At 71.5% G+C, this 114,027-nt stretch carries 98 protein-coding genes, 1 tRNA gene and 3 pseudogenes (1 of these 102 only partly in view); 38 read left to right on the plus strand and 64 right to left on the minus strand.

Features of this window, described 5'->3' with window-relative positions:
- Positions 1–364: 364 nt before the first annotated feature.
- The 4 genes from proC to ACIRF8_RS30245 form a co-directional block, all read right to left on the minus strand.
- Entirely contained in the window at positions 365–1,210 is an 846-nt protein-coding gene (proC, locus tag ACIRF8_RS30230) for a pyrroline-5-carboxylate reductase (RefSeq protein WP_404219883.1), read from the minus strand.
- Between the two features lie 110 nt (positions 1,211–1,320).
- Positions 1,321–2,115, minus strand: coding sequence for a class I SAM-dependent methyltransferase (locus ACIRF8_RS30235; RefSeq protein WP_404219885.1), 795 nt, complete (start codon positions 2,113–2,115; stop codon positions 1,321–1,323).
- 38 nt (positions 2,116–2,153) lie between these two features.
- A complete protein-coding gene (locus ACIRF8_RS30240; RefSeq protein WP_404219887.1) occupies positions 2,154–2,669 on the minus strand; it encodes an EamA/RhaT family transporter in 516 nt (171 codons plus the stop codon).
- A 30-nt stretch (positions 2,670–2,699) separates the two neighbouring features.
- Positions 2,700–3,017 carry an SH3 domain-containing protein gene (locus ACIRF8_RS30245; protein ID WP_404219889.1) on the minus strand — a complete coding sequence of 106 codons (318 nt, stop codon included), beginning with the start codon at positions 3,015–3,017 and terminating at the stop codon, positions 2,700–2,702.
- Between the two features lie 242 nt (positions 3,018–3,259).
- On the opposite strand from ACIRF8_RS30245, the gene ACIRF8_RS30250 reads away from it, so the two are divergent.
- Positions 3,260–5,470 carry a PQQ-binding-like beta-propeller repeat protein gene (locus ACIRF8_RS30250; RefSeq protein ID WP_404219891.1) on the plus strand — a complete coding sequence of 737 codons (2,211 nt, stop codon included), beginning with the start codon at positions 3,260–3,262 and terminating at the stop codon, positions 5,468–5,470.
- 31 nt (positions 5,471–5,501) lie between these two features.
- Here the strand turns inward: ACIRF8_RS30250 and ilvD are convergent, their stop codons facing one another.
- The 3 genes from ilvD to ACIRF8_RS30265 form a co-directional block, all read right to left on the minus strand.
- Complete coding sequence (gene ilvD, locus ACIRF8_RS30255) at positions 5,502–7,355, minus strand: dihydroxy-acid dehydratase (protein ID WP_404219893.1); 1,854 nt, start codon at positions 7,353–7,355, stop codon at positions 5,502–5,504.
- Between the two features lie 112 nt (positions 7,356–7,467).
- Positions 7,468–8,292 carry a sugar phosphate isomerase/epimerase family protein gene (locus ACIRF8_RS30260; RefSeq protein WP_404219895.1) on the minus strand — a complete coding sequence of 275 codons (825 nt, stop codon included), beginning with the start codon at positions 8,290–8,292 and terminating at the stop codon, positions 7,468–7,470.
- Between the two features lie 804 nt (positions 8,293–9,096).
- On the minus strand, positions 9,097–10,029 hold the full coding sequence (locus ACIRF8_RS30265) for a Ppx/GppA family phosphatase (RefSeq protein ID WP_404219897.1): 933 nt from the start codon (positions 10,027–10,029) through the stop codon (positions 9,097–9,099).
- A gap of 83 nt (positions 10,030–10,112) precedes the next feature.
- Here ACIRF8_RS30265 and ACIRF8_RS30270 point away from each other — a divergent pair, with 83 nt between their 5' ends.
- Positions 10,113–11,090: a hypothetical protein gene (locus ACIRF8_RS30270; RefSeq protein WP_404219899.1), complete on the plus strand. Its 978-nt coding sequence runs from the start codon at positions 10,113–10,115 to the stop codon at positions 11,088–11,090.
- Between the two features lie 139 nt (positions 11,091–11,229).
- Here the strand turns inward: ACIRF8_RS30270 and ACIRF8_RS30275 are convergent, their stop codons facing one another.
- A complete protein-coding gene (locus ACIRF8_RS30275; protein WP_404219901.1) occupies positions 11,230–13,143 on the minus strand; it encodes a hypothetical protein in 1,914 nt (637 codons plus the stop codon).
- Positions 13,144–13,408: 265 nt separating this feature from the next.
- On the opposite strand from ACIRF8_RS30275, the gene radA reads away from it, so the two are divergent.
- On the plus strand, positions 13,409–14,818 hold the full coding sequence (radA, locus tag ACIRF8_RS30280) for a DNA repair protein RadA (RefSeq protein ID WP_404219903.1): 1,410 nt from the start codon (positions 13,409–13,411) through the stop codon (positions 14,816–14,818).
- Between the two features lie 82 nt (positions 14,819–14,900).
- The gene (disA, locus tag ACIRF8_RS30285; protein ID WP_404219905.1) at positions 14,901–16,025 is read left to right on the plus strand and encodes a DNA integrity scanning diadenylate cyclase DisA; all 1,125 of its coding nucleotides are present in this window, start codon (positions 14,901–14,903) and stop codon (positions 16,023–16,025) included.
- A gap of 247 nt (positions 16,026–16,272) precedes the next feature.
- On the opposite strand, the gene ACIRF8_RS30290 is transcribed toward disA, so the two are convergent.
- On the minus strand, positions 16,273–17,112 hold the full coding sequence (locus ACIRF8_RS30290; RefSeq protein ID WP_404219907.1) for a hypothetical protein: 840 nt from the start codon (positions 17,110–17,112) through the stop codon (positions 16,273–16,275).
- Positions 17,113–17,296: 184 nt separating this feature from the next.
- Here ACIRF8_RS30290 and ACIRF8_RS30295 point away from each other — a divergent pair.
- Positions 17,297–17,899: pseudogene (locus tag ACIRF8_RS30295) on the plus strand (phosphatase PAP2 family protein); the annotation flags it as partial.
- 271 nt (positions 17,900–18,170) lie between these two features.
- On the opposite strand, the gene ACIRF8_RS30300 reads toward ACIRF8_RS30295, so the two are convergent.
- Positions 18,171–18,818, minus strand: coding sequence for a response regulator (locus ACIRF8_RS30300; protein ID WP_404220274.1), 648 nt, complete (start codon positions 18,816–18,818; stop codon positions 18,171–18,173).
- A gap of 62 nt (positions 18,819–18,880) precedes the next feature.
- Entirely contained in the window at positions 18,881–20,509 is a 1,629-nt protein-coding gene (locus ACIRF8_RS30305; protein ID WP_404219909.1) for a sensor histidine kinase, read from the minus strand.
- 692 nt (positions 20,510–21,201) lie between these two features.
- Here ACIRF8_RS30305 and ACIRF8_RS30310 point away from each other — a divergent pair.
- The 5 genes from ACIRF8_RS30310 to cseC all read left to right on the plus strand — a co-directional run bounded on the left by ACIRF8_RS30310 (position 21,202) and on the right by cseC (position 25,878).
- Complete coding sequence (locus ACIRF8_RS30310) at positions 21,202–22,113, plus strand: A/G-specific adenine glycosylase (protein ID WP_404219911.1); 912 nt, start codon at positions 21,202–21,204, stop codon at positions 22,111–22,113.
- 166 nt (positions 22,114–22,279) lie between these two features.
- Positions 22,280–22,831: a SigE family RNA polymerase sigma factor gene (locus tag ACIRF8_RS30315; RefSeq protein WP_404219913.1), complete on the plus strand. Its 552-nt coding sequence runs from the start codon at positions 22,280–22,282 to the stop codon at positions 22,829–22,831.
- A 26-nt stretch (positions 22,832–22,857) separates the two neighbouring features.
- Positions 22,858–23,517, plus strand: coding sequence for a hypothetical protein (locus ACIRF8_RS30320; protein WP_404219915.1), 660 nt, complete (start codon positions 22,858–22,860; stop codon positions 23,515–23,517).
- Between the two features lie 123 nt (positions 23,518–23,640).
- Complete coding sequence (cseB, locus tag ACIRF8_RS30325) at positions 23,641–24,369, plus strand: two-component system response regulator CseB (RefSeq protein WP_404219917.1); 729 nt, start codon at positions 23,641–23,643, stop codon at positions 24,367–24,369.
- A gap of 21 nt (positions 24,370–24,390) precedes the next feature.
- Positions 24,391–25,878, plus strand: coding sequence for a two-component system sensor histidine kinase CseC (gene cseC / locus ACIRF8_RS30330; protein WP_404219919.1), 1,488 nt, complete (start codon positions 24,391–24,393; stop codon positions 25,876–25,878).
- A 52-nt stretch (positions 25,879–25,930) separates the two neighbouring features.
- Here the strand turns inward: cseC and ACIRF8_RS30335 are convergent, their stop codons facing one another.
- On the minus strand, positions 25,931–27,559 hold the full coding sequence (locus ACIRF8_RS30335) for an MDR family MFS transporter (protein WP_404219921.1): 1,629 nt from the start codon (positions 27,557–27,559) through the stop codon (positions 25,931–25,933).
- 162 nt (positions 27,560–27,721) lie between these two features.
- Between ACIRF8_RS30335 and ACIRF8_RS30340 the strand changes: the two genes are divergently transcribed.
- On the plus strand, positions 27,722–28,306 hold the full coding sequence (locus tag ACIRF8_RS30340) for a TetR/AcrR family transcriptional regulator (RefSeq protein ID WP_404219923.1): 585 nt from the start codon (positions 27,722–27,724) through the stop codon (positions 28,304–28,306).
- Between the two features lie 12 nt (positions 28,307–28,318).
- On the opposite strand, the gene ACIRF8_RS30345 is transcribed toward ACIRF8_RS30340, so the two are convergent.
- Entirely contained in the window at positions 28,319–29,014 is a 696-nt protein-coding gene (locus tag ACIRF8_RS30345; RefSeq protein WP_404219925.1) for a M23 family metallopeptidase, read from the minus strand.
- Between the two features lie 471 nt (positions 29,015–29,485).
- On the opposite strand from ACIRF8_RS30345, the gene ACIRF8_RS30350 reads away from it, so the two are divergent.
- Positions 29,486–32,515 (plus strand): NACHT domain-containing protein, encoded by a 3,030-nt coding sequence (locus ACIRF8_RS30350; protein WP_404219927.1) that lies wholly within the window; start codon positions 29,486–29,488, stop codon positions 32,513–32,515.
- Positions 32,516–32,587: 72 nt separating this feature from the next.
- Here ACIRF8_RS30350 and ACIRF8_RS30355 read toward each other — a convergent pair whose 3' ends face one another.
- On the minus strand, positions 32,588–35,119 hold the full coding sequence (locus ACIRF8_RS30355) for an ATP-dependent Clp protease ATP-binding subunit (protein ID WP_404219929.1): 2,532 nt from the start codon (positions 35,117–35,119) through the stop codon (positions 32,588–32,590).
- A gap of 432 nt (positions 35,120–35,551) precedes the next feature.
- Here ACIRF8_RS30355 and ACIRF8_RS30360 point away from each other — a divergent pair, with 432 nt between their 5' ends.
- Positions 35,552–36,175, plus strand: a complete 624-nt coding sequence (locus tag ACIRF8_RS30360; RefSeq protein ID WP_404219931.1) for an SCO3374 family protein — start codon at positions 35,552–35,554, stop codon at positions 36,173–36,175.
- Here ACIRF8_RS30360 and ACIRF8_RS30365 read toward each other — a convergent pair.
- The 11 genes from ACIRF8_RS30365 to ACIRF8_RS30415 all read right to left on the minus strand — a co-directional run bounded on the left by ACIRF8_RS30365 (position 36,154) and on the right by ACIRF8_RS30415 (position 45,911).
- A complete protein-coding gene (locus ACIRF8_RS30365; protein WP_404219933.1) occupies positions 36,154–36,489 on the minus strand; it encodes an Lsr2 family protein in 336 nt (111 codons plus the stop codon). The genes ACIRF8_RS30360 and ACIRF8_RS30365 overlap by 22 nt on opposite strands.
- Positions 36,490–36,738: 249 nt before the next feature.
- Positions 36,739–37,299 carry an amino-acid N-acetyltransferase gene (locus tag ACIRF8_RS30370; protein ID WP_404219935.1) on the minus strand — a complete coding sequence of 187 codons (561 nt, stop codon included), beginning with the start codon at positions 37,297–37,299 and terminating at the stop codon, positions 36,739–36,741.
- A gap of 9 nt (positions 37,300–37,308) precedes the next feature.
- Positions 37,309–37,749 carry a BlaI/MecI/CopY family transcriptional regulator gene (locus ACIRF8_RS30375; RefSeq protein WP_404219937.1) on the minus strand — a complete coding sequence of 147 codons (441 nt, stop codon included), beginning with the start codon at positions 37,747–37,749 and terminating at the stop codon, positions 37,309–37,311.
- 125 nt (positions 37,750–37,874) lie between these two features.
- Positions 37,875–38,063, minus strand: a complete 189-nt coding sequence (locus tag ACIRF8_RS30380) for a hypothetical protein (protein WP_404219939.1) — start codon at positions 38,061–38,063, stop codon at positions 37,875–37,877.
- Positions 38,064–38,076: 13 nt separating this feature from the next.
- Positions 38,077–38,673: a hypothetical protein gene (locus ACIRF8_RS30385; RefSeq protein ID WP_404219941.1), complete on the minus strand. Its 597-nt coding sequence runs from the start codon at positions 38,671–38,673 to the stop codon at positions 38,077–38,079.
- Positions 38,674–38,759: 86 nt separating this feature from the next.
- The gene (locus ACIRF8_RS30390; RefSeq protein WP_404219943.1) at positions 38,760–40,391 is read right to left on the minus strand and encodes a hypothetical protein; all 1,632 of its coding nucleotides are present in this window, start codon (positions 40,389–40,391) and stop codon (positions 38,760–38,762) included.
- Positions 40,392–40,488: 97 nt separating this feature from the next.
- Positions 40,489–41,286, minus strand: a complete 798-nt coding sequence (locus ACIRF8_RS30395; RefSeq protein WP_404219945.1) for a type III pantothenate kinase — start codon at positions 41,284–41,286, stop codon at positions 40,489–40,491.
- Positions 41,286–42,284: a carboxylating nicotinate-nucleotide diphosphorylase gene (nadC, locus tag ACIRF8_RS30400; protein ID WP_404219947.1), complete on the minus strand. Its 999-nt coding sequence runs from the start codon at positions 42,282–42,284 to the stop codon at positions 41,286–41,288. Before nadC ends, ACIRF8_RS30395 begins: the two co-directional genes overlap by 1 nt.
- The gene (locus ACIRF8_RS30405) at positions 42,281–43,996 is read right to left on the minus strand and encodes an L-aspartate oxidase (RefSeq protein WP_404219949.1); all 1,716 of its coding nucleotides are present in this window, start codon (positions 43,994–43,996) and stop codon (positions 42,281–42,283) included. The genes nadC and ACIRF8_RS30405 overlap by 4 nt, the downstream gene beginning before the upstream one ends.
- Complete coding sequence (panC, locus tag ACIRF8_RS30410; RefSeq protein ID WP_404219951.1) at positions 43,993–44,979, minus strand: pantoate--beta-alanine ligase; 987 nt, start codon at positions 44,977–44,979, stop codon at positions 43,993–43,995. Before panC ends, ACIRF8_RS30405 begins: the two co-directional genes overlap by 4 nt.
- On the minus strand, positions 44,976–45,911 hold the full coding sequence (locus ACIRF8_RS30415) for a Rossmann-like and DUF2520 domain-containing protein (protein ID WP_404219953.1): 936 nt from the start codon (positions 45,909–45,911) through the stop codon (positions 44,976–44,978). Before ACIRF8_RS30415 ends, panC begins: the two co-directional genes overlap by 4 nt.
- Positions 45,912–46,045: 134 nt before the next feature.
- Here ACIRF8_RS30415 and ACIRF8_RS30420 point away from each other — a divergent pair, with 134 nt between their 5' ends.
- Entirely contained in the window at positions 46,046–47,242 is a 1,197-nt protein-coding gene (locus ACIRF8_RS30420) for a threonine aldolase family protein (protein ID WP_404219955.1), read from the plus strand.
- A 7-nt stretch (positions 47,243–47,249) separates the two neighbouring features.
- On the opposite strand, the gene ACIRF8_RS30425 is transcribed toward ACIRF8_RS30420, so the two are convergent.
- The gene (locus ACIRF8_RS30425; RefSeq protein WP_404219957.1) at positions 47,250–47,483 is read right to left on the minus strand and encodes a hypothetical protein; all 234 of its coding nucleotides are present in this window, start codon (positions 47,481–47,483) and stop codon (positions 47,250–47,252) included.
- Between the two features lie 197 nt (positions 47,484–47,680).
- On the opposite strand from ACIRF8_RS30425, the gene ACIRF8_RS30430 reads away from it, so the two are divergent.
- On the plus strand, positions 47,681–48,787 hold the full coding sequence (locus tag ACIRF8_RS30430; protein WP_404219959.1) for a DUF5937 family protein: 1,107 nt from the start codon (positions 47,681–47,683) through the stop codon (positions 48,785–48,787).
- Between the two features lie 22 nt (positions 48,788–48,809).
- Here ACIRF8_RS30430 and ACIRF8_RS30435 read toward each other — a convergent pair whose 3' ends face one another.
- A complete protein-coding gene (locus ACIRF8_RS30435; protein ID WP_404219961.1) occupies positions 48,810–49,481 on the minus strand; it encodes a response regulator in 672 nt (223 codons plus the stop codon).
- A 55-nt stretch (positions 49,482–49,536) separates the two neighbouring features.
- Positions 49,537–50,739 carry a sensor histidine kinase gene (locus tag ACIRF8_RS30440; RefSeq protein ID WP_404219963.1) on the minus strand — a complete coding sequence of 401 codons (1,203 nt, stop codon included), beginning with the start codon at positions 50,737–50,739 and terminating at the stop codon, positions 49,537–49,539.
- 118 nt (positions 50,740–50,857) lie between these two features.
- On the opposite strand from ACIRF8_RS30440, the gene ACIRF8_RS30445 reads away from it, so the two are divergent.
- Entirely contained in the window at positions 50,858–51,895 is a 1,038-nt protein-coding gene (locus ACIRF8_RS30445) for an SAM-dependent methyltransferase (RefSeq protein WP_404219965.1), read from the plus strand.
- Here the strand turns inward: ACIRF8_RS30445 and ACIRF8_RS30450 are convergent.
- On the minus strand, positions 51,860–53,011 hold the full coding sequence (locus ACIRF8_RS30450; protein ID WP_404219967.1) for an NADH-quinone oxidoreductase subunit D: 1,152 nt from the start codon (positions 53,009–53,011) through the stop codon (positions 51,860–51,862). The two genes, ACIRF8_RS30445 and ACIRF8_RS30450, sit on opposite strands and share 36 nt — an antisense overlap.
- A 31-nt stretch (positions 53,012–53,042) precedes the next feature.
- Between ACIRF8_RS30450 and ACIRF8_RS30455 the strand changes: the two genes are divergently transcribed.
- Positions 53,043–53,567 (plus strand): PH domain-containing protein, encoded by a 525-nt coding sequence (locus ACIRF8_RS30455; RefSeq protein WP_404219969.1) that lies wholly within the window; start codon positions 53,043–53,045, stop codon positions 53,565–53,567.
- Positions 53,564–54,916 (plus strand): PH domain-containing protein, encoded by a 1,353-nt coding sequence (locus tag ACIRF8_RS30460; RefSeq protein WP_404219971.1) that lies wholly within the window; start codon positions 53,564–53,566, stop codon positions 54,914–54,916. Before ACIRF8_RS30455 ends, ACIRF8_RS30460 begins: the two co-directional genes overlap by 4 nt.
- A gap of 26 nt (positions 54,917–54,942) precedes the next feature.
- Here ACIRF8_RS30460 and ACIRF8_RS30465 read toward each other — a convergent pair whose 3' ends face one another.
- The 4 genes from ACIRF8_RS30465 to ACIRF8_RS30480 all read right to left on the minus strand — a co-directional run bounded on the left by ACIRF8_RS30465 (position 54,943) and on the right by ACIRF8_RS30480 (position 58,449).
- A complete protein-coding gene (locus ACIRF8_RS30465) occupies positions 54,943–55,881 on the minus strand; it encodes a hypothetical protein (RefSeq protein WP_404219973.1) in 939 nt (312 codons plus the stop codon).
- Positions 55,882–56,006: 125 nt separating this feature from the next.
- Positions 56,007–56,978: an ABC transporter substrate-binding protein gene (locus tag ACIRF8_RS30470; RefSeq protein WP_404219975.1), complete on the minus strand. Its 972-nt coding sequence runs from the start codon at positions 56,976–56,978 to the stop codon at positions 56,007–56,009.
- Between the two features lie 68 nt (positions 56,979–57,046).
- Positions 57,047–57,715 (minus strand): ABC transporter permease, encoded by a 669-nt coding sequence (locus tag ACIRF8_RS30475; RefSeq protein ID WP_404219977.1) that lies wholly within the window; start codon positions 57,713–57,715, stop codon positions 57,047–57,049.
- The gene (locus ACIRF8_RS30480) at positions 57,712–58,449 is read right to left on the minus strand and encodes an ABC transporter permease (protein ID WP_404219979.1); all 738 of its coding nucleotides are present in this window, start codon (positions 58,447–58,449) and stop codon (positions 57,712–57,714) included. The genes ACIRF8_RS30475 and ACIRF8_RS30480 overlap by 4 nt, the downstream gene beginning before the upstream one ends.
- A 196-nt stretch (positions 58,450–58,645) precedes the next feature.
- On the opposite strand from ACIRF8_RS30480, the gene ACIRF8_RS30485 reads away from it, so the two are divergent.
- The 7 genes and pseudogenes from ACIRF8_RS30485 (at position 58,646) to ACIRF8_RS30515 (ending at position 64,242) form a co-directional block, all read left to right on the plus strand.
- Positions 58,646–59,821, plus strand: coding sequence for an ABC transporter ATP-binding protein (locus ACIRF8_RS30485; RefSeq protein ID WP_404220276.1), 1,176 nt, complete (start codon positions 58,646–58,648; stop codon positions 59,819–59,821).
- Between the two features lie 181 nt (positions 59,822–60,002).
- Positions 60,003–61,001: pseudogene (locus tag ACIRF8_RS30490) on the plus strand (phosphatidylglycerol lysyltransferase domain-containing protein); the annotation flags it as partial.
- Between the two features lie 132 nt (positions 61,002–61,133).
- Positions 61,134–61,997: a dihydropteroate synthase gene (gene folP, locus ACIRF8_RS30495; protein WP_404219981.1), complete on the plus strand. Its 864-nt coding sequence runs from the start codon at positions 61,134–61,136 to the stop codon at positions 61,995–61,997.
- Complete coding sequence (locus tag ACIRF8_RS30500; protein ID WP_404219983.1) at positions 61,994–62,539, plus strand: nuclear transport factor 2 family protein; 546 nt, start codon at positions 61,994–61,996, stop codon at positions 62,537–62,539. Before folP ends, ACIRF8_RS30500 begins: the two co-directional genes overlap by 4 nt.
- 212 nt (positions 62,540–62,751) lie before the next feature.
- Complete coding sequence (gene folB, locus ACIRF8_RS30505; RefSeq protein ID WP_404219985.1) at positions 62,752–63,111, plus strand: dihydroneopterin aldolase; 360 nt, start codon at positions 62,752–62,754, stop codon at positions 63,109–63,111.
- A complete protein-coding gene (gene folK, locus ACIRF8_RS30510) occupies positions 63,108–63,707 on the plus strand; it encodes a 2-amino-4-hydroxy-6-hydroxymethyldihydropteridine diphosphokinase (protein WP_404219987.1) in 600 nt (199 codons plus the stop codon). The genes folB and folK overlap by 4 nt, the downstream gene beginning before the upstream one ends.
- A 52-nt stretch (positions 63,708–63,759) precedes the next feature.
- A complete protein-coding gene (locus ACIRF8_RS30515) occupies positions 63,760–64,242 on the plus strand; it encodes a DUF3180 domain-containing protein (protein WP_404219989.1) in 483 nt (160 codons plus the stop codon).
- Between the two features lie 28 nt (positions 64,243–64,270).
- On the opposite strand, the gene folE is transcribed toward ACIRF8_RS30515, so the two are convergent.
- From folE to dacB, 6 genes are all read right to left on the minus strand, one after another.
- Positions 64,271–64,876: a GTP cyclohydrolase I FolE gene (folE, locus tag ACIRF8_RS30520; protein WP_404219991.1), complete on the minus strand. Its 606-nt coding sequence runs from the start codon at positions 64,874–64,876 to the stop codon at positions 64,271–64,273.
- Between the two features lie 101 nt (positions 64,877–64,977).
- Positions 64,978–66,993 (minus strand): ATP-dependent zinc metalloprotease FtsH, encoded by a 2,016-nt coding sequence (gene ftsH / locus ACIRF8_RS30525; protein WP_404219993.1) that lies wholly within the window; start codon positions 66,991–66,993, stop codon positions 64,978–64,980.
- Positions 66,994–67,188: 195 nt separating this feature from the next.
- On the minus strand, positions 67,189–67,749 hold the full coding sequence (hpt, locus tag ACIRF8_RS30530) for a hypoxanthine phosphoribosyltransferase (protein WP_404220278.1): 561 nt from the start codon (positions 67,747–67,749) through the stop codon (positions 67,189–67,191).
- A gap of 54 nt (positions 67,750–67,803) precedes the next feature.
- On the minus strand, positions 67,804–68,811 hold the full coding sequence (gene tilS / locus ACIRF8_RS30535) for a tRNA lysidine(34) synthetase TilS (RefSeq protein ID WP_404219995.1): 1,008 nt from the start codon (positions 68,809–68,811) through the stop codon (positions 67,804–67,806).
- Positions 68,812–69,010: 199 nt separating this feature from the next.
- Entirely contained in the window at positions 69,011–70,162 is a 1,152-nt protein-coding gene (locus ACIRF8_RS30540; protein WP_404219997.1) for a zinc-dependent metalloprotease, read from the minus strand.
- Positions 70,163–70,229: 67 nt separating this feature from the next.
- Positions 70,230–71,732, minus strand: a complete 1,503-nt coding sequence (gene dacB / locus ACIRF8_RS30545) for a D-alanyl-D-alanine carboxypeptidase/D-alanyl-D-alanine-endopeptidase (RefSeq protein WP_404219999.1) — start codon at positions 71,730–71,732, stop codon at positions 70,230–70,232.
- A gap of 178 nt (positions 71,733–71,910) precedes the next feature.
- Between dacB and ACIRF8_RS30550 the strand changes: the two genes are divergently transcribed.
- Complete coding sequence (locus ACIRF8_RS30550) at positions 71,911–72,402, plus strand: inorganic diphosphatase (protein ID WP_361553343.1); 492 nt, start codon at positions 71,911–71,913, stop codon at positions 72,400–72,402.
- A gap of 168 nt (positions 72,403–72,570) precedes the next feature.
- On the plus strand, positions 72,571–74,235 hold the full coding sequence (locus tag ACIRF8_RS30555; RefSeq protein ID WP_404220001.1) for a threonine/serine exporter ThrE family protein: 1,665 nt from the start codon (positions 72,571–72,573) through the stop codon (positions 74,233–74,235).
- Positions 74,236–74,286: 51 nt separating this feature from the next.
- Here the strand turns inward: ACIRF8_RS30555 and ACIRF8_RS30560 are convergent.
- Positions 74,287–74,958, minus strand: a pseudogene (locus ACIRF8_RS30560) (DedA family protein); the annotation flags it as partial.
- Between the two features lie 174 nt (positions 74,959–75,132).
- Positions 75,133–75,894, minus strand: a complete 762-nt coding sequence (locus ACIRF8_RS30565) for a MerR family transcriptional regulator (protein WP_404220003.1) — start codon at positions 75,892–75,894, stop codon at positions 75,133–75,135.
- A 157-nt stretch (positions 75,895–76,051) separates the two neighbouring features.
- Between ACIRF8_RS30565 and ACIRF8_RS30570 the strand changes: the two genes are divergently transcribed.
- Positions 76,052–77,350, plus strand: a complete 1,299-nt coding sequence (locus ACIRF8_RS30570) for an ion channel protein (RefSeq protein ID WP_404220005.1) — start codon at positions 76,052–76,054, stop codon at positions 77,348–77,350.
- 45 nt (positions 77,351–77,395) lie between these two features.
- The gene (locus ACIRF8_RS30575) at positions 77,396–78,814 is read left to right on the plus strand and encodes a glutamate decarboxylase (RefSeq protein ID WP_404220007.1); all 1,419 of its coding nucleotides are present in this window, start codon (positions 77,396–77,398) and stop codon (positions 78,812–78,814) included.
- 12 nt (positions 78,815–78,826) lie between these two features.
- Here ACIRF8_RS30575 and ACIRF8_RS30580 read toward each other — a convergent pair whose 3' ends face one another.
- From ACIRF8_RS30580 to ACIRF8_RS30595, 4 genes are all read right to left on the minus strand, one after another.
- Entirely contained in the window at positions 78,827–79,561 is a 735-nt protein-coding gene (locus ACIRF8_RS30580; RefSeq protein WP_404220280.1) for an ABC transporter permease, read from the minus strand.
- Positions 79,562–79,593: 32 nt separating this feature from the next.
- A complete protein-coding gene (locus tag ACIRF8_RS30585; RefSeq protein ID WP_404220009.1) occupies positions 79,594–80,541 on the minus strand; it encodes an ATP-binding cassette domain-containing protein in 948 nt (315 codons plus the stop codon).
- A gap of 77 nt (positions 80,542–80,618) precedes the next feature.
- The gene (locus tag ACIRF8_RS30590; protein WP_404220011.1) at positions 80,619–81,260 is read right to left on the minus strand and encodes a PadR family transcriptional regulator; all 642 of its coding nucleotides are present in this window, start codon (positions 81,258–81,260) and stop codon (positions 80,619–80,621) included.
- A gap of 31 nt (positions 81,261–81,291) precedes the next feature.
- Positions 81,292–81,828, minus strand: a complete 537-nt coding sequence (locus ACIRF8_RS30595; RefSeq protein WP_404220013.1) for a DinB family protein — start codon at positions 81,826–81,828, stop codon at positions 81,292–81,294.
- Between the two features lie 277 nt (positions 81,829–82,105).
- Here ACIRF8_RS30595 and ACIRF8_RS30600 point away from each other — a divergent pair, with 277 nt between their 5' ends.
- Positions 82,106–82,348 (plus strand): DUF397 domain-containing protein, encoded by a 243-nt coding sequence (locus ACIRF8_RS30600; RefSeq protein WP_404220015.1) that lies wholly within the window; start codon positions 82,106–82,108, stop codon positions 82,346–82,348.
- A gap of 88 nt (positions 82,349–82,436) precedes the next feature.
- On the opposite strand, the gene ACIRF8_RS30605 is transcribed toward ACIRF8_RS30600, so the two are convergent.
- Positions 82,437–82,937: an ATP-binding protein gene (locus tag ACIRF8_RS30605; protein WP_404220017.1), complete on the minus strand. Its 501-nt coding sequence runs from the start codon at positions 82,935–82,937 to the stop codon at positions 82,437–82,439.
- 256 nt (positions 82,938–83,193) lie between these two features.
- On the opposite strand from ACIRF8_RS30605, the gene ACIRF8_RS30610 reads away from it, so the two are divergent.
- Both ACIRF8_RS30610 and ACIRF8_RS30615 read left to right on the plus strand, forming a co-directional pair.
- On the plus strand, positions 83,194–84,060 hold the full coding sequence (locus ACIRF8_RS30610; protein WP_404220019.1) for a helix-turn-helix domain-containing protein: 867 nt from the start codon (positions 83,194–83,196) through the stop codon (positions 84,058–84,060).
- Positions 84,061–84,203: 143 nt separating this feature from the next.
- On the plus strand, positions 84,204–85,670 hold the full coding sequence (locus ACIRF8_RS30615) for an aldehyde dehydrogenase family protein (protein WP_404220282.1): 1,467 nt from the start codon (positions 84,204–84,206) through the stop codon (positions 85,668–85,670).
- Positions 85,671–85,700: 30 nt separating this feature from the next.
- Here the strand turns inward: ACIRF8_RS30615 and ACIRF8_RS30620 are convergent, their stop codons facing one another.
- Together ACIRF8_RS30620 and rpmG are read right to left on the minus strand one after the other, a co-directional pair.
- Complete coding sequence (locus tag ACIRF8_RS30620; RefSeq protein WP_404220021.1) at positions 85,701–85,955, minus strand: type B 50S ribosomal protein L31; 255 nt, start codon at positions 85,953–85,955, stop codon at positions 85,701–85,703.
- Positions 85,956–85,957: 2 nt separating this feature from the next.
- Positions 85,958–86,122, minus strand: coding sequence for a 50S ribosomal protein L33 (rpmG, locus tag ACIRF8_RS30625; protein WP_324770702.1), 165 nt, complete (start codon positions 86,120–86,122; stop codon positions 85,958–85,960).
- 133 nt (positions 86,123–86,255) lie between these two features.
- Between rpmG and ACIRF8_RS30630 the strand changes: the two genes are divergently transcribed.
- Positions 86,256–86,759 (plus strand): hypothetical protein, encoded by a 504-nt coding sequence (locus ACIRF8_RS30630; protein ID WP_404220023.1) that lies wholly within the window; start codon positions 86,256–86,258, stop codon positions 86,757–86,759.
- Positions 86,760–86,796: 37 nt separating this feature from the next.
- On the opposite strand, the gene ACIRF8_RS30635 is transcribed toward ACIRF8_RS30630, so the two are convergent.
- The 3 genes from ACIRF8_RS30635 to bla form a co-directional block, all read right to left on the minus strand.
- A complete protein-coding gene (locus ACIRF8_RS30635) occupies positions 86,797–89,124 on the minus strand; it encodes an FUSC family protein (protein ID WP_404220025.1) in 2,328 nt (775 codons plus the stop codon).
- 56 nt (positions 89,125–89,180) lie between these two features.
- A complete protein-coding gene (locus ACIRF8_RS30640) occupies positions 89,181–90,275 on the minus strand; it encodes a DUF2786 domain-containing protein (protein WP_404220027.1) in 1,095 nt (364 codons plus the stop codon).
- 157 nt (positions 90,276–90,432) lie between these two features.
- Entirely contained in the window at positions 90,433–91,326 is an 894-nt protein-coding gene (bla, locus tag ACIRF8_RS30645; protein WP_404220029.1) for a class A beta-lactamase, read from the minus strand.
- Between the two features lie 177 nt (positions 91,327–91,503).
- Between bla and ACIRF8_RS30650 the strand changes: the two genes are divergently transcribed.
- Positions 91,504–93,213: a bifunctional 3'-5' exonuclease/DNA polymerase gene (locus ACIRF8_RS30650; RefSeq protein ID WP_404220285.1), complete on the plus strand. Its 1,710-nt coding sequence runs from the start codon at positions 91,504–91,506 to the stop codon at positions 93,211–93,213.
- Positions 93,214–93,224: 11 nt separating this feature from the next.
- Here ACIRF8_RS30650 and ACIRF8_RS30655 read toward each other — a convergent pair whose 3' ends face one another.
- The 9 genes from ACIRF8_RS30655 to ACIRF8_RS30695 form a co-directional block, all read right to left on the minus strand.
- Positions 93,225–94,526, minus strand: coding sequence for a hypothetical protein (locus tag ACIRF8_RS30655; protein WP_404220031.1), 1,302 nt, complete (start codon positions 94,524–94,526; stop codon positions 93,225–93,227).
- A gap of 47 nt (positions 94,527–94,573) precedes the next feature.
- Complete coding sequence (locus tag ACIRF8_RS30660) at positions 94,574–95,086, minus strand: SigE family RNA polymerase sigma factor (protein WP_404220033.1); 513 nt, start codon at positions 95,084–95,086, stop codon at positions 94,574–94,576.
- Positions 95,087–95,301: 215 nt separating this feature from the next.
- Positions 95,302–96,024, minus strand: coding sequence for a toxin glutamine deamidase domain-containing protein (locus ACIRF8_RS30665; RefSeq protein WP_404220035.1), 723 nt, complete (start codon positions 96,022–96,024; stop codon positions 95,302–95,304).
- A 19-nt stretch (positions 96,025–96,043) separates the two neighbouring features.
- Entirely contained in the window at positions 96,044–97,114 is a 1,071-nt protein-coding gene (locus tag ACIRF8_RS30670) for an ADP-ribosylglycohydrolase family protein (protein ID WP_404220287.1), read from the minus strand.
- Positions 97,115–97,558: 444 nt separating this feature from the next.
- Positions 97,559–99,550: a putative T7SS-secreted protein gene (locus tag ACIRF8_RS30675; RefSeq protein ID WP_404220037.1), complete on the minus strand. Its 1,992-nt coding sequence runs from the start codon at positions 99,548–99,550 to the stop codon at positions 97,559–97,561.
- On the minus strand, positions 99,550–100,224 hold the full coding sequence (locus ACIRF8_RS30680; protein ID WP_404220039.1) for a hypothetical protein: 675 nt from the start codon (positions 100,222–100,224) through the stop codon (positions 99,550–99,552). Before ACIRF8_RS30680 ends, ACIRF8_RS30675 begins: the two co-directional genes overlap by 1 nt.
- Positions 100,225–100,521: 297 nt before the next feature.
- Positions 100,522–100,595: transfer RNA gene (locus tag ACIRF8_RS30685), tRNA-Thr, on the minus strand.
- A 115-nt stretch (positions 100,596–100,710) separates the two neighbouring features.
- On the minus strand, positions 100,711–102,291 hold the full coding sequence (locus ACIRF8_RS30690) for an alpha/beta hydrolase (RefSeq protein ID WP_404220040.1): 1,581 nt from the start codon (positions 102,289–102,291) through the stop codon (positions 100,711–100,713).
- 90 nt (positions 102,292–102,381) lie between these two features.
- On the minus strand, positions 102,382–103,587 hold the full coding sequence (locus ACIRF8_RS30695) for a DNA polymerase III subunit delta' (RefSeq protein ID WP_404220042.1): 1,206 nt from the start codon (positions 103,585–103,587) through the stop codon (positions 102,382–102,384).
- Positions 103,588–103,668: 81 nt separating this feature from the next.
- On the opposite strand from ACIRF8_RS30695, the gene ACIRF8_RS30700 reads away from it, so the two are divergent.
- A complete protein-coding gene (locus tag ACIRF8_RS30700) occupies positions 103,669–104,178 on the plus strand; it encodes a GNAT family N-acetyltransferase (protein WP_404220044.1) in 510 nt (169 codons plus the stop codon).
- Positions 104,179–104,218: 40 nt separating this feature from the next.
- Here ACIRF8_RS30700 and tmk read toward each other — a convergent pair whose 3' ends face one another.
- On the minus strand, positions 104,219–107,467 hold the full coding sequence (tmk, locus tag ACIRF8_RS30705; protein WP_404220046.1) for a dTMP kinase: 3,249 nt from the start codon (positions 107,465–107,467) through the stop codon (positions 104,219–104,221).
- A gap of 102 nt (positions 107,468–107,569) precedes the next feature.
- Entirely contained in the window at positions 107,570–110,416 is a 2,847-nt protein-coding gene (gene topA, locus ACIRF8_RS30710) for a type I DNA topoisomerase (protein ID WP_404220048.1), read from the minus strand.
- Positions 110,417–110,800: 384 nt separating this feature from the next.
- Between topA and ACIRF8_RS30715 the strand changes: the two genes are divergently transcribed.
- From ACIRF8_RS30715 to ACIRF8_RS30725, 3 genes are all read left to right on the plus strand, one after another.
- Positions 110,801–111,280: an NINE protein gene (locus tag ACIRF8_RS30715; RefSeq protein ID WP_404220050.1), complete on the plus strand. Its 480-nt coding sequence runs from the start codon at positions 110,801–110,803 to the stop codon at positions 111,278–111,280.
- Positions 111,264–111,671, plus strand: coding sequence for a DUF2752 domain-containing protein (locus ACIRF8_RS30720; protein WP_404220052.1), 408 nt, complete (start codon positions 111,264–111,266; stop codon positions 111,669–111,671). Before ACIRF8_RS30715 ends, ACIRF8_RS30720 begins: the two co-directional genes overlap by 17 nt.
- A gap of 223 nt (positions 111,672–111,894) precedes the next feature.
- Positions 111,895–112,176 (plus strand): TM2 domain-containing protein, encoded by a 282-nt coding sequence (locus ACIRF8_RS30725; RefSeq protein WP_404220054.1) that lies wholly within the window; start codon positions 111,895–111,897, stop codon positions 112,174–112,176.
- 112 nt (positions 112,177–112,288) lie between these two features.
- On the opposite strand, the gene ACIRF8_RS30730 is transcribed toward ACIRF8_RS30725, so the two are convergent.
- A complete protein-coding gene (locus ACIRF8_RS30730; protein ID WP_404220056.1) occupies positions 112,289–112,486 on the minus strand; it encodes a hypothetical protein in 198 nt (65 codons plus the stop codon).
- A 107-nt stretch (positions 112,487–112,593) separates the two neighbouring features.
- Positions 112,594–114,027, minus strand: the 3' portion of a protein-coding gene (locus tag ACIRF8_RS30735) for a methyltransferase (RefSeq protein WP_404220058.1). It continues 120 nt past the right edge of the window; only the last 1,434 of its 1,554 coding nucleotides appear in the window; the start codon falls outside the window, past its right edge — the gene reads right to left on this strand; the stop codon is at positions 112,594–112,596.

Raw genomic sequence — 114,027 nt, forward strand, 5'->3', positions numbered from 1 at the left:
CGGGGTCTTGCTCCGCTTTCCGGCTTTTCGGCCTTCCTGCGGTGTTGACTCTATCAGATCCTTTCGGGCCTGATTCCCTGTCAACCGGGTTTGTCAGCCCGCCCGTTGAGGCGTTCCGACGAGTGAGACATTAGCGGAATCCCGGGCCCCGACAAAATCGGGGACGCTCTTTCGAACGGGGTTTCCTCATTACCGCGAAGGCGTACGCAAACGGCACGACAAAACTGCGTCGCGCGTTGAGTAGGACTTGCGGAATGGCTGTCCGGGGACCACCCGGAGGCGGCGCTCACGTCGGACAACTCGGAGAACACTACGTATCGGCCACGGGGCGTGTCAACCTCCCGCCTCGGGGCAGTCGGACAGGTCAGCTGTTGTTGCCGGTGGCCAGCTCGCGGCTGCGGTCGCGGGCCGCTTCGAGGGCGGCGATGAGGGCCGCGCGGACGCCGTGGTTCTCGAGTTCGCGGATCGCGTTGATGGTCGTACCCGCCGGAGACGTGACGTTCTCGCGGAGCTTCACCGGGTGCTCGCCGCTGTCGCGGAGCATGGTGGCCGCGCCGATGGCGGACTGGACGATGAGGTCGTGCGCCTTGTCGCGCGGCAGACCCAGGAGGATGCCGGCGTCGGTCATCGCCTCGACCAGGTAGAAGAAGTAGGCGGGGCCCGAGCCGGAGAGGGCCGTGCACGCGTCCTGCTGCGACTCCGGGACGCGCAAGGTCTTGCCGACCGCGCCGAAGATCTCCTCGGCGTGAGTGAGGTGGGCGGCGGTCGCGTGCGTGCCCGCGGAGATGACGGACATCGCCTCGTCGACGAGGGCCGGGGTGTTCGTCATGACGCGGACCACGGGCGTGCCGGGCTCCAGCCGCTCCTCGAAGAACGTGGTGGGGATGCCCGCCGCGCCGCTGATGACCAGGCGGTCGGCGGGGAGATGCGGGGCCAGTTCCGCGAGGAGCGTGCCCATGTCCTGGGGCTTCACCGTGAGGATCAGGGTGTCGGCCTGCTCGGCGGCCTCCTGATTGGTGACCGGGGTGACGCCGTGGCGGGTGCGGAGTTCCTCGGCGCGCTCGGGGCGGCGGGCCGTGACCATGAGGTCGGCCGGGTCCCAGCCGCCGCGGATCATGCCGCTGAGCAGGGCTTCACCGATCTTGCCGGTGCCGAGTACGGCGACCTTGTGGCGCGGGTTCGGGCTCGTCTGGGTCGTCGTCTCGCTCATATCGGCTCGGGCCTTCCGTGTGCGTCGTCGTCCGCACGCATCCTCGCATCGGGCGCGCCCGGGGCCAGGGCGTGTCCGGTGGACGGACTCCCGGGCCGCGTACACCGTCCTCAGGGGTGGCGGACGACCGTGATGTCCAAGGCGTACGCGTCCTCGACGATGCCGTCGGGGAAGCTGTGCAGCAGGTGGGCGCGCTCGTCCGCCAGGATCGGCGCGGAGCGGTCGGGGCCCAGCACCGCGAAGTAGGAACGGCTGCCGAGGTGGGCCAGGTGCAGGTCGACCGGGATGCGGCGGGTCCAGCGCAGACGGCGGAAGGCCGGTGCCGGGGTCGTTCCGAGGGCGGGGGCGAGAGTGGTGAGCAGGGAGCTGATGAGGGCCGGGGCCTCGGTGGCGATGCCGTGGCGGTGGTAGCCGGGCAGCCGCTCCTGGAGGCGGGCCTCCTGCGCGGCCGTCCACTCCACGTCCGGGTCGGGGACGTTCCACCACAGGGCGAGCGCGCCGCCCGGCCGCAGCACGCGCAACGCCTCCGGCACCGAGCGGGCCGGGTCGGTCCAGTGCCAGGCCTGGGCGTACGCGACCAGGTCCAGGGAGCCGTCCGCGAACGGCAGCGCGTCGCCGACCGCGCGGACCAAGGGCACGTCGGGCAGGGCCCGGCGCAGTTCGGCGCCCATGCCGGGGCCCGGTTCGACGGCGATGACGCGGGCGCCGTTGTCACGCAGCAGGCGGGTGGCGATGCCGGTGCCCGCGCCGACGTCGATGACGCGGGCGCCCCGCAGGCTCAGCCCTGCCAACTCCTCCAGCGTGCGGAAGAGTGCTGGCGGATAGCCGGGTCGGGCGGTCGCGTACTGGGTGGCGACCGTGTCGAAGGAGAGCGCGAGGGCGTCGCTCGGAGGCTGGTCCGTCATGGGGTCATCCTGACCGCGCGTGGTCAGGGCTGCCAGGCTCAGCGCTTCTTCTTCGTGCCCGGCTTCCTGGCGGGGTTGCGGGTGCGGCGGGTGGTGCGGCGTTCGTACTGCTCGCGGGCGGTCTCGTACTCCTGCCTGCGCAGTTTCTCGCCCGGCGCCTCGGTCAGGCAGCGCAGGGCATGGGCGGCGAGTACGCCGACGAAGCCGATCGTCAGGAAGCCGCGCAGGGACGCCTGTCGGTCCGGGTCCGGGCGCTCGGAGAAACCGCTCCACATGCGGTTGAAGGCGAAGGCGCTGCACACGGCGAACATCACGATGACCAGGACGTTCACGAAGGCGCCGACGTCCGCGATGGCCAGGCCCTGGTAGGCGAAACGCAGGACGAGACAACCGGCCACCGCGGCGAGGAGCGAGCCCACGCCGACGGCGGCGCGGCGCAGGGCGTAGCCGCCGCTGTGGTCCACCCAGGTCGTCCCGAAGAAACGGATCTCTTCGGGACGGGGCCCGGGGGACGGAGTGGTGCTGCCGGGGCCGGTGCCGTTTTCGTCGCTCACGGGACGATTATCACCGGGGGCGGCGGAGGGTCAGGCGCAGCGGGGGGCCACGTAGCCGTCGCTGCCCGTCTTCACGTAGGCGTCGGAGATGTACTCGCCGACACCGATGTTGTCCCAGATCCTGGTCGTGCCGTACGGGCCCGCGACCGACTGGCCGGCCTTCTGGCAGGTGATGGTCACGCGTGCGCCCTGGGGCAGGACGCGCACCACGCGGTACTGGGTGCCGGGGCCGCTGCGGACGTTCACGCTGTAGCCCGGGGCCACCGGGTAGGAGGCGGAGGCCGTGACGGCCACGTCCGCCTCCGCCTCCGCGTCCGTACTGTTGTTGTTACTGCTGTCGAGCGCCATGTCTGTTCCCCCCGTGGTCGTACGGGGCCTCGTTCAGCGATCGTTGAGGTCCCGTTGAATCGGCTGTGCCACCTTGCTCCGTAGAACGTGTGGAACGCGGAGGCTAGCAAGCCTCACCGGTCCCGGACGACCCATCGACTAGGCTCCGTGCGTCGCGCGAGCACAGGGATCGCGTACGTGGTCAGGTGAGGTCCGGCACGGGATCGGGCACGACGATCACGACGACATCCACGGGGGTGGACATGCCGTCACGGCCGAGCATCGGGCCCGACGCGGAAGCGGAACTTCCGGCCTATGCCGGGCACTATCGCCTTGAGGAACGTCTCGGAGCGGGCGGCATGGGTGTCGTGCATCTGGCGCGGTCCTCGGCGGGGCTGCCGCTCGCGGTGAAGGTGGTGCACGCCGAGTTCGCGAAGGACCCTGAGTTCAGGGGACGCTTCCGGCAGGAAGTGGCGGCGGCGCGGCGGGTCAGCGGGGCCTTCACGGCGTCCGTCGTGGACGCCGACCCGGATGCCGACCGTCCCTGGATGGCCACGCTGTTCATCCCCGGCCCGACCCTCGCCGACCACGTCAAACGGAACGGGCCGCTGACGCCCGCGCAGTTGCGGCACGTCACCGCCGGGCTGGCCGAGGCGCTGCGGGACATCCACCGCGTCGGCGTGGTCCACCGCGATCTGAAGCCCAGCAACGTGCTGCTGGCCGAGGACAGCCCCAAAGTCATCGACTTCGGCATCTCGCGGCCCAAGGACAGTGAGCTGCGCACCGAGACGGGCAAGTTGATCGGCACGCCGCCGTTCATGGCGCCGGAACAGTTCCGCAGGCCGCGCGAGGTCGGTCCGGCCGCCGATGTGTTCGCCCTCGGATCGGTCCTCGTGCACGCCGCGACCGGGCGCGGTCCCTTCGACTCGGACAGCCCGTACCTCGTCGCGTACCAGGTCGTGCACGACGAGCCGGATGTGACCGGTGTGCCCGAGGAACTGGCGCCGCTGGTGCTGCGCTGCCTCGCCAAGGAGCCTGAGGACCGGCCCACGCCGGACGAGTTGATGGCGGAGATGCGGCGGCTGTCGGCGCGCTATGACACGCAGGCGTTCAGTACGCAGGGATTCGGCGGGCGGACGTTCGGCGAGCAGAAGTCCGCCGAGCGAGAATGCGTGGCCGGGGAGGGCTGGGCGTCCCTCGATGCCGGAGCGCCCCTCGATGTCGGCCCGGTGGTCGGTGGCCCGTCTGTCGTCGGTGGCGGGGCGGTGGGGGAATCGGTTCCTCGTCGGTTCCGGGCGCGGGTGCGGCGCCGGGCCGGTGTGGCCGTCGCCGGTGCTGTGGCGCTCGGTGTCGTGCTGGCGCTGGCGCTGACCCTGTTCCCGCGGGCCGGGCAGGAGGCGGGGGCGCGGACGGTGGAGGCCGGTGCGCCCGTGTCGTTCCAGGCGTGGAGCCGGTCGCTCGGTTCGGGGGCCGCGCCCGTGTGCTCGTACGGGAAGCAGGCGCTGCACTGTGTCGCGCCCGGGGTGCTCGCCGCGGCGCTCGATCCACGCGACGGCACGGTGCGGTGGCTGCGCAAGGCGCCCGGCGGGGCCGCCGGCGGTGTGCAGGCGCCCGTGGTGTCGGGTGGTCTGCTCCAGGTCGTCGCCCCGGACCAGGCCAGGCTCTACGCGCTCGATCCGGCCACCGGAAAGACCCGCTGGTCGAAGGGGATCTCGGCGTACCAGGGTCAGGTGCAGCCCGTGGGAGACAGCGTGCTGCTGGCCGCTCCCGACGGCACGTTGACCGCGGTCGACAGCAGCACGGGCCGACAGCGCTGGCGACACCGGCTGCCGGTGGAGCGGCCCGTGCTTTCGTACGTCGGCGGGGATCTGGCCTATGTGACCACGTCGGCTCCGGACGGGGTGAACACCCTGGTGAGTGCGGTGGACCCGGCGACGGGGGCGGTCCGGTGGCAGCGCCGTTCACCGGGGACGGCCACTCCGGTGGGTGTGGCCGACGGCGTGCTCTGGTGCACGCGGCGCGCCGCGGACGGCGCGACGGTGGCCCTGGTCGGTCACCGCCTGGCCGACGGTGCGGTCGCGCGCCGCGTACCGCTCGCGCTGCCGCAGCCCCAGGCGACGGCGACGGTACGCAGCGGCAAGGCGTATCTGCTCGCGGCGGGTGGGGCGCTGGTGGTGCAGGATCTGGCGTCGGGCAAGCAGGTGTGGCGGTCGGAGACGTCGGTGAGCAGGGGCTCCGCGCCGGGCGTCGACAGCCGGGGCCGGGTCTATGTGGCGGCGCCCGACGGCCGCCTCCTCGCCCTGGCCGCCGACACCGGCGCGCCCCTCGGCCAGACCCGTCCCCGGCCCGGGGCGCGGCCCGACCGGGTGGTGGCCGAGTTGCCGGCGCCGGTGGTGACAGGTGGCCGGGTCTACGGCAGCGCGCCGGACGGCACGGTCTTCGGGGCGGACGGGACCCGCCCCGAGAGCTGGTGACGCGGGGACGCGGCCCCGGCCCGGGGGCGGGTCAGCCGAGCTTGGAGACGTCGCGGACGGCTCCGCGGTCGGCGCTGGTCGCCATCGCCGCGTAGGCCCGCAGCGCCGCGGAGACCTTGCGCTCGCGGGACTTGGGGGCGTAGACGCCGCCCAGGGCCTCGCGGCGGGCGGCCAGTTCCTCGTCGGGGACGAGGAGTTCGATGGAGCGGCCGGGGATGTCGATGCGGATGCGGTCGCCGTCCTCGACGAGGGCGATGGCGCCACCGGCGGCGGCCTCGGGCGAGGCGTGACCGATGGACAGACCCGACGTGCCGCCGGAGAACCGGCCGTCCGTGACGAGCGCGCACGCCTTCCCCAGGCCACGGCCCTTGAGGTACGAGGTCGGGTACAGCATCTCCTGCATGCCGGGGCCGCCCTTGGGGCCCTCGTAGCGGATGACGACGACGTCGCCCTCCTTGACCTGCTTGAGGAGGATCTTCTCGACGGCCTCCTCCTGCGACTCGCAGACGACGGCCGGGCCCTCGAAGGTCCAGATGGACTCGTCGACGCCGGCGGTCTTCACGACGCAGCCGTCCTCGGCGATGTTGCCCTTCAGGACGGCGAGGCCGCCGTCCTTCGAGTAGGCGTGGGCGACGTCACGGATGCAGCCGCCGGCCGCGTCGGTGTCGAGGGTGTCCCACCGCTCGGACTGCGAGAACGCCTCGGCGGAACGCTTGCAGCCGGGGGCGGCGTGCCACAGCTCGACCGCTTCCTCGGAGGCCGAGCCGCCGCGGACGTCCCAGGTGTCGAGCCATTCCTTGATGGACGCGGAGTGGACGGTGTGCACGTCCTCGTTGAGCAGACCGCCGCGGTACAGCTCGCCGAGGATCGCGGGGATGCCACCGGCGCGGTGCACGTCCTCCATGTAGTACGTGCCGCCGGGCGCCACGTTCGGGGCGACCTTGGACAGGCACGGGACGCGGCGCGAGACGGCGTCCATGTCGGCGAGGGTGTAGTCGAGCTCGGCCTCCTGGGCGGCGGCCAGCAGGTGCAGGATCGTGTTGGTGGAGCCGCCCATGGAGATGTCGAGCGCCATGGCGTTGTCGAAGGCGGCGCGGGTGGCGATGGAGCGCGGCAGCACGGAGTCGTCGTCACCGTCGTAGTACCGCTTGGCGATCTCGACGACCGTGGCGCCCGCCTTCTCGTACAGCGCCTTGCGGGCGGTGTGCGTGGCGAGGACCGAGCCGTTGCCCGGCAGCGACAGGCCGATGGCCTCGGTCAGGCAGTTCATGGAGTTGGCCGTGAACATGCCGGAGCAGGAGCCGCAGGTCGGGCAGGCGTTCTCCTCGATACGGAGGATGTCCTCGTCGGAGATGCTCTCGTCGACGGCGTCGCTGATGGCGTTGACGAGATCCAGCTTGCGCACGGTCCCGTCGACCAGGGTGGCCTTGCCGGCCTCCATGGGGCCGCCGGAGACGAAGACCGTCGGGATGTTGAGACGCAGCGCGGCGTTCAGCATGCCCGGGGTGATCTTGTCGCAGTTGGAGATGCAGACCAGGGCGTCGGCGCAGTGCGCTTCGACCATGTACTCGACCGAGTCCGCGATCAGGTCGCGCGAGGGCAGGCTGTACAGCATGCCGCCGTGGCCCATGGCGATGCCGTCGTCGACGGCGATGGTGTTGAACTCGCGGGGGATACCGCCCGCGGCCTTGACCGCCTCGCTGACGATCCGGCCCACCGGGGCCAGGTGCGTGTGCCCGGGGACGAACTCGGTGAACGAGTTGGCCACTGCGATGATCGGCTTCCGGCCGATGTCCGCACCGGGTACACCGGAGGCGCGCATAAGGGCGCGTGCGCCCGCCATGTTGCGTCCGTGGGTGACTGTGCGGGACCTCAGCTCGGGCATCGTCGCTCGCTCCTTAGGGGCAGAAAAGACTGCCTCCGAGCGTACGCCGCCCCTCCAGGATCCGGACACCCTGTCCGTATTTCGGGACGCCCGTCTCATGGGCGCCGATCGCTCACGAACGGGGCACGCGCACCGCGGACGCCAGTTGCAGCCGGGTGAAGGCGAGCGCCTCGGCGAGATCGGCCTCGCGCTCGGCGCTGGACATCGCGCGCCGCGTATTGACCTCGATGACCACGTGCCCGTCGAACCCGTTGACAGCGAGCCGCTCCAGCAGCTCGGCACACGGTTGCGTACCGCGGCCCGGCACCAGGTGCTCGTCCTTGTTCGACCCGTTCCCGTCGGCCAGGTGTACGTGGCCCAGCCGGTCCCCCATCCGGTCGACCATGTCCATGGCATCGGTCCGGGCCGTCGCCGTATGGCTGAGGTCGACGGTGAAGTGCCGGTAGTCGTCCTTCGTGACGTCCCAGTCGGGGGCGTAGGCGAGCATCTCCCGGTCCCGGTAGCGCCACGGGTACATGTTCTCGACGGCGAACCGCACATCGGTCTCGTCGGCCATGCGCCATATGCCGTTGACGAAGTCCCGGGCGTAATTGCGCTGCCACCGGAAGGGCGGATGCACCACGACGGTCGACGCACCGAGCTTCTCCGCAGCGGCCTTCGCGCGCTGGAGTTTCACCCACGGGTCCGTGGACCACACCCGCTGCGTGATCAGCAGACACGGCGCGTGTACGGCCAGGATCGGGATGCGGTGATAGTCGCTCAGCCTGCGCAGGGCCTCGATGTCCTGGCTCACGGGGTCGGTCCAGACCATGACCTCGACACCGTCGTAGCCCAAGCGCGCGGCGATCTCGAAGGCCGTCGCCGTCGACTCCGGATACACCGAGGCGGTCGACAGGGCGACCTTCGCATCCGGGATGCGCACCACTGGTTCTGCCACGCAGACAGAGTACGGGCCCACACCGGACACCGGGGAGGTGGTCCTCCTCACCTCGACCGCCACGTTCAGTCGCGTACGAGACGGGAGGACCGACCGTCGTAGGCGCGAACAGCGACCCATTCCGCGGATCAGACGCGTACGAGACGGGAGGGGGCGCCCCGGCAAGGGCGGTGAACGACGGCACCCCACCGACCGTCACTCGCGTACGAGACAGAAGAGGCCACCCCGGCAAGGGCGGTGAACGGCGACACCCCACCGACCGTCATCCGCGTACGAGACAGGAAAGGTCACCCCCGGCAAGGACAGTGCACGACGGCACCCACCGGCCGTCATCCGCGTACGAGACGGGAGGACCGACCGTCGTAGGCGCGAACAGCGACCCATTCCGCGGATCAGACGCGTATGAGACGGGAGGGGGCGCCCCGGCAAGGGCGGTGAACGGCGACACCCCACCGACCGTCACCCGCGTACGAGACAGAAGAGGCCACCCCGGCAAAGGCGGTGAACGACGGCACCCCACCGACCGTCACCCGCGTACGAGACGGGAGGGGCCGGTCGGGGTATGTGCGCGCGCAGCACACCAGCACGCGGTAGCGGCGGCCGAAGCAACCGGCGAGGCCATCAAGATGGCGAGCACGGACATACCCCGGGCGGCCCCGTACCCACCCACACACCTGTCGGATCGAGACGGAAACCCGCCAACGCACCCCAGACGGCCACCCTCCCTTCAAGCGCACAGCGAAGCGCACCCGCACGCGCACCCCGCGCGCACGCACACGCACACCCACACGCCGAAGGCCACCGTCACGCCCCAGGCAAGTGATCGAGCCGCCGCAGAATGACCCCCTCCCGCAGCGCCCAAGGACAGACCTCAAGCGTCTCCACCCCGAAGAGATCCATCGCCCCCTCCGCCACCAACGCCCCGGCAAGCAACTGCCCGGCCCGCCCCTCCGAAACCCCCGGCAACTCCGCCCGCTCAGCCACGGTCATCGCCCCGAGCCTCGGAACCCAGTCCTCCAGAGACTTCCGCTTCAACTCCCGCTGGGCATACGCCCCGTCCGCGGAACGAGCCGCCCCGGCCAGCCGGGCCAACTGCTTGAACGTCTTCGACGTAGCCACGACATGATCCGGCGCCCCGAACCGGCTGAACTCCCCCACGGTCCGCGCGATCTCCGTCCGCACATGCCGCCGCAGCGCCTTCACATCCGCGGGGTCCGCCGGATCCCCCGGCAGCCACGTGGCCGTCAACCGCCCGGCGCCCAGCGGCAGGGACACCACCGCGTCCGGCTCCTCGTCGATCCCGTACGCGATCTCCAGGGAGCCGCCGCCGATGTCGAGCACCAGAAGTTTTCCGGCGGACCAGCCGAACCAGCGCCGTACGGCGAGGAAGGTGAGCCGCGCCTCCTCGGCACCGCTGAGCACCCGCAGCTCGACGCCGGTCTCGGTTTTGACCCGGGCGAGCACCTCGTCCGCGTTGGTGGCGTCGCGCACGGCGGACGTGGCGAAGGGCAGCAGGTCCTCGACGCCTTTGTCCTCGGCGGCTTCCAGGGCCCGCCGCACGGTGTCGACCAGCAACTCGACCCCGTCGGGGCCGATGGCGCCGCGAGCGTCGATGAGTTGGGCGAGGCGGAGCTCGGCCTTGTGCGAGTGCGCGGGCAGCGGACAGGCACCTCTGTGCGCGTCCACCACGAGCAGATGAACCGTATTCGAACCCACGTCGAGGACACCGAGTCTCATGGAGGGAACGCTACTGCGCCCACGTGCCCGTCCATCCGCCGCAGAGGTCTTCTCGTCCCCCTCGGCGCGCTTACTCTGGAACGGTGCCAAAGACGAAAAAGGCCAAGGGCGACAAGACCGACAAGACTGACAAGAGCGTCAAGAAGTCCAAGTCGGTAAAGCAGAAACAGGGGAAGCAGAAGCAGCCGGAGCAGAACCCCCACCCGGAGCAGAACAAGCAGCTCCTCCAGATCGAGCCGAGCCGCCCGCCTCTCCCGCAGGAGCCGGACGCGTCGGACGAGAAGGGGCTCGACTTCCCGCGTGCCTGGGTCGAGTTCCCGGATCCGGCCGACGACGAGCAGGTCTTCCGCTGTGATCTGACCTGGCTGACCTCTCGTTGGTCGTGCATCTTCGGCAACGGCTGCCAGGGCATCCAGGCGGGCCGCGCGGACGACGGTTGCTGCACGCTGGGCGCGCACTTCTCGGACGAGGACGACGAGAAGCGCGTGGCGGGGTACGTGGCGCGGCTGACGCCGGACATCTGGCAGCACCACGAGGTGGGTACGCAGACCGGCTGGGTGTCGAAGGACGAGGACGGGGAGCGTCAGACGCGCCCGTACAACGGTTCGTGCATCTTCCAGAACCGGCCGGGCTTCGCGGGCGGCATGGGTTGTTCGCTGCACATCCTGGCGCTCAGGGAGGGCCGCGAGCCGCTGGAGACGAAGCCTGACGTGTGCTGGCAGCTTCCGGTGCGCAGGACGTACGAGTGGATCGACCGCCCCGACGACACGCGGGTGCTCCAGGTCTCGATCGGCGAGTACGACCGTCGCGGCTGGGGCCCGGGCGGCCACGACCTGCACTGGTGGTGCACGTCGGCGACCTCGGCGCACGGCGCGGGCGACCCGGTGTACGTCTCGTACGGGCCGGAACTGACCGAGCTGATGGGCAAGGACGGCTACGCGAAGCTGGTCGAGCTGTGCGAGGAGCGTCTGGCGGCCATGCCCAAGGGCCTCCCGCTCCTCGCCCCGCACCCGGCGGACCCGGCGCCCCGGCCCCGCAAGCCTGAAAGCCTGAAAGCCTGAAAGCCTGAAAGCCTGAAAGCCTGTAACAACAGCACCACAACCCGAGCACCACAACCCGAGCATCACAACTGGCACCAAGGAAGCCAAGGCGGGCCAAGGCGAGCCAGGGCGAGCCCGACCCCTACGGCGACTACGGCGACTACGGCGACGTCGAGCCCCCCGGGCCGGAGGGGCTCGGCGGGTCCGAGGGCGCGGGTGACGAGTCGGTCGGCGTCGGGTCGGGTTCGGAGGTCGTGGGGTCCGGGTCGGGCGAGCCGGGACCGGGGTCCGACGGCGAGGGATCACTCGGCATCGGCGGGTCGGAGGGGCCCGGATCGGACGGCCCCGGGTCCGACCCGCCGGACCCCGAGCCGGGCCCGTGGCCGTGACCGGGCCAGTGTCCGTGACCGTGGCCCGGGCCGTGACCGGGATATCCGCTGCCCCAACGCCCGTACCCCTCGATGGAGATGGCGGCGCCGGACGGGTCGATCGCGACGCGCGCGGCCCAGTGCCCGCGCGGCTCCTGGCCGTGGTCGACGTAGACCTGGATCGTGACGGACTCGCCGGGCCGCAACGTCCCCGAGGCCTGGCTCGGATGGAGCCAGGAGGCGCTGGTCCGTGCGGACCAGTGCACGGCAGAACTCCCGGACGCGGTCAGGGTGATGAGGGTCGTGTCGCCGCTGGGCTGTGCCTCCACGGTGAGTCGCCCGGGGCCCGTGCCCGCGCGCGTGGGCGGCGAGATCACCTCCACGGAGACGTCGGACGAGCGGCTGTCGGTGGTGAAGCGGGGGTCGGGGTCGGTGCTGGCGTTGCCCGCGTTCTCGTAGGTGTCGCCCGAGTGTTCCCCGTCGAGACCACCCGGGCCGCCGACCTCGCCGGCGCTGATGGAGCGGCCGTCGCTGCCCTCGCCGGTGAGGGGCGCGCCCCGGTAGGCGGCCCACAGGGCGATCACGGGGGCGGCCACCACGGTGGCGACGACGGTCGTCGTCACCGCACGCGCGCGCAGCCGGTCCCGCCGCGCCGCACGGTCCTTGGGGTCCATCGGGAACCCGCGCCGGTCGAAGCGCGGCGCGCCGCCGGGACGCGGGGCGCGCATGGCGCGGTGCAGGGCGGCGCGCGGGGCTTCGACGAGGGGCAGGGCGGCGGGCGTCACGGAGGTGCCGGGCCAGGAGCCAGGGACGGCGCGCTCGGCGGTGCGGCGGCAGCGCGGGCAGTCGTCGACGTGCCGGACGAGCTCGCGGCGCAGGGCGGCGGAGAGCAGGAGCTGGTTGTCGCCGGTGAGGCGGGCGACGCTGGGGCAGGTGCCGGTCTCGACGACGGCGAGCGCGGCGCGGGTGCGCTCGACCTCGCAGGCTGCGGCGGCGAGCAGTTCGCGCGTGGCACTGGGGTCGGTGCCGAGGACGGCCGCGACCTCGCGGGGCGAGAGCTGGTGCCGCACGGCCAGTTCGAGCGCCTCGCGCTGCTCGGGGGTGGTACCGGCCGCCTCCGGCCAGGCGAGCTGCGCGAGTTGCCGCCGCCGCTCCTCCTGGAGCAGTACGTCCTCGGCGGGAGCCTTGTCGGCGGTGCCGCCCCGCGCGGAGGTGGCGGGGGCGGGGGCAGTGGAGGACGCGGAGGCCGTGGAGGAGACGGAGGCCGTGGAGGAGACGGAGGCCGTGGAGGACGCGGAGGTACCGGCGCCCGCGGCCTTGTCGCGGGAAGTGCTCCGGGCGGGCTCGGTCGGCTGCTTGCCCGCGGCGTGGGTGGCCTGCCGTCTGCGCTTGGCCTCGGCGAGGCGGCGCAGGCAGGACCAGCGGGCGAGCGCGTACAGCCAGGCCCTGCGGTCGGCCTCGGAGTCGGCGGCCGGGGCGCGCGAACCGCGGCGCTCGGCGAGGGCGAGGGCGTCCCCGAGAGCGGCGATCGCCTCGTCGTGGTCGCAGAGTACGGAGAGGCAGTACGTGAACAGGCCGTCCAGGCACGGCTCGTAGCGAACGGGCGGGCGCTGCGGAACAGCGCACGGCACCGGCCGCCGTGGCCCGGAGCGGTGTGCCCGGTGTGCGCCGGTGGTCTGCGTGGGGGTTTCCGGCCTGCTGCTCATCACCCGTGCGACCGTAGGCGGCGGACATGGGCCTCTTCCGGCCCCTTGAGCACTTTTAATCCTTACGGGTGAAACGATCCCTCAAAAGGGGACAGGAACCACGTATTCCGTGGCCAGCGCGGTGACAGGCGGCAACCGACAGCGGCACATTCACTCGCCCCTCACCCTCGGCCTATCCCGGCCTGCCCCGGCCTGCCCCGGCCTGCCCCGGCCGCGACCGCAGCCCGCGACCGCGTTGTCAGTGGGGCCGGTTACGGTTCCCTCCATGGCTGCCCGTACGAAATCCGCGAAGGACCGTCCGTCCTACCGCTGCACCGAATGCGGCTGGCAGACGGCCAAGTGGCTGGGCCGCTGCGCCGAGTGCCAGGCGTGGGGGACGATCGAGGAGTACGGCGCGCCCGCCGTGCGCACGACCGCGCCCGGCCGGGTCACGACGTCCGCGCTGCCCATCGGCCAGGTCGACGGCAAGCAGGCGACGGCCCGCAGCACGGGCGTGCCCGAGCTGGACCGGGTCCTCGGCGGTGGCCTCGTACCCGGCGCGGTGGTCCTGGTGGCGGGCGAGCCCGGCGTCGGCAAGTCCACCCTGCTCCTGGACGTGGCGGCCAAGGCGGCCGACGCGGAGCACAGAACCCTCTATGTGACGGGCGAGGAGTCGGCGTCCCAGGTCCGGATGCGCGCCGACCGCATCAAGGCCATCGACGACCACCTGTATCTGGCGGCGGAGACGGACCTCTCCGCGGTCCTCGGCCACCTGGACGCGGTGAAGCCGTCCCTGCTGATCATGGACTCCGTGCAGACGGTGGCGTCGCCCGAGATCGACGGGGCGCCCGGCGGCATGGCGCAGGTCCGTGAGGTCGCGGGCGCGCTGATCCGTGCCTCCAAGGAGCGCGGCATGTCCACCCTGCTCGTGGGCCACGTCACGAAGGACGGCGCGATCGCGGGCCCGCGCCTGCTGGAGCACCTGGTGGACGTCGTCCTCAGCTTCGAGGGCGACCGGCACGCGCGTCTGCGCCTGGTCCGCGGCGTCAAGAACCGGTACGGGACGACGGACGAGGTCGGCTGCTTCGAACTGCACGACGAGGGCATCACGGGCCTCGCCGACCCGTCCGGCCTCTTCCTGACCCGGCGCGACGAGCCGGTCCCCGGCACCTGCCTGACGGTCACGCTGGAGGGCCGCCGCCCCCTGGTGGCCGAGGTGCAGGCGCTCACCGTCGACTCGCAGATCCCCTCACCCCGCCGCACGACCTCAGGCCTGGAGACCTCCCGCGTCTCGATGGTGCTCGCCGTGCTGGAACAGCGCGGCAAGATCAGCGCCCTGGGCAAGAGGGACATCTACTCGGCGACGGTCGGCGGGGTGAAGCTGACCGAACCGGCCGCCGACCTGGCGATCGCCCTCGCCCTCGCCTCCGCCGCCAGCGACACTCCGCTGCCGAAGAATCTCGTCGCGATCGGAGAAGTAGGCCTGGCGGGGGAGGTCAGACGGGTCACCGGAGTGCAGCGCAGACTCTCCGAGGCGCACCGGCTCGGCTTCACGCACGCGCTGGTCCCGGGCGATCCCGGCAAGATCCCGGCCGGTATGAAGGTCCTGGAAGTCGCCGATATCGGGGACGCGCTGCGGGTACTGCCGAGGGGCCGTCGTCGAGAGGCCCCACGGGAGACGGAGGAGCGCCGGTAGACTTTGCCCTGGTCTCGCCTGTGCGTGCGAACGCGACAAACCCCAGGGCGGCGCCTCAGAGTCTGCGATCCGGAGGAGTCCAGTGGCAGCCAACGACCGGGCGGCAGCTCCCGGCAAGTCCGGAGGGAGTTCCGGTGCGGACGCTCTGATGCGCGCCGCGCTGAGCGCGGTAGCGCCCGGCACCGCCCTGCGGGACGGCCTCGAGCGCATCCTCCGCGGCAATACCGGGGGCCTCATCGTCCTCGGCTCCGACAAGACGGTCGAGTCGATGTGCACGGGCGGTTTCGTCCTCGACGTGGAGTTCACGGCCACGCGCCTGCGCGAGCTGTGCAAGCTCGACGGCGGCATCGTGGTCTCCTCCAACCTCGACAAGATCCTGCGAGCCGGTGTCCAGTTCGTCCCCGACCCGATGATCCACACCGAGGAGACCGGCACCCGGCACCGCACCGCGGACCGCGTGAGCAAGCAGGTCGGCTTCCCGGTCGTGTCGGTCTCGCAGTCGATGCGACTGATCGCGCTCTACGTCGACGGCCAGCGCCGCGTCCTGGAGGACTCGGCGGCGATCCTGTCCCGCGCCAATCAGGCGCTGGCCACCCTGGAGCGGTACAAGCTGCGCCTCGACGAGGTCGCGGGCACCCTGTCCGCCCTGGAGATCGAGGACCTGGTCACCGTCCGGGACGTCACCGCGGTCGCGCAGCGCCTGGAGATGGTGCGCCGCATCGCCACGGAGATCGCCGAGTACGTGGTCGAGTTGGGCACGGACGGGCGGCTCCTGGCCCTGCAGCTCGACGAGTTGATCGCGGGTGTCGAGCCCGAACGCGAACTCGTCGTCCGGGACTACGTGCCCGAGCCGACGGCCAAGCGCTCCCGCACGGTCGACGAGGCCCTCGTCGAGCTGGACGCCCTGCACCACGGGGAACTCCTCGAACTGTCCACAGTGGCCCGCGCCCTGGGGTACACCGGTTCGCCCGAGGCGCTGGACTCGGCGGTGTCGCCGCGCGGCTTCCGTCTCCTCGCGAAGGTGCCCCGGCTGCCCGGGGCGATCATCGACCGCCTGGTGGAGCATTTCGGCGGCCTCCAGAAGCTGCTCGCCGCCAGCGTGGACGACCTCCAGACGGTGGACGGGGTCGGCGAGGCGCGGGCACGCAGCGTGCGTGAAGGTCTCTCGCGGCTGGCGGAGTCGTCGATCCTGGAGCGGTACGTCTAGGGCCGTTCTCGATCTCGGGGGGCCGTAGGGCGGTTCTCGATCTCGGGGGGCTGTAGGGCGGTTCTCGATCTCGGTGGCCCGCACCGCCGGTCGGGCGTCAGGCGTCAGCCGTCGCCCGTTCCCACCAATCGTCAGGCGTCTGGCTTCGAGCGTTACCACCAGACGTCAGGCGTCAGACGTCAGGCGTCAGGCGTCGACTGTTCCGATCAGGCGTCAGGAACCGTGTCCGTTCGGGCAGCGCTTCCGGTCAGTCCGCCTTGAGGACGAACGACGTCTGCGTCTTGGCGAGTTGTGCCGCCTTGACCTCGACCAGATACGTACCGGGTCCGGCCGCACCCGCCGGAGGCGTGGCGCACCCAGGGGCGCTCGGCTTCCGGTTCCAGGTGAGCGTCTGCGTGACCTTGTCGCCCGCCGGAACCCGGAACAGCAGGCTGCCCGCACCGGCCGGGCAGTCCTCGGACGACCAGAATTTCTTGTCGCCGTCCGCCTTGGTGATCGTGACGACCGCCGTCTTCGGACCGAGATCGACCTTGCAGTCCTTGTCGGTCGTGTTCTTGGCGACCAGTTCGAGTTTCGGCTTGTGCCCGGGCGCGTACGAGTTGTGGATGCTGCGGACCGAGAGCGTCACCGCGCCGGCCGTGCAGTCGGGCAGGCTGGAGCTCGCCGGGACCTGGTCGCCGGAGGACGAACCGCCCACCACACCACTGCCGTTACCGGCGGTGCCGCCGTCGCCGCTGCCCGCCGAGCCACCGGAACCGCCTCCCGATCCGGCGGAGCCCCCGGCACCGGCGGAGTCGCCACCGGAACCCGCGCCGGAACCGGAGCCCGAACCCGAGCCGCCCGACTCGTCGCGACCGCCGGGGTGTTGGCTGATCGCGGGTCCCGTGCCCGAGGGGCCCGGCGTGATGGCATCCGTCGGATGTTTGCCGTTGGATCCGTCGGCGCCGTTGTTCCCGCCGCCGCCACCCAAGTTGACGATCCATACGACGAGCAGCGCGAGCAGCGCGACAACGGACGCCAGAACGACCCTCCGGCGCCAGTAGATGGAGGAGGGAAGCGGCCCGATCGGATTGCGCAGAGATCCCACGCCCCAAACCTTACGAGAGATCGGCCGTTGTCCCGCGCCCACCCGCCGCCCCACGCGTCAAGTTTTCCGGATCATCATCACGCGCGGCCCTCCAACGGCCCTTCGACCCCTGTCTTTCGTCAGGTACGGCCCGCGACCATCGCAGGATGTGACGGACCCCGGTCATTGCGTACTGTCCGTCACCATGGGAACCATCGACTCCGATCTCTATCGCGGCATCACCGATTTCGCCCACGACACTCCTTCGTGGTTTCAGCACCTGATGGAGGTGTGGACGGAACTGGGGCTGCTGCTGTTCGCCGTACTGTTCGTCGTCGCCTGGTGGCGGGCGCGGCGTAGTGACCCGCGGGCCTTCGCCGTCGCGGTGCTCGCGCCTCTGGCCACCGCTGTGGCGTACGTGTGCAGCGAGTTGATCAAATCGGGGATCGACGAGGAACGACCGTGCCGCGCCGTCGCGAACGTGTTGCCCTCCCTGGTGGACTGCCCCACGTACGGGGACTGGTCGTTCCCCAGCAACCACTCCACCATCGCCGCCGCGGCGGCCGTCGGACTCGCGCTCGCCTGGCCGAGGGTCGGCTGGCTGACCGTGCCGATGGCGCTCCTCATGGCGTTCTCCCGGGTCTTCGTCGGCGTGCACTACCCGCACGATGTCGCGGTGGGCCTGTTGCTCGGCACGCTGGTCACGCTGCTCGTCGTCGGTCTTCTCCGGCGTCCGGGTGCCCGGGTGACCGAGGCGTTGCGGGGGTCTGGGAACGGGGTTGTGCGGTGGTTCGCCGGGGCGGGGCCGTCTGGCGGGCCGTCTGGTGGACAGCGGGGCGGAGGTCGGCGTGGGGGTCGGCGTGGGGCCCGGCACGGGGGTGGACGGGCGTCGATGTCGGGGGCGGGTTCTGGTTCTGGGTCGGGTTCCGGTTCCGGGGCGGGTTCCGGTTCCGGGGTGGGTTCCGGTTCCGGGGCGGGTTTTGGTTCCGGGTCGGGTTTTGGTTCCGGGTCGGGTTTTGGTTCCGGGTCGGGTTTTGGTTCCGGGTCGGGTTCTGGTTCCGGGTCGATCTAAGGCGGGATCAGGTCAGCAGGCCCGCCTCGTACGCCACGATCGCCGCCTGTACGCGGTTCTTGACCTCCAACCGGTCGAGGACCGCGCTGACATACGCCTTCACCGTGCCCTCCACCAGATGCAGGCGGCCCGCGATCTCCGGGTTCGAGAGGCCCGCGCCGACCAGGCCGAGCACCTCGCGCTCCCTTGGCGTGAGCGCCGCCACGCGCTGCCGGGCCGACGCCTCGCGCGTCAGCCTGCCACCGCCGAGGCCATCGATGACGTGCCGCGCCACCTTCGGTGACAGGAACGCGGCGCCGCTCGCCAACGCGCGTACCCCCGCCATCAGTTCGTACGGGTCGCCGGACTTCAGCAGGAAGCCGGTCGCCCCGCCGGCGAGCGCCCGCGCGACATACGCGTCCTCGGAGAACGTCGTCAACATCGCCACCGCCGTACCCGGCATCGTCGCCGTGATCTCCTCCGCCGCCGCCAACCCGTCCATGCGCGGCATCCGGATGTCCAGCAACGCCACGTCCGGGCGGTGCGCCCGGGCCGCGGTCACCGCCTCACGGCCGTCCGCGGCCTCGGCCACCACCTCGAAGTCACCGCCCGCCGCGAGGATCGCGCCCACTCCCGCGCGGATCATCGCCTCGTCGTCGGCCAACAGGACTCTGATACGGCGCGGTTCATCCGGGGTCGGCTTCGGGATCGGTACCGGGTTCGGCTTCGGGTTCGGGTTCAGCGGAGCCACTCCTGTTCCTCCTCCTGTATCTGGTCCGCCGTTCCCGCCTTGGGGATCACGGCCTTGTCGATGAGCGTGCGCGCCGCGCCGTCGTCGAAGCACAACCTGAAGTGCTCGACCGTTACGAAGAGTTCACCGCTCGCCCGGTAGTAGCGGCACTCCGCGTGCGCGGGCGGGGGCGTGGGCGCGCGCTCGACCGGCGGGTCACTGATCGTCCGGTCGGGCAGGTGAAGTGCCGCCTCGGCCAGGGGCGTGCCGACGCGGAGCTGCGCGTACGCCTGCGGCGTGAGGACCGCGTGTGTCTTCGTGTACGCGTACCAGGTGAACGCTCCGCCGATCAGAACGGTTCCCGCGGTGGCGGCTCCCGCGAAGGCGAGGGCCACTCGGCGGCGGGCTGTCCGGTGTGCCTGGGCGTAGCCCCCGGGGTCGGTGTCCGGTGCGGGTGGCCGGGTGGGGGTGGCTGGTTCGGCGCGGGGGGTGGCGGTCGTGGGGAGCTTTGCCGTCACTCGGAAGCCGTCCTTGTGCGGGCCCGCCTCGAACGTGCCTCCCAACGCGGTCACGCGCGCGTGCAGACCCAACAGGCCCGTGCCCGTGCCAGTGCCGCTGCCGCGTGGGTGTGGGTGTGGGGGTGTGGGTCCGGGTGTGGGTGTGGGTGCGTACGTGGTGACCGTCAGCGTTGTTTCTGCCGGGCCGTGGTGCGTCTCCACGACGACGGGGGCGCCCGGCGCGTGCTTCGCCGCGTTCGTCAGAGCCTCCTGTACGACCCTGTAGGTGGTCCGGTCCTCCGGGGCCGGTGCCCCTACGAGGCGTACGCGCAGGCCCGAACCCGACGCCCGTTCCACCAGTTCCTCGACGCTCTCGCCGGCGGGGGCGAGCGGGGCCGGTTCGTCGTCCTCCTCGCGCAGCAGGCCGATGATGCCGTGCAGCCGGTCGGTGGCGTCGGAGGCCGCCGCGCGCAGTTCGGCCGCCGCCGTGCGGTGCGTCTCCGTCAGGCCGGGCGCGACCTGGAGAGCGCCCGCGCGCAGCGCGATGAGGCTCAGCTCGTGGCCCAGGGAGTCGTGCATGTCCTGCGCGATACGGGCCCGCTCGCGCAGGCGGGCGCGGTCCGCGACGATGCGGTGCTCCCGCTCCAGTTGCTCCGCCCTCGCCCAGCCCGCCGCGGTCAGCTCTCGGCTCTGGCGCCAGTACCGGCCGATGAGCCACGGGAACACCGCGCCGAACAACAGCGTGCCCATGAGCACGAGCCACTCCGCGGCCGGGTCCACCTGGCGCAGCGCGATCCTGCCGGTGCCGGTGGCCGCCACCGCCGCGAAGGCGAGGAGGGAGGGGCGTACGGCTCTGGAGCGCAGGCCCATCAGGTACGCGAACGTGGCGAGTGCCGGGCCGTAGGAGAGGGTGAACAGGGACGACGCCGCGGCCAGGCCGGGGGCGGCCGCCAGGGTGAAGGCGGTGGCGGGCAGGCGGCGGTGCAGTGCGGTGGCTGCGGCCAGGGTGGCGAGGCCGGCCAGTTGTCGGCCTGCTGAGCTGGGTTCGTGCAGGTGCAGGTGGTCCACGAGCAGGACTGGCAGGGCGAGGGCCGCCCAGAGCGACAGGTGCGCGAGGGCGCGGCGGCGTCCGGGAGTCACGTCGCCGACGGTACGCCGGGGTGGGGGGTCGGCGCCCCTGCCGATCGTCAGGTGGTCCGGGGCGGCTGTCCGGGCCGGGTGCGCCGCCTGTCTCGTCGTGGGGCGGGGCTGTGCCGGTGGGGCCCCGCGCCCTGCGCCCCGTCGCGTTGTGGGGCGGGGCCGCGCCGGGGTACCTCCTCGGCCGGATCGGGTGCCTGGCCCTCTGAACGCCATAGGCGCGTCATCCGGCGCTGAGTCCCTGCGGTGTCCTGCGGGGGCACCCCGACACGTCCCCTCACGCCGTCGTGCGAGTGCCGGACCGGTGGGGAGTCCCGCGCCTTGCGACCCGTGGCCTCGTGGGGCGGGGCCGTGCCGGTGCGGCCCGCGTTTTACGCCCCGTCCCTTCGTGGGGCGGGGCCGCGCCGGGGTACCTCCTCGGCCGGATCGGGTGCCTGGCCCTCTGAACGCCATAGGCGCGTCATCCGGCGCTCGGTTCCTGCGGTGTCCTGCGGGGGCACCCCGGCACGTGCCCTCACGCCGTCGCGCGAGTGCCGGACCGGTGGGGAGTTCTGCGCCTTGCGACCCGTGGCCTCGTGGGGCGGGGCGCCTTGTCGTTTCATGCGTGCGGGGGCTGCGGGCGGGCCGCCGTCCGGGGTTGCCTTGGGCCGGGTCGGGGTGGGGGGCGGGGGGTGACGTGGCAGGATCGGGGTGCCATGACTGCGCTCACGAAGACCCCCGAGAACGTCCCCGGTCGCTCCGATCTTCACGAACCCGTCATCGACTGGTTCGGCGACCACGCCCGAGACCTGCCCTGGCGGCGCCCCGACGCAGGGCCGTGGGGCGTGATGGTCAGCGAGTTCATGCTCCAGCAGACGCCGGTGAGTCGGGTCCTGCCCGTCTACGAGCAGTGGCTCGCCCGGTGGCCCCGCCCCGCCGACCTCGCGAAGGACGCCCCGGGTGAGGCCGTACGGGCCTGGGGGCGGCTCGGGTATCCGCGGCGCGCCCTGCGCCTGCACGGTGCCGCCGTCGCCATAACGGAGCGGCACGGCGGTGACGTGCCGACGGGGCACGCCCAACTGTTGGCACTGCCCGGCATCGGTGAGTACACGGCGGCGGCGGTCGCCTCGTTCGCCTACGGGCAGCGTCACGCCGTGCTCGACACCAATGTGCGGCGGGTGTTCGCGCGCGCGGTGGCCGGGGTGCAGTACCCGCCGAACGCCACCACCGCGGCGGAGCGCAAGCTGGCCCGCGCGCTGTTGCCAGAGGAGGACGAGGTCGCCGCCAAGTGGGCCGCCGCCTCCATGGAGCTGGGCGCGCTGGTGTGCACGGCGAAGAACGAGGAGTGCCACCGGTGCCCGATTGCGGCGATGTGCGCGTGGCGGCTCGCCGGGAAGCCCGCGCACGACGGGCCGCCGCGGCGGGGGCAGACGTACGCGGGGACGGATCGTCAGGTACGCGGCAAGTTGCTGGCCGTGTTGCGGGAGGCCGTGGCCCCGGTGCCGCAGAGCGCGCTCGACCGGGTGTGGCACGAGCCGGTGCAGCGGGCCCGGGCCCTGGACGGCCTGGTCGCGGACGGACTGGTGGAGCCGCTCCCGGGCGGGCTCTATCGGCTGCCCACGGGGTGAACCGGGCATCTCTTTAGGCAGCTCTTAGGTTCGTTACACAACCGACGGACAGCCGTGCGTTCGTCGCAGGCTGGAACGGACAACGCCGTGACAACACCTCCGTAGCTTCTTCCACGTAACCGCACATGACAGGTGCGGCCACGGGGATTGCGGGAGGCGGTTGATCATGACGCACGGCGGCGAGGTGCTCGAGTTCGAGGAGTACGTCAGGACGCGGCAGGACGCCCTGCTGCGCAGCGCCCGGCGTCTGGTGCCGGACCCCGTGGACGCGCAGGACCTGTTGCAGACCGCGCTCGTGCGGACGTACCGGCGGTGGGACGGCATAGCGGACAAGCGGCTGGCCGACGCCTATCTGCGGCGCGTCATGATCAATACGCGGACCGAGTGGTGGCGTGCCCGGAAGCTGGAAGAGGTGCCGACCGAGCAGCTTCCGGAGTCCGCGGTGGACGACTCCACCGAGCAGCACGCCGACCGCGCGCTCCTGATGGACGTCATGAAGGTGCTGGCACCGAAGCAGCGCAGTGTCGTGGTGCTGCGACACTGGGAGCAGATGTCCACAGAGGAGACGGCCGCCGCGCTCGGTATGTCGGCCGGAACCGTGAAGAGCACGCTGCACCGGGCTCTCGCCCGGCTCCGTGAGGAGCTGGAGAGCCGTGACCGCGAAGAGCTGGTGTCCCGCGCGCTCGAACGTGAGGAGCGGGAGCGTTGCGCGGCCTAGGCACACGTGCCATTCGTGCTTCTCGGATGCGTAGGGCCCTGAGAGTTCTCAAGGCGGGAAGGTCGGCTGTCGCCGGGCTCGCCGTCGTCGGGATTCTCGTCGGGGCCCTCGCGGCGTGTTCGGCGGGAGGCACGGGGGCCCGCGACGAGGGCCCCGCCCGGTCGGACCCGGTCGGTTCGACCGAGCCCGCCGCCTCCGCGATGGCGTCGCCGTCCGAGGTCCCGAAGTCGGTCGACGCGGTGCGGCTGGTGAAGAACGACCCCAAGGTCAGCACGGACATCAAGCGCGACCTGCAACCGTGTGTGGCGGACGAGTACCCGGTCGACGTGAGTTACGGAAGCCTGACCGGCCGTACGGCGAACGATGTCGTGGTCAATGTGATGACCTGCGGTGACGCCGTCGGGATCGGGACCTATGTGTACCGCGACGAGGGCGGCGACTATCGGAACGTGTTCCAGGCGGAGGAGCCCCCGGTCTACGCGGAGATAGACCGGGGTGATCTGGTGGTCACCAAGCAGGTGTACGAGGAGGGTGACTCGGTCGCCTCCCCGTCGGGTGAGGAGATCCTCACGTACCGCTGGAGCAAGGACCACTTCGTCGCGCGGAGTCGTACGCACAACGACTACAGCCACGCCGTGGACGGGGAGTCCCCCACTCCCGTTCCCGCCCCCACCGACGGCGGCTGAGCGGGCACGAGATCCGACACGATGAGCCCGATCACGATCAGTCCGACACGATCAGTCCGACACGAAGAGTTCGAGACGATGAGTTCGAGACGAGCGGAGGAGAACCGGATGGGTGGTGCTGCCATGGGTGAGCGCAAGGGGGAGCAGACCCACGTGCTGTTCGTCGAGGACGACGACGTCATCCGCGAGGCCACTCAGCTCGCCCTGGAGCGCGACGGCTTCGCGGTGACCGCCATGCCGGACGGGCTCGCGGGTCTGGAGGCGTTCCGCGCGGACCGGCCGGACATCGCGCTGCTCGACGTCATGGTGCCGGGGCTCGACGGGGTCTCCTTGTGCCGGCGTATCCGGGACGAGTCGACGGTGCCGGTGATCATGCTCTCCGCGCGCGCGGACTCCATCGACGTCGTGCTCGGCCTGGAGGCCGGGGCGGACGACTACGTGACCAAGCCGTTCGACGGGGCCGTTCTGGTCGCCCGGATCCGTGCCGTGCTGCGCCGCTTCGGGCACGCGGGCGGACCGGCGGCGGCCGGTTCCGGCACCGCCGAGGAGACGGCCGGTCCTGGCGACGGTGTCCTGCACTTCGGGGACCTGGAGATCGACACGGAGGGCATGGAGGTCAGGAAGGACGGCGCCACGGTCGCGCTGACGCCGACCGAGATGCGGCTGCTGCTGGAGTTCTCCTCGGCGCCCGGCACCGTCCTGTCCCGCGACAAGCTCCTGGAGCGTGTCTGGGACTACGGCTGGGGCGGGGACACCCGCGTCGTCGACGTCCACGTCCAGCGGCTGCGTACGAAGATCGGGCAGGACCGCATCGAGACGGTCCGCGGTTTCGGCTACAAACTGAAGGCCTGACGGGTTGATGGGGAAGCGGATATGAGGGGGACGGCGGACACTCCGCACCCGCGCGAGCCGGTCGGCGCCACGGACCGGCCCGGGTCGGCCGGTGCCACGCGCGCCGCCGGTGCGGACACGGTCGCCGCCTCCGGAGGTGGCCCGCGCTCCCGCGTCGCTCTGCGTTCCCTCTTGCCCCGGCGGTTGCGGCGCAGCCTGCGGACCGGGGTGCGGTGGAAGATCAGCGTGGCCATCGCGCTGGTCGGCGCGCTCGTCGCCGTGGCGCTGAGTCTCGTCGTGCACAACGCGGCGCGCGTCTCGATGCTGGACAACGCGCGCGATGTGCAGGACGAGCGGATCCAGTTCGTGCAGCGGCAGTACGAGGCCCGCGGCGGCAACCTGCCCGTCGGCTTCAAGGTCAACGACCCGGACATGCCGCGTGAACTGCGGAGCAAGGTGCTGTCCGGGCGGCGCGCCACCTTCGTCTCCGCGCCGTCCAACGGCGTACCCGACATCTGGGCCGCGGTGCCGCTCAGCAACGGCGACCTGTTGTCGGTCCACACCCGTTTCACCGACCGCAGTGCCACCGTCATGAAGGACCTCGACCAGGCCCTGCTGATCGGCTCCATCTCGGTGGTGTTCGGCGGCAGCGCGCTCGGTGTGCTCATCGGCGGCCAGCTCTCGCGGCGACTGCGCAAGGCGGCGGGCGCGGCCCGCGAGGTCGCCCAGGGCGGGACCGACGTCCGCGTACGCGAGGCCATCGGTGGTGTCGTGCGCGACGAGACCGACGATCTCGCGCAGGCCGTCGACGCGATGGCCGACGCCCTCCAGCAGCGGCTGGAGGCCGAGCGCCGGGTCACCGCGGACATCGCGCACGAGCTGCGCACCCCGGTCACCGGCCTGCTCACGGCCGCCGAGCTGCTGCCCGAGGGCCGGCCGAGCGAGCTGGTGAAGGACCGGGCCCAGGCCATGCGCACCCTCGTCGAGGACGTGCTCGAAGTGGCCCGGCTCGACAGCGCCGCCGAGCGGGCCGAGTTGCAGGACATCATGCTGGGCGAGTTCGTGGAGCGCCGGATGGCCACGCGCGCCGCCGACGGTGTCTCCGTGCAGGTGATCCACGAGTCCGAGGTGACGACGGACCCGCGCCGCCTGGAGCGCATCCTGTTCAACCTGCTGGCCAACGCCGCCAAACACGCCCGGCCGCCCATACAGGTCAGCGTCGAGGGCCGGGTCATCCGGGTCCGCGACCACGGACCCGGCTTCCCGGAGGAGCTGTTGGAGGAGGGGCCGAGCCGGTTCCGCACCGGCGCCGCCGACCGTGCCGGGCACGGGCACGGTCTCGGGCTGACCATCGCGGCGGGCCAGGCCCAGGTCCTCGGCGCCCGGCTCACCTTCCGCAACGTACGCCCGCCGGGGGCCGGGCCCGACACCCCGGCGGAGGGTGCCGTGGCCGTGCTGTGGCTGCCCGAGCACGCGCCGACCAACACCGGCAGCTTCCCGATGCTGCGCCTGCCCGACAAGAGACAGTGACGCCCCCGGCGCCGAGGCGCCGGGGGCGGGGTGAGCCGAGGAGAGCGGTCCGTCAGACGGACTCCGGTACCGCCTTGTCGCCCCGCGCGGTGTCCACGGCCGTACCGCTCTCGGCCGGTCCGTCGCCGGTGTCCTTGGCGTCGGCCGGTTTCTGCGGTCCGGCCCCGCGCAGCGCGACCTCCTTGACGAACCACGCCGCGACCAGCGCGACGATCGCCACCACAGCACCGAGCAGGAACGCCGAGTGCGTACCGGAGGAGACCGCGTACTGGTAGGCCTCGCGGGCCGGTGCCGGGAGCTTCGCCAGGCTTGCCGCGTCGAGCTGTGCCGACTGCTCGGAGAGCTTCCCGCCGAGCGCCCCGGCCTTGGCGGCCATGATCTCCTGCACCTTGTTGTTGAACAGCGCGCCCATGATGGCGACACCGAACGAGGAGCCGAGGGTGCGGAACAGGGTCGTGGACGAGGACGCGACGCCCATGTCCTTCATCTCGACGCTGTTCTGCGCGACCAGCATGGTGATCTGCATGAGGCAGCCCATACCGGCGCCGAGCACGGCCATGTAGAGGCCCGAGGTGAAGCGTGAGGTCTCGGTGTCCATCTGCGCGAGCAGGAACAGTCCGGCCACCATCAGGATGCTGCCGACGATCGGGAAGACCTTGTACTTGCCGGTGTTCGTGGTGACGCGGCCCGCGATCAGCGATACGGCCATCATCGCGAGCAGCAGCGGCAGGAGGAGCAGTCCGGAGTTGGTGGCGGAGGCGCCCTGGACGGCCTGTTGGTAGAGCGGCAGGAAGAGGACCGCGCCGAACATCACGAAGCCGGTGATGAAGCCGATCAGGGACATCAGGGTGAAGTTGCGGCTACGGAAGATGTGCAGCGGCAGGATCGGTTCCGCGGCCCTGGTCTGGGAGAACACGAAGCCGACGAGTGCGGCCACGCCGATCCCGATGAGCTCCATGATCACGGCGGAGGTCCAGGCGTACTCGGTGCCGCCCCAGGTCGTGACGAGCACGATCGAGGTGATGCCGACGGTGAGCAGCGCCGCGCCCAGGAAGTCGATCTTGCCTGTGGAGCGCTTCTTCGGCAGGTGCAGGACCGTAGTGATCATGGCGAGCGCGACGGCGCCGATCGGCAGGTTGATGTAGAAGGCCCAGCGCCAGCCCAGGTGGTCGGTGATGGTGCCGCCGACGAGCGGGCCGCCGATCATGGCGAGCGCCATGACGCCGGCCATCATGCCCTGGTACTTGCCGCGCTCCCGGGGCGGGATCAGGTCTCCGATGATGGCCATGACGCCGACCATCAGGCCACCGGCGCCGAGCCCCTGGACGGCGCGGAAACCGATCAGTTGGCTCATGTCCTGGGCCATACCGCTGAGCGCGGAGCCGATCAGGAAGATCACGATCGAGGTGAGGAAGGCGCCCTTCCTGCCGTACATGTCGCCGAGCTTGCCCCAGATCGGGGTCGAGGCGGCGGTGGCGAGCGTGTAGGCGGTGACCACCCAGGAGAGGTGGTCGAGTCCGTCGAGCTCGCCGAGTTCGCCGACGATCGTCGGCATCGCGGTGCCGACGATCATGTTGTCGAGCATGGCGAGCAACATGGCGATCATCAGCGCCATCAGCACGACGCGTACGCTGCGTGGCTGTTTCGCCTGCTCTTTGTCGTGTATCGCTGCTTCCGCCATGATCCTCAGCTCCCCCAGGAACGGATGTACACCCGGACTTACTTGACGCCCGGCTAGTTACCTACGATGGTGAAGGTAGAGCCCAACTAGCCGGGCGTCAAGTAAGTTTTTCCCGAGAGAACCTAACCTTGAGAGAACGTCGAGGAGTACGAGAGGCACGCGATGGTCACGGGCAGCAGCAACAAGCCGCAGCAGCGGCGCGGGAACACGCGTCAGCGCATCCAGGACGTGGCCCTCGAACTCATCGCCGAGCAGGGGTACGAGAAGACCTCGCTCCGGGAGATCGCCGAACGCCTCGGCGTCACCAAGGCCGCGCTGTACTACCACTTCAAGACCAAGGAAGACATCGTCGTCAGCCTCTTCGACGACCTGATGACGCCGATCGACGAGTTGATCGCCTGGGCGAAGACGCAGCCGTCGACCCTGGAGACCAAGCGCGAGATCCTCACCCGTTACGGGCGCGCGCTGAGCGACGCGGCCCCGCTCTTCCGCTTCATGCAGGAGAACCAGGCACAGATGCGCGAGCTGAGCATCGGCGAGGACTTCAAGGGCCGGATGCAGGCTCTCCTGAATCACCTGCTGCCCGAGGACGTCACGCTCACCAACCGGGTGCGTTGCTTCAGCGCCCTGTTCTCCATGCACGCGGGGATGTTCGTCCTCAGAGACGTCGAAGGCGACCTGGAGGAGAAGCGCAAGGCTGTCCTCGAGGTCGCCACCGACCTGGTCACCCAGGCCCACCAGGGCTGAGCCCCGGGTGGATCAGACGTGCACGCCCTTGGAGTGCATGAAGGAGACGGGGTTCACCGCGGAGCCGTAGTTCGGGGTCGTACGGATCTCGAAGTGCAGGTGCGGGCCGCTGGAGTTGCCGGTGTTGCCGGACTGCGCGATGTGCTGGCCCGTGGTCACGCTCTGGCCGACGTGGACGTCGACCCGGGAGAGGTGCGCGTACTGGGAGTACGTGCCGTTGCCGTGCTTGATCACGACGGCGTTGCCGTAGGCGGGGCCGTCACCGGCGCCGTTGCCGCCGGTCTTGACGACGGTGCCGCCGTGCACGGCCATGACGTTGGTGCCGACCGGCACGGCGAAATCCTGGCCGGAGTGCTTGCCGGTGGACCACATGCTGCCGCCCTGGGCGTAGCCCGCGGAGAGCGTGTAGTTCTTGACCGGGTCGATCCAGGAGGCAGCCTTCTTCACGGCGTCCTGCTTGGCCTTCGCGGCGGCCTGCTTGGCCTTCGCGGCGGCCTGCTTGGCGGAGTCGGCGGCCTTCGCCTGGGCGGTGGCCTGCGCCTCGATGGAAGCGGCGGACACGCTCGGCAGCGCGCCCTGGGCGGAGTCGGCGGCGAACGCGACCCCGGCGCCCAGCGCGGCGGACACTCCGAATCCGGCGGCCACGACGGCGGCGCGCTGACGGAGGATCGACGTGGCGGGGCGGCGGGACATGGTGCGCTTCGACATGCGGGAGACCTCTTCGAGCTTCGGGGACATTCGGGTCCGGTCGCCCCCGGGAACCTGGAGCGGACTCCGGCGGGCGTGAAGGGACCCGGCTCACGTCCTCGTGTCGCCGGGTCGGCTATCCCTTGGTAACCCCAGCCCCCATCTCCGCCCAAACCCCCCATCTACTACGAAACCTCGTACCGAGGCACGGTGACGGCGGTCTCTTGACACCCCTGCGGAGCCAGCCACCCTGCGCCCGATTTATCGCCGGATCAGTTGTTTAAGCGCACTTCATCGCCCTGACGCCGGGCCGGGAAGGAACCTACCGGCGCTTTGTTCCTAAAAGGGACAAATAACCGGCACCCTACAGCCACGTAACGATCTCTTGAACAGGGCAACGTCCCACTATTTCCCGTAGTACCGGACAAAACGCCTGTGCGGCTTGTCACCGCCGCTCACCGGCGAGTGTGACCGGCGCTACCCTTCCGGACCATGGATCCCGCTGTCCTCGGCACCCGTCTGGCCACGAGCGTGATCGTCCCGGCGCTCAGAAAACTGCTCGTCCAGGAGGGCCCCGGCGCGGGCCTCACCGACCGGCCCGTACGCATCTCCGGCCTTGTCTCCTTCAAGGGCGAGAAACGCACGCTGACCGAGCGGGACGTCGAACACCTGGCCAGGAAGCTCGTCACGGCCGCGCTCGACGGGCCCGGCGAGCCCCCGTTCCCGTACGACGAGGGCGAAGCGGTCGCCCTGGCCCTCGCCCGCACCCTGCGCTCCCTGGGCGACCTCGACATGGACGACGTACAGGCCGTCCGGCTCGGCCACCGGGAACTGGCCCGCGCCCTGCGCTCCGCGGCCCCCGCGCCCGACCTGTCCACGGACGCCGCCTACTTCCTCGACTCCCTCACCGAGTGGGCGTGCCTGCACGTCCTGCACTTCTTCACGCAGCGGTCCACGTTCGTGGCCCGCACCCTGGTGGAACAGAGCCGGGGGCAGGCCGAGACCATCGCCAAGCTGGACGCCCTGCTCGCACGGGGACCGGGCAGCGGCGCCGACCGCGCGTTCGAGGAGCGCTACCGGCGCTACCTGGCCCTGCGCCACAACCGGCTGACGATCTTCGGCCTCGACGCCGGCGACACCGCCGACACCTGGCCCCTCGACCTCGCCTACCTCCACCTCGAAGCGACCACCACCGACGACGGCCCCTTCGGCCCCGACTCCCCCGAACCCAGCGCCGTCACGGTGCGCCTGCCGGTCGCCGACGCCTTCGCGGTCCGCGGCCACGACCGCGTCCTGCTGCGCGGCGGAGCGGGCTCGGGCAAGACCACCCTGATCCAGTGGCTGGCGACCACCACCGAGGACCGCATCCCCTACGTCCTGCCACTGCGCACCCTGGTCCGCGCCGCCCGCCTGCCGTCCCCCGCCGACTTCCTGGCCGGTACGGACTGCCCGCACACCCCGCCCGACGGATGGGCCGAGCGCGTCCTCACCGACGGCCGCGCCCTCGTCATGGTCGACGGGCTCGACGAGGTCCCCGCCGCCGACCGCCTGCGGGTGCGCGACTGGCTGCTCAGCCTCGTGCGCGGCTACCCCGGCAACCGCTGGCTGCTCACCGCCCGCCCCACCGCCGTCCGCCCCGAATGGCTGGCCGACGACGGCTTCGCCGAACTCGCCCTCGCCCCCATGGACGGCCCCCGCGTCACCGCCTTCGTCCGGCGCTGGCACACCGCCGCCGGCGCCCCCGAGCACGAGGAACCCCTCCTCGACGCCCTGCGGACCAAACCCGACCTCGCCCGGCTCGCCGCCAACCCCCTGATGTGCGGCCTGATCTGCGCCCTGCACCGGGCCCGCCGCGGCTACCTCCCGCCGCGCCGCAAGGCCCTGTACGACGCCGCGCTCCAGATGATCCTCACCGAACGCGACCGGCAGCGCGGCATGGGCGACCTCGACGGCATCGGCCTGGAGACCGAGGACCAGATCGAACTCCTCCAGCGCCTCGCCTACGCCCTCGTCCTCGCGGGCCGCAGCGAGATGGACGAGGACACCGCGCTCTCCCTCCTGGAACGCGCCCTGCCCTCCGTCCCCGCAGCCGCCGCGCAGGGCGACGCCCCCGCGATCCTGCGCCACCTCCTGCTCCGCAGCGGCGTGCTGCGCAGCCCGGCGCCCGGGATCGTCGACTTCGCGCACCGCACCTTCCTCGACCACCTCGCCGCCCGGTACGCCGTCGAGGAGGGCCACTTCGACGTCCTGCTCGGCCGCGCCGACGACACCCAGTGGGAGGACGTCCTGCGGATGGCCGTCGCCCATGCCCGCACACGCGAACGCGGGCGACTGCTGCGCGGGCTCCTGGCCGCCGGCACCCCGCGCCTGACCCTGCTCGCGCTGGCCTGCCTCCAGGACGCGACCTCGGTCGACCAGGAGGTCGCGGAGGAGGTACGGCAGCGGGCCGCGGCCCTGATCCCGCCGCGCACCCTCACCGAGGCGGAGCGACTGGCCGAGGCGGGCCGTATCGTCCTGGAGCTGCTGCCCGGCCCCCAGGGCCTGCCGGACGACGAGGCGCACGCGGTGGTCGTCACGGCCTCCCTGCTCGGCGAGGAGGGTTCGCTGCCCGTCCTGAAGAAGTACCGGGACCATCCGTCCTTCCAGGTGCGACGGCAACTGGTCGGGACCTGGCACCGCTTCCCCGCGCAGGAGTACGCCGACGAGGTCCTGGCCCATGTGGATCGCGACCAGCTCGACCTCACCGTACGCAGCCGCGAGCAGTGGGAGGCGGCGAGGACCATGGCGCCCTGGGCGCGACTCGACCTCGCGGGGTCGTTCACGTGGGAGGAGATCCTCGCGGGCACGGATCCGGAGCGGCTGGAATCCCTCGCGCTGTCCGACAACACCGCCGTGGACGACCTCCGGCCGCTACGGGACCTGCCCGCTCTGCGCTCCCTCACCCTGCGGCGTTGCCCGCACGCCACCGACCTCGGCCCACTCGTCGACACCCCCTTGCAGCACCTCGGTGTCCTCGGTGTGCCGGGCACCCATGGCCTCGCCTCGCTGAAGCGCCTGTCCTCCCTCACGATCGGCTATCCCCTGTCCGGGGCGGCGCTCACGGACGAACTCCCGTTCTCCGACCGGTTGCGGACCCTCTATCTCACCGGGGACGCGATCACCCGCACCCGGCTGCGGGGACTGCCCGTCCTGTCCGGGCTCACCTTCCTCAGCCTCAGCGCCCCGCTCGGCGACCTCGACGCGGACGACTGGGAGGACCTGGCCGACCACACGGGCCTCACCACGCTCTTCCTGGTCGGCGGGACCCTCCCACGGCCGCCGCTCCCGGCGCTCCCGCACGTCGTCAACCTCGGGCTCTACCTCCCCGGCGGCCCGGCCCAGTTCGCCGACCACGCCCCGCTCTTCCCGGCACTGCGCTTCGCCGAGGTCTTCCCGGGCCCCTCGGCGGACCCGGACCCGGCCGCGTACGCCCGCCTCTTCCCCGGGGCCCGGGTCACGGTGCGGCACCGACGTCAGGCATGACAAACGGGTGGGCCCGGACCGTTCCTCAGGAACGGTCCGGGCCCACCCGTACTCGGGCTCACCCCGGAGGGGTTACGCCTCCTTGCTCAGATTCGGCCCCGCGGAACCACCCGCGGCCGCGTCCTCGATCGGCGGGACGTCGGGCAGCGCCGACTTCTCCTCGCCCCGGAAGGTGAAGGTCTTCGCCTCACCCTCGCCCTCCGTGTCGACGACCACGATGTGGCCCGGACGCAGCTCGCCGAAGAGGATCTTCTCCGACAGCGTGTCCTCGATCTCGCGCTGGATCGTGCGACGCAGCGGACGCGCGCCCAGCACCGGGTCGTAACCCTTCTTGGACAGGAGCTCCTTCGCGGACTGCGAGAGCTCGAGGCCCATGTCGCGGTCCTTGAGACGCTCGTCCACCTTGCCGACCATCAGGTCGACGATCTTGAGGATGTCCTCCTGCGTGAGCTGCGGGAAGACGACGACATCGTCGACACGGTTGAGGAACTCGGGGCGGAAGTGCTGCTTGAGCTCGTCCGACACCTTGTTCTTCATACGCTCGTAGTTGGACTTCGTGTCACCCGTGGCCGCGAAGCCCAGGTTGAACCCCTTGGAGATGTCACGCGTACCAAGGTTGGTCGTCATGATGATGACCGTGTTCTTGAAGTCCACGACGCGGCCCTGGGAGTCGGTCAGGCGACCGTCCTCCAGGATCTGCAGCAGCGAGTTGAAGATGTCCGGGTGGGCCTTCTCCACCTCGTCGAAGAGGACGACGGAGAACGGCTTGCGGCGCACCTTCTCGGTGAGCTGCCCGCCCTCTTCGTAGCCCACGTAGCCGGGGGGCGAACCGAAGAGACGCGAGACCGTGTGCTTCTCGCTGAACTCCGACATGTCGAGGGAGATCAGCGCGTCCTCGTCACCGAAGAGGAACTCGGCGAGCGCCTTGGACAGCTCGGTCTTACCGACACCGGACGGACCGGCGAAGATGAACGAACCACCCGGACGCTTCGGGTCCTTCAGACCGGCCCGCGTACGGCGGATCGCCTTCGAGAGCGCCTTGACGGCGTCCTTCTGGCCGATGACCCGCTTGTGGAGCTCGTCCTCCATGCGCAGCAGACGCGAGGACTCCTCCTCGGTCAGCTTGAAGACCGGGATGCCGGTGGCGGTCGCGAGGACCTCGGCGATCAGCTCGCCGTCGACCTCGGCGACGACGTCCATGTCGCCGGCCTTCCACTCCTTCTCGCGCTTGGCCTTCGCGGCGAGCAACTGCTTCTCCTTGTCACGGAGAGAAGCCGCCTTCTCGAAGTCCTGGGAGTCGATCGCCGACTCCTTGTCGCGACGCACGCCCGCGATCTTCTCGTCGAACTCGCGGAGGTCCGGCGGCGCGGTCATCCGGCGAATGCGCATCCGGGAACCGGCCTCGTCGATCAGGTCGATCGCCTTGTCGGGCAGGAAGCGGTCCGAGATGTACCGGTCGGCCAGCGTGGCCGCCTGCACGAGGGCCTCGTCCGTGATCGAGACACGGTGGTGGGCCTCGTAGCGGTCGCGCAGACCCTTGAGGATCTCGATGGTGTGCGGCAGCGACGGCTCCGCGACCTGGATGGGCTGGAAGCGGCGCTCGAGAGCGGCGTCCTTCTCCAGGTGCTTGCGGTACTCGTCGAGCGTGGTGGCACCGATGGTCTGGAGCTCACCGCGGGCCAGCATCGGCTTCAGGATCGAAGCGGCGTCGATGGCGCCCTCGGCGGCACCCGCACCGACCAGCGTGTGCAGCTCGTCGATGAACAGGATGATGTCGCCGCGGGTGCGGATCTCCTTGAGCACCTTCTTCAGGCGCTCCTCGAAGTCACCGCGGTAGCGGGAACCGGCGACCAGCGCCCCGAGGTCGAGGGTGTAGAGGTGCTTGTCCTTGAGGGTCTCGGGCACCTCGCCCTTGACGATGGCCTGGGCGAGGCCCTCGACGACGGCGGTCTTGCCGACGCCGGGCTCACCGATCAGGACCGGGTTGTTCTTGGTGCGGCGCGACAGGACCTGCATGACGCGCTCGATCTCCTTCTCGCGCCCGATGACCGGGTCGAGCTTGGACTCACGAGCGGCCTGCGTCAGGTTGCGGCCGAACTGGTCGAGCACCAGGGACGTGGAGGGCGTGCCCTCGGCAGGACCGCCGGCGGTGGCGGTCTCCTTGCCCTGGTAACCGGAGAGCAACTGGATGACCTGCTGCCGCACCCGGTTGAGATCGGCGCCCAGCTTGACCAGGACCTGGGCGGCGACGCCCTCGCCCTCACGGATCAGGCCGAGCAGGATGTGCTCCGTGCCGATGTAGTTGTGGCCGAGCTGAAGGGCCTCGCGGAGCGACAGCTCCAGGACCTTCTTGGCACGGGGGGTGAAGGGGATGTGCCCGGACGGGGCCTGCTGGCCCTGACCGATGATCTCCTCCACCTGCTGGCGGACCGCCTCGAGCGAAATCCCGAGGCTCTCCAGGGCCTTAGCGGCGACACCCTCGCCCTCGTGGATCAAGCCCAGGAGGATGTGCTCGGTGCCGATGTAGTTGTGGTTGAGCATCCGGGCTTCTTCCTGAGCCAGGACGACAACCCGCCGCGCGCGGTCGGTGAACCTCTCGAACATCGTTAATCGCTCCTCAGAGCGGTCAGGCAGTAAAGGGGTCGGTCCCCTCCCTGTCCTTCCGCAGCTTAGTCCCGCAAGCGGGGACCGCTCATTCCAACTGCCGACACCGGTTGATGGCCTCCTGCCCCCGAACGCCGACAACTGCTCCAACCCGATGGTGCGAGACGATGTTCCCGCAGGCCAGGCAGATACCCTCACCATCACTACGCCGATGGCGAACGCGAGATGCCCGGCGAACTCGTGTCGCCCCTCCCACTAGGGATGTCTTACCCGCACTCACTGACACTCCATGCGGCGCACGCCGGTTCCCTCCGCTACGGGCGAACACCATTGCGCCGCTTCACGCTCTCGTACGCCCCGTTCTCGAACACCCAGCGCGTTCGTCTCGCCACCAAACGTAACCCCTGGACGCTCCGAAGGGTTGCTCAGGGCATGGTCGCCTTCACGTCTGTCACCGGCAGCGCCGTCCCGACGCCGCGGCTCCCGCCCGACGCGGCGGGAGCCGACGCGGTCCGGCAGTGGTACGAGGACGAGCTCGGCTGGGCCGCGACGAGCGGCCCCGAGGGCGTCCGGCTCCGTACGGGTCTGCGGTTCGACGTGCTGGAGCTGCCGGCCGACGCGGGCTTCGCGATGCTGCACAGGTGCGATCCCCGGTCGCCGGTGGCCGTCCGGGGAGAGACGATGCAGTTGTTGGTCGCGGCGGGGAGCGCCGACGAGCTGCCCGGCCTGCTGGACTGGCTGGAGTGGGGCGCGCTGCCCCTTGACCTCGTCGCCGTGGGCGCGGGCGGGTTCATCGACGCGCCGACGCCCGCGGGGTGGACCGGTTCGCGGGAGGCCGCCGTGTGGGTGCGGCCCCCCGAGCCCGGCCGCGAGGTGGAAGCGGTGCTGCCGGCCCTGACGACCCTGACGGCCGTCTCGACCTGGTCGGTCGTGGGGGGCGGTGGGGGCGCCCCCGATCTCGTACGACTCGTGGACACGGCGGCGACGCACTGCCACCGGGCCCGCCTGCGCCGCGCATCGGCAGCGCCGGGGAATCAGCCGTTGGCCTTCTCGTAGGCCTCGCGGATCGCCTGGGGAACGCGGCCGCGGTCGTTGACCTCGTGGCCGTTCTCCTTGGCCCAGGCCCGGATCTGCGCGGTGTCCTGGTTGCCGCCGGACGCGGCGCGCGCCTTGCCCCGGCCGCTCGTGGAACGGCCACCGGTGCGACGGCCGCTCTTGACGTACGCGTCGAGCAGCCCGCGAAGCTTGTCCGCGTTGGCGGTGGTGAGGTCGATCTCGTACGTCTTGCCGTCGAGCGCGAACGTCACGGTCTCGTCCGCCTCGCCACCGTCGAGGTCATCGACAAGAAGGACCTGAACCTTCTGTGCCACCGGATTTCCTTTCATCGATATCTGAAGGGCCGGCCCCCTGCGACCGTGGCCGCTGTTTCGCCGTCCCCTTGTTATATGCAGTACTGCAGTACGTCGGAAAGCAAACCGCTTTTGCGGGAAAAACACAAACCCCTGGCTGAGATCGGGAGAGATCTCGGAGTTGTACGCTGCCCGGCCGGGCCGAAAACATGCGCGTTTCGGACATAGGGAACCGCTCGACGGCCGTTGCCGGAATACCTCACGGGACGATCACAGATGCAGAAGCATCCGGCTGTTGCCCAAGGTGTTCGGTTTCACTCGTTCGAGACCGAGGAACTCCGCTACGCCCTCGTCATAGGAACGCAGCAGCTCGCTGTAGACATCGGTGTCGACCGTATCGACGGGCGTCTCGCCGATCTCCACGAAGCCGTGCTTCATGAAGAACTCGACTTCGAAGGTGAGACAGAAAACGCGCCGAACGCCGAGCCAGCGTGCGGTCTGCAACAGCTTGGCCAACACCTGATGACCGACGCCACCGCCCTTGACCTGCGGGTTCACCGCGAGCGTGCGGACTTCCGCCAGGTCTTCCCACATGACGTGCAGCGCGCCGCAGCCGACGACCTCCGCGTTGTCGTCGCGTTCCGCGACCCAGAACTCCTGGATGTCCTCGTAAAGGGTCACCGTGGCTTTGTCGAGCAGGATCCCCTGGCGGCTGTACGCGTCGAGCAGTCGGCGCACCGCCGGTACATCGGCGGTCCTGGCCCTGCGGACGGTGACCGCTTTAGCGGTCGAATCGGAGCGTGCGAAGACTTCGGGGGGCTCTGCTGGCATGAGCGGACGCTATCGCCCGGTCCCGTCGTCCGCTTCCCCGGGTCCTGAGGGCACTTCGGTCGGCACTTCGGGCGGGGCTTCGGCGGACACTTCGGGCTGAACGATGCGCATGGCGTCCCTGAGCGCCTCGCGCTGCTGGGGCGACATCATGCCGAAGAAGGCGACGAGCGCGGCTGCCGGGTTGTCGCTGCGCGCCCAGGCCTCGTTCATCAGTGCGGCCGAGTAGGCGGCGCGGGTGGAGACGGCCTCATATCGATAGGCCCGGCCTTCCGCCTCGCGGCGCACCCAGCCCTTCTGATGGAGATTGTCCAATACGGTCATGACCGTCGTGTAGGCGATCGACCGTTCCTGCTGGAGATCCTCCAGGACTTCTCTCACCGTCACCGGGCGGTTCCACTTCCACACCCGTGTCATCACTGCGTCTTCGAGTTCTCCCAAGGGGCGGGGCACGAGCAGCACAATAGTGGGAGAAGACGGTAATTCAACGCCCAACGTGGCAAACGGCGTCAATCAATAGCAAAAGGGGCGCCCGGTGGGCGCCCCTCCTCACGCTGCGGCCCTGGGGCCCGGCCCGCTCAGGCGCCGGCCTCGTGCTGCACGGTGCCGCCCTGGCGGGCGGCCTCGGCGCGCGCGAGGGCGGCGTCGACGGCCGCGTCCTCCTTGGCCTTCCTGTCGCCACCCTGCGACTTCACGATCGTCACGATCAGGCCGATGAAGAACACGGCCATCACTACGGGGGGCACGAGCGCGGAGACGTATTCCATGGCTCCAGAGTAGCTAGCCCGCGGCCAGCCGTTGCGGCGGGGCCGTGGGCTGCGCGGGTCGGCGCTTGGGCGGGAAGACCTCGGCCGGGGTGGGCACGGGCTTCGGCGGCGTGTCCGGCCGGGGCCTCTCGGGCTGCCGGTCGCTGCTCACCAGGCCGCCGGGCAGCGCCAGCAGATGCGTACGGGAGGCCGGGACGCGCGGTCGCCGGCGCGCTTCCAGCCGGTCCCGTACGCCTTGCTCGGCGAGGACCTGGCAGCGGCCGAGCAGGGCCGCCGCGGTGGGGTTGCCGCGCAGGGCGCGCAGGCCCGCGAGGTCGTCGGCACCGGGCTGGTATCCCGCCGCCAGGGCGTCCTGGAGGAGGCTCAGATAGCCGGTCACGGAGCCGGGCAGGGCAGCCCGGTACCGGTCGAGGTCGGCGAGGAGGAAGGCCCGCATGCGGGCGCTCTCCCGCGCGGCGTCGTCGACCGACTCCGCGAGTCGCAGACAGTCCCGGACGTCCTTGTCCGAGGCGGGGCTGGGATGGAGGGCGAGGGCGAGGGCGCGTCGGAGCACACGCAGCTCTTCTGCACCGAACGCCAGGCCGCCGCGGTTTCCGTAGGGCGTGGGCATGCGGCGACGATACGGCTTATTACGGACAAATCGGCTTAACCGGCAATTCCCGGGCGTGCCCCGGCGCCCGGGAATGGTGCGAGGACCTACGCGCGAGCGGTCCGGCGGCGGCGTGCGAGGGTGAACAGCCCGGCGCCCACGGCCAGGGCCACGCCCGCCCCGGCCGCGTACCACGGAAGAGCGCCCGCGCCGGTGGCGGCCATGGAGCCGGTTCCGGTGCCGCCCGAGGCCGTGCCGGAGCCGCCGGTGCCCGGCGAGGCCGAGGAGTCACCGGTGCCCGGGGTCGCCGTGGCGCCGCCCGCCGCCGAGCCCGTGCCGCCCGTACCGCCCGCGGACGGGGCGGAGCCGTCGCCCAGCTTGCCGTCGACGGTCACGATGATCGGCGCGATGTCGTTCTTCTTGTTCAGGTCCTCTTTCCCGTGGCTCAGCGTGATCTTGCCGGGGGCGAGTGCGGAGGGCTTGTCGATGCGCAGGTCGAAGTCGAAGGGGGTGAGCTTCCCGGCGAGGAAATAGTCTTCCGCCTCCGGCTCCCAGCAGTAGTACCTCTCGGAGCTGCCGTCCTCGCGGCAGTTCGCCGGAGCCTTCATCACCGTGGTGCCGGGCGGTGTGACCACCCTGACCTCCGAGGTGGGCTCGTCTCCGGGCTCGCTGCCCGTCCAGTTCTTGATGGTGGCCGGGCCCTTGTTGCGTGCGCCCAGGTGCGCCGTCACCACCTGCCCCGCCTTGCCGTCGAGGGTGGCGCCGACCGCCTCGAAGTCCAGGGTGTTGTCGGCGACGACCGAGCCGGACAGCAACGCGTGCCCCGGGATCGTCGGCCCGCTCGCACGCGGTACGGCCGTCAGCTCCGGTCCGCTCCCGCGGTGCGACGAGGTCGGCTTCGACCTCTCGTAAGCGCTCTCATCCACGAAGATGTCGCCGTACCAGCTCTCGCTCAGCGCGGAGTCGGTGAGCCTCAGCGGGCCCAGGTCCAGGTCATAGGCGGCACCGGGTTCGACGTTCTGGGCGATGTGACAGCTCATCGCCGGATGCTTGTCGTCCAGGCCGTACTCACAGTTGCTGTACTCCCTGGCGAACGACAGGCTCGGGGTGAGGCGCAGCCTGACGTAGACGTCCCGCACGGGCCGGCTGCTGAAGTTCGTGAAGCCGGCCAGGGGCCGCACCGTCCCTCCCGGCTTCACCGGGTCGCCGGGCGGGACCTGTCCGGTCCGGTCGATGAGGACGCTCTTGTCCGCCATGGTCACGGTCAGCTTGGTCGTGCCGAGGGACACCCCTTGTGCCTCGGCGGACACGCTGATCTCACCGGAGAAGCCGGGCCGGGCGCCGGGCAGCACCTCGAAGACCAAGGCCGCCACGCCGTAGCTGTCGCCGGGCTTGAGAGCTTCGCCGTACGTACATGCCTCGACCAGCTCCCGTGGCTGGGTGCACAGCGACTGGTTCGTCACCGCCAACTGTCCCTTGAGAGCCGTCAGGTCCATGGTCACCTTGACGTTCTTCAGGGTCCGTCCGCTGACGTTGTGCCCCTGGATCGGCTGCTCGGAGAATTCACCGAACGGCTCGACCTCGGTCGACGGGCCCTCTTTGTACTGGCCGATGGTGAACGTCATCGCCGGATCTCCCTCGGCCGCCCGGCCCGGGGCCGCTGCGCCGAGGGCGACGAGTCCCGCCGCGAGGGCGGGCACCGCGGCGCGTATCGCGGTACGGGACAGGGGTCTGGGCATGGCGCGGTCCTCCGGAACATCAGCGATCAAGGCATGTCGATCGCCGGGTCAGACCGACGCGGCCGGTCGAAGGTTGTAGGCAGCAGGGGCCGACTCGCTACGAACGAGAGACGTTCCGCTCATAGACCAGGCGCAGCCCGATCAGCGTCAGCCACGGCTCGTGTTCGTCGATGACCGACGCCTCGCCGAGGATGATCGGCGCGAGCCCGCCGGTCGCGATGACGGTGACGTCGTCCGGGTCGGCCGCCAGCTCCTTGGCCATGCGGTGCACGACCCCGTCGACCTGGCCCGCGAACCCGTAGACGATGCCCGACTGCATGGCCTCGACCGTGTTCTTGCCGATGACGCTGCGCGGCCGGGCCAGCTCGATCTTGCGGAGCTGCGCGCCGCGCACGCCGAGCGCCTCCACGGAGATCTCGATGCCGGGAGCGATCACGCCGCCCGCGTACTCGCCGCGCGCGGAGACCGCGTCGAACGTCGTCGCCGTGCCGAAGTCCACGACGATCGCCGGGCCGCCGTACAGCTCGACGGCCGCCACCGCGTTGATGATGCGGTCGGCGCCGACCTCCTTGGGGTTGTCCATGAGGATCGGGACGCCGGTCTTGATACCGGGTTCGACCAGCACGGCGGGGACGTCGCCGTAGTAGCGGCGGGTGACCTCGCGCAGTTCGTGCAGGACCGAGGGGACGGTCGAGCAGATGGCGATGCCGTCGATGCCGTCCCCGAGTTCGTCGCCGAGCAGCGGGTGCATGCCCATCAGGCCCTGGAGCAGGACGGCGAGTTCGTCGGCGGTTCTGCGCGCGTCCGTGGAGATGCGCCAGTGCTCGATGATCTCCTCGCCGTCGAACAGGCCGAGGACGGTGTGGGTGTTGCCCACGTCGATGGTGAGCAGCATCAGAGTGCCGCCTCGCGCAGGTCGAGGCCGATGTCCAGGATCGGCGAGGAGTGGGTGAGGGCGCCGACCGCGAGGAAGTCGACGCCGGTCTTCGCGTACGTGGCGGCGTTCTCCAGGGTCAGCCGGCCCGAGGACTCCAGGAGCGCGCGGCCGGCGGTGAGCGCCACGGCCTCCTCGGTCTCGGCCGGGGTGAAGTTGTCGAGGAGGATCAGGTCGGCGCCCGCGTCCAGGACCTCACGGAGCTGGTGGAGCGTGTCGACCTCGACCTCGACCGGCAGGCCGGGGAAGCGGTCGCGTACCGCCTGGAAGGCCGCGGCGACGCCGCCCGCCGCGACGACGTGGTTGTCCTTGACCAGGGCCGCGTCCGAGAGGGACATGCGGTGGTTGACGCCGCCGCCCGCGCGGACCGCGTACTTCTCCAGGGAGCGCAGGCCCGGGGTGGTCTTGCGGGTGTCACGGACCTTCGCCTTCGTGCCCTCCAGGGCGTCCGCCCACGCGCGCGTGGCCGTCGCGATGCCGGAGAGGCGGCACAGGAGGTTGAGCGCGCTGCGCTCGGCGGTGAGCAGATCGCGGGTGCGGGTGGTGACGGACAGGAGCTTCTGGCCCGCCGTCACGAGGTCGCCGTCCTCGGCGTGCCGCTCGACCTCGAACTCGTCGGTGGCGACGACGGAGATGATCGCCTCGGCGACGCGCAGGCCCGCCACGACCCCGTTCTCGCGGGCGGTGAAGTCCGCGGTGGCGACGGCGTCCTCGGGGATCGTGGCGACCGTCGTCACGTCGACCCCGCCGTCGAGGTCCTCGGCGATCGCCATGTGGGCGATGTCCTCGATCTCGACCGGGTGCAGGCCCGCGTCGAGCAGGAGCTGGGCGAGCGAGGGGTCGAGGCCGCACTCCATGGCGTCCTCGGCCGCGTCGTGCGCGCAGCCGCAGTTGTCGCCGCAGCCGCCGTTGTCGGCGTCTGCCAGGGGGAGGTCGGGGGTGGCGCTCACTTCGGTCACTGCTCCTGGGGGTTCGTTGCCGTTGCGGGGAAGTCTGCGGTGGCCGTGGTGCGCGTGGCCAGGGTCCGGTCGGGATTCAGGCGTACGACGATGTGGCGGCGCCAGTTCGCGTCGTCGCGGTCGGCGTGGTCCTCGCGCCAGTGGCAGCCGCGGGTCTCCTCGCGGCGGCGGGCGGCGGCGACCAGGACACGGGCCACGCACAGCAGGTTCGTGGCCTCCCAGGTGTCGACGCCGGGCTCGGCGGTCTTGCCGTGCTCGGCGAGGGAGTCGACCGCCTCGGCGTGGATGCGGTCGAGCCGGTCGGCGGCCTCGGCGAGGGATGCGGCGGAGCGGAGCACGCCCGCGCCCGCCGTCATGGTCCGCTGGATGGCGAAGCGGGCCTCGGGCGGCAGGAGGGGGTGGGTCGGGGTGCTCGGGTGCGGGACGGGTGCGGGCACGCGCGCGTGGAGGTGCTTCGCGGCGTGCTGCTCCTTGATGTCGTCGGCGATGCGTTCCGCGTAGACCAGGCCTTCGAGGAGCGAGTTGGAGGCGAGGCGGTTCGCGCCGTGGACGCCCGTGCAGGCGACCTCTCCGCACGCGTACAGGCCGGGCACCGTGGTGCGGCCGTGCAGGTCGGTGCGGACGCCGCCGGAGGCGTAGTGGGCGGCCGGCGCGATCGGGATGGGCTCCGTGACGGGGTCGATGCCGTGGGCGCGGCAGGCGGCGAGGATCGTCGGGAAGCGGTGCTCCCACATGTCGGCGCCGAAGTGCCGTCCGTCGAGGTACATGTGCTCGGTGCCGAGCTGTTGCATGCGGCGCGTGATGCCCTTGGCGACGATGTCGCGGGGCGCCAGTTCGGCGAGTTCGTGCTGGCCCACCATGAAGCGGACGCCGTCCGCGTCGACCAGGTGGGCGCCCTCGCCGCGGACGGCCTCGGAGACGAGGGGCTGCTGGCCCTCGGCGTCCGCGCCCAGGAAGAGCACGGTCGGGTGGAACTGGACGAACTCCAGGTCGCTGACCTCGGCGCCCGCGCGCAGGGCGAGGGCCACGCCGTCGCCGGTGGACACGTGCGGGTTGGTGGTCGCCGAGTAGACCTGGCCCATGCCGCCGGTGGCGAGGACCACGGCGGGGGCGAGGACCGCGCCGACGCCGTCGTGCTGGCCCTCTCCCATGACATGCAGGGAGACGCCGGCCGTGGTGCCGTCGGCGTCCGTGAGCAGGTCGAGGACCAGGGCGTTCTCCACGGTGCGCACCCCGCGCGCGCGTACCGCCTCGACGAGGGCGCGGGAGATCTCCGCGCCGCTCGCGTCGCCGCCCGCGTGCGCGATGCGGCGGCGGTGGTGGCCGCCCTCGCGGGTCAGGTCGAGCGCGCCGTCGGCGGTCTCGTCGAAGCGGGCGCCGGTCGCGATCAGGCGGCGTACGGCGCCGGGGCCCTCGGTGACCAGGGTGCGTACCGCGTTCTCATCGCACAGGCCGACGCCCGCGACCAGGGTGTCGTCCAGGTGCTGTTCGGGGGTGTCGCCCTCGCCGAGCGCCGCGGCGATGCCGCCCTGCGCCCAGCGGGTGGAGCCGTCGTCGAGGCGGGCCTTGGTGACGACGACCGTGGTGAGGCCCGCGGCCTCGCAGCGCAGGGCGGCGGTCAGGCCCGCGACCCCGGAGCCGACGATGACGACGTCGGCCTCGACGGACCAGCCGGGGGCGGGGGCGTGCAGACGTATGCCGGTGGAGGTCACGGTCGGGCTCCGAACGTCAGGGGCAGATTGTCGATCAGCCGGGTCGTTCCCACGCGCGCGGCGACGGCGAGCAGGGCCTCGCCCCGGAAGTCGTCACCGATGTCGCTGAGGTCGGTCGGGTCGACCAGGGCGAGGTAGTCCAGTTCGACGGGCGGGCGCAGCCGCGCGGCCTCGTCCAGGACCTGGCGGGCCGCGGCGCGGACGGCCGCGGGGCCACCGGGTGAGGCGACGGCGTGGGCATCGGCGGCGGCGCGGGCCTCGCCGAGGGCGCCCAGCGCCTGGGCTCGCGCGCGCGTGGAGGGGTTCTCGGCGGCACGCGCGCGCAGGGCCTCCTGGGCGGCGTGCCGGTCGCGGCCCGCGAACAGGGCGCGGGACAGGGCGAGCGCGCTGCGGCGCTCCTCCGGGGACAGGTAGCGGTTGCGGGAGGAGAGCGCCAGGCCGTCGGCCTCGCGGACCGTGGGCACGGCGACGATCTCCACGTCGAAGTTCAGGTCGCGGACCATGCGGCGGATCAGGGCGAGCTGCTGTGCGTCCTTCTGCCCGAACAGGGCGACGTCCGCGCGCGTGAGGTGCAGGAGTTTGGCGACGACGGTGAGCATGCCGTCGAAGTGGCCGGGGCGTGAAGCCCCTTCGAGGCGCTCGCCCATCGGTCCGGCCGCGATACGTACCTGCGGCTGTCCGCCGGGGTAGACCTCGTCGACGGAGGGCGCGAACACGGCGTCGGCGCCGGCCTGTTCGGCGATCTTGAGGTCGGCGTCCAGGGTGCGCGGGTAGCGGTCGAGGTCTTCACCGGCGCCGAACTGCAACGGGTTGACGAAGACGGTGACGACCACTTCGCCGTCGGCGCCCGCGCGGGCGCGCGCCGTGCGGATCAGGGTGGCGTGGCCTTCGTGCAGGGCGCCCATGGTCATGACGACGACGCGCTGCCCGGCACGCGTGCGTGCCCGCAGTTGCTCGCCCTCGTGCAGCAGAACGGTGCTCATCGGGTCTCCTCCGCACCGGTCGCGAGGACGCCGAGCAGGTCCTCGGCGAGCTCGGGCTTCAGCAGACCGTGCGCGAGGGCCCGGTCGGCGGTGGCGCGGGCCATCGCGAGGTATCCGGCGACGGTCCCGGGGGCGTGCTTGCGCAACTCGGTGACGTGCGCGGCGACCGTGCCGGCGTCGCCGCGTGCGACGGGTCCTGTGAGGGCCGCGTCGCCGGACCTGAGCGCATTGTCGAGCGCGGCGCCGAGCAGCGGGCCGAGCATCCGGTCGGGGGCGGTGACGCCCGCGTCGCGGAGCAGGTCCATGGCCTCGGCGACCAGGGTGACCAGGTGGTTCGCGCCGAGCGCGAGGGCCGCGTGGTAGAGCGGCCGCATCTCCTCGGCGATCCACTCGGGTTCGCCGCCCATCTCGATGACCAGGGCCTCGGCGGCGAGGCGCAGCTCCTCGGGCGCGGTCACGCCGAACGAGCAGCCGGCCAGGCGCTGGATGTCGACGACGGTGCCCGTGAACGTCATGGCGGGGTGCAGCGCGAGGGGCAGGGCGCCCGCGCGGAGGGCCGGGTCGAGGACCTTGGCGCCGTAGCGCCCCGAGGTGTGGGCGAGCAGTTGTCCCGGGCGTACGGAGCCGGTCTCGGCGAAACCCTCGACAAGGCCGGGCAGCGCGTCGTCGGGGACGGTGAGCAGCACGAGGTCGGCGCGGGCGAGGACTTCGTCGGGCGTCACGACGGGGACGTCCGGGAGCAGGGCCGCGGCCCGCCTGACGGAGGCGTCGGAGACCGCGGAGACGGCGACGGGGCGGTGCCCGGCCAGTTGGAGCGACGCGGCGAGCGCGGGTCCGACGCGGCCCGCGCCGACGACGCCCACGGTGAGGCGGGCCGGGCGGGCGCTGGGGTCGGTGGGCTCGGGGCGGGGGTTCGGCGGGGGAAGTGACACGGGACGACGGCCTTCCGTTCCAGTCCGCTCGGGGTACCGGACGATTTCTCGTCATGTTAACGCTATCTGGGCGGGTGGGCCTCGGCTGTCCACAGGCTGTGGGCAAGCGCACGCGCGTACGACATGATCCGGGGATGAGCGACACGTACGGGACCGAGGCGGCCGAGAGCGGGTACGAGACCGAGGGGTCCGAGGAGGACGCGCAGGCCGCGCGGCGGCTCGCGGCCCGGCGGGGCGCGAAGCGCACGCTGGCGCGGCGGCCGAACGAGGCGACGCTGGGCGAGCGGCTCGCGCGGCTCTCGGAGGCGGCGGGGTCGGTGACCGACCTGGACGGCGACCTCGACTGGTACGGCGACGGCGTCGTCGCCCGACTGGAGGCGAAGGTCGCCGCGCTGCTCGGCAAGGACGCGGCCGCGTTCTTCCCCAGCGGCACGATGGCGCAGCAGGTCGCGCTGCGCTGCTGGGCGGGGCGCACCGGGAACCCGACCGTGGCCCTGCATCCGCTGAGCCACCCGGAGGTCCATGAGCGTGCCGCCCTGTCCACGGTGACGGGTCTGCGCACGGTGCACCCCACGGGCGAGCCGCGCCAGATCACGGCCGACGAGGTGGACGCCCTGGACGAGCCGTTCGGGACGCTGATGCTCGAACTGCCGCTCAGGGACGCCGGTTTCGTGCTGCCCACCTGGCAGGAGCTGGTGGAGGTGTGCGGCGCGGCACGCGCGCGTGACGCGGTCGTGCACTTCGACGGTGCTCGCCTGTGGGAGTGCGCGGAGCACTTCGGGCGCCCGCTGGACGAGATCGCGGCGCAGGCGGACAGCGTCTACGTGTCGTTCTACAAGACGCTGGGCGGGCTCAGCGGGGCGGCGCTCGCGGGCCCGCAGTCGTTCGTCGACGAGGCGAGGGCGTGGCGGCACCGGTACGGGGGCCAGATCTTCCAGCAGTTCCCGCAGGCGGTCGCCGCGCTGGTCGGGCTCGACCGGGAGCTGCCGAGGCTGCCGGAGTACGTGGTCCACGCGCGCGTGGTCGCGCGGGCGATCAGGGAGGGGTTCGCGGAGGCCGGGGTGGGCTGGGCGCGGGTCCACCCGGAGGTGCCGCACACGCACGAGTTCCGGGTGTGGCTGCCGTACGACCCGGACGCGCTCACGGAGGCGGCCGTGGCGCAGGCGGAGGAGACGAAGGCGGTGCTGTTCGGGCGCTGGTCGCCGTCGGACAGGGTGCCGGGTCTGTCGTTCACCGAGGTCACGGTCGCCGGGCCGGGTCTGGAGTGGAGCGCCGAGGACGTCCGCGCGGCCGTCGCGGACTTCGTGCGGCGGCTGCCGGGCCGGTCGTAGCCCGCCGTCAGCAGCCCGCGGCGGGCCGGTGCTGGGCGGCCCTGCGGGCGGCGAGGCGCCGGGTCAGGGCGGTGCGGATCCGGCCGCGGGCCGGGCGGCCGGCCAGGACCGCCTCGAAGCGGCGGTAGTCGCGCAGCTCGCGGACGGTGGTCCAGTCGTGCAGGCCGGGGGCGGGGCCCGCGGCCTCGCCGCGCTGGGCGGCTCGGTAGGCGTCGAGGGCGTACTGCTGGCTGACGGACATGGTGAACACCTCACTCAACAAGTCGATTGTCGCGCTACGCCCCTGAAAGCAGCGATTTGCACCGGTATGGGCTGCTCTGTCGCGCTTCGGGGCCGATGACCATGAGACTGCTCCCGGCGCCGCTCCCCGGTCACGTCGATTGACGGGAGCCGTCAATCGGGACCCCGGCTGTCAGTGGCGGCGTGCACCATGGGGCCATGAGCGTGCGCATCGACATCACGGACCTGACGCCCGAGCGCGTCGCCGTCGTGCCCTCGCCCCTGGCCGAGCTGGGCATGGCGCTGCACGCGCTGGCCGAGCCCGCGCACCACCCGGGGCTCCAGGGCTGGACGACGAGTGTGTCCGCGCGCCTCGACCCCTGCCTCGCCGACCGGATGTGCGAGGCGGACTTCCTGTGGCGCACGACGTTCTCGGACGTCTTCACGCCCTCGGCGGGGATCGCCGGGCGGCGCACCCGGCCCGGGGCGACGCTCGCCGAGGAGCTGGACCTGCTCGACAAGCTCTCCGACGAGCAGTTCGTGGACGCGGCCCTGGAGTTCACCTGCCAGTCGACCTACGCGAGCCGGACCGTCAGCCGCCTGGACGACCCGCGCACCCGCGAGCGCGCGCTCGACCTGGCGGCGGCGCGCGGCGCGCACCAGGTGCGTTTCACGCAGCGTCTGCTGGACGACCCGCCCGCGATCAGATCCTGGTTCCGGGAGTTGCTGCGGGACTGCGAGGAGGCGTTCTTCGCGGACGTGTGGGCGCGGGTCCAGCACCAACTGGCGGCGGACGCGCGACACAAGACGGAGCTGATGCGCCGCAAGGGGCTCGGGGACGCCCTGCGGGCCGCCTCCACCGCGGTCTCGCTCGACGACGCGGGCCGCACCGTCGTCGTGGACAAGATCACCGACGGGGCCACGGCGACCGGGGACGGCGACCTCGTCCTGATACCGACCAGCCTCGGCTGGCCGCATCTGTGGGTCCTGCACCGCGCGGACTGGCAGCCGGTGGTCATGTACCCGGTCTCCTCACCGGGGCTCGCGGCGCCGCCCTCCGTCGAGCAGTTGACGCTGCGCATGTCCGCGCTGGCCCACCCGGTGCGGATGCGGCTCTGCCGCCACCTCGCGCGCGGCTCGTACACGACGGGCGAGCTGGCGGACGCGCACGGCATGTCGGCGCCGGAGATATCCCGGCACCTGGCGGTCCTGAAGAAGGCGGCCCTGATCACGACGCGCCGGCAGGGGCGTTACGTGCAGCACCAGTTGGACCTGAGCGTGGTCTCGCGCCTCGGCGGTGACTTCATCGAGGGCGTGCTGCGCTGAGGGCCTGTCCTTGAGGCGGGTCTCAGCCGTGGCCGCCGGCGCGGACGAGGCCCGTCTCGTAGGCGAGGACGACGACCTGGACGCGGTCGCGCAGGCCCAGCTTGGTGAGGATGCGGCCGACGTGGGTCTTCACGGTCGCCTCGGAGAGCACGAGGTGCGCGGCGATCTCGCCGTTCGACAGGCCCTGCGCGACCAGGATCATGACCTCGCGCTCCCGCTCGGTGAGCCGCCCCAGCTCCTTGTGCTGCGGTTCCTTGGTGCCGCTGGGCAGCATCGGCGCGAACCGGTCGAGGAGGCGCCGGGTCGTCGACGGCGCGACGACCGCGTCGCCGCTGTGCACGGAGCGGATCGCGGTGAGCAGTTCGCCGGGCGGCACGTCCTTGAGCATGAAACCCGAGGCACCCGCCTTCAGCCCGGAGAACGCGTACTCGTCCAGGTCGAACGTGGTCAGGATCAGCACCTTCGGCGGGTTCGGGTCCGCGCAGATCCGCCGCGTCGTCTCGACCCCGTCGAGCTTCGGCATACGGACGTCCATGAGGACCACGTCGACCGCTGTCGCGCGCAACACCTCCAGCGCCTCGACGCCGTCGCCCGCCTCGGCGACGACCTCCATGTCCGGCTGCGCGGCGAGCACCATCCGGAAGCCGGTGCGCAGCAGCACCTGGTCGTCGACGAGCATGACCTTGATCGACATCGGGTGGGTCCTCACATCTCGTGGCCACGTGTGCCGGTTCGGTTGCTGGTACGTGTCAATGGGCGGGCTTGAGAGGCAGCAGGGCGCTGATACGGAAGCCACCGCCGGGGCGGGGGCCCGCGTCCAGCGTTCCGCCGACCATACCGACGCGCTCGCGCATCCCGATCAGGCCGTGGCCGCGACCGTCCGCGCCGCCGTCCTCGTACAGCTCGTGCGGGGCGCCCTTGCCGTCGTCCTCGACCAGCAGGCCGAGGCCGTCGTCGAAGTAGACCAGGCGGACGCTGGCGCCCGCGTTCTGTCCGCCGTGCTTGCGGGTGTTGGTGAGGGCTTCCTGCACGATGCGGTACGCGGTCAGCTCGACGCCGCTGGGCAGCGGGCGCGGGGTGCCCTCCACCTTGAAGTCGACGGGCAGGCCCGCGGTGCGCACCTGCTCGACGAGGTCCTCGATCTGGTCGACGTCCGGCTGCGGCACGTACTCGCCGCCCTCCTCGTGCTCGCCGGTGCGCAGCACGCCGAGCAGCCGGCGCATCTCGGCGAGCGCCTGCCGGCCCGTGCCCGAGATGGTCTCCAGGGCCTTCCTGGCCTGGTCGGGCGCCTGGTCGAGGACGTAGGCGGCGCCGTCCGCCTGCACCACCATCACCGACACGTTGTGCGCGACGACGTCGTGCAACTCGCGGGCGATGCGTGCCCGTTCGGCCGCGACGGCGACCTTCGACTGGGCCTCGCGCTCCTTCTCCAGGCGGTCGGCGCGCTCCTCCAGTTGCGCCAGGTAGGCGCGGCGGGTGCGTAGCGAGTCGCCGAGGACCCAGGCGAGGGCGAAGGGCACCATCTGGAAGACGGTGACGGCGATCTGGCCCGCGCCGCTGGTCTGGGGCGTGGGCCAGCGAAGTTCCGACAGGGGTGCCGCGCACAGTCCGCCGACGAGGGCGAGCCGGGACGCCCAGCGGGGGCCGGTCACCGCGACCGTGTAGATGATGACCAGCATGGCGAAGTCCGACGGATTGACCTTCGCGTCGAAGACGAGCTGGCCGACGCCCGCGACGATCGCGAGCACGAGCATCTTCTCGGGCATGCGGCGGCGCAGCGCCACGACCACGGCCAGCACGACGGCGAAGAACACCGTCGCCCCCTCGTTCGGCTGGGGCGGCGCTCCGTTGAGGCTGCTGACACTCGCCACCGAGATCCCGAGGAGGATCACGGCCCAGAAGCCGTCGACCCACGTCGGGTGTCTGCGGAGGAAGTCATAGAGGCGCTGCACGTAACCCAGAGTAGGTAAGTCCGCAGCGTGCAAGGGTCAACCGGAGGACCGATCCGCATCGGCCGCGCGTACTCCCCAAGGTGGAGGCGCGTGCTCCCCCTGCACATAGCCTTCGGTCGTGGAGAACGTACGGCAAGGCGGATCGACCGGGTGGCGCGAGGCCACCGAAGCGGCGCTGTACGGTCCCCACGGCTTCTATCGCAGGCCCGAGGGGCCCGCGGCCCACTTCCGCACGTCGGTGCACGCCTCCCCGCTGTTCGCCGGGGCCGTGGCGAGGCTGTTGTGCCAGGTCGACGCGGTGCTCGGGGAACCGGCCGAGCTGGTGTTCGTCGACCTGGGGGCGGGCCACGGCGAGCTGGTCTCCGGCGTCCTGCGGGAGCTGCCGGAAGAAGTGGCCGCACGCGTGCGTGCCGTCGCGGTGGAGAAGGCCGACCGCCCCTCGGGGCTCGACCACCGGATCGAGTGGCGGTCCGAGGCCCCGGCCGGGGTCCAGGGCCTGCTGTTCGCCAACGAGTGGCTCGACAATGTGCCCCTGGACGTCGTCGAGACGGACGCGGACGGCACGCCCCGACTGGTGCTCGTCCGGGAGGACGGCACGGAGAGCCTCGACACGGCGCCCCTCGACGCACAACGGCGCCGGTGGCTCGACCTCTGGTGGCCGCTGCCCGCGGAGCCGGGACTGCGCGCCGAGGTCGGCCGGCCCCGCGACGAGGCCTGGTCGGCGGCCGTAGGCACCCTGGAACGCGGGCTCGCGGTCGCCGTGGACTACGCCCACGCGCGCGGGACGCGCCCGCCCTTCGGCACGCTCACCGGGTTCCGGGACGGCCGCGAGACGACACCGGTGCCCGACGGCTCCTGCGACATCACGGCGCATGTCGCCCTGGACGCGTGCGCGACGACCCCCCAGGCCCGCGTCGTGGCGCAGCGGGCCGCTCTGCGGGCCCTGGGGGTGGCCTCGGGGCGTCCGCCGCTGACGCTCGCCTCCCAGGACCCCGCCGCGTACGTCCGGGCGCTCACGCGGGCGGGCGAGGCCGCCGAGCTGACGGCCCGCGGCGGCCTCGGCGACTTCGGCTGGCTGGTCGAGCCGGTCGCCGTGAAGACACGCGGTCTGCTCGACGGCCTACTTGTCGATGTCGCCGACGACGAAGAACAGTGACCCGAGGATCGCCACCATGTCGGCGACGAGCGTCCCCGGAAGCAGCTCGGCCAGCGCCTGGATGTTGTTGTACGAGGCGGAACGCAGCTTGAGCCGGTACGGCGTCTTCTCGCCCTTGCTGACGAGGTAGTAGCCGTTGATGCCGAGCGGGTTCTCCGTCCACGCGTACGTGTGGCCCTCGGGCGCCTTGAGGACCTTCGGGAGGCGCTGGTTGACCGGCCCCGGCGGCAGTTCGGCGAGCCGGTCGAGGCAGGCGTCGGCGAGGTCGAGCGCGACATGGGACTGTTCCAGGAGGCATTCGAAGCGCGCCAGGCAGTCGCCTTCCTGCCGCGTGACGACCTTCAAGGTGCTTTGCAGCTCCCCGTAGGCGAGATACGGCTCGTCGCGGCGCAGGTCGAAGTCGACGCCGGAGGCGCGGGCGATCGGACCGCTCACCCCGTAGGCGTGCGCGGCCTCGGCGGACAGGACACCGACCCCGCGCGTGCGGCCCCGGAAGATCTCGTTGCCGAGGACGAGCCGGTCGTAGACGTCCATCCGGGAACGCACGGCCGCGACGGCGCCCCGCGCGCGTCCCGTCCAGCCGAGCGGCAGGTCCTCCTTGAGGCCGCCGACCCGGTTGAACATGTAGTGCATGCGCCCGCCGGAGACCTCCTCCATGACGTTCTGGAGTTCCTCGCGCTCACGGAAAGCGTGGAAGACCGGAGTGATTCCGCCCAGTTCGAGCGGGTACGAACCCAGGAACATCAGATGGTTCAGCACCCGGTTCAGTTCGGCGAGCAGGGTCCGCAGCCACACGGCACGCTCGGGCACCTCCATGCCCAGCATCCGCTCGACGGCGAGCACGACCCCCAGCTCGTTCGAGAAGGCGGACAGCCAGTCGTGGCGGTTGGCCAGCATCACGATCTGCCGGTAGTCCCGCGCCTCGAACAGCTTCTCCGCCCCGCGGTGCATGTAGCCGATGACCGGCTCCGCGTGCTGGATGCGCTCGCCGTCGAGCAGGAGACGCAGACGCAGCACCCCGTGGGTGGACGGGTGCTGCGGACCGATGTTGAGCACCATGTCGGTGCTCTCCGCGGCACCACCGATGCCGACCGTGGCCTGAGTCGTGGGCGTCATGCGGACAGTCTCTCCTACGTAGGGTGGTCACATGGAAACGGGGACTACGGGGGCCACAGAGCCCAGCGACGGTGTCGACGGCCGGTCGGGGGACGGGCCGCGGTGGACGGGACTGCCGCCCGGCCTGCTGAAGGTGCGCCGACTGTTGCTCGTGCTGTGGCTGGTGCCGCCGGCGGTGGCGGCGGGCGTGCTGCTCGCGCTCTTCGCGGGCCCGGCCTGGGCGGCGTTCGCCCTGCTGCCGCTGGCCGTCCTCGCGTGGGGCTGGGTGATGCTGGGCCGCAACTGGCGCTCGTGGCGCTACGCGGAACGCGCCGACGACCTGCTCATCAGCCGCGGTGTCCTGTGGCGTGAGGAAACGATCGTGCCGTACGGGCGCATGCAACTCGTCGAGGTGACCTCGGGGCCGCTGGAGCGCAAGTTCGGCCTGGCCAGCCTCCAGTTGCACACCGCTGCCGCCGCCACCGACGCGACCGTCCCCGGCCTGACCCCGGCCGAGGCCGAGCGACTGCGCGACCGCCTCACCGAACTCGGCGAGGCCCGATCGGCGGGCCTGTGACGGCCGCCCGCGCCCCCGAGGACGTAGCGGGCCCCGCGCCCGCCGACGCCGTACGAGAACGGCGCCTGCACCCCGTCACGCCGCTGCGCCGGGCCTGGGCGCCGATAGCCGTGCTGCTCGGCTGGGCCGTGCACGACATGGACCAGGCGCAGCGCCAACTCGCCCACCTCACCGGCACCACCCTGGCGATCGGCCTCGCCGTCCTGGTACCGGCCGCCGCCCTGTACGGCTTCCTGAGCTGGTGGTTCACGCACTTCGCGGTGACGGACACCGAACTGCGCATTCGCACGGGCCTGTTGTTCCGCCGCACCGCCCACATCCGGCTCGACCGGCTCCAGGCCGTCGACATCACCCAGCCGCTGCTGGCCCGCCTCGCGGGCGTGGCCAAACTGAAGCTCGACGTAGTGGGCGCCGACAAGAAGGACGAGTTGTCCTACCTGGGCGAGGGGGAAGCACGCGCCTTGCGGGCCGAACTCCTCGCGCGCGCGGCGGGGTTCGCGCCCGAAACGGCGCACGAAGTGGGCGAGGCCCCGGCGCGTCAGATCCTGCGCACGCCCCCGCGCATGCTCGCCGTGTCGCTGCTCCTGACGGGCATGCCGTGGGCGATGCTGCTGGCCGCGATCGCCGTACCGGCCTTCCTCTGGTTCGTCACCCACAACCTGTGGACAGTGATCGCCGCCGGTGTACCGCTGGCCGGTGGGGCGTTCACCAACAGCGCGGGCCGGTTCATCAAGGAGTACGACTGGACGGTCGGCGAGTCCCAGGACGGGCTGCGCATCGACCACGGGCTGCTCGACCAGGTGCACGAGACCGTGCCGCCGGGCCGTGTGCAGACCGTGTGCCTCGTCGAACCGCTGCTGTGGCGGCGGCGCGGCTGGGTCCGCGTCGAGCTGCATGTCGCGGGGTCCGCCAACTCCGTCCTGGTCCCCGTCGCCCCACGCGGGCACGCCGAGGACGTCATCGCCCGCATCCTGCCGGGCGTCGAGGTGCCCAAGGCGGGCGACTTCGCTCCGGCGCCCCGGCGCGGCCACTGGTGCGTACCGATCTGGTGGCGGGCCTACGGGGTGGCCGTCACGGAGACGGCGTTCGCCGCGCGCGAGGGCCTCCTGCGGCGCCGGCTGTCCCTGGTCCCGCACGCCAAGGTGCAGAGTGTGCGCCTCACCCAGGGCCCCTGGGAGCGGGTCTGGCGCGTCGCCGCCCTGCGCCTCGACACCGGGGCCGACAAGACGGTGACGGCCCGGCTGCGGGACGCCCAGGAGGCGGCGGAGCTGCTGCGGGCCCAGGCGGACCGCTCGCGCACCGGGCGGCGCGAGGCCCGCCCCGACCGCTGGATGAGCAAGGCGCCCTGAGCGAGCGGGGCGCGGGGCGCCCGGTGTCAGGCGCGCATCGCGGACCGCAAGCCGCCCACGTCGATCTGTTCGGTCTCGTCGTGGGCCGTCAGGTCGATGACCTCCTGCTCGGCCAGCGCCTCTTCCCCTATGACGTCGGCCAGGTCCTCGTCCCGCTCCACGGCCGGCCCGGGCGCCTTCTCGGCCGTCCGATCGGCGGCCCGCTCCTCGGTCTGTTCTCCTGAGGGGCCGCTCGTGCCGAAGAAGTCAAAGCCGCCCTGGGGGACCTTGCGCGCGGGCGCCGCGGGCACCACCGCCGCGGCGACCGGCACGCTGTAGTGGCCGGACGCCGCGCTGGACTTCCCCTGCGAATCGGTCTCCTCCGCGGCGCCGCGCGACTCGGCGCGGGCGATCCGGTCGAGGGCCGCGTTGGCCCTCAGGTACAGGGACGGGGTGGCCCCGCCCCCGGGGGCGGACGCCGAGGGCGCCTGGGCCGGGGCCGCCGGTGGCAGCGCCGCCCTGGTCGGGGCAGCGGCCTCTATCGCGAGCTGGCGCCGGCCCTCCAGCGCGCTGGCCCGCTCCGTCTCCGCGTTCGCGTACCGCCGCAGCAGCGCCGCGTGCTCGTTGCGCAACGCCGCCAGTTCGGATCGCTTCGCGCGCAGCTTGCCCTCCAGCTTGACGCGCAGCTCCCGGGACTCCTCGAGGTCGCCCTCCAGCTCCGCCACGGCCTCCTCGTGCCGCCAGCGCTCGCTCGCGGCGCCCCGGGTCAGCTCGGCGACCTGCTTGCCCGCGAGCCGGTCCCAGCGGCGCATCACGACGGCGCCGATCACGGCCGCTGCCGCGGCGGCGGCGGTGACGCAGCGCAGCACGAGCGGATCGTCGGACAGCCAGACGCCGCCCGCGCAGACGAGCGGTACGCCGGCGATCACCGAGGGGGGCAGCAGGCGGTGCAGGGGTGGGGAATGGCGGTGACGTCCACGTGGCATGGCCAGAAACTTACCGCGCGTAGGCGAATCGCGAAGCCCCGCCAGGCAAAAATCGGGCACAGGCGGCACAGAAACTCTCTCCCCCACTCCCGCGGCCACTCCCGCCACCCCTTACCGAGCCAAGATCATTTACCGATGAGGCCCTTGGACTCCAGATAGTCCTTGGCGACATCCGCTTCCTTCTGCCGCTCGGCGTCGACCTTGCGGTTCAACTCCACAAGATCGTCCGTGGTGAGCGTCTTGGTCAGCTTCCCGAGAACGTCGGATATCCCCTTGTCGCCGGCGTCCTTCGCGTTGACAACCGGAATGATGTTGTCCGCGTTCTGGAGCTTCTTGTCGTCCTCAAGGAGAACGAGGCCGAAGTTCTTCAGCGTCGCGTCGGTCGTGGTCGTCAGGACCAACTGGTCCGTGCCGTTCTTCACCGCCTGCTTGGACTGCGTCGTCCCGACGCCCTTGGGGTCGATGCCCGTGACGTCGATCCCGTACGTCTTCTTCAGCCCCGGCGCGCAGAACGGTCGCTCCTCGCATTCGTCACCGGCCGCGATCTTGACCTTCTGGCCCGACTTGCCGAGGTCGGAAAGCGTCTTCAGGTGGTGCTTCTCGGCGAAGCTCTCGCTCACCGCGAACGCGTTCTGGTCGACCGCGCCGCCCGCGTCCAGGACCTTCAGCCCCTCCGGTTCCGCCAGCTTGCGCAGCGCGGCGACCGTGGCGTCCACGTCACTGGAGGCGACGGCCTTCGCGTCGGCGCCGTTCTTCTTGAGGTTGAGGAATTCGGCGAGCGTCGCCGCGTATTCGGGCACCACGTCGATGGCGCCCTTGGCGAGCTGCGGCTCGTAGATCTCACGGTTCTCGACCGTCTTGACCGACGCGTCGTATCCGGCGTCGGCCAGGACCTGCCGGTACAGCTCACCGAGCACCTTGGCCTCGGTGAAGCTCGCGGCGCCGACGACGACCTTGCCCTTCTTGCCGCCCGAGCCGCCCGCGCTCCCCGAATCGTCCTTGCCCTCCAGGCTGTCGCCACCGCACGCGGTGAGCCCCGCGGCCAGTGCTACGACCGCCACGGCCGCCAGGGCCGTTCGACTCGTCCTGCTGTTCATCGCTCTCCTCGTTGCACTGGTCGACCGCAGTCGTACTGACCGGCCGCACTGCCGGAACCCAAGAACACTCACGCCCGCCCCCTCATGGGGTCGAGCACCCGCCCCACCGCCACGAACACGCCCTCCACCAGCAGCGCGAGCGCGGCCACGAGCACGGCCCCCGCGACCACCTGCGGCGTGTCCTGGAGGTTGAAACCGGCCGTGATGATCCGCCCGAGGCCACCCTCGCCCGCCATCGCGGCCAGCGTCGCCGTCGCGATCACCTGCACCGCCGCCGACCGCAGTCCGGTCATGACCAGCGGGTACGCCAGCGGCAGCTCGACCCGGGCGAACACCTGGCGGCCACTCATCCCCATCCCGCGCGCGGCCTCCACCACCGAAGGGTCGACCTCGCGCATGCCCACGTACGCGTTGGTCAGCAGCGGCGGCACCGCGAACAGCACCAGCGCGATCAGCGTCGGCACATCGCCGTGGCGGCCGAGCGGGGTGAGCGTCAGCAGCACGAGGACGGCCAGCGTCGGCACCGCACGCCCCACGTTCGACACGTTGATCGCGAGGGCGCCGCCCTTGCCGATGTGCCCGAGCCAGAGTGCGAGCGGCAACGCGATCAGGCAGGCCACGCCGAGCGCGACACCGCTGAAGTACAGGTGCTCGGCGAGGCGGTGCCACACCCCCTTCTCGCCCTGCCAGTTGGCCCCCGTGCTCAGCCAGTTGTAGGCCCCCGATATCGCGTTCATGCCACCTTCTCCGGCTCCAGCGGGTCCGCCGCCGCCCGTATGCGCGGCCCACGCGCGCGACGCCCGGCGGCGACCCGCGTCCACGGCGTCAACCAGCGCTGCACCCCGAGGAGCAGCAGGTCCGCGAGGATCGCGAGCACCACGCAGAGCACCGACGCGGTCAGCACCTGCGCCTTGAAGTCGCTGTCGAGCCCGTCGAGTATCAGGGTGCCGAGGCCGCCGTAGTCGACGATCGCGCCGACCGTCGTCAGCGCCACCGTGGAGACCGTGGCGATCCGCACACCGGCCAGCAGCGCCGGGAGCGCCAGCGGCAGTTCGACCTCCCACAGCAGCCGGAAGGGGCCGTACCCCATACCGCGCGCGGCCTCTGTGGCCTCCTCCGGCACGGACTGGAGCCCCGCCAATATGTTCCGCACGAGAATCGTCAGCGAATACAGGACGAGCCCGGTGACCACCAGGGAGGCCGACAGCCCGAAAAGAGGGAGGAGCAGCGAGAACATCGCCAGCGAGGGAATCGAGTAGAACACGGTCGTCAGACCGAGCACCGGGCCCGCGAAAGCCCGCCTGTGCCGGGCGAGCAGCGCCAGCGGGAAGGCGATCAGGACACCGATCACCACCGAGACCACGGTGATTCCCACGTGCTGGACGGTCGCGTCCACCAATTCCTGGCTGCGGGTGCGCAGATACTCCCCGCACACCCAGTCATTGGCCACCAGGCAGTTCTGCTCGCTCACCCCGCCCACCTCCCCCGATCCCCCGAACGTATGTCAGTCGTCCGCACCCGCGCACGCATGTTCTCCGACTGCCGATGACCCTAGCGGCCACCACTGACAATGGCCGAGACCCGCCCTCCGCCCGCAACATTCCCTTCACATGACTGCCTTGCCGGGGCATGCCCAACGCGGCGGCGGCGCGGCAGAATGGGGTCTCATGATCCGGTTCGAGCACGTCAGCAAGCGGTACGCGGACGGCACCACTGCCGTCGACGACCTGTCCTTCGAGGTGAACGAGGGCGAACTGGTCACGCTCGTCGGCCCGTCGGGCTGCGGCAAGACCACGACGATGAAGATGGTGAACCGGCTCATCGAACCCACCGAGGGCCGGATATTCCTCGACGGTGACGACATATCCGCCATCGATCCGGTCCGGTTGCGGCGCCGGATCGGATACGTGATCCAGCAGGTGGGCCTCTTCCCGCACAAGACGGTGCTGGACAACACCGCGACCGTGCCGCATCTGCTGGGCGTCAAGCGCGCCAAGGCCCGCGAGCGCGCGGCCGAACTGCTCGACCTGGTGGGCCTCGACCCGAAGACGTTCGGCGACCGCTACCCCGACCAGCTCTCCGGCGGCCAGCGCCAAAGGGTCGGCGTCGCGCGGGCCCTGGCCGCGGACCCGCCGGTGCTGCTGATGGACGAGCCGTTCGGCGCGGTCGACCCGGTGGTGCGCGACCGCCTCCAGACCGAGTTCCTGCGGCTTCAGCGGACGCTCGGCAAGACGGTCCTGTTCGTCACCCACGACATCGAGGAAGCCGTCCGCCTCGGCGACCGCATCGCCGTGTACGGGCAGGGCAGCATCGAGCAGTTCGACACCCCGTCGGCCGTCCTGGGCGCCCCCGCCACCGCTTACGTGGCCGATTTCGTCGGCGCCGACCGGGGCCTGAAGCGCCTCTCCGTGACCCCCATCGAGGAGGGCGACCTGGAGCAACCGCCCGTCGTCCACCTCGACGACCCGCTGCCCACGGACCTCGACGCCCGCTGGGCCGTCGTCCTGGACCACGACAACACCCTGCACGGCTGGATCTCCGCCGAACACGCGCGCGCGGCGGCGGAGAAGGGCGGCGCACGAGGCGGCACCGTACGCGACCATGCCCGCCGCATGGAGGCGTGGCTGCCCGTCGGCGCCTCGCTGAAGCAGGCGTTCGCGACGATGCTCCAGCACGACGCCGGGTGGATCGCCGTCATCGACGCCCGCTCCGAGGGACGCTTCCTGGGGGTCCTGACCCCGGCCAGGCTGCACGAGGCACTGCGCCGCTCGACGGCCGCGGACGCCCAGGACATCTCTCGCGCGGACGTCGAACTGGAGACGGTGACACCCCTCCTGAAGTAGCGCCTCAAGGAGCACCTCCCGTAGCACCTCTTATGAGGCGGACCGCTCCTCGCTTCCCTTTGAGGTGATTTTCCGGCGAGGAGTGAACCGGGCCCCACCGTGACCCGTCCTAGAGGGCGCACATCACGGATGCCGGATTTCGGCACCGTGTTCACGTTTCTCGCGGATCTACGGGAATGCGATGTTCGTCAGGACAGAGGCGGGAGGCCCGCACGGGCTTGCGCGCCAGGTGAGGCGCCGGACGGGGGCCCTGCTGCGGGGCGTGCTCCGCGGCCCCCGTCCGGCAGCGGTACCGGCCCTGGCCGCCCACGCCTGCGTCCTGATCGGGCTGCTCGACATCGCGGTCGGCGTCCTCCCCCGCCCCGGGCGCGGCCGGGTCCCCACCCTCGCCGAGGTGTTACCGGGCACCTCGGGGTCGTTCGCCGCGGCCCTCGCGCTCGGCAGCGGCGTCCTGCTGCTCCTGCTCGCGCGCGGGCTGCGACGCCGTGAGCGGCGCGCCTGGTGGGCGGCCATGGTCCTGCTGCCGCTCGGTGCCTGCGCGCAGGCCGCGTACCAGCCGTCGTTCGCGGACGTCGTCCTACCGCTGTTCCTTCCGCTGCTGCTCCTGCGGTTGCTCGGCAAGGAGCGCGACCGGTTCGGCGCGCTGCCCGCCCCGCGCACCCGCTGGCTCGCGCTGACCAACTTCACGCTCCTGGGCGCCGGTTCGATCCTGCTCGGCCTGGCCGTCGTCAGCGCCCACCCCCACCAGCTCGTCGGCAGCCCGAGCCTCGCCGAGCGCCTGGAGCACGTCCTGTACGGCCTGTTCGGCGTGGCCGGGCCTCTGGTCTACGTGGGACCCGTGTCGAGCACGGTCGCGTTCTCGCTCCGCGCCCTCGGCATGGTCACCGTCCTCACCACGGTCTACTTCGCGGTCCGCCCCGAGCGCCCGGCCACGCACCGCACCGAGGGCGTGGTGTTCTCGCCCAGCGGCAAGGCGGCCGTCCGCTACCGCGTGGTCCGCGGCGTGATGCTCGCCGGGGGCGACCCCGTCGGAGCGGTGGAGGCGTGGCCCGGCGCCATCGAGCGCTTCATGGACGAGGCGCGGGCCCACGCCTGGACCCCGGCCGTCACGGGCTGCTCCGAGGAAGGCGCCGAGGTCTGGACCCGCGAGACGGGCCTGACCCCGCTCGAACCGGCCGACGGGACGGCCCGCCCCGCCACCACCGAACCGGCCCCCACGGACGAGGACACGGCGCCCTCGACCCGGGGCGCCCTGCCGGTGTTCCTCTCCCGCTGACATCACCGCACCATGACCGGCCCTAGGCTGGACGCCATGAGCACGTCCCAGGTCCACCGAGGCCACGTAGCGCACCTCCCCGTCTGGGACCGTTGCGCGGTCATGGGCGTCGTCAACGTGACGCCCGACTCCTTCTCCGACGGTGGCCGCTGGTTCGACACCACCGCCGCGATCAAGCACGGCCTGGACCTGGTCGCCGAGGGCGCCGACCTCGTGGACGTCGGCGGTGAGTCGACCCGTCCGGGCGCCACCCGCGTCGACGAGGACGAGGAGCTGAAGCGCGTCATCCCCGTCGTCCGCGGACTCGCCGCAGAAGGCGTCACCGTCTCCGTCGACACCATGCGCGCCCGCGTCGCGGAACAGTCGCTCGCGGCCGGCGCGGCCCTGGTCAACGATGTCAGCGGCGGCCTGGCCGACCCGGCGATGGTCCCGGTCGTCGCCGCCGCGGGAGCCCCGTTCGTGGTGATGCACTGGCGCGGCTTCCTGGCGGGCGCCACCGTGCGGGGCCGCTACGAGGACGTCGTCGCCGAGGTCGTGAACGACCTGCACGCGCGCGTGGAGGCCGTCATCGAGGGCGGCATCGCCCCCGACCGCATCATCGTCGACCCGGGCCTCGGCTTCTCCAAGGAGCCCGAGCACGACCTGGCCCTCCTCGCCCACCTCGACGAGCTGCGCGCGCCGGGCCACCCGATCCTGGTCGCGGCCTCCCGCAAGCGGTTCCTCGGCCACGTACTCGCCGACGACAAGGGCGCCCCGCCGCCCGCGCGCGAGCGCGACGCCGCCACCGCCGCCGTCTCCGCTATCGCCGCGCGCGCCGGCGCCTGGGCGGTGCGCGTCCACGAGGTCCGGGCCACCGCCGACGCGGTCCGGGTGGCCCGCGCCGTCGAGGGAGCGCTGTGACCAGCACCGAGACCCAGGCCGTCGACGATGCCAACCGCGCCTACTACGAGGCGATGGAGCGCGGCGACTTCGAGGAGCTGACGTCCCTGTGGCTGGCGCCCGAGGACGCCTCCTACGCCGAGGACGCGGACCCCGACGACGCCGAGGACACCTCCATAAGCTGTGTGCACCCCGGGTGGCCGGTGCTGACCGGGCGCGGCGAGGTGCTGCGCTCGTACGCGCTGATCATGGCGAACACCGAGTACATCCAGTTCTTCCTGACCGATGTGCGGATCAGCGTCGTCGCCGACACCGCCCTGGTGACCTGCACGGAGAACATTCTCAGCGGCGGCCCCGCCCCGCGGGACGGCGAGGAGCTGGGCCCGCTCGTCGGCCAGCGCGTCGTCGCGACCAACGTGTTCCGGCGCACCCGCGACGGCTGGAAGCTCTGGTCGCACCACGCCTCACCGGTGCTCGCGGACGCGGAGGACGAACCCGGCACCGCCGACGACCCCGGTATCGACCTGCCCGACGACACCGGGGACGACGGACCACTCGCCTGAGTGGGTACGCGCCCCGCAAGGGGCCGGAAATCCCGGTACGGGATTGCGCCCCCGACCACCTGGGTAGGGGCGGCTACCAGCCGTGCGCCGGTCCGTCCATAGCCCCCACGGGCGAGCGCTGTCAGTGCGCGCAGGTAGATTCGATCGAGGTCATCACGTCGACCGCACACCGACGGGAGCGGCCTCTACCGACGATTGCAGGAGTGATTCGCGTGGATCGTGTCGCGCTGCGCGGCCTCAAGGCCCGCGGGCACCATGGCGTCTTCCCCAAGGAGCGCGAGGAGGGCCAGACCTTCATCGTGGACCTGGTGCTCGGGCTCGACACCCGGGCGGCGGCCGCCGACGACGACCTGGCGAAGACCGTGCACTACGGCATCGTGGCGGAGGAGGTCGTGGCCGTCGTCGAAGGCGAACCGGTCGACCTCATCGAGACGCTCGCCGAGCGCATCGCCCGCACGTGTCTGCAGCACGAGGGGGTGCTGGAGGTCGAGGTCTGCGTCCACAAGCCGGACGCCCCGATCACCGTGCCCTTCGACGACGTGACCGTCACCATCACCCGGAGCCGAGGATGAACCAGACCCAGTTCGACCCGACCGTCCAGCCGGTGCCGGCCTCCGTGGTGCAGCAGGTCGACGCCGCCGACACCACGCTCTCCAACCCCCGGCGCGCCGTGCTCTCCCTCGGCGCCAACCTGGGCAACCGCCTGGAGACCCTCCAGGGCGCCATCGACGCCCTGGAGGACACGCCCGGCGTCCGCGTCAAAGCCGTCTCGCCGGTCTACGAGACGGAGCCCTGGGGCGTCGATCCCGGCAGCCAGCCCTCGTACTTCAACGCGGTGGTGGTGCTGCGGACGACGCTCCCGCCCAGCTCGCTCCTGGAGCGCGCCCACGCCGTCGAGGAGGCCTTCCACCGCGTACGGGACGAGCGCTGGGGCCCGCGCACTTTGGACGTCGACATCGTCGCGTACGCCGATGTCGTCTCGGACGACCCGACGCTGACGCTGCCCCACCCGCGGGCCCACGAGCGGGCCTTCGTCCTGGCGCCCTGGCACGACGTGGAGCCGGACGCCCAGCTCCCCGGCCGCGGCCCCGTCGCCCAGCTCCTCGGCGCCGTGACGGACGCCGGGGTGGCGCCCCGCGCCGACCTGGAACTTCGACTGCCCGAGTAGTCGTTAAGGTCTAGCGGGCAGGCCGAAGACACAAGAGGGGCGACCAACGGGGATGAAGCAACTGCGCATCAGGACTCTGGCCGGCCTCTTCCTGGCCGCCGGGGTGCTGTCCTGGGCCGGCGCCCGGCTGTGGGACTCGGTCGGCACCCTGCCGCGGGTCCCGCCCGCCGCTCCCATCGTGCTGGCGGTGATCGCCGCCGTGCTGTTCGCGACGGCCCTGTCCATCCGTTCCCGGCTGCGCGCCCAGCGCGAGCGGCGGCCCGAGGCCAAGGGCGTCGACCCGATGGTGGCCGCGAGATCGCTCGTGTTCGGGCAGGCCAGCGCACTGGTCGCCGCGCTGGTGGCGGGCATGTACGGCGGGACCGGCGCGTTCCTGCTGGAGTTTCTGGAGGTCCCGGCCCGGCGTGATCAGGCGATCTACGCCGGGTTCTCGGTCCTCGCGGGCATCGCGGTGATCGCGGCGGCGCTCTTCCTGGAGCGCGTCTGCAAGCTCCCCGAGGACGACGACACGCAGGGCACCGCCGCGGCAGCCTGACGCGGGCTCCCGCGGCGCCCCGGCGGTGTCAGCGCCCGATGATGAGGCTCATCGCCTCGTTACGGGTGGCGGGGTCACGGAGCTGCCCGCGCACCGCCGACGTGATGGTCTTGGCCCCGTGCTTGCGCACACCCCGCATCGTCATGCACATGTGCTCGCACTCCACGACGACGATGACGCCGCGCGGCTCCAGGATCTCCATGAGCGAGTCCGCGATCTGCGTGGTCAGCCGCTCCTGGACCTGCGGGCGGCGGGCGTAGACATCGACGAGCCGGGCCAGCTTCGACAGGCCCGTGATCTTGCCGTCGGCCGACGGGATGTAGCCGACGTGCGCGACGCCCACGAACGGCACCAGGTGGTGCTCACAGCTCGACTGGACCTCGATGTCCTTCACCAGGACCATCTCGTCGTGGCCCAGGTCGAACGTCGTCGTCAGGACGTCCTCGGGGTTCTGCCACAGACCCGCGAATATCTCCTTGTAGGCGCGCGCGACGCGGGCCGGGGTCTCCCGCAGTCCCTCGCGGTCCGGGTCCTCACCGACCGCGATGAGCAACTCGCGTACGGCGTTCTCGGCCCGCTTCTCGTCGAACTCGCCGATCGAGCCTTCGCCGTCCAGCGTCACCGGGTCGGTCATGGTGGGTGCCTCTTCTCGTATGAACCGGCGCGGCAGCGCAAAAAGCCGCGTCCCCCACACCGTAAAGCGTGGGGGACGCGGCATGCATTCCGGGCTCTGAGTCAGCTCTCGGGGCGCTCTTCCTTCACCGTGTCCACCGGGGTGGTGGTCTCGATGGCGGGCGCCGACCCGTTCGCCCCGTTCGTCAGTGACAGCTCCTTGGGGGAGAGCACCGGCGGGCGGGTCGAGGGGGTGCGGCGGGAGGAGCCGGTCCACGCGGGGCGGGCCGGACGCTTCACGATCGGGGCGAAGATCTCGGCGATCTGCTCCTTGTTCAGCGTCTCCTTCTCGAGGAGCGCGAGGACCAGGTTGTCGAGAACGTCGCGGTTCTCGACCAGGATCTCCCAGGCCTCGTTGTGCGCCGTCTCGATGAGCTTCTTGACCTCTTCGTCGACGAGCGCGGCGACCTCTTCCGAGTAGTCGCGCTGGTGACCCATCTCGCGGCCGAGGAACGGCTCGGTGTTGTCACCGCCGAACTTGATCGCGCCGAGCCGCTCGGTCATGCCGTACTGCGTGACCATCGCGCGGGCCGTACTGGTGGCCTTCTCGATGTCGTTGGCGGCGCCGGTCGTCGGGTCGTGGAAGACGAGCTCCTCGGCCGCGCGACCGCCCAGCATGTAGGCGAGCTGGTCCAGCATCTCGTTGCGGGTCGTCGAGTACTTGTCCTCGTCGGGCAGCACCATCGTGTAGCCGAGGGCACGGCCTCTGGAGAGAATCGTGATCTTGTGGACCGGGTCGGAGTTCGGCGAAGCCGCGGCGACCAGGGCGTGTCCGCCCTCGTGGTACGCGGTGATCTTCTTCTCCTTGTCCGACATGATCCGGGTCCGCTTCTGCGGGCCCGCGACCACGCGGTCGATCGCCTCGTCGAGCATCGAGTTGTCGATCAGCTTGCGGTCCGAGCGGGCGGTCAGCAGCGCCGCCTCGTTCAGCACGTTCGCCAGGTCGGCGCCGGTGAAGCCCGGGGTGCGGCGCGCGACGGCCGACAGGTCGACGTCGGGCGCGACCGGCTTGCCCTTCTGGTGAACCTTGAGGATCTCCAGACGGCCCTGCATGTCCGGGCGGTCGACCGCGATCTGCCGGTCGAAGCGGCCGGGACGCAGCAGCGCCGGGTCGAGGATGTCGGGCCGGTTCGTGGCGGCGATCAGGATGACGCCGCCCTTCACGTCGAAGCCGTCCATCTCGACGAGGAGCTGGTTGAGCGTCTGCTCGCGCTCGTCGTGACCGCCGCCGAGGCCGGCGCCGCGGTGGCGGCCGACCGCGTCGATCTCGTCGACGAAGACGATCGCCGGAGCGTTCGCCTTGGCCTGCTCGAAGAGGTCACGGACACGGGAGGCACCGACACCGACGAACATCTCCACGAAGTCGGAGCCGGAGATCGAGTAGAACGGGACCCCGGCCTCACCGGCGACGGCGCGCGCGAGGAGCGTCTTACCGGTACCGGGCGGGCCGTAGAGCAGCACACCCTTGGGGATCTTGGCGCCGACGGCCTGGAACTTGGCCGGCTCCTGGAGGAACTCCTTGATCTCGTGGAGCTCCTCGACGGCCTCGTCCGAGCCCGCCACGTCGGCGAACGTCGTCTTCGGGGTGTCCTTGGTGATGAGCTTGGCCTTGGACTTCCCGAACTGCATGACTCGGGAACCGCCGCCCTGCATCTGATTCATCAGGAACAGGAAGACGACCACGATGAGGACGAAGGGCAGCAGCGTCAGCAGGATGCCCACGAAGGGGTTCTGCTTCGACGGGGAAACGGTGTACCCGTCGGGGATCTGCTTCTCCTGGAACTTGGCCTGAAGATCCTTGGCCACCTCGACGCCCTGGTCGCCGATGTAACTGGCCTGGATCTTGCTTGAGCCGTCGACCTTCTGGCCGTCCTTCAGCTCGGCCTTGATGGTGTTGTCATCACCGGTCGTCAGCTTGGCCGACTTCACCTTGTTGTCGTTGATGGCCTGAATGACCTGGCCGGTGTCCACCGTCTTGTAGCCGCCGGACGAACCGACGACCTGCATCAACACGACCACGGCAAGGACGGCCAGCACGATCCACATGACCGGCCCACGGAAGTATCGCTTCACGTCCATCCATACGGAGCGATGACGCCCCGTCCCTCCTGCCATAGTGAGTTTGATAAGGCTGTTTGAAGCTGTTTGAAGAACTGTTCTTCGGACGGTACCCCAGCATTGTCACCCGACGCCGCAGGGGACGACCGACAAACGACCCTTCGCATGCTCCAACGGCGGGGAGCCCGCGAGGGTTCCCGGCCGCCCGGCGTCTGCTCAGCCGCCGTACACGTGCGGCGCGAGCGTGCCGACGAACGGCAGGTTGCGGTACTTCTCCGCGTAGTCCAGGCCGTAGCCGACCACGAACTCGTTGGGGATGTCGAAGCCGACCCACTTCACGTCGATGTCGACCTTGGCCGCTTCCGGCTTGCGCAGCAGCGTGCACACCTCGAGGGAGGCGGGCTCGCGCGAACCGAGGTTCGTGAGCAGCCAGGAGAGGGTCAGGCCCGAGTCGATGATGTCCTCGACGATCAGGACGTGCTTGCCCTTGATGTCGGTGTCGAGGTCCTTGAGGATCCGCACGACGCCGGACGACTGGGTGCCGGCGCCGTACGAGGACACCGCCATCCAGTCCATCGTGACGGGGGTGGCCAGGGCCCGCGCCAGGTCCGCCATGACCATGACGGCGCCCTTGAGCACCCCGACGATCAGCAGGTCCTTGCCCGCGTACTCCGCGTCGATCTTCGCGGCCAGCTCAGCCAGCTTCGCGTCGATCTCTTCCTTGGTGATGAGCACCGACTGAAGGTCGGTGCCCATGTCTTTCGCGTCCACCCGCATCACTTTCGGTCGTCCCACCGGCCACGCGGATCCCACCGACTGCGTGGTCTCTCGTCAGCCTTGCCGGATGACCAGTCTGCCACCCTGTCGCTGGGCGACGACTTTGCCCGGGAGGTTGATCTCTCCCTGGCCCCGCCATCCGGTGATCAGGCGGTCGACCTCTTCGATGTGGCGGGCGAAGAGCGCGCCGGCCGGGGCGCCCGCCTCGATCGCGGCCCTGCGCAGGATGCGGCGGCGCACGGCGGGCGGGAGCGCGTAGAGCTTGGCGCATTCGAGGAGCCCGGCCGCGTCCCGTACGGAGTCGGCGGCCTGCTGGGCCCAGGTGTCCAGGGCGTCGGCGTCGTCCCGGGAGAGCTGGGCCGTGCGGGCGAGGGCCTCGACGACGCCTTTGCCCAGCGCCTTCTCCAGGGCGGGCAGCCCTTCGTGGCGCAGGCGCGAGCGGGTGTAGGCCGGATCGGTGTTGTGCGGGTCGTCCCAGACGGGCAGATGCTGCACGAGGCAGGCTTTGCGGGCCGTCTGGCGGTCGAGCTGGAGGAAGGGGCGGCGGTAGCGGCCGCCGCTGCCGGAGACCGCCGCCATCCCGGACAGGGAGCGGATGCCCGAGCCGCGGGCGAGGCCGAGCAGGACCGTCTCGGCCTGGTCGTCGCGGGTGTGGCCGAGCAGGACGGCGGCGGCGCCGTGGCGCTCGGCGGCGGCGTCGAGGGCGGCGTAGCGGGCGTCTCGGGCGGCGGCTTCGGGGCCGCCGGAGCGGCCGACCTGGACGGCGACGGACTCGACGGGGTCGAGACCGAGGGCGGTCAGGCGCAGGAGGACGTCCTCGGCACGGGTGTCGGAGCCGGGCTGCAGACCGTGGTCGACGGTGATGCCACCGGCGCGGATGCCGAGTTTGGGGGCTTCGAAGGCGAGGGCCGAGGCCAGCGCCATGGAGTCGGCGCCGCCCGAGCAGGCGACCAGCACGAGCGGCTGTGCGCCGGTGGGGGGCTGGGGTCGTGCGCTGAGGATGTCGTGGAGGACGCGGCGGACCGCCAGGCGTATCGCCGCGACCGCAGGATGGGGACCCATGTCCGGTTCCCTTCATTCCGTTGTCTAGGGGGTGGGCGCCAGTAAGGGATATGGCTTGGTGGCTCAACGGTGATCCGGTCCAGATGGTCACGCAGAGTGTGTCGATGGTGACAGAGCCGAGCCATTCCCTGAGCATCGCACGCCTACCCACGGCCTACGGTCCCTCGGATGGGTGATCCTGAGCATTTTCGTGCCCGCGCTACGGAGCGTCCTGAGCGCCGTCCGTCTTGTTGTGCACCCGCGCGACCCAGTCCGCCGGTTTGGCGATCTCGGTCTTGGTCGGGAGCGTGTTGGGCGAGGTCCAGATCTTGTTGAAGCCGTCCATGCCGACCTCGTCGACGACGGCGCGCACGAACCGCTCGCCGTCGCGGTACTGGCGCAGCTTGGCGTCGAGGCCGAGCAGCTTGCGCAGCGCCAGGTCGAGCCGGGAGGCGCCCTTCTGCCTGCGCTGTTGGAACTTCTCGCGGATCTCGCCGACGGTCGGTACAACGGCGGGGCCGACGCCGTCCATCACGTAGTCGGCGTGGCCTTCGAGCAGGGACATGACGGCGGTGAGGCGGGCGAGGATCTCGCGCTGGGCCGGGGACTGGACGAGTTCCACGAGGGAGCGTCCGCCGTCGCCCTCACCGGCCTCGCCCTCCGGGCGTCCGCCGGCGAGCGACTGGGCGGCTTCCCTGATGCGCTCGATGAACGTGGAGGGGTCGACCTCGGTCTCGGCGAGGAACGACTGGATTTCGCCCTCCAGGTGGGCGCGCAGCCAGGGCACGGCGGTGAACTGGGTGCGGTGCGTCTCCTCGTGGAGGCAGACCCAGAGCCGGAAGTCGTGGGGGTCCACGTCGAGTTCCCGCTCCACGTGGACGATGTTCGGCGCCACGAGGAGGAGCCTGCCGCCGCCGTTCGGTCCGGCCGGGAGGTCGCGGGAGGCTGGGGCGAAGGTCTCGTACTGGCCGAGGACGCGGGAGGAGAGGAACGACAGGAGCATGCCGAGTTCGACGCCGGTGACCTTGCCGCCGACCGCGCCGAGCACGGCGCTGCTGGGTCCCGAGCGGCGCTCCTGCATCTTGTCGAGGAGGGGCTTGAGGATCTCCCGGAAGCCTTCGACGTTGGCTTTCACCCAGCCCGGCCGGTCCACGACGAGGACGGGGGTGTCGTGCGCGTCCTCGGTCGCCATGCGCGTGTACGCGCGCACGTGCTCCTCGGACGCCTTGGCGTGCCGGCGCAGCTCGGCGACGATGGCGCGCGCCTCGTCGCGGCTGACCTCCGGTCCGGGTCGTACGAGTCGGGTCGCGGTCGCCACCGCGAGATTCCAGTCGACCATCCCTGCAGATGCGGCACCGCCGATGCTCGTCATGCGTCAACGGTACGTGACCCCTTCCGTACGCGGAGGAGGTTGGGCCCGGAGTCCGCGCCGCTGCGGCTCAGCGGCAGCCGCAGTTGGCGACGGAGGAGGCGAGGCGGTCGAGGGTGGCCTGGGCCGACTGGGGTGCGGGGGCGCCCTGGGTCATGAAGGCGAAGACGAGGAGGCGTCCGTCGGCGTCGACGACGGTGCCCGCGAGGGTGTTGACGCCGGTGAGGGTGCCGGTCTTGGCGCGGACGAGGCCCGTGCCCGGGGCGTCGGCCGCGTCCGCGTAGCGGTTGCTGAGGGTGCCGGTGAACCCGGCGACGGGCAGGCCCGTGAGGACGGAGCGCAGGGCGGGGCGGGAGGGTGCGGCGGCTTCGGCGAGCAGCCCGGTGAGCAGATCGGCGGAGATCTTGTCGGTGCGGTCGAGGCCGCTGCCGTCGGCGAAGCGGGTGCCGGAGAGCGGGAGGCGGAGCTTGTCCAGCTCCTTGTGGACGGCCTTGCCCGCGCCGTCGAAGTCGTGGCGTTCGCCGGCGGCGACGGCGGTCTGCCGGGCGAGCGCCTCGGCGATGTCGTTGTCGCTGTGCGTCAGCATGCGTTCGACCAGGGCGGAGAGCGGGGGTGACTCGACCTTGGCGATGTCCTCGGCCGCGTCGGACGCCGTGCCCGGCCGGGGGTCGCCGCCCTTGGTCGTGATGCCGCGCTCGTGGAGCAGGTCGGCGAAGGTCCTGGCCGCCGCTGCCGCCGGGTCGGCCGCGCGCGGGGCCGGGCCGCTGGTGGAGTCGTCGGTGCGGGCCTCGTCGGCCATGAGGGCGGTGACCTGGGCGAGGTTCTCGTTGGGGCCGATGGGGTGGGTGGTGGGGCCGGAGTACAGCGAGGTGTCGTAGGTGAGGGTGATCCCGGTGGTGCCTGCGGCCTTGAGGGAGGCGGCCGTCTTGTCGGCGAGGGTGCGCAGGCTCGCGGCGCCGTAAGGATTCTTCTGACGTGCCGTCAGCGTGGGGTCGCCGCCGCCGACCAGGACGAGCCTGCCCGGGCCCTTCTCCAGGACCGTGCGCGTGGCGATGCGGTGGTCGGGGCCCGCCGCCGTCAGGGCCGCGACGGCCGTGGCCAGCTTGATCGTGGAGGCGGGGGTGAGGGCCTCCCCCGGGGCCTTCCCGTACAGCCGCTCGCCGGTGACGGCGTCGACGACCGCGGCCGTGCGGCGCGTGCCGAGCGACGGGTCCTTCAGGATGGGGTCCAGGAGCTCGGCCAGGGCGCGCCGTGTCGGCCCCGGCACCGACGCGCCGGGCGCGGCAAGCACGGCGGGGGCGCTGGGCGCGGCGGACGGCGATCCGGGCCGGGTGCCGGGGGTGCCGCCGTGATCTGCGCCACCGTCGCCCCCCTGGGAGACCGCCCGGGCCGCCTCGGCCTTACGCTGACCGGAAGCGTCCCAGGGACCGGCCGTGACCACCACGACGGCCGCGAGGGCCAGGCCCACCGCCGTCGCGCCCGCCGTGACGTGCTTGGTTCTCGCCCTCGCAACCGACGTGGCGGCGGTCTTCGCCGCGCTCGTCAAGAGCTGCGAAGCCTTCGGCTCCGGCACCGCGGACCAGCCCCTTTCGCGATCACACACCTGCGTGAGGGACACTTAATCACCACCCCCTCGCCGGGTGATCACTCCAAGGCGGCTTCGGCCACCGGGTCGGCCGGGGGTCCGGGGGTTGTCCCCCGGGAGAAGCAGTATCACCAGTCGTTATGTGTTGATCATGGAGGAGCCACCGGTGGAGTTCGACGTCACGATCGAGATTCCGAAGGGATCGCGGAACAAGTACGAGGTCGACCACGAGACCGGTCGCATCCGTCTGGACCGTCGTCTGTTCACCTCGACCGCCTACCCGACGGACTACGGGTTCGTCGAGAACACCCTCGGCGAGGACGGCGACCCGCTGGACGCCCTGGTCATCCTGGACGAGCCGACCTTCCCGGGCTGCCTCATCAAGTGCCGCGCCATCGGCATGTTCCGGATGACGGACGAGGCCGGCGGCGACGACAAGCTGCTGTGCGTCCCGGCGACGGACCCGCGGATGGAGCACCTGCGCGACATCCACCACGTCTCCGAGTTCGACCGCCTGGAGATCCAGCACTTCTTCGAGGTCTACAAGGACCTGGAGCCCGGCAAGTCCGTCGAGGGCGCCGACTGGGTGGGCCGCACCGAGGCCGAGGCCGAGATCGAGCGTTCGTACAAGCGGGCGCAGGACCACGGCGGTCACTGACCGAACCTTCACGAACGGGCCGCACGACCCTCGCCGGGGTCGTGCGGCCCGTTCGTGTATTGATGCGCATACTGAGGCGTACGGGAGGCAGACGCATACGTAGATCCGTGTACGCGGATAGGCGTACGCGGACGGGCGAAGGCAAGGAACCACAGAGGTGCCACACAGGTGACGGAGCGGGAGTCCGAGGCCCCCGAGGACCGCAAGCCGCAGTCCGACGAGGCCCGCAGTCAGTTCACGCAGCCCCTCGGGGTGGTGGCGGCGGCTCCGGTGGTGGACGACGAGTCCTCCACCACCTCGGAGTTCGCGCTTCCCCAGGGGCTGAGCGTGCAGCCGCCCGAGACGGCCGACGCCGAGGGCTCCGCGTTCACCCCGCCGAAGACCTACAGCTCACGGCAGTCACCGGCCGCGTTCACCCCGGCGCACGGCATCCCCATGGTCAAGCTGACCAAGGAGGCGCCCTGGCAGGACCGGATGCGCACGATGCTGCGGATGCCGGTCGCCGAACGGCCCGCGCCCGAACCGGCGCAGAAGCAGGACGACTCCGGGCCCGCCGTGCCGCGCGTGCTCGACCTGACGCTGCGTATCGGGGAGCTGCTGCTCGCCGGTGGTGAGGGCGCCGAGGACGTGGAGGCGGCGATGTTCGCCGTGTGCCGGTCCTACGGGCTCGACCGGTGCGAGCCGACGGTGACGTTCACCCTCCTGTCGATCACCTTTCAGCCCTCGCTCGTCGACGACCCGGTGACCGCGTCGCGCACCGTGCGCCGCCGCGGCACCGACTACAACCGGCTCGCGGCGGTGTTCCGGCTCGTCGACGACATCAGCGACGAGGACGACGAGGTCGTCGTCACGCTGGAGGAGGCGTACCGGCGCCTCGCGGAGATCCGCCGCAACCGCCACCCCTACCCCGGCTGGGCGCTCACCGGGGCGAACGGGCTGCTCGCCGGTTCCGCCTCGGTCCTCGTCGGCGGTGATCCGCTGGTGTTCGTCGCCGCGGCGCTCGGCGCGATGCTGGGCGACCGGCTGGCGTGGCTGTGCGCGGGGCGCGGGTTCCCGGAGTTCTACCAGTTCACGGTGGCCGCGATGCCGCCCGCGGCGATCGGCCTGCTGCTCACGCTCGCCCATGTGGACGTGAAGGCGTCGGCGGTGATCACCGGTGGGCTGTTCGCGCTGCTGCCGGGGCGGGCGCTCGTCGCGGGCGTGCAGGACGGGCTGACCGGCTTCTACATCACGGCCTCGGCGCGGCTGCTCGAAGTCATGTACTTCTTCGTCGGCATCGTCATCGGCGTACTGATCATGCTGTACGTGGGTGTGCAACTGCACGCGCAGCTCAACCCCGAGGCGGCGCTGACCCCCGTCCACCGGCCGTACTGGCAGATCGCCGCGTCGATGGCGCTGTCCCTGGCGTTCGCCGTGCTGCTCCAGCAGGAGCGGTCGACCGTGCTCGCGGTGACGCTCAACGGGGGTGTGGCGTGGGTCGTCTACGGGGCGATGCACGACGCGGGCGGGATCTCGCCGGTCGCCTCCACGGCGGCGGCGGCCGGGCTCGTCGGCCTGTTCGGCCAGCTTTTCTCCCGGTACCGCTTCGCGTCGGCGCTGCCCTATGTCACGGCCGCGATCGGGCCGCTGCTGCCCGGTTCGGCGACGTACTTCGGGCTGCTCGCGATCGCCCACAACGACGTGAACCAGGGGCTCGTCTCCCTGTCCAAGGCGGCGGCACTGGCCATGGCCATCGCGATCGGGGTGAACCTCGGTGGGGAGATCTCCCGGCTGTTCATCCGCTCGCCGGGGGCGGCGAACCGCCGGGCGGCGAAGCGGACGCGGGGCTTCTAGAGCGGCAGGCCCCGCGGCGCGCTACCGCTTGGCGTGTCGGCCGCGCTGGGCCGGGGTGTGCGCCGGGTCCGCGGCCGGGTCCGACTTCGCGCGGGCCGCCTTCTTCGACTTGCCGCGCGCCCGCAGGAACTCGATGGCGATGGGGACCACCGAGACCAGGACGATCAGGATGAGGATTGCCTCGATGTTCTTGTGGACGAACTCGATGTTGCCCAGCCAGGAGCCGAGCAGCGTCACGCCCGCGCCCCACAGGACACCGCCGATCACGTTGAACGTGATGAAGGAGCGGTACTTCATGCCGGAGACGCCCGCGATGATCGGCGTGAACGTGCGGACGATGGGCACGAAGCGGGCCAGGACCAGCGACTTGGGGCCGTACTTCTCGAAGAACTCGTGCGCCTTCTGCACGTTCTCCTGCTTGAACAGCTTGGAGTCCGGGCGCCGGAACAGGGAGGGGCCGACCTTCTTGCCGAAGAGGTAGCCCGCCTGGTCGCCGAGGATCGCGGCGACGCAGATCAGCGCGACCGCCGCCCAGAGCGGGAAGTCCAGGGTGCCGGCCGTGATCAGCAGACCCGTCGTGAACAGCAGCGAGTCACCGGGCAGGAAGAAGCCGATCAGGAGCCCCGACTCGGCGAACACGATCAGGAGCAGGCCCCAGATACCGAAGGTGTTCAGCAGGTAGTCCGGGTCCAGCCAACTGGGTCCGAGAGCAAGCGTCGTCACGGGTCCGGGCTCCTGAGGGGCTTGGGAAACAGAACAGAACAAGGTCGGCCAAGGCAATGGCGATGCAAAGTTATCAACGCCGCTCGTCCACGCCAGGTTCCAGTGGCCCTCTCAGGATGCACTGTGCGTCAACTGTGGCAAACCTGTCGGTATGTACTTCGGGCCGTATGCCTCTCAGCCCGTGTGCCTCGCCGCGTTCGCGTGGATCGCGTCCCGCAGATGCCCGGCGACGCCCTCGCCCATGGAGTCGTAGAACGCCTTGAAGCGCTCGTCGGCCACGTACATGTCACCGAGGCAGACGTGCATCTCGTACGGGCACGCGTAGAACCACCGCGAGATGTGCTCCCGGTGCTCCTCGGCGAGGTCCATGGCGGCTTCGCCCGCCGCCTCCTCGCCCGCCGCGACCAGGGCCGCGTAGCGGGCGCTCCAGTCGTCGACCTCGGCCTGGAGCCGCTCCCAGTCGGCCTTGGTGTAGGTCGCGGCCCGCCGCTGCGACTCGGCGTACTCCTCGGTGCCGCCCCAGCGCCGCTCGGCCTCCTCGGCGTACCGCTCGGGGTCCTTGTCCCCGAAGACCTCGAACCGTTCCTCGGGGGTGAGCTGGATTCCCATCTTCTGTGCCTCCATGGCGTGTTCGACGGCCTCGGCCATCTTCGTCAGTCTCTCGATCCGGGCGACCAGCACCTCGTGCTGTCGCCGCAGGTGGGCTCGCGGGTCCGTCACCGGGTCGTCGAGCAGGGCCTGGACCTCGTCCAGCGGGAAGCCGAGCTCCCGGTAGAAGAGGATCCGCTGGAGCCGGTCCAGGTCGTCCTCGCTGTAGCGGCGGTGGCCCGCGCGGGTGCGCTCGCTCGGGACGAGCAGGCCGATCTCGTCGTAGTGGTGCAGGGTGCGCACCGTGACACCGGCGAATCCGGCCACCTGCCCCACCGGGTAACTCATCTGCCACGCCTCCTGTCCGTCACCGGTCGCGTCGCCGCGGCGGTACGTGCTTCAGCTTGGGTCCTCACGTCACGTGAGGTGCAAGCCCGTCGGGCCCGGCCGCCACCGGCACCCCTTTAAGGGTGTTTAGCCCCTTATGTCCGCTTAGGGTGGCGCCGTGAGCAACGAAGCCGTCGAAGCGCCGCCGCCTGCCGCCCAGCCCACCGTCTCCGCTCGCACCCTGCTGCCCCTGGTCCTGCCCGCGCTCGCGGTCGGTGTCGGATGCAGCCTGTTGTTCCTGGCGGTGAGCGAGGCCGCGGAGAAGCTCCAGGAGCTGGTGTGGACGGAGCTGCCCGACGCGCTCGGCGTCGACGGGTACGGGGCGCCGTGGATGATCCTGCTGCTCACGCTCACCGGCGTCCTGGTCGGGCTCGTGGTGTGGAAGGCCCCCGGGCACGCGGGCCCCGACCCGGCCACGCTCGGCCTGGGCGGCGAGGAACCCCTGCCCCCGTACGTCCTGCCGGGTCTCGTCGTCGTGACGGCCCTGATGCTCGCGGGCGGGCCGAGCCTCGGCCCGGAGAACCCGATCATCGCCACCAATGTCGCCCTGGCGTTCTGGCTCGGCCGCAAGGTGCTGCCGAGGGCGCCGGGCGCGCTGTGGGTGTCGCTCGCCTCGGCCGCGACGCTGGGCGCCCTGTTCGGCACGCCGGTCGCCGCCGCGCTCGTCGTCTCCGAGGCGCTGGCCGGCAAGCCGTTGCCGATCAGGGGGTCGCTGTGGGACAACCTCTTCGGGCCGCTGCTCGCCGCCGCCGCGGGCGCCCTGACGACGACGCTGGTGGCCTCGCCCTCCTTCGACCTGGGGCTGCCGCCCTTCGGCCGGCCCGGCTGGTCCGACCTGCTGGCCGCCGTCGTGGTCTCCTGCGCGGGCGCCGTGCTCGGCATGGTCGCCGTCTTCGCGTTCCCCTACGTCCGCGGCGCCTTCGCGCGGCTTCGGCACCCCCTGCTGACGCTGCCGCTCGGCGGGCTCGTGCTCGGGCTGCTCGGCGCGCTCGGGGGGCACCTCACGCTGTTCAAGGGGCTGCACGAGGTGGGCGAGCTGGCCGCCGACCCGGAGGGCTGGTCGGCGGGCCAGTTCGCCGGGATGACCGTCGTGAAACTGGTCGCGCTGCTGGTCGCCGCGTCGTGCGGGTTCCGCGGCGGCCGGATCTTCCCCGCCGTGTTCATCGGCGCCGCGTTCGGCCTGTGCGCGCACGCGCTCGTACCGGGCGTGAACGTGTCGGTCGGCGTCGCTGCGGGCGTCCTCGGCGTCCTGCTCGCGATCACCCGGCAGGGCTGGGTCAGCCTCTTCACGGCCGCCGTGCTCGTCGCCTCCCCCGCGATCCTCGCGCTGCTGTGCATCGCGTCTTTGCCCGCTTGGCTCCTGGTGACGGGACGCCCGCAGATGCAACTCTCGCAGGACGGAACACCGCTTCGCTGAGCACCCCGTCCGAGCACGGCCCGTTCCCAGCAGAGGAGTTACCCCATGTCGCCGCTGCACCAGAGCCCCGCCGACAAGCCCGGCGAACGGCACCTCGCCGTCAACCCCTTCTACGGGGAGGCCGATCCGACCGCCGGCATGACGGACGCCCCGCCGAAGCACCGCCTCCCGGACAAGCCGCTCGCACCCATGACCGCGTACCAGCTCGTCCACGACGAACTGATGCTGGACGGGAACGCGCGGCTCAACCTCGCCACCTTCGTCACCACCTGGATGGAGCCGCAGGCCGGGGTGCTGATGACCGAGTGCCGGGACAAGAACATGATCGACAAGGACGAGTACCCGCGCACCGCCGAGCTGGAGAAGCGCTGCGTGGCGATGCTCGCCGACCTGTGGAACGCGCCGGACCCCTCGGCCGCGGTCGGCTGTTCGACGACCGGGTCCAGCGAGGCGTGCATGCTGGCCGGCATGGCGCTCAAGCGGCGCTGGATGCGGCGCAACGCTGACCGCTACCCCTCGCGCGAGGCCCGGCCCAACCTCGTCATGGGCGTCAACGTCCAGGTCTGCTGGGAGAAATTCTGCAATTTCTGGGAGGTGGAGGCCCGGCAGGTGCCCATGGAGGGCGACCGCTTCCACCTCGACCCCGAGGCCGCGGCCACGCTGTGCGACGAGAACACGATCGGCGTCGTCGGCGTCCTCGGCTCCACCTTCGACGGCTCCTACGAGCCGATCGCCGAGCTGTGCGCGGCGCTCGACGCCCTCCAGGAACGCACCGGGCTCGACGTCCCCGTGCATGTGGACGGGGCGTCGGGCGCGATGGTGGCACCGTTCCTCGACCCCGATCTGGTGTGGGACTTCCGGCTGCCGCGCGTCGCGTCGATCAACACCTCCGGGCACAAGTACGGCCTCGTCTACCCGGGCGTCGGCTGGGCCCTGTGGCGCACGGCGGAGGCACTGCCCGAAGAACTCGTCTTCCGCGTCAACTACCTGGGCGGCGACATGCCGACCTTCGCCCTCAACTTCTCCCGCCCCGGGGCGCAGGTGGTCGCCCAGTACTACACGTTCCTGCGCCTGGGCCGCGAGGGTTACCGCGCGGTCCAGCAGGCCTCCCGCGACGTGGCCCGCGGCCTCGCCGAACGCATCGAGGCGCTCGGCGACTTCCGCCTCGTCACGCGCGGCGACGACCTGCCCGTCTTCGCCTTCACGACGGCGCCGGACGTGACGGCGTACGACGTGTTCGACGTGTCCCGGCGGCTGCGGGAGCGGGGCTGGCTGGTCCCGGCGTACACCTTCCCCGAGCACCGGGAGGATCTGGCGGTGCTCCGGGTGGTGTGCCGCAACGGGTTCTCCTCGGACCTGGCGCAGCTCCTGATCGAGGACCTGGCCGGCCTGCTCCCCGAACTACGCCGCCAGCCGCACCCCCTCACACGGAACAAGGGGGCGGCCACCGGGTTCCACCACTGAGACCGGCGTCCGTCAGCGGCTCAGCGCCACGAACCTCCTCACCGCCAGCGGAAAGAACAGCGCCACGAGCCCCACCGGCCAGGCCACCGCGAGGAGTACGTCGTCCGTGCCGCCGGGGTTGGCGAAGAGGTGGCGGACCGAGGACGCCGTCGCCGACATCGGGTTCCACTCGACCACCGCGCCGAGCCATCCCGGCATGGTCTCGGGGACCGTGAACGCGTTGGACAGGAATCCGACCGGCCACACCAGGATCTGCACGGCCTGCACCAGCTCCGGCCGTCCGGCCACCATCGCCAGGTAAATGCCGATCCACAGCATCGCGAACCGCAGCAGGAGCAGCAGGCCGAAGGCGCCGAGGAAGGCTGCGAAGGATCCGTGCGCCCGCCAGCCCAGTGCGTGGCCGACCCCGGCCATGACCGCGAGGGCGGCCGTCGACTGCAGCATGTCGGCGGCCGAACGGCCCACGAGAACCGCCCCGTTGGCCATCGGCATGGACCGGAACCGGTCGATGACCCCCTTGTTGAGGTCCTGGGTGACCGCCAGCATCGTGGACTCCAGGCCGAACGCCATGGTCAGCGCGAGCATCCCGGGGACCAGGAAGGCGATGTAGTCGGAGGAGTCGCCCCCGACCCCCTTACCGCCCCCGACGAGGTAGCCGAACATCACGAGCAGCATCACGGGGAAGACCAGGCCCACCACGACCCGCACCGGCTGCCTTGCCCAGTGCGCGAGTTCGCGCCGGGTCATCGTCCAGGAGTCGCTCACCGCCCAGCCCCCACTCACGCGGCCACCTCCTTCGTCCGTGCCGTGCCGTCCGTCAGGTGCAGGAACACCTCGTCCAGCGTCGGGCGCCGCAGCGCCACGTCCTGCGCGTCGACCCCCGCGCTCCGCAGTGCCTGTACGACGTCGGAGAGCGCCGCCATCCGGTCGGTCACCGGGGCACTGACCAGGCGGCGGTCCGCGTCGGTCGACGCGCCGGGCGGCAACATGGCCGCCACCAGCGGGAGGTGCGCCGCGTCGCGCACGACCACGTCGATCCGGTCGCCGCCCAGTTTCGCCTTGAGGGCGTCCGGGGTGCCGTCCGCGACGACCCGGCCCCGGTCGATCACCGAGATCCGGTCGGCCAGTTGGTCCGCCTCCTCCAGGTACTGCGTGGTGAGCAGCACCGTCGTGCCGCCGCCGACCAGCGAGCGCACCGCGTCCCACACCTCGGTGCGGCCGCGCGGGTCGAGGCCCGTCGTCGGTTCGTCGAGGAACAGCACCTCGGGGTCGGTGATCAGCGAAGCCGCCAGGTCGAGGCGGCGCCGCATGCCCCCGCTGTACGCCTTGACCGCCTTGCGGCCGGTGTCGGCGAGGCCGAAGCGCCCGAGCAGTTCTTCGGCCCGGGCCCGGGACCGCCGTGCGCCCAGGTGGTACAGGCGGCCGAACATCTCCAGGTTCTGCCACCCGCTCAGCTCCTCGTCCAGCGCCGCGTGCTGACCCAGCAACCCGATGCGGCGGCGTACCGCGTCGGGGTCGCGCCGCACGTCGTGGCCCGCGACCTCGACCCGGCCCTCGTCCGCGCGCAGCAGGGTCGTCATGACCCGTACCGCGGTGGTCTTGCCCGCCCCGTTCGGACCGAGCACGCCGTGCACCGTGCCCCGGGCGACCGTCAGGCCGAGCCCGTCGAGTGCCGCCTTGTCCCCGTACCGCTTCCGTACGCCTTCGGCCACGATCGCGTCCGTCATCCGGCTCCCCTCGCCCATTAGTCAAGCTTGACTAGGTGCACGAAGGTAGCCGACCGGACACCATTCGTCAAACTTGATTAGCCGTGCTCCTCCGGCGACCGCTCCTCCGTCGCGTACGGGTTCTCCTGCCCCTCCGCGAGCACGCCCACGAACGGCTCACCCTCGCCCGCGAAGGTGTAGGCGCCCCCCTCGACGCGGGCGATCAGACTCCGGGTCCACTCGGCGCCGGTGTCGGCCGAGAAGACCCAGTAGTTCATGATCTCGCCGATGTGGCCGAGCTGTCCGGGGCCGCCCTCGGGCGTGTAGTAGTCCGTGACCGAGCCGCGCCACTCCTCGATGCGGCGCACCCGCTCCTTGAGCAGGGCGACGACCTCCTCGCGCGGCAGGTCGACCATGAAGCCGAGCGCCGCGGAGAGGATGTCGGGCCGTTGGTCGTACGCGGTCAGGGACTCACGGAGCAGGGTGAGGTACTCGTCCGTACCCCGCTCCGTGATCTCGTACTCGGTGCGCGGCGGGCCGCCCGCCGTCGACGGGGCGACCTCGTGCGCGAGCAGCACTCCCTGCTTCGCCATCTGCTTGAGGGCGTGATAGATCGAGCCGGGCTTGGCGTTCGACCACTCGTGGGCGCCCCAGTACTCCAGGTCGTTGCGCACTTGGTAGCCGTGCGCGCGGCCGTGCTGGCGTACGGCCCCGAGGACCAGGAGGCGAATCGCTGACATGCGCTCAGCGTAGGACGTCGCCCTCCGGGGCTCACTGCTGGGCGAGCGCCACCAGCTCGAAGGCCGTCTTGCCGTCGAGGGACTCACGGATGATGTCGGCGTGTCCCGCGTGCCGGGCCGTCTCACGGATCAGGTGCAGGCCGAGCCAGCGCACCGAGACCGCGGGGCAACCGTGGAACCACGGCTGGTCCGGCAGCGGGAAGGTGTCGTCGAGGCTGGGGACCGCGTGGAAGAACTCCTCGGTGCGGCGGGCGACGTCGTCGTAGTGGTCGAGGGTCTGCTCGACCGTCTCGTCGCCGACGAGGCGGAAACTGTCGCCCCAGGTGTCGGCGGTGCGCTCGGTGTCGGGCGCGATCTGCTGAGCCCGCGCGATCCAGCCCTGCTCGACCTCGGCCACGTGCTTGAGGAGCCCGGCGAGGGACAGCTCGCTCGCGCTCGGCCTCGACGACGCCTGTTCGTCGCTCAGGCCGAGCAGGGCACGGCGGACGCCGCCCCGCTGCTCGGCGATGAAGGCGAGCAGGGCTCCGCGCTCGTCGCCGCGGGCTTCGGGGTTCACGTGCATGACCATGGGGCCACCTCTCGTCTCGCCGGTCGCCGACCTGTGCCGACACCGAGAAAGGTACGATCCATATAGGTCAGATCCTGTCCTCCTTGGCGCGCGTCCGGCTCGAACCCGGGCGATGTCCTGTAACCGTGGGGCCACCCCGCGTGCACGTGCATCTGCCCGAGCATCGGCATATGAACGCGGCTATGCTCCTGGACAGTTGGGACAGACGATCCCTGCTTTCACATCCGTCACAGGGTCAGTCCACAGTAAGAAAGCACGCATCACCGGGGAGCGAACCGTGCACGAGGTGTACAACGGCATGGCGGCCACGGAGCTGCGTGGAGTGGTCTGGCAGAAGAGCAGGCACAGCAACTCGCAGGGGTCCTGCGTGGAGCTGGCCAAACTGCCCGGCGGCCGGGTGGCCATGCGCAACTCGAACTTCCCCGACGGGCCCGCGCTCGTCTACACGCCCGCCGAGATCGAGGCCCTTCTCCTGGGCGTCAAGGACGGCGAGTTCGACCATCTGATAGCCGGCGCCTGACCGCCGACGCGCGGCGCCGGGGGGCTCGACGCGCGTAGAGGTGAGCCCAACTCGCGCTACTGGTACGTATGGTGAGACGCCCCTGGCTTCAGATCCTGAACAGAGCCCAGACGACCTTGCCGCTCAGGGTGCCCGCCAGCGGATGCCAGCCCCAGCCGTCGCTGAACGAGTCGACGAGGAACAGACCGCGCCCGGACTCCGCCGCGCAGTCGTCCGCGGCGTCCGCGGTGGCCCCGGCCACCGGGCTGTCGTTGCTGGGGTCGCGCACCGCGCACACGATCCGCGTCGCCCACCGCATCAGGTGCAGCCGCACGGGCGGGTCCTGGTCGTCGGGGGCGTCCGCGGGCAGTGCGTGCCGCAGGGCGTTGGTGACCAGCTCGGAGACGACCAGACAGATGTCGTCGAAGCATTCCTGGACGTCCCACTCGGTGAGCGTCCCGCGGGTGAACTGCCGCGCTTTGCCCACCGCTTCGTACTGGGCGGGCAGCGCGCACGAGGCGGAACCGGAGACGGCCGACTGCTCGAGCGGAGGCAGGCTCTGCCTCGACGCAGCGAGCGGGTCGAGCAGGGTCGATCCGTTCGTCCCCATGCGAGGCACTCCCCAGATTCGCAGTACGTAGCGAGCGGTGGTGACGGCCATCGTTCCGAATGCGTACATCGGATGCAAGGGCAGATGCACGTGCACGCGCCGGACTTGGACCTTCCCGTACCGCTTCTTGCTCATTTCTTCCTACGACTTCTTGCGGAGTTCTTTCGCGATCTTTCCGTTTCTGTAATCGAACGAGTACGGGGTGGAGCGTTTTAATGGCAGACTTCGGCCCTTGAACCAATGGGGAGGCAGAGACGTGACCGCTGGGGATCCGGGCGGCTCGGTGGTGCGGCGCATTCTGTTGGGCTCGCAGTTGAGGCGCCTCAGGGAATCGCGCGGCATCACCCGGGAGGCCGCCGGTTACTCGATCCGCGCCTCCGAATCCAAGATCAGCCGCTTGGAGTTGGGACGGGTGAGCTTCAAGGCCAGGGACGTCGAGGATCTGCTGACCCTGTACGGGGTGACCGACGAGGCCGAGCGCGGCGCGCTGCTGGCGCTCGTCAAGGAGGCCAACATCGCGGGCTGGTGGCACAGTTACTCCGACGTGCTGCCCGGCTGGTTCCAGACGTACATCGGCCTCGAAGGCGCCGCGTCGCTGATCCGCGGGTACGAGGCGCAGTTCGTGCACGGCCTGTTGCAGACCGAGGGGTACGCGCACGCCGTGATCGAGCGCGGCATGCGGGGCGCCCCCAAGGAGGACATCGACCGACGGGTCGCCCTGCGCCTCGCCCGCCAGAAGGTACTGTTCTCCGAGCGCGCGCCGGAGGTCCGGCTCGTCCTGGACGAGGCCACGCTGCGCCGCGTGCACGGCGGCCGGGAGGTGATGCGCGGCCAGCTCGACCACCTGATCGAGGTGGCCCAACTGCCGCAGGTGACACTCCAGGTCATGCCGTTCAGCCACGGCTGGCACGCCGGTGAGTCCGGCACCTTCACCCTCCTCACCTTCCCCGAGTCCGACCTGTCGGACCTGGTCTTCCTGGAACAGCTCACCAGCGCCCTGTACCTGGACAAGCGCGAGGACGTCACGCAGTACGAGAAGGCGATGGAGCGGTTGCAGGCGGAGTGCCCCTCACCGGACGAGAGCCTGGAGCTGCTGCGGCGCGTGGCGTCCGAATTCGCCTGAGAAGCACGGCCGTTGACAGAGGCACCGGCACAACTGACCGTTAACGACCGTACGATGACGTCACATCAGGTGTCCGGCGCAGCAGCAAGGGATTTCCCATGACGTCACAGTCATCCCGGTCGACAGAGTCCGCGCAGTCCGCGATGTCCGCCCAGGACTACTTCACGGAACTCGACCGGCAGTTCATCGACGGCACGTGGCGCCCCGGGCGCGGGTCGTGGGACATCATCGACTTCAACCCGTACAACGGGGACAAGCTCGCCTCCATCACCGTCGCCTCCGTCGAGGAGGTCGACGAGGCGTACCGGGCGGCCGAGCGGGCGCAGAAGGACTGGGCGCGGACCAACGCGTACACGCGCCGCCTCGTCTTCGAGCGCGCCCTGCGCCTCGTCGAGGAGCGCGAGGCCGAGATAGCCGAGGCGATCATCGACGAGCTGGGCGGTACCCGGGTCAAGGCCGGGTTCGAGCTGCACCTCGCCAAGGAGTTCCTGCGGGAGGCGATCCAGCTCGCGCTGCGCCCGCAGGGCCGGGTCGTCCCCTCCCCCGTGGACGGCAAGGAGAACCGCGTCTACCGGGTTCCGGTGGGCGTGGTCGGGGTGATCTCGCCGTTCAACTTCCCGTTCCTGCTGTCGCTCAAGTCGGTCGCGCCGGCCCTCGCGCTCGGCAACGGTGTCGTGCTGAAGCCGCACCAGAACACGCCGATCGTCGGCGGCTCGCTGGTCGCGAAGATCTTCGAGGACGCAGGACTGCCCGCCGGGCTGCTCAACGTCGTCATCACGGACATCGCCGAGATCGGTGACGCGCTCCTCACGCACCCGGTGCCGAAAGTCATCTCCTTCACCGGCTCCGACAAGGTCGGCCAGCACGTCGCGACGGTGTGCGCCGCGCAGTTCAAGCAGGCGGTGCTGGAGCTCGGCGGCAACAGCGCGCTGACCGTGCTCGACGACGCCGACATCGACTACGCGGTGGATGCGGCGGTCTTCAGCCGCTACGTCCACCAGGGCCAGGTCTGCATGGCCGCGAACCGCATCCTCGTGGACCGCAAGGTCGAGAAGGAGTTCACGGAGAAGTTCGTCGCGAAGGTCTCGACGCTCAAGGCGGGCGACCCGCGGGACCCGGAGACGGTCATCGGCCCGGTCATCAACTCCACGCAGGCGGACGCCCTTTCGGGCGTCGTGGAGCAGGCCCTCGCGGAGGGCGCCACGGCGCTGCTGCGCGGTGGCGTGGACGGGAACCTGGTGGAGCCGGTGGTGCTGACCGGGCTTCCGGCCGATTCGCCGGTGCTGCGGCAGGAGATCTTCGGGCCGGTGGCTCTCCTCATCCCGTTCGACGGGGACGAGGAGGCGGTACGGATCGCGAACGACACCCCGTACGGGCTGAGCGGGGCCGTGCACACCGGGGACATCGAGCGGGGCGTGGCGTTCGCCCATCAGATCGACACGGGCATGATCCACGTCAACGACGGCACGGTCCACGACGAGCCGCTGGTCGCCTTCGGCGGGGAGAAGCGCTCGGGCATCGGCCGCCTCAACGGGGAGGCGACCGTGGAGTCCTTCACGACGCAGAAGTGGATCTCGGTGCAGCACGGGCGGAGCCGCTTCCCGTTCTGACGCCGCTCCCCTTCGCCGCGGTCCGGCCGGTCAGCGGCCGGGCCGCCGCCCGTAGCGGCGCTCGAAGCGCTCCACCCGGCCGGCGGTGTCCAGGACCCGCCGGCTGCCGGTGTGGAAGGGGTGGCCGGCAGCCGAGATCTCGACGTCGACGACGGGGTAGGTGTTCCCGTCCTCCCACTCGACCGTCCGCTCGCTCGTCATCGTCGAGCGGGTGAGGAAGGCGTGGCCCGCGGCGCGGTCCCGGAAGACGACCGGGGCATAGGCGGGGTGGATGACGTTGTTCATGGTCAGCGCTCCTCTCGGAAGTCGACGTGACGGCCGGCGACGGGGTCGTACTTGCGCAGGGTGACGCGGTCGGGGTCGTTCCTGCGGTTCTTGCGGGTCACGTAGGTGTAGCCGGTCCCCGCGGTGGACCTGAGCTTGATCACTGGGCGGAGTTCGTTGCGTGCCATGCGGCCAGTATACGAAAATGGTTCCCATTTTCAATAGTGGTCGGGGCTCGCGAGGTGAGACATGCGTCACCCCCACCCGCCCCCATGACCCCTGGTAGCTTCGGCCGCGACATCAGTGACGTAGGGGGATGGTGTGCGCATCAGGAAACAGGCCGTCGCGGGCGTCGCGGCCGTGGTGGCGGCGCTGGCCGTGGCCGGTTGCAGCGGTGACGGCGGCGGTGGCAAGGACAAGACGTCGGACGGCGGCTCCTCGTCCTCGGCGGCGCCCGACGGCGGCTCGCCCTCCGGCACACCGACCGGCTCGTCCGGGTCCGCCGGGAACATCGAGGGCATCTGGAGCGCCACCACCGGCGGGCAGGCCGTCGTCCTCGTCGTCGGCGGCAAGCAGGCGTCGCTGAGCACGGGCGACGGTCACCTGTGCACCGGGACCGTGACGAGCGGCGGCAAGCCGACGCTGACCCTCAAGTGCGCGGACGGGAACAACGACCGCACCACGGGTTCGGTCGAGTCCCACGACGGCACGACCATGAAGGTGTCCTGGGACGCCGGGGCCGACGACACGTTCACCAGGTCGACGGACGGCAAGCTGCCCTCGGGACTGCCGACGGGCCTGCCCAGCGGGTTGCCGACGGGCTGACCTCGGGTCCTCCCCGCCGCCGACGGGCCGGGTGGCCTCACGGGCCGCGCGGCCCGTCCGCCTTTCCCGCCGCCCCTTGCTCGGCGGCTTCCTCCCCCGCCACTTCCGTCTCCCCTCCCGGATCGCCCGGACCGTCCGGCTCATCCGGCTCGTCCGGTTTGACGGTCATCGGGGGCGCGTCGGTGTCCAGCGCGCCGGAGAGTGCTTCCAACGCCTCCACGAGCATGCCCGCGCCGCGCCGCACGACGCGGTCGGGGACGCCCTCGCCGTCCCAGGCGTCCAAGGCATCGCGGACCGGCCTCCAGTGCGGCACACGGCGCTCGCGGACGGCGCGGGCGCCGTCCCGGGTCGCGGAGCGCAGGGCGTCGGCGAAGGCCGCCGCGGCCGGGACGGGGGTGGCGTCCCGCTCGGGGAGATGGGCCTCCATCAGCATCGCGACACGGCCCAGGTGATGCAGGGCGTGCGCGGCGTCGTCGGCGTCGGCGTGCGACAGACCCCGGTGGCGTACGGGTTCGGTCCTGGCCCGGTCCACGGCGGCCTGCCAGGCGATGTGCGCGTCCCGCGCCCTCAGCAGGGCCGTGCGGACGTCGGGGGACGCCTTGCCCGCCGGGTGGGCGTAGTGGTCGACGACGACGGCCGCGTACTCGCCGAGCGCGGCGAGCCAGTCCGCGAGACGGGTGCGCAGGCGCGGGGTCTCCCACGCCGGGTAGAGCGCGTAGGACAGCGTCGCGAGGAGACCGCCCGCGAGGGTGAGCCCGAGGCGTTCGGGGACGGTCTGGCTCCAGGTCTGGCCACCCATGCCGAGCAGGAAGACGACGTACGCGGCGACACACGCCTGCGCCGCGAGCTGGCCCGTGCGCATCAGGAGGTACATGAGCCCCGCGCACAGGACGGCGAGGGTGGCGGACAGCCGCGTGTCCGGGTGGGCGAGCTGGACGACGCCGGTGGCCAGGGCGACACCGACGAGGGTGCCGCCGAACCGGGCGACGGCCCGCGAGTACGTCTGCGAGAAGTCCGGCCGCATGACCATGACGGCGGACATGGGCGCCCAGTAGCCGTGCCCGAGCGGCAGCGCGTCACCGAGCAGATACCCGGCGACGGCGACGGCGGCGACCCGGGTGGCGTGCCGCAGCACCGGTGACCCCGGCCGGGCCTCGTGCCGGATGGCCCGCACGGCGACGGGCACCAACTGGAAGAGGGTGGGGCGGCGCAACGGCCGGCCGGGGTCCGCGGGGCCGGGGGAAGGCGTCGCCCCGGTCGAGGAGGCCGGCGGGAGCGGTGCGCGACGCGGCCACGGGCGAGCGCGGGAAGGGAGCCGGAGGCGCAGCCCGGTCGGCAGCGGCGCGGCGAGGCGGTCGCGGAGGGTGGACGGCGCGGGCGGAACCCCGCCCGCCGTCTCCAGTACGTCCTTGAGGAGGGGGCCGAGGCGGGTCGCCGCCCGCTGGGCCGGGCCCGTGAGGATCGTGCCGGTGTCCGGGGTGCGGAACGCGGCGAGCGCGCCCGGGGGGACGGAGACGGGGGTGCCGTGCCGGATGGCGCGGGCCGCCGCGTCCAGGATCGAACCGGTGGCGGCCAGCAGTTCGCGGGCCCGGTCCCGCTCGGGGCCCTCGGCGGGGACGCCGACCGCCGGATCGGCGAGCGATGCGAGGACCGGCCGGATGCGTTCGGCCAGCCCGCGCGTGCCGTGGAGCTGGGCGGGGCGGGTGCGGGCCTGGCGGGGGGTGAGCGCGGCGGCGTTGCGGGCCAGCATCAGCGGGGCCGGGTCGAACTCGGCGACCGGGTCGTGGCGCAGGCGGCGCGCGTAGTCGGCCTCGGCGGCGAGCGCGTCGGCGAGCGCGTCGCGGTGCGCCCCCCAGCGGCGTACGGGGAAGAGGATCACCAGGGCGGCCTGGACCAGGCCGCCGAAGACCATCATCGCCGCGTGGCCCGCCGCCTCGGCGACCGTCGTCGGCAGGGTGATGGTGACCAGCATCATCGCGACGTTCGACGACGCGATGATGCCGATGGTGGGGCCCGCCGCCCAGGACAGGCCCGCCAGGAACGTCCAGAGGGCGAGCAGGGGCACGAACAGGAGCAGGTGGGAGCCGGTGAGGTAGCCGACGAAGGTGGAGACGCCGAGACTCGCGCCGGAGGCGAGCGCCAGTTCGGGCCGGGGCCGCCAACTGCGCTGGAACGTGGCGATCGCCGCCTGGAACCCGCCGAACGCCGAGCCCGCCGCCACCGCAGGGCCGAACAGGGTCAGGCTGACGGCGATCACGACCGCCAGTCCGACCGCGCCCCGCAGGGCGACCAGGGGTTCGAGCCGTTTCCGCTCGACGGTCAGGCCCGAGCGGGCGGTGTCCTTCAGCGCCCGGAACCAGCTCACTCCGCCAGAATACGGGCATTACGCCCAGTACCCGGATCCCGCGGGCGCGCCAGTCGTCAGCGGTGCATCCGGGCCCGCTCCGCCGCGGCGGCGCCCTGCGTCCAGCCCGCCTCGTCCGTGACCCCCCTCATCCGGGTCGTCACCGTCTCGGGGAACATCTCCTCCGCGCGGCCGGTGACGGCCACGTCCCGCGCCGCGAGGACCGGCAACAGCTCGCCCCGCTCCCCCGTCACCTGGTCGGCGACCTCGGCGAGACGGTCACCGATGCGATGGGCGTACGCCGCGAGGAACGACTGCCGGAACGTCTTCGTACGCCTGCGGCCCGCCGCCCGCTGCTCCGCCTCGGCCCGCGTCATGGCGGCGGCGGCCTGCACCAGCAACGACGTGTACAGCACCTCCACCACCTCCAGGTCCGGCTCGAATCCGACGACCGTCGAGAAGCCGAACGCGCTGTTCCACACCGCCCGGCAGCGGTTCGCACCGGCCACCGCGTCCAGCAGCACCGCCTTCGCCGTCTCGTACGGGGCGTCGACACCGATCCGGCACGCGGCGGGCGCGTCCTTCGCGTGCGTACGGGACGCGAGCAGCGCCTCGTCGACGGAGTGCCGGGCCATCAGCTCCTGCGCCTTGGCCGACAGCGCCTCGGCCTCCGGCGGATACCCGGTCGCCTCCGCCTTCGCGAGCAGCGCGCGGATCCGGGCCAGAGCGCGCGGCTCCCCCGCCACGGGTACGGAGACGGCCTCCCCCGGCACCGGCCCGACGGCTTCGACGGCGGGCAGCCGCACCAGCAGCCGGTACAGCTCCAGGGTGGTGGTGGCGGCCGAGAAGCGGTCCCGGCGGGGCTCGTCGGCGGGCAGGTCGGCGAGCTGGGCGGACCAGCGCGGCGGCAACGTCGCGTACCGGCCGGTCTCCGCGCGGATCAGCCGGGCGGCGAGCCCCGCGTGCTCCGGGGACAGTTCGCGTACGACCATCCGGATCACGTCGGCGGGCTGCCAGCCCCGCTCCCAGGCCCGGCGGACGAACTCTCTTCCCCGCAGGGCGAGTTCGGCGTCGGCGGACGGGTCGGCGGCGAGCAGGGAAGCGCCGGTGTCCAGGTCGCCGTCGGCGGTGAACAGCGCGGCGGCGAAGGCGCGCTCGACGGTCGAGGTCATGCCGCGCCCGCCGCGTCCCGGCGGAGGCGGTCGCCCCCGTGTACCCCAGCCATCGACGTCTCTCCTCACGTGCCCGCGTCCCCGCCCCGACGATGGTCTCAGCACCGGGTGCGGGGCGCACAGGGGGGATGGGGACCCGGGCGACCGGGTGGGGTGGCTACATGGTGGCGATCAGTTCGGCGGCGCGGGCGACCAGCCGGTTGTCGGGGGTGGCGTCCTGGGCGGGCTTCGTGGAGAGCACGGACAGGACGACGGGGGCGCCGGAGGGGGTCCAGGCGATGCCGACGTCGTTGGCCGTGCCGTAGGAGCCCGTGCCGGTCTTGTCGGCGAGGACCCAGTCGTCGGGCAGACCGGCCCGGAACCGTTCGCCGCTGGTGGTGTTGGCGAGCAGCCATCGCGTGAGCCGGGCCCGGTCGCCGGGGTCCAGGACCCGGCCGAGGACGAGCCGCGCGTACGTGGTCCCGATGGCGCGCGGCGTGGTGGTGTCCGTGACCCGCCCGGGCTCGGCCGAGTTCAGCTCGGGCTCCCAGCGGTCGAGCCGGGTCACCCGGTCCCCGGCCGAGCGGGCGAGGCGGGTGACGGCGGTGGGGCCGCCGAGCCGGTCCAGGAGCAGGTTGGCGGCGGTGTTGTCGCTGTAGGAGATGGCGGCGCCGCACAGCCCGGCGACGGTCATGCCGTGCGCGAGGTTCTCGGGACGGCCGGTGACGGGGGCGCCGCCCGCCCGGTCGATGTCGGCCTGCGTGTAGTGGACGCGGCGGTCCAGGTAGCGGCCGTCGCGGTCGAGGTCGCGCAGCACCGCGGCGACGGCGAGGGTCTTGAACGTGGAGCAGAGCGGAAAACGCTCGTCGGCGCGGTGGGCGAGCGCGGTGCCCGTGTGCAGGTTCTGGGCGAAGACGCCGAGGCGGGCCCCGTGCTCACGCTCCAGCGCGGCCAGGCGGCGGGCCGGCCCGCCGGTGGCGTACGCGATACCGGTACCAGTACCGGCCCCTGTCAGGGCGGTGGCGCCCAGAGCGGTGCCGGTGGTCAGCAGGGTGCGGCGGCTGATGCGCACGGGTTCCGTCCTTCCGTCCTCTTCTGTGTTGCTCCTGATCCCTGATCCCGGATCCCTGATCTCTGATCTCTGTGCCGTCGAGTGAAACAGGGTCGGCGCCGCGTCGGGCGCCGGAACCGGGTTGTGGCCGAAATCGGCCGCAGGGAAATGTCAGTGGCGGGTGTGACACTCGACGATGTGAAGGGACGCTGGGCTCTCGCCCCCACCGAGCGCGGCGGCGCCGACGTCGTGCCGCTGGGTCCGGACGGGCTGCCCGCCGGTCCGATCGTCCGGGAGCCCGACCTGGTCACGGCCGTGCGGGACCGGCCGGGCGTGACGCGTTGGGTGTGGCGGGACACGCACGCCGTGTACCCGCGGCTGATCGCCGCCGGGCTCGGGGCCGGGACCGGAGTCGACCGCGCCTACGACATCGAGGCCGCCGAGAACCTGCTCCTCGCCCACGAGGGCAGACACGGAGAACCCCGCTCCGCCGCCGCGGCCCTCGCGAGGCTCCGGAAGGCGCCGGTCCCGCCGGACCCACCGCCCCGCGTGGCCGAGCCCGGCTCCCAGTCACCGCTCTTCGAGCCACGCCCGCCCGTGGACGTACCGCTGGCCGATCTCGTGGAGGTCTACGCGGACCAGCAGCGCAGACACGCGGCGACGGCCCTGCCGGAGCGGATGCGGCTGCTCACCGCGTCGGAGTCGGCGGGCATGCTGGTCGCCGCCGAGATGCACGCGGCCGGGCTGCCGTGGCGCGCCGACGTGCACCGGGAGCTGCTGCACGAGCTGCTCGGCGAGCGGTACGGGGGCGGGGGCGCGCCGCGCCGCCTCGCGGAGCTGGCGGACGAGGTGTCGGCGGCGTTCGGCCGACGGGTGCGTCCCGACCTGCCCGCCGACGTGGTGAAGGCGTTCGCGGAGGCCGGATTCAAGATCACCTCGACCCGGCGCTGGGAGATCAGGTCCCTCGACCACCCGGCGGTGAAGCCGCTGCTCGCGTTCAAGAAGCTCTACCGCATCTACACCGCGCACGGCTGGTCATGGCTCCAGGACTGGGTGCGGGAGGGACGGTTCAGACCCGAGTACCTGCCGGGCGGCTCGGTCTCCGGCCGCTGGACGACGAACGGAGGCGGGGCGTTGCAGATCCCCAAGGTCATCCGCCGCGCCGTCGTCGCCGACCCGGGCTGGCGGCTCGTCGTCGCCGACGCCGCGCAGATGGAGCCGCGGGTGCTCGCCGCGATCTCCCGCGATCCGGCGTTCATGGAGGTCGCGGGCCAGGACGGCGACCTGTACCAGTCGGTCTCCGACCGCGCCTTCTCCGGCGACCGCGGCCAGGCCAAGCTCGCCGTGCTCGGCGCCATGTACGGGCAGACGTCCGGCGACGGCCTGAAGAACCTGGCGCTGCTGCGCCGCCGCTTCCCGCAGGCGGTCGCGTACGTCGACGAGGCCGCCAGAGCCGGTGAGGAGGGCCGCCTCGTGCGCACCTGGCTGGGCCGGACCTGCCCGCCGGCCGTGGGCGCGGCCGAGGCGGAGGAGGCGGGCCTCCCCCAGGACGCGCCCGGCGACGGGGACACCGGCGCCCCCACCCAGGGGTACGGCTACGGCTACGCGTCGTCGCACTCGCGGGCCCGGGGCCGCTTCACCCGCAACTTCGTGGTGCAGGGCAGCGCCGCCGACTGGTCCCTGCTCGTGCTGGCGGCGCTGCGCCGGTCCCTCGCCGGGATGGCGGCCGAGCTGGTCTTCTTCCAGCACGACGAGGTGATCGTGCACTGTCCCGAGCAGGAGGCGCCCCGGGTGAGCGAGGCGATCCAGGAGGCGGCGGACCTGGCGGGCCGGCTGACGTTCGGGGAGACGCCGGTGCGATTCCCGTTCACGGTGGCGGTGGTGGAGTGCTACGCCGACGCGAAGTGAGCCGGAATCAGCTAGCTGCGGCGCCACTTCTCCGAGAGGACGAGGGCCTTCAGCTCGGACATGGTCAGCGCCGGGCGGGGGCGGGTCGCGTCGGTCGACTGCGAACCGGAGTTGAACGCGGAGACCACGACCCGGGACCCGTCCGGGCGCAGCACGTCGGCGGTCCACCTGACGATGCCGGAGCCGCCCTTGTCGTCACCGCCGTCCCGGTGCGTCGCCACGAGCGTGCCGTCCGCCAGCTTCTCGGCACCGGCTCCGAACAGGTCCCCCGCCACGTCGCCCATGCCGGACTGCACGTTGATCTGGACGAGGGAGGCGCCCTTGCCGTCATCGACGACCACGTACGCGTACCCGTCGTCCTCGCCGCCCGTCGCGGTGACCCGCGCGCGCTGCGGCAGCAGCGAGGTGAGCTTCGACAGGATCGCCGCCTTGTCGGTGCCCTGGGCGGGCGGCTGCGCGACCGGCTCGCCCGGCGCCGTGCCGAGCGCCCGCATCACGGGCCGCCACTTAGCGGACGCGACCAACGCCTTCAACTGGCGTGTGGTCAGGGGCGGTTCGGCCCGTGAGACGGGTGCGTCCTTCTCCGCGGGCGCGTTCCACTCACTGGCGTCCACGGTGTAGCCCTCGGCCGTCACGAGGAAGGCGTGCCACCACTTGGTGTCGACCCGCTTGTCCGGATACTCGTAGCCACGCATCAGCAGCAGCCGCGACCCGTCGGCCAAGGTCTCGTTGCCGCACGAGTCGTACGACACGAACCGCTTGTCGGGACACTTGAGTTGTTCCTCGACGGTGGCACTGTCCGGGTCGACCGCGCCCACGCTCACACCGATGGCGGCCTTGCCGCGCCCGTCGTCGTGGACGAGGTGCGCGAGCGGTCCGAGCGGGTCGGCGGTGCCCCGTCCGTCCCGTGCGCTCACCTTGCCCCCGGGCAGCAGTCCTTCGAGGATGCCGACGACCTCGTCCCCGCTGAGCTGCGGCCCGGTGCCCCGCCCGCCCTTCTTCCGGTCGGGCCCGGCACTCGACGCGGCGGTCGCCGACGAGCCGCCCGGCCGCGCCGCGACACCGCCGCGGGACGTCGCGTCGCCGCTGTCGAAGACTCCGGCGGCGTACGACGAGCCGAGTCCGACCACGGCCAGCGCCGCCACGCTCCCGGTCACCGCGCCGACCCGCCTGCGACGCAGCCGACGGCGCCCGCGCAGCACTCCCCCATCCACCAACGCCCGCCCCTCGGCGGTGAAACCCTCCCCGGTGCGCCGCAGCGCCCCCGTGAGCCCGTCCTCGAAACCGTCCCGGCCGTCGTCCGCTCCGGACACTCCGACCACTCCCTTCGGCCTGTACGTATGGTCAGCCTGCGTGCTGGTCACTGGGCGGCGAACTCGGAGATGTCGCCGCCGAGTTGCGTACGCAGCCGGGCCAGGGCCCGATGGCTGCGGGTGCGTACGGCGGCCGAGCTGAGGTGCAGCGCGTCCGCGGTCTCCTCGATGGACCGGTCCTCCCAGTAGCGCAGGACGACAACAGCCCTGTCCTTGGGCGGCAGTTGCCGCAGCGCCTCCAGGAGCGTCAGCCGCAGGGACGGATCATCGGCCCCGGCGGCCGTCTGCTCCGGGATGTCCCCCGAGGGACGCTCACCCGCCGAGCGTCGCCGCTGATGCGCGAGGAAGGCCCGGACGAGCACGGTCTGCGCGTACGCCGCCGGATTGCCGAGCCGCACCGCGGACCGGCCCCACACGACGTACATCCGCCCCAGCGTCTCCTGCACCAGATCCTCGGCGAGATGCGTGTCCCCGCTGGTCAGCAGAGACCCGGACCGGAACAACTGCCCCGCGCGCGCCTCGGCGAACTCACGGAAGGCCCCTTCGAGCGACCGTCTCATCCCCGGCGTCCTCCCCTGTCGTCCCGCCTACACCCCATAGATGCGGTGAGCCCGGCGAAATGTTTCACGGGGGCGGGGCAGTCTGCTCGACCGAGCGCCCGCGCTGATCCGCGCTGATCCGCGGCAACCGCTCCGGGGCCGCTCAGTAGCCGCTCCGGGGCCGCTCAGTGCCGGGGGCGGCTCAATGACACGGGCAGCTCAATGACACGGGCCGCTCAATGACGCGGGTGCACCCGATCCTCGTCGGCAGTACGCGACGCGTCGGGCAGAGCCCGCATGAGGATCACCTCGCGGACCCATTGTGTGTCGAGGCGGGCGAGCGACGCCGTGAGTCCGTCAAGGAAGATCACCCGCCCGCGATCGTTGTGCGCGTAGATCAGATGGCCCGTGACGTCGTGACCACCGATCGCACGGCGGATCCAGACCACACCCCGGGTGCCCGGGCCCGGTTCCTGGACGGCCCGGACGACCTGGTCCCAGTCCTGCACGGGTACGCGGTCGAACTGCGGGAAGTAGCGCCGGCACAGCCGGGCCCACCATCCGGGGGCCTCGTGCGCCGGCTGCCAGGGCACGGCGACCGAGGGATGGCCGTCGATCGCCGAGTGTGTGGCGGCGACCGCGCCCCGGGCATTGATCCTGCGGCTCTGTCCGGTGATGCGGAGAGCGGACTCCTGTGGGGGCACCGAGAGAAGATCGGCCAGCGGATCGTACGACGCGGGGTGGTGCGGGTAGCCACCGATCTTCGGCACCACGACGGACGCCGCCAGCATCGGGGTGCGAGGGAACCCGGGCTGGGCAACGGTGTGGCAGGCCATCATCCAGGCGGTGTCCGTCTCGGCCACGGGGCGCGCCGCGGCGAGCTCGACGAGCCCGCCGTACACCTCGTCGAGCCACTTCGTCGCGCGCTGAGCAGGGCCCTCCGGCCCGGGACTCGTCATCGTTCCGGTTCCCCGTGGATCAGGCCGCATCGTCCCAGGCGGCAGCCAACCTGCTGATGCGGCCCTCGTACTCCAGGGCCTCGCGCCACTCCGGCGGCCAGTACGTGAGCCCGGACCTGGCCCCGGCGAACGCGCCCGCCAGCGCGGCGATCGAGTCGGAATCGCCGGACGAGTGCGCGGCTCGCGCCACCGCCGCCCGCGGGTCGCCGTCGACAACCAGGTAGCAGTACAGAGCCGTGGCGAGGGCTTCCTCCGCGATCCACCCGGCGCCGACCGCCTCGGAGGGATCGCGGCTCACGTCCTTCACGCGCAGGGCCGCAGCCGCGGTGTCGAGGGCGCGCAGGCACTCGTCCCAGCCGAAGGCGATGAAAGAGCGCGGGTCAGGGGCGCCCGCCTTGGCGGCCAGGTCGCCCAGCCACTCCGCGTGATACGTGTGCCGGGACTCCTGCGCGTAGGCACGCAGCCGGGGCAACAGGTCGTCACGCTCACAGCCGTGCGCGAGCAGCCACGTGGCGTGGGCCGTCAGATCGCTGGCCGCCAGCGCCGTGGGGTGGCCGTGGGTGAGCGCTGCCTGCAACTGGGCGATGCCCGCGCGCTGTTCGGAGCCGAGGCCGGGGACGAGGGCGACAGGCGTGACACGCATGTTGGCCCCGCACCCCTTGGAGCCCATGATCGTGGCGTCCTGCCAGCGGACGCCGCGTTCGAGAGCCGCGCACGCGCGAAGACACGTCTGACCGGGGGCCCGGTTGTTGTCCGGGTCGTGCAGCCAGGCGACGAAATGCTTGCGCAGCGCCGCTTCGACCGAGGCGGGGGAGAGGGCAGCCGCCGCCGCGCCCGCGCCACGGGCCCGGCGGGCTCCGGGCTCACCGGCACTGGCCTCCACCAGCGCCTCTCCCACGGCCAGCGCCATCTGCGTGTCATCGGTCACCCGGACCACGTCACCCGCGGAAAGCGGCAGACCCATTTTTTCCCAGGGGCCGAACTTGGCGGTGATCTGCGCCATGCCCAAGAACTCGGTGGGGTATCCCATGGCATCGCCGATGGCCAGACCGAACAGGGAACCGGCGACTGCTTTCCCAACGCGCTTCACCGTGGAATGGCCGGCGAGCGCCTCCAACGCCGCCGAACTCTCCGCCTCGGCAAAGGGGCTTGCGACGATGTGGGTGGACCCGGCAACGGGCCACTGTTCGATCAACTCCGTTACAGCTTGCGAGGGTGTGAGCCCACGTGCTTTGCCCGCATTCAGGCGGAAGGTCCATACCGACCCGAGACTTCTCGCGCGTGCGCCTCCTGATGCGAGCGGCGTCCAGTCCGCAGCATCGTCCTCGTCGTTCCACCAAAGGTAGCCGAACACGTCGTCCTGGTCGTCGGCCAACTGCACGTAGCGCACGGGGCGGCCCGTCTCGAATGCGTAGCGCGGCGGCCCCCCTGACACGACGACTTTGGGATCCTCCTCGAAATGAGGGTTGGTCGTCCGCTTGACGAAGCGAGGTTCTGCGTCATCGCTCTCGGAGTTCATGTGGGCTTTCCTTTGTTATTTCTTCGGCAGAACTTCGCCATAGACGTGCCACTTGCCGTTGTCCTCGAAAGCGCGAGTCACCCGGTACGTGGTGTCGCGCCCGAGGAGCAGTTCTCGCTCGGTCACTCCGTAGTGACTGACGTTCTCCATCCACAGGGCTGAGTGCCCCTCGGGCACACGGAGGTGCACGATCGCTTCTTTGTCGAAGACAACCCCATTGTCACCGAGTGAGGTCGACAGGTAAGCGGGGTCGCTTATCTCTTCCCCGATCAGCTGTTCCGGCTTGCTGACACCTAGGTACTTCACGTCTTGCCCGCGGACCACCATAGTGTCCTGGGCCAGCGGATTGCCGGCCAGCGCCTTGTCGGTCTCCGCAATGTTGTGCAGGACCTGAGGAGTTCCCAACTCGTCTGCGCCGCGGAGATACCCATTCATTTCCTTGTAGGTCGCGTAGTGAGGATCTGCACCCCCATAGTGATCGTCCGAGTAGTCCAGAAGGGACTTCTTGGTCGACTCCGGAAGGTTGTCCACGTAGCTGTTCCACGTTTCCCGGCCGTGGGCAATAGCCGCGTTCTGGTCAGGGAAGGTGAGCGCGCCGTCATACAATTCTGACGAAGCGACTGCGTGCTTCTGTTCATTGGGGAGCTGCGTGAACTCCTCGTCCGAGACCCTCTTCGAGTGCTGGAGCCCGTCATCCGCATGCGCGGCGCCGTCCAGGTCCTTGGCGGCCGCTCCCTCATCGATCTTCCAGGAATCCGGCAAATGCGGTCCGCCGCCGATGTCGTCCGCCGCCCGCAACCCACCGTGCGCGCCGCCGATGTCATCCGCCGCCCGCAGCCCCCTGCTCGCCATACCGGACGCGGCGGCCTCCGTGCCCTCCCTCATGGCGAGCCGCATGCCGCTCTTGGCGAAGCCGGCGCCCTTCGTACCGAGAAGTTCCGGCAGCAGGCGCCCGATGAACTCCGAACGGTCGTTCTTGAAGCCGTCGACGGCAGCGGTGATGATGCGCTCGGGGTGGGTGCCGGTGGAGACCAGGCCGGTGAGCGTCATGTTCAGGCTCTGGTAGTACGCGGCCGGGTGCGTGAGGTTGTAGGGGTCGGAGGGGTTGAGGCCGCGGGCGAAATTGACCAGGCCCGCGCTTCCCTTGATCACGCCGCCCAGCAGATGCGTGGACTCGACGTCGAGCGCCGTACTGGCGTCGACGAGTGTGTTGCTGATCTGGGTCAGGGGCGGCGGTTCGGCCGGAGCGTGCGCCAGGGCGGCGTCCACGGCGGCCTCGGCGCGGGCAGCGGCTTCGTTACGGGCCCGGCGGGCATCCTCCAGGATGTGCTCGGCCTTGGCGCGATCCGCCTCACCCGGGTCCTTCCAGGGCTCCGGCCTGGCGCCGGGGTCTTCGCCGGACAGGGCCTTGACGTTGTAGGCGTCGACCTTCTTGTTGTAGGCCTTGGCGGACGCCTCGCTGGTGCGCTTGCCCCGGTTGTACGTGTCGATGGCTTCCTGCGCCTTGTCCTGCGCCCACTTGACGGAGTCGGCGTAGGAGTCCAGCGCCTTCGCCGCGTTCTCACACGCGTCAGCCGCTTGAGCCCACTTGACGGGGTGAACCTCGATCTTGCGGTGGAAGGCGTCACCGGCCTCGCCCTTCCAACCCGAGGCGTCGACCTTCCTCATGCCCCGGCCGACCTTGTCGAAGGCGGCGGAGAAGTCCTTCAGGTGCTTGGCGCCCTCACGGATCTTGTCCGGCTTGCCGTGGACGAGTTCGGTGGGGTCGTCGGTGTGGCCCAGGCCCTGTTCGGACGGGGTCGCTCCCAGGCCCGCCGCGACGTAGTCACCACCCTTGTGGACCCAGTCACCGGCCTTGTCCAGACCGACGTGGTCCAGGCCGTCGCCGAGCTTGTCGCTGCCGTAGTCGACGACCTCGCCCAGCTTCTTCTTGCCCGAGTCGATCAGGTCCCCGCCGGCCCTCAGACTGTCGTTGAAACCGTCCTTCAGGTCGCCGATGATGCCCACTACCGCGCACCCCCGGGCTGACCGCCCTGCTGCTCGGCGGCCTTGGCACGAGCTTCGGGCGAGGGGCCGAACTGTTCGTCGAGCCACTGGTCGTACTCGGCGTCCGACACCCCGGCCCGGTCGTGCAGGTTCTGCGGGTTGAGACCGAACATTCCGGTGCGGGAGGTCATGATGTCGCGGCCCGCGTCCTTGTAGCCCTGCTCGACGTTCTCGTTCGCGCGCTCCCACGACTCGGCGCTGTAGTCCGCTCCGCCGAGCACACCTGAGGTGGCGATGTCTCCCCAGCCCTGCTTCGTGACCTCGTCCTCAGAGGCGTAAGGATTGCCGATCGCGGAGTTCAGCCCGATCTTCAGGGCCCCCTCCACGTAATGATCGGTCTCGTAGTACGTCCCCGCCGACAGCCCCACACCCTCCGCGAACGAGTTCCCCTCCGCGATCAGCGAGCGCACGCCCCACTCCCACCGCTCACAGAACGAGTGGACCTTCGCCGTCACACCCTCATGGCCCAACTCCAGCCCCGACAGGGCGATATCGCTGAAACCCCGTCCGGCACCGGCCTCGCCGACCATCCCGAGTTCCTTCAGCTCACCCAGAGCCTCAGTAAGCCCTCTCGTGATCAGTTCCAGGCCCTCGACCTGCAAATTTCTCGCATCCTTGCCGCCCCCGTCGGTCACGCCGGGTTCCCTTCGTCATCGTCCGACGCGGAACGCCGCCACGGACGCGCCTCGCTGCTTCCCCCGCTCCCCACCATGCCCAGATCCTCACATCCAGGCGTCGCCGGTCGCAACGAGAGCAAGTGAAGGTGCTCACCTGTACTTCAGTGGCGGCAGTGATCCTCGCTCCGGCCGGCGGTCACACGACAGCCGGCACGCTCTCGAACGAGGTGGGCGTCGGCATGCCCGGCATCGCAGCCGCATCAGGAAAAAGCAAAAGCCCCAGATCACGGCGAGTGAGTTCTGGGGCTTCCACAGAGCCGCCTTCGGGATTCGAACCCGAGACCTACGCATTACGAGTGCGTTGCTCTGGCCATCTGAGCTAAGGCGGCGCCGCCGCGCGCACCGGAGTGCGTCAGCAACGTCGCCAATCCTACACGGTCCTCCGGGGTGCTCCGCGCACCCTTTTGTCTCCGCCGATCAAGGGGCGCGCCCCGGGGCCACCCGTCACGAGCAGCGCTTTCCGTCCTTCGGCGGGGTGCCCGTGAGCAGGTAGGTGTTGATCGCGCCGTCGATGCAGTCGCTGCCGCGGCCGTACGCCGTGTGGCCGTCGCCGTCGTAGGTGAGGAGGCGGCCGGAGGAGAGCTGGCCGGCGAGGGCCTTGGCCCAGGGGTAGGGGGTGGCCGGGTCGCGGAGGGTGCCGACCACCAGGATGGGCGCGGCGCCGTCGGCGGTGATGCGGTGTGCCTCGCCGGTCGCCTTCACCGGCCAGGACGCGCAGTTCAGGGAGGACCAGGCGAGGCCGGTGCCGAAGACCGGGGACGCCTTCTCGAAGGAGGGCAGCGCGTCCTCGACCTCCTTCGCGGAGGTGAAGGACGGCGGCTGGTCGAGGCAGTTCACGGCGGCGTTGGCGAACATCAGGTTGGTGTACGTGCCGTCGGGGTCGCGCTCGTAGTAGCTGTCGGAGAGGGCGAGCAGGCCCGCGCCATCACCCTTCTTCATCGCCGAGGTGAGCGCCTCGCGCAGTTGCGGCCAGGCCCCCTCGTCGTACATCGCGGCGATCACGCCGGTCGTGGCGAGGGCCTCGCCGAGTGTGCGGCCGTTGGGGTCGCCGGTGGCGATCGGGGTGCGGTCGAGCTTGGTGAAGAACGACTTCAGCCGCTTCCCCGCCTGGTCGGGGGTGCCGGTGCCGAGGGGGCAGTCGGCGCGGGCCACGCAGTCCTTCGCGAAGGAGGTGAACGCGGTCTCGAACCCGGCGGTCTGCTGCCGGTTCATGTCGCGGGCCGACAGCGACGGGTCCATCGCCCCGTCCAGCACGAGCCGCCCGACCCGCTCCGGGTACAGGCCCGCGTACGTCGCGCCGAGGAACGTGCCGTAGGAGGCGCCGACGTAGTTCAGCTTCTCGTCGCCGACGGCCGCGCGTACGAGGTCCATGTCGCGGGCCGCCTCCACCGTGGAGACATGGGGCAGGATCCGGCGGGAGGTCCGGTCCTTCGTCTCGCAGCCGGACGCGAACGTGTCGAAGGCGGCCGAGAGCTTGCTGCGTTCACCGGCGTCGTCGGGGGTGACGTCGGTCTGCGTGTAGGTGTCCATCTGCTTGCCGTCGAGGCAGGTGACGGGTGCGCTGCGCGCCACACCGCGCGGGTCGACGGCGACCATGTCGTAGGCGGCACGGATCTTCTTCGGGTAGCCGATGCCCGCGTACGACTGGAGGTAGCCGATCGCGGAGCCGCCGGGGCCGCCCGGGTTGACGAGGAGCGAGCCGAGGCGCTTGCCCGGGCCCGTGGCCTTCTTGCGGGAGACCGCGAGCTCGATGTCCCCGCCGGACGGCTTCTCGTAGTCGAGCGGCGCCCTGAGCGTTGCGCATTCGAAACCGGAGGCTCCGCACTTGTGCCACTTCGGCGCCTGGTCGTAGTAGGCGCTCAGCCGGGTCTGGTCGGAGCTGGGCAGAGCGGCGAGCGAGACGTCCGTGGAGGCCGAACTCCCTGACGAGCAGGCCGAGATGCCGGTCAGCAGCAATCCGGTGACGGCGGCGACAAGCGGTGCGCGGTGGCGGTGGTCGGTGAAGAGGTGGCGCCTGAGGTCCATCGGGCGAGCGTAACGGTCTGCGCGCGCCGGGTCACTTTCGGTAGCCCTCGCCGTGATCGTCACGGTCCTCTCCGGAGTGCCGCCGCGCCCCTATCCGGCCCGCAGCGCCAACGTCATGGCTTCGACCGCGAGCAGCGGGGCCACATTGCGGTCCAGGGCGTCCCGGCACGCACCGATCGCCTCGATGCGTCTGAGCGTCGACTCCGGTGACGTGCTCCGCGCCAGCCGCTCCAGGGCGTCCTGGATGTCGGTGTTGGCGAGCGCCACCCGCGAGCCGAGTTGGAGGGCGAGGACGTCCCGGTAGACGCCGGTCAGTTCGGTGAGCGCCAGGTCGAGCGAGTCGCGCTGGGAACGCGTCCGGCGCCGCTTCTGCTTGTCCTCCAGGTCCTTCATGACACCGGCCGTGCCGCGCGGCATCCGTCCGCCGCTCTGCGCGCCGAGTGCCGCCTTCAGCTCGTCGGTCTCCTTGGTGTCGACTTCCTCGGCGAGCTGCTTGGAGTCCTCCGCCGCCGCGTCGACCAGCTCCTGCGCCGCCTTGAGGCAGCCCCCGACGTCCTCGACGCGCAGCGGCACCTTCAGCACGGCGGCTCTGCGCTCCCGCGCGCGCGGGTCCGTGGCCAGGCGCCGGGCCCGGTCGATGTGGCCCTGGGTGGCGCGGGCGGCGGTGGCGGCGAGTTCGGGCTCGATGCCGTCGCGTCGTACGAGCATGTCGGCGACGGCTTCGACGGCGGGCGTGCTCAGCGTCAGCAGGCGGCAACGGGAGCGGATCGTGGGCAGCACGTCCTCCACCGAGGGCGCGCACAGCAGCCACACCGTGCGCGGGGCGGGCTCCTCGACGGCCTTGAGCACGGCGTTCGCCGATTTCTCGTTGAGCCGCTCGGCGTCCTCCACGAGGATCACCTGCCAGCGGCCGGTCGCCGGTGACGTGTACGACTTGCGGACGGTGTCGCGCATGTCCTCGGCCAGAATCTGCGTGCCGACCGCGGCCACGGTCGAGACGTCGGCGTGCGTACCGAGCAGCGCGGTGTGGCAGCCGTCGCAGAATCCGCAGCCGGGGGCGCCGCCGAGCGCTCTGTCCGGCGACGTGCACTGGAGCGCCGCCGCGAAGGCCCGAGCGGCGGTGACCCGGCCCGCGCCCGGCGGCCCGGTGAACAGCCAGGCGTGTGTCATCTTCGATCCGGAGGGCGGCGGCGTGCCGGACCCGGCGGCGGTCACCAGGGCGTCCGCGTCCCGCGCGGCCGCGTCCAGCTCCGCGATCACGCGCTCCTGACCGACCAGGTCGTCCCATACGGCCATGGGGATACCGCCCTTTCTCCTGCTCCCGCCATTGTGCCGGGCGCCACTGACAACACCGTCCGCACCGGATTGGCTACGCGGATGACCACCACCGATCTCCGCGTCGAGACCCTGACCGGCGCCGCGCCCCAAGACGCCCCTTCCGGCACCGGCACCGGCACCGGCACCGGCGCCGCGCACAGCGCCCTGATCGCCGACTGGCAGCACGTGCACAACACGATCGTGCCGGTCGCCTCGGCGTATCTCTCCCTCGACGATGTCGCCGAACGAGCCGGGCGTCACGTCCTGGAGGTCGCCTACGCCGGGGACGTCCTCGTCGGCTGCTCGACGGTGCGGGCCCCGCGGGACGGGGTCGCCACGGTGATCTCGCGGGTGCTGCCCGAGCACCGGGGACGGGGCTTCGGCACCGCCCTGTACGAGCGTGGACTCGGCACGGCCCGGGCGCTGGGCGCCGAGCACATCGAGACGGTCCTTCTCGCCTCGAACACGGCGGGTCTGCGCTTCGCGGAACGGGCCGGGTTCACCGTCGAGACCGACCGGTACCGACTGGACGGCGACACCGTCGACTGGGTGGAGCTCAGGCTGGCCTGAATCCTGAACCCTGAGCCCCACCCGGCCGTTCGTCTCCCGGCTACCGGCGCCGCCCCTTGCGGCCCTTGCCGTCGCCCTCGCCCCGGGGGGCGTCATCGTCGTCCTGGCCGCCCAGCAGTTCGTCCGCCAGCGTCGGCAGGTCGTCCAGCGGCGTCTCCTCCGCCCAGTCGGGGCGCGGGCGGCGGCGCGGTCGGCCCTCCTCGTCGAGCTGCGGCAGCTCCGCCGTGCGTTCGGCGCCGGTCTCCGGCGGCGACGCGACCGGTTCGTCGCGGAAGTACCCCTGCGGCACCCTGTCCTCGGCCGCGTCGGAGAACTGCGGGAGGACCGCCGTCTCATCGGTGGCACCGGCGGGCGGCATCGGCAACCGGGTCGTCTCCTCGGCGTCCCGCACGGGCGGCAGCACCGCGGTCTCCTCGGCGTCGGACGGCGCCTTCGGCCGCACGATCGGCGTCGGCACCGTCGTCTCGTTGTCCGGCACGGGCGGCGCGGCGGGCGCGGCGGGCTTCACCGGTGCGGCCGGCGCGGCCGGTTCGGAGGGTGTGGCAGCCGTGTCGGGCGCGGCGGGCTTGCGGAGGTCCGCCGCCCGGCTCGACCCGGCCCAGGCGGACGCGGCCGAACCGGTCACGGCGGTCCCGGTGGTGTCGGAGCCCGGCCGCGGCCCGGTCCCGGTCGAACCGGACGTGCTCGCGCGCGCCGCCTGGGCGGCCTGCGCGGCCTGAGCCGCGAGGCGTCGCGCCTCCTCCGCGCGGATCAGCGCCTCCTCCGCCTTGCGCTGCTTCTCCAGGCGCCGTTCCTCGGCCTCCGCGCGAAGCCGCGCTTCTTCCTCGGCCTGCTTGCGGCGGCGCTCCTCCTCGGCGGCGCGGGCCTGTTCCTCGGCGAGGAGGCGGGCCTGCTCGGCCTCGGCCTTCTTGCGGGCCTCCTCGGCGCGCTGCCGGGCCTCCTCCGCCTGCCGCTCGGCCTCGATGCGCTGCGCCTCCTCCAGCTCGCGGCGCTTGCGCTCCTCCTCCTCGGCGCGCAGCTTGGCGAGCTGTTCCTGACGCTCACGCTCGATGCGCTCTTCCTCGGCCTTGCGCGCGGCCTCTTCCTCGGCCTTGCGCCGCGCTTCCTCCTCGGCCGCCTTGCGGGCCTCTTCCTGCGCCTTGATCTCGGCTTCGGAGAGCGGCAGGAGGACGTCGAGACGGTGGCGCAGGACGGTCGTCACGGCTTCCGGTTCCTGGCCCGCGTCGACCACGAGGTAGCGGCCGGGGTCACCGGCGGCAAGGGTGAGGAAACCGGAGCGCACGCGCGCGTGGAACTCCACCGGCTCCGACTCGAGGCGGTCGGGCGCCTCGGTGAACCGCTCGCGCGCGGTCTCCGGGTCGACGTCGAGCAGCACCGTCAGATGCGGGACGAGCCCGCTGGTGGCCCACCGGTTGATCCGGGCGACCTCGGTCGGCGACAGGTCGCGGCCCGCGCCCTGGTAGGCGACGGACGAGTCGATGTAGCGGTCGGAGATGACGACGGCGCCGCGCTCCAGGGCGGGCCGTACGACGGTGTCGACGTGCTCGGCGCGGTCGGCGGCGTACAGCAGGGCCTCGGCGCGGTGCGACAGTCCTGCGGAGGAGACGTCGAGGAGGATCGAGCGCAGCCGCTTGCCGACGGGCGTGGCCCCCGGCTCGCGCGTGAGCACGACCTCGTGGCCCTTGCCGCGGATCCACTCGGCGAGCGCCTCGGCCTGGGTCGACTTGCCTGCGCCGTCGCCGCCCTCCAGGGCGATGAAGAAGCCGGTGGCGGCCGGGGCCTGCGCCGGGTCGTTGCCCTTGAGCAGGGCGTCCCTGAGGTCGTGCCGCAGGGGTACGCCGCTGCGGTCGTCGGCCTTGGCGAGGACCAGGGCGGCGACGGGCAGCAGCAGTGCGCCCACCAGCATCAGCGTGAACGCGGCGCCGCCGTGCGCGAAGACGAACTTGCCGTTCTCCAGGCGGTGCGGGCCGATGAGCGCGGCGAGCACGGGCGCGACAAGGGCGCCGAGCGCGACGCTGACCCGTACGACGGCTTGGAGGTGCTCGGTGACGCGGGCCCGCCGGTACTCCTCGCTCTCCTGGTCGAGCAGGGTGTGCCCGGTGTTCGCGGTGACGCCCGCGGTGACTCCGGCGAGGGTGACGACCAGGACGACCGTGGTCACGTCGGGGACGAGCCCGGCGGCGAGCAGCGCGATGCCGGTGAGCGCGATGGCGAGCGCGAGCAGGCGGCGCCGGGACAGGGTCGGCAGCACGGTCGGCGCGGTGCGGATGCCGACGACGGTGCCGCCGGTCAGGCCGAGCACGAGCAGCCCGAACGTGACCGGGCCCCCGCCCAGATCCTTGGCGTGCAGTACGGACACGGCGACGGCGGCGGCGATCGCCGCGGCGACGGCGGCGCAGGCGAGGACGAGCAGCGGGATCGCACCGGTGCGGCCCTTGTCGACGCCGCTGCCGGTCTTCGGGCGGCGCAGCCCTTCGAGGGGCGAGCGCGCGCGCGGGGTCTGCGTTCCGGGCAGTTCGAGGAAGAAGACGACGGACAGCGAGGCGGCGAACAGCCCCGCGCCCACGTAGGAGGCCAGCGCGACCTGGTGCTGCGCGAACCAGTCGACGCCCGCGCCGATCAGGTTCTCGATGAGCGTCACGAGGACGAGTACGGCCGCGGCCAGCGGGATCGCCACGAAGCCGGTGCGCAACGAGAGGCGGCGCAGCGCGTCCATGTGATCGGGCAACGGCCGTACGGCCGCGCCCTCCAGGGGCGGCGCGGGCAGCAGGGCCGGGGCGGCGCTCTCCTTGGCGACGGTCCAGAACCGCTCGGCGACCCCGGCGACGAACGTTGTCACGAGGATCAGCGCCGGTGCGTTGTCCGGGGTCCAGTCGATCCACAGGGGCGCGACGATCAGCAGTGCGGCCCGCAGCCCGTCGGCGCCGACCATGGTCCAGCGCCGGTCGAGGGGCCCGCCGGGGGTCGTCAGCGAGGTCAGCGGTCCGAGCAGGACGGCGCCGAACAGCAGCGTCGACAGGATGCGCGCCCCGAACACCGCGGCGACGGCGAAGGCCGCGCCCCGGTACCCACCGCCGAACGAGCCCTGGGCGATGGCCGCCTGGAGGGCGAGCACCACGAGCACAAGCAGCCCGAGCGCATCACCCACCCCGCCGACGAGCTGCGCGGACCACAGTCGCCTCAACTGAGGTACGCGCAGGAGGGCGCGCACGGCGCGCTCTCGGGAGTCCGCTACCAGGGCGTTGTCTGGGGCCGTGGGGGGGGCCGTTGGCTGCTCGGCACGGGTCATTCGTCCAGCCTATCGGGACGGACCGACACTCCGGGTGCCCACCCGAACAAATGGACGCCCCCGGGAAAGGATCCCGGAGGCGCCCACTCCACATACGTGGTCCTACTCGGCCGGTGCCGCCTTCTTCGCGGGCGCCTTCTTGGCAGCGGTCTTCTTGGCGGTGGTCGTCTTCGCCGCCGTCTTCTTGGCCGCCGCCTTCTTGGCGGGTGCCTTCTTCGCGGGCGCCTTCTTGGCAGCGGTCTTCTTCGCCGTCTTCTTGGCGGGGCCCTTGGCCCGCTTCTCCGCGAGCAGCTCGTAGCCGCGCTCGGGCGTGATCTCCTCCACGGAGTCCCCGGAGCGCAGTGTGGCGTTCGTCTCGCCGTCGGTGACGTACGCGCCGAAACGGCCGTCCTTCACCACGACCGGCTTCCCGCTGACCGGATCCTCGCCGAGCTCCTTCAGCGGCGGCTTGGCCGCCGCGCGCCCGCGCTGCTTGGGCTGCGCGTAGATCTCCAGGGCCTCTTCGAGCGTGATGGTGAAGAGCTGGTCCTCGCTCGTCAGGGAGCGCGAGTCCGTGCCCTTCTTCAGGTACGGCCCGTACCGCCCGTTCTGCGCGGTGATCTCGACGCCCTCGGCGTCGGTCCCCACCACGCGCGGCAGCGACATCAGCTTGAGCGCGTCCTCCAGGGTCACCGTGTCGAGCGACATGCTCTTGAAGAGGGAGGCGGTACGCGGCTTCACCGCGTTCTTGCCGGTCTTCGGGGTGCCCTCGGGCAGCACCTCGGTGACGTACGGACCGTAGCGCCCGTCCTTGGCGATGATCTGGTGGCCGCTGGCCGGGTCCGTGCCCAGCTCGAAGTCGCCGCTCGGCTTGGCGAGGAGTTCCTCCGCGTACTCCACCGACAGTTCGTCGGGGGCGAGGTCCTCGGGGACGTCCGCGCGCTGGTGGTTCTCGGAGTCGCGCTCGCCGCGCTCGATGTAGGGGCCGTAGCGCCCCACCCGGAGCACGATGTCGTTGCCGACCGGGAAGGACGAGACCTCGCGGGCGTCGATGGCGCCCAGGTCCGTGACGAGCTCCTTGAGGCCGCCGAGGTGGTCCCCGTCCCCGTTGCCCGCGTCGGCCGCGCTGGGGTCGGCGCTCGCGGCGGCGCCGTTGCCGGACGCCTCGGCGCCGAAGTAGAAACGCTTCAGCCACGGTACGGACCGGGCCTCGCCCCGCGCGATGCGGTCGAGGTCGTCCTCCATCTTGGCGGTGAAGTCGTAGTCGACGAGCCGGCCGAAGTGCTTCTCCAGCAGGTTGACGACGGCGAACGACAGGAAGGAGGGGACCAGCGCGGTCCCCTTCTTGAAGACGTAGCCGCGGTCGAGGATCGTGCCGATGATCGACGCGTACGTCGACGGGCGGCCGATCTCGCGCTCTTCCAGCTCCTTGACCAGCGAGGCCTCGGTGTAGCGGGCCGGCGGCTTGGTCGCGTGCCCGTCGACCGACAGCTCCTCGGCGGTCAGCGGGTCGCCCTCGGTGACCTGCGGGAGGCGGCGCTCGCGGTCGTCCAGCTCCGCGTTCGGGTCGTCGGCGCCCTCCACGTAGGCCTTGAGGAAGCCGTGGAAGGTGATGGTCTTGCCGGACGCGCTGAACTCGGCGTCCCGGCCGTCGCTGGAGCGGCCCGCGATCTTGACGGTGACCGAGTTGCCGACCGCGTCCTTCATCTGGGAGGCGACGGTGCGCTTCCAGATCAGCTCGTACAGCTTGAACTGGTCGCCGGTCAGACCGGTCTCGGCAGGCGTGCGGAAGCGGTCGCCGGAGGGGCGGATCGCCTCGTGCGCCTCCTGCGCGTTCTTGACCTTGCCGGCGTACGTGCGCGGCTTGTCCGGCAGGTAGTCGGCGCCGTACAACTGCGTGACCTGCGCGCGGGCGGCCGAGACGGCCGTGTCCGACAGCGTCGTGGAGTCCGTACGCATATAGGTGATGAAGCCGTTCTCGTACAGCTTCTGGGCCACCTGCATGGTCGCCTTGGCGCCGAAGCCCAGCTTGCGCGACGCCTCCTGTTGCAGCGTCGTCGTACGGAACGGGGCGTACGGCGAGCGGCGGTACGGCTTGGACTCGACGGAGCGGACGGCGAACGACGTGTCCTGGAGGGCGGCGGCGAGCGCACGCGCGTTCGCCTCGTCCAGGTGCAGGGTGTTCGCCGAGTTCCCGCCCTTGATCTGGCCGAGCGAGTCGAAGTCGCGGCCCTGCGCGATGCGCTTGCCGTCGACGGCGCTGAGGCGCGCGACGAGCGACGACGGATCGGAGGGGTCACCGGCGCGGCCGGTCGCGAACGTGCCGGTCAGATCCCAGTACTCGGCGGAGCGGAAGGCGATGCGCTCGCGCTCCCGCTCGACGACGAGCCGGGTCGCCACGGACTGGACGCGGCCCGCCGACAGCTTCGGCATGACCTTCTTCCACAGGACCGGCGAGACCTCGTAGCCGTAGAGACGGTCGAGGATGCGGCGGGTCTCCTGGGCGTCGACCATCCGCTTGTTGAGCTCGCGCGGGTTGGCGACGGCGCTGCGGATCGCGTCCTTGGTGATCTCGTGGAAGACCATCCGGTGGACGGGGACCTTGGGCTTCAGGACCTCCAGGAGGTGCCACGCGATGGCTTCGCCCTCGCGGTCCTCATCGGTGGCGAGGAAGAGTTCGTCGGAATCCTTCAGCAGGTCCTTGAGCTTCTTGACCTGGGCCTTCTTGTCGGCGTTGACGACATAGATGGGCTGGAAGTCGTTGTTGACGTCCACGCCGAGGCGGCGCACCTCGCCGGTGTACTTCTCGGGGACCTCGGCCGCCCCGCTGGGGAGGTCGCGGATGTGCCCGACGCTCGCTTCGACGACGTACCCAGGGCCGAGATAGCCCTTGATCGTCTTCGCCTTGGCGGGCGACTCGACGATGACGAGTCGGCGGCCGCCCTGTGCGGTCTCGCTGGTCGGGGACAACTTCGCTCTTCTCTCCGGTCGGCGGTTGAGGCTGCTTTTTTGACGGTGTCCCGTCGGTGACTACAGCACTGCTGCGGAGTGTGACGGTACCTCCCGCCGGTGTGTCAAACGGGAAAAGCACGCAGCAGCCACTCGGAACGGTAACCCGACTCCTCGTGATCCTGCCCCCGGACCCGGGAGCGGACCCTTCGCCTCCGGGTAGCCGCAAGATCACTGTGCGTGCCGCGAAGGGCCACGTTCCTGTCACGAAAGTCCCCATTGCGCTCCGGTCGCGCTCCCTCACTCCCCTCCTTTATCTCCTCCTGACAAGATGGCGGACGGCTGGGGGAGCCCGAGGGAAGCCCCGGCTCGTCCCCACCGGCATCCCGACCCAGGAGCATCCCCATGTCCGACAGCAACCCCTACGGCCAGCAGCCCCCGCAGGAACAGCCCGGCGCGAACCCCTACGGCTACCCGCAGCAGGGCCCGCAGCCCGGCTACGGCGCCGCTCCGGGCCAGCCCGGCCAGCCCCCGCAGGGCGGCCAGCCCACCTACGGCTACCCGTACCCCGGCTCCGCTCCCGCCGGCGGCGCCTACCCGCCCCAGCCCCAGCCCGGGATGCCCGTCGCCTACGACCCGAACGCGCCGTTCGGCTACGACCCCTACGGTCGCCCGTACTCGGACAAGTCGAAGATCGTCGCCGGTGTCCTCCAGCTCTTCCTGGGCACCCTCGGCGTCGGCCGTTTCTACATCGGCAACGTCGGCATCGGTCTCGCTCAACTGTTCACCTGCGGCGGATTCGGCATCTGGGCCCTGATCGACGGCATCATCCTGCTGACCAGCAGCAACACCACCGATTCCAACGGCCGTGTCCTCCGCGGCTGACCGGCTGCCGCCCGTCCTGCGCCACCCGGCGGCAGCGCCCCTGGGGGTTCTGGCCGCCGGGTTCGCGGGCGCTCTCTACCTGTACGGCACAGATCCGCACGAGTCGGGGCACTGGCTGCCGCGCTGTCCCTTCCGGCTCGTCACCGGGCTGCTGTGCCCGGCGTGCGGCGGGACGCGCATGGTCTACGACCTGATGCACGGCCGGTTCGGCATGGCCTGGCACGACAACCGGGCATTGCTGCTCGCCGCCCCGTTCGCCCTGGCCCTGCTCGCCCGTTGGGCCTACGAAGGGTTTCGCGGGCGCCGCTGGCGACCGACACCGAGGCCGCGCACGCAGGCGGCGATCCTGCTCGCCGCGGTCGCCTGGGCGATCCTGCGCAACGTGACCTGACTTCGCGTCACCCGGCGTTTCCCCGACCGCCGATGGGTGCGGACGGCACACAGGTCACAAACCCGCCACGATCCACGCCGAAATCGCCGTCACCTGACCGACTGCCCTTACTTTTGGGCTCTCCGAGGCCGCGCCACGTCCCCCACCGCGCGTCCGCCTCACACTTCCGCTCAGGAGCGTGGCTCTGCCGCGCCCTATTGCTGTCCCCAAGGAGCCATCCGCCATGTCGCACCCCGCTCAGCCCGCCCCGTCCGACCCGAACGCCCCGTACGGCTACGACCCGCAGGGCCGCCCGTACTCCGACAAGTCGAAGATCGTGGCGGGCGTCCTCCAGCTCTTCCTGGGCGGCCTGGGCATCGGCCGGTTCTACGTCGGCAACGCCGGCGTGGGCGTCGCCCAGCTCCTCACCTGCGGCGGCCTGGGCATCTGGGCCCTGATCGACGCGATTCTCTTCTTCACGAGCAACGACCGCACCGACGGTCAGGGCCGGGTACTGCGCGGCTGACACCGCCCCCGGCACCCCCTGGCGCCACGCGCCGACGCCCGCCCCGGACCACTCCGGAGGCGGGCGTCGCCGTACATGCGGGCAGCTTTGACCGGGCGTCAGGCGCTCCGTGTCACACCTGGCCGAAACACCACGCCGCCAACGCCAGGAACCCCACACCCGCCGCCCCGGCGAGCACCGCCGACGCCACCGGGCGCACCCCGTACGCCACCGGCTCATGGTGCGCCGCGCGGACCCCCGTCCACACGACGAGCCCCGCGCCGAACAGCGCGAACACCGTGCCCGCGAAGACCGCAGGTGCACTCTCCATCGCCTTGCCTCCCCCCTGTCGGGACAGCCCCCGCCGCCCAGGCGGTGACGCTGGCACGGGCAGCGGAATTCCGGGTGAACTGCCGGGCAGCGCAAGGCGAAGAGGAGTCAGCCGAGCGGTGCCGCGGGGCCGGACGGCTCCAGGAATCCCTGCTCGACCAGCGTACGGATCTGTGCCGGAGTGCGGTCGCGCAGCAACACCTGCTCCTCGCCGACGAGTTGCGCGATGGCGTCGAGGATCCGCCCGGCGCTCAGCGTCCCGTCGCACACGCCCGCGAACCCGGCGCCGACCGTGTCCACCTTCGTCGCCCGGCGCATCCCGCGCCCCTGCCGCAGCACGACGTGCTCCGGGTCCTCGGCGCCCGGCAGCCCGACCTGCTCCTGCACGACCTCACCGGCGAGCACGAACGAGGACTCCAGCAGCGCCGCGTCGTCGTGCGTGCGCAGCCAGTCGATCCGCTCGAAGTGCGCCCGTACCGTCTCGCCGAGCGGCTGCTCGACCGGGTGCGGCCACTCCTCGACGACGATGGACGGCTCGTCGGAGCCGGTCTTCCTGAGGGTGATCCACCCGAACCCGACAGCGGTCACCTTGCGCGCCTCGAACTCGTCGAGCCACGCGTCGTACCGCGCCGCGTACTCGGCGGGATCGGCGCGGTGGTCACCGGCGTCGCGCAGCCACAGCTCGGCGTACTGCGTGATGTCCTGCACCTCGCGCTGGACGATCCAGGCGTCGCAGCCGCGCGGCACCCAGGAGCGCAGCCGCTCGGTCCACTCCTCCCCGTCCACGTGCTGCCAGTTGGCCAGGAACTGCGCGTATCCCCCCTCGTTGAGATGCTCTCCCGCTCCCTGAACGAGCGAGCGGCACAGATCGTCCCCGCCCATCCCGCCGTCGCGGTAGGTGAGCCGCGCCCCGGGCGAGATGACGAACGGCGGGTTCGACACGATCAGGTCGTACGTCGCGTCGGCCCCCTCGCCGACGGGCTCGTACAGCGAGCCCTCGCGCAGCTCGGCGGCGGGCACGCCGGACAGGGCGAGGGTGAGCGCGGTGATGTGCAGCGCGCGGGGGTTGAGGTCGGTCGCGGTGACGCGGGTGGCGTGGCGTGCCGCGTGCAGGGCCTGGATCCCGGAGCCGGTACCGAGGTCGAGGGCGGACGCGACGGGCGTACGGACGGTGATGCCGGCGAGCGTGGTGGACGCCCCGCCGACGCCGAGCACGACGCCTTCCGCGTGGCTGCCGATGCCACCGGCGCCACCGACCGCGCAGCCGAGGTCGGAGACGATGAACCAGTCCTCACCGTCGGGTCCGCCGTACGGGCGTACGTCGACGGTGGCGGCCACCGCGGCGGTCGCCCCGTCACCGGTCTCCCGCAGCCACCCGCTCGCCCGGCACGCGTCGAGGGGCAGCACCTCGGCGACGCGTTCGCGCGGTACGGGTTGTTGCAGCAGGAAGAGCCGGACGAGCGTCTCCAGGGGCGAGTCCCCCCGGGTGGCGCGCAGCGCGGGCACGGTCTCACTGCGGGCGAGCGCCGCGTAGGCGGGCGC

Source organism: Streptomyces sp. NPDC102406 (assembly GCF_044765725.1).
Lineage (GTDB): Bacteria > Actinomycetota > Actinomycetes > Streptomycetales > Streptomycetaceae > Streptomyces.

Excerpts from the sequence above, each read along its gene's own strand:
- proC (WP_404219883.1), bottom strand. The coding sequence starts at position 1,210 with ATGAGCGAGACGACGACCCAGACGAGCCCGAACCCGCGCCACAAGGTC.
- ACIRF8_RS30235 (WP_404219885.1), bottom strand. The coding sequence starts at position 2,115 with ATGACGGACCAGCCTCCGAGCGACGCCCTCGCGCTCTCCTTCGACACG.
- ACIRF8_RS30245 (WP_404219889.1), bottom strand. The coding sequence starts at position 3,017 with ATGGCGCTCGACAGCAGTAACAACAACAGTACGGACGCGGAGGCGGAG.
- ACIRF8_RS30250 (WP_404219891.1), top strand. The coding sequence starts at position 3,260 with ATGCCGTCACGGCCGAGCATCGGGCCCGACGCGGAAGCGGAACTTCCG.
- ilvD (WP_404219893.1), bottom strand. The coding sequence starts at position 7,355 with ATGCCCGAGCTGAGGTCCCGCACAGTCACCCACGGACGCAACATGGCG.
- ACIRF8_RS30265 (WP_404219897.1), bottom strand. The coding sequence starts at position 10,029 with ATGAGACTCGGTGTCCTCGACGTGGGTTCGAATACGGTTCATCTGCTC.
- ACIRF8_RS30275 (WP_404219901.1), bottom strand. The coding sequence starts at position 13,143 with ATGAGCAGCAGGCCGGAAACCCCCACGCAGACCACCGGCGCACACCGG.
- radA (WP_404219903.1), top strand. The coding sequence starts at position 13,409 with ATGGCTGCCCGTACGAAATCCGCGAAGGACCGTCCGTCCTACCGCTGC.
- ACIRF8_RS30310 (WP_404219911.1), top strand. The coding sequence starts at position 21,202 with ATGACTGCGCTCACGAAGACCCCCGAGAACGTCCCCGGTCGCTCCGAT.
- ACIRF8_RS30315 (WP_404219913.1), top strand. The coding sequence starts at position 22,280 with ATGACGCACGGCGGCGAGGTGCTCGAGTTCGAGGAGTACGTCAGGACG.
- ACIRF8_RS30320 (WP_404219915.1), top strand. The coding sequence starts at position 22,858 with ATGCGTAGGGCCCTGAGAGTTCTCAAGGCGGGAAGGTCGGCTGTCGCC.
- cseB (WP_404219917.1), top strand. The coding sequence starts at position 23,641 with ATGGGTGAGCGCAAGGGGGAGCAGACCCACGTGCTGTTCGTCGAGGAC.
- cseC (WP_404219919.1), top strand. The coding sequence starts at position 24,391 with ATGAGGGGGACGGCGGACACTCCGCACCCGCGCGAGCCGGTCGGCGCC.
- ACIRF8_RS30335 (WP_404219921.1), bottom strand. The coding sequence starts at position 27,559 with ATGGCGGAAGCAGCGATACACGACAAAGAGCAGGCGAAACAGCCACGC.
- ACIRF8_RS30340 (WP_404219923.1), top strand. The coding sequence starts at position 27,722 with ATGGTCACGGGCAGCAGCAACAAGCCGCAGCAGCGGCGCGGGAACACG.
- ACIRF8_RS30345 (WP_404219925.1), bottom strand. The coding sequence starts at position 29,014 with ATGTCGAAGCGCACCATGTCCCGCCGCCCCGCCACGTCGATCCTCCGT.
- ACIRF8_RS30350 (WP_404219927.1), top strand. The coding sequence starts at position 29,486 with ATGGATCCCGCTGTCCTCGGCACCCGTCTGGCCACGAGCGTGATCGTC.
- ACIRF8_RS30355 (WP_404219929.1), bottom strand. The coding sequence starts at position 35,119 with ATGTTCGAGAGGTTCACCGACCGCGCGCGGCGGGTTGTCGTCCTGGCT.
- ACIRF8_RS30360 (WP_404219931.1), top strand. The coding sequence starts at position 35,552 with ATGGTCGCCTTCACGTCTGTCACCGGCAGCGCCGTCCCGACGCCGCGG.
- ACIRF8_RS30370 (WP_404219935.1), bottom strand. The coding sequence starts at position 37,299 with ATGCCAGCAGAGCCCCCCGAAGTCTTCGCACGCTCCGATTCGACCGCT.
- ACIRF8_RS30380 (WP_404219939.1), bottom strand. The coding sequence starts at position 38,063 with ATGGAATACGTCTCCGCGCTCGTGCCCCCCGTAGTGATGGCCGTGTTC.
- ACIRF8_RS30385 (WP_404219941.1), bottom strand. The coding sequence starts at position 38,673 with ATGCCCACGCCCTACGGAAACCGCGGCGGCCTGGCGTTCGGTGCAGAA.
- ACIRF8_RS30390 (WP_404219943.1), bottom strand. The coding sequence starts at position 40,391 with ATGCCCAGACCCCTGTCCCGTACCGCGATACGCGCCGCGGTGCCCGCC.
- ACIRF8_RS30395 (WP_404219945.1), bottom strand. The coding sequence starts at position 41,286 with ATGCTGCTCACCATCGACGTGGGCAACACCCACACCGTCCTCGGCCTG.
- panC (WP_404219951.1), bottom strand. The coding sequence starts at position 44,979 with ATGAGCACCGTTCTGCTGCACGAGGGCGAGCAACTGCGGGCACGCACG.
- ACIRF8_RS30420 (WP_404219955.1), top strand. The coding sequence starts at position 46,046 with ATGAGCGACACGTACGGGACCGAGGCGGCCGAGAGCGGGTACGAGACC.
- ACIRF8_RS30425 (WP_404219957.1), bottom strand. The coding sequence starts at position 47,483 with ATGTCCGTCAGCCAGCAGTACGCCCTCGACGCCTACCGAGCCGCCCAG.
- ACIRF8_RS30430 (WP_404219959.1), top strand. The coding sequence starts at position 47,681 with ATGAGCGTGCGCATCGACATCACGGACCTGACGCCCGAGCGCGTCGCC.
- ACIRF8_RS30435 (WP_404219961.1), bottom strand. The coding sequence starts at position 49,481 with ATGTCGATCAAGGTCATGCTCGTCGACGACCAGGTGCTGCTGCGCACC.
- ACIRF8_RS30450 (WP_404219967.1), bottom strand. The coding sequence starts at position 53,011 with ATGACGCCCACGACTCAGGCCACGGTCGGCATCGGTGGTGCCGCGGAG.
- ACIRF8_RS30455 (WP_404219969.1), top strand. The coding sequence starts at position 53,043 with ATGGAAACGGGGACTACGGGGGCCACAGAGCCCAGCGACGGTGTCGAC.
- ACIRF8_RS30465 (WP_404219973.1), bottom strand. The coding sequence starts at position 55,881 with ATGCCACGTGGACGTCACCGCCATTCCCCACCCCTGCACCGCCTGCTG.
- ACIRF8_RS30470 (WP_404219975.1), bottom strand. The coding sequence starts at position 56,978 with ATGAACAGCAGGACGAGTCGAACGGCCCTGGCGGCCGTGGCGGTCGTA.
- ACIRF8_RS30475 (WP_404219977.1), bottom strand. The coding sequence starts at position 57,715 with ATGAACGCGATATCGGGGGCCTACAACTGGCTGAGCACGGGGGCCAAC.
- ACIRF8_RS30485 (WP_404220276.1), top strand. The coding sequence starts at position 58,646 with ATGATCCGGTTCGAGCACGTCAGCAAGCGGTACGCGGACGGCACCACT.
- folP (WP_404219981.1), top strand. The coding sequence starts at position 61,134 with ATGAGCACGTCCCAGGTCCACCGAGGCCACGTAGCGCACCTCCCCGTC.
- folK (WP_404219987.1), top strand. The coding sequence starts at position 63,108 with ATGAACCAGACCCAGTTCGACCCGACCGTCCAGCCGGTGCCGGCCTCC.
- ACIRF8_RS30515 (WP_404219989.1), top strand. The coding sequence starts at position 63,760 with ATGAAGCAACTGCGCATCAGGACTCTGGCCGGCCTCTTCCTGGCCGCC.
- folE (WP_404219991.1), bottom strand. The coding sequence starts at position 64,876 with ATGACCGACCCGGTGACGCTGGACGGCGAAGGCTCGATCGGCGAGTTC.
- ftsH (WP_404219993.1), bottom strand. The coding sequence starts at position 66,993 with ATGGACGTGAAGCGATACTTCCGTGGGCCGGTCATGTGGATCGTGCTG.
- hpt (WP_404220278.1), bottom strand. The coding sequence starts at position 67,749 with ATGCGGGTGGACGCGAAAGACATGGGCACCGACCTTCAGTCGGTGCTC.
- tilS (WP_404219995.1), bottom strand. The coding sequence starts at position 68,811 with ATGGGTCCCCATCCTGCGGTCGCGGCGATACGCCTGGCGGTCCGCCGC.
- ACIRF8_RS30540 (WP_404219997.1), bottom strand. The coding sequence starts at position 70,162 with ATGACGAGCATCGGCGGTGCCGCATCTGCAGGGATGGTCGACTGGAAT.
- ACIRF8_RS30565 (WP_404220003.1), bottom strand. The coding sequence starts at position 75,894 with ATGAGTTACCCGGTGGGGCAGGTGGCCGGATTCGCCGGTGTCACGGTG.
- ACIRF8_RS30575 (WP_404220007.1), top strand. The coding sequence starts at position 77,396 with ATGTCGCCGCTGCACCAGAGCCCCGCCGACAAGCCCGGCGAACGGCAC.
- ACIRF8_RS30580 (WP_404220280.1), bottom strand. The coding sequence starts at position 79,561 with ATGACCCGGCGCGAACTCGCGCACTGGGCAAGGCAGCCGGTGCGGGTC.
- ACIRF8_RS30585 (WP_404220009.1), bottom strand. The coding sequence starts at position 80,541 with ATGACGGACGCGATCGTGGCCGAAGGCGTACGGAAGCGGTACGGGGAC.
- ACIRF8_RS30590 (WP_404220011.1), bottom strand. The coding sequence starts at position 81,260 with ATGTCAGCGATTCGCCTCCTGGTCCTCGGGGCCGTACGCCAGCACGGC.
- ACIRF8_RS30595 (WP_404220013.1), bottom strand. The coding sequence starts at position 81,828 with ATGGTCATGCACGTGAACCCCGAAGCCCGCGGCGACGAGCGCGGAGCC.
- ACIRF8_RS30605 (WP_404220017.1), bottom strand. The coding sequence starts at position 82,937 with ATGGGGACGAACGGATCGACCCTGCTCGACCCGCTCGCTGCGTCGAGG.
- ACIRF8_RS30615 (WP_404220282.1), top strand. The coding sequence starts at position 84,204 with ATGTCCGCCCAGGACTACTTCACGGAACTCGACCGGCAGTTCATCGAC.
- ACIRF8_RS30620 (WP_404220021.1), bottom strand. The coding sequence starts at position 85,955 with ATGAACAACGTCATCCACCCCGCCTATGCCCCGGTCGTCTTCCGGGAC.
- rpmG (WP_324770702.1), bottom strand. The coding sequence starts at position 86,122 with ATGGCACGCAACGAACTCCGCCCAGTGATCAAGCTCAGGTCCACCGCG.
- ACIRF8_RS30640 (WP_404220027.1), bottom strand. The coding sequence starts at position 90,275 with ATGACCTCGACCGTCGAGCGCGCCTTCGCCGCCGCGCTGTTCACCGCC.
- ACIRF8_RS30660 (WP_404220033.1), bottom strand. The coding sequence starts at position 95,086 with ATGAGACGGTCGCTCGAAGGGGCCTTCCGTGAGTTCGCCGAGGCGCGC.
- ACIRF8_RS30665 (WP_404220035.1), bottom strand. The coding sequence starts at position 96,024 with ATGACGAGTCCCGGGCCGGAGGGCCCTGCTCAGCGCGCGACGAAGTGG.
- ACIRF8_RS30690 (WP_404220040.1), bottom strand. The coding sequence starts at position 102,291 with ATGGACCTCAGGCGCCACCTCTTCACCGACCACCGCCACCGCGCACCG.
- ACIRF8_RS30695 (WP_404220042.1), bottom strand. The coding sequence starts at position 103,587 with ATGGCCGTATGGGACGACCTGGTCGGTCAGGAGCGCGTGATCGCGGAG.
- ACIRF8_RS30700 (WP_404220044.1), top strand. The coding sequence starts at position 103,669 with ATGACCACCACCGATCTCCGCGTCGAGACCCTGACCGGCGCCGCGCCC.
- tmk (WP_404220046.1), bottom strand. The coding sequence starts at position 107,467 with ATGACCCGTGCCGAGCAGCCAACGGCCCCCCCCACGGCCCCAGACAAC.
- ACIRF8_RS30715 (WP_404220050.1), top strand. The coding sequence starts at position 110,801 with ATGTCCGACAGCAACCCCTACGGCCAGCAGCCCCCGCAGGAACAGCCC.
- ACIRF8_RS30725 (WP_404220054.1), top strand. The coding sequence starts at position 111,895 with ATGTCGCACCCCGCTCAGCCCGCCCCGTCCGACCCGAACGCCCCGTAC.
- ACIRF8_RS30730 (WP_404220056.1), bottom strand. The coding sequence starts at position 112,486 with ATGGAGAGTGCACCTGCGGTCTTCGCGGGCACGGTGTTCGCGCTGTTC.